The 110,752-nt window shown below is 70.9% G+C and carries 110 protein-coding genes, 1 tRNA gene and 4 pseudogenes (2 of these 115 only partly in view); 50 read left to right on the forward strand and 65 right to left on the reverse strand.

The window, feature by feature from the left end; translation table 11 throughout:
• From OG435_RS19390 to nirB, 9 genes are all read right to left on the reverse strand, one after another.
• On the reverse strand, positions 1-451 hold the 5' portion of the coding sequence (locus tag OG435_RS19390) for a ubiquinol-cytochrome c reductase iron-sulfur subunit (protein WP_266878250.1). It extends 233 nt beyond the left edge of the window; only the first 451 of its 684 coding nucleotides appear in the window; the start codon lies at positions 449-451; its stop codon lies off the left edge, out of view.
• On the reverse strand, positions 448-1,047 hold the full coding sequence (locus OG435_RS19395; RefSeq protein ID WP_243335392.1) for a 4Fe-4S dicluster domain-containing protein: 600 nt from the start codon (positions 1,045-1,047) through the stop codon (positions 448-450). Before OG435_RS19395 ends, OG435_RS19390 begins: the two co-directional genes overlap by 4 nt.
• A gap of 6 nt (positions 1,048-1,053) precedes the next feature.
• On the reverse strand, positions 1,054-3,384 hold the full coding sequence (locus OG435_RS19400) for a molybdopterin oxidoreductase family protein (protein WP_266878252.1): 2,331 nt from the start codon (positions 3,382-3,384) through the stop codon (positions 1,054-1,056).
• Entirely contained in the window at positions 3,381-4,475 is a 1,095-nt protein-coding gene (locus OG435_RS19405) for an MFS transporter (RefSeq protein ID WP_266878254.1), read from the reverse strand. Before OG435_RS19405 ends, OG435_RS19400 begins: the two co-directional genes overlap by 4 nt.
• A gap of 104 nt (positions 4,476-4,579) precedes the next feature.
• Positions 4,580-5,422, reverse strand: a complete 843-nt coding sequence (pflA, locus tag OG435_RS19410) for a pyruvate formate-lyase-activating protein (protein ID WP_266878255.1) — start codon at positions 5,420-5,422, stop codon at positions 4,580-4,582.
• Between the two features lie 109 nt (positions 5,423-5,531).
• Positions 5,532-7,802, reverse strand: coding sequence for a formate C-acetyltransferase (gene pflB, locus OG435_RS19415; RefSeq protein WP_266878257.1), 2,271 nt, complete (start codon positions 7,800-7,802; stop codon positions 5,532-5,534).
• A 227-nt stretch (positions 7,803-8,029) separates the two neighbouring features.
• Complete coding sequence (locus tag OG435_RS19420) at positions 8,030-9,334, reverse strand: anaerobic C4-dicarboxylate transporter family protein (protein WP_266881898.1); 1,305 nt, start codon at positions 9,332-9,334, stop codon at positions 8,030-8,032.
• Between the two features lie 235 nt (positions 9,335-9,569).
• Positions 9,570-10,991: a NarK family nitrate/nitrite MFS transporter gene (locus tag OG435_RS19425; protein WP_266878258.1), complete on the reverse strand. Its 1,422-nt coding sequence runs from the start codon at positions 10,989-10,991 to the stop codon at positions 9,570-9,572.
• A 179-nt stretch (positions 10,992-11,170) separates the two neighbouring features.
• A complete protein-coding gene (gene nirB / locus OG435_RS19430) occupies positions 11,171-13,957 on the reverse strand; it encodes a nitrite reductase large subunit NirB (RefSeq protein WP_266878260.1) in 2,787 nt (928 codons plus the stop codon).
• Positions 13,958-14,226: 269 nt separating this feature from the next.
• On the opposite strand from nirB, the gene OG435_RS19435 reads away from it, so the two are divergent.
• The 3 genes from OG435_RS19435 to OG435_RS19445 all read left to right on the forward strand — a co-directional run bounded on the left by OG435_RS19435 (position 14,227) and on the right by OG435_RS19445 (position 17,502).
• Positions 14,227-14,949 carry a sirohydrochlorin chelatase gene (locus OG435_RS19435; RefSeq protein WP_266878261.1) on the forward strand — a complete coding sequence of 241 codons (723 nt, stop codon included), beginning with the start codon at positions 14,227-14,229 and terminating at the stop codon, positions 14,947-14,949.
• Between the two features lie 28 nt (positions 14,950-14,977).
• Complete coding sequence (locus OG435_RS19440) at positions 14,978-16,141, forward strand: low temperature requirement protein A (protein ID WP_266878263.1); 1,164 nt, start codon at positions 14,978-14,980, stop codon at positions 16,139-16,141.
• Positions 16,142-16,227: 86 nt separating this feature from the next.
• Positions 16,228-17,502 carry a cytochrome P450 gene (locus tag OG435_RS19445; RefSeq protein WP_266878265.1) on the forward strand — a complete coding sequence of 425 codons (1,275 nt, stop codon included), beginning with the start codon at positions 16,228-16,230 and terminating at the stop codon, positions 17,500-17,502.
• 149 nt (positions 17,503-17,651) lie between these two features.
• On the opposite strand, the gene OG435_RS19450 is transcribed toward OG435_RS19445, so the two are convergent.
• Together OG435_RS19450 and OG435_RS19455 are read right to left on the reverse strand one after the other, a co-directional pair.
• Complete coding sequence (locus tag OG435_RS19450; RefSeq protein WP_266878267.1) at positions 17,652-18,146, reverse strand: DUF5949 family protein; 495 nt, start codon at positions 18,144-18,146, stop codon at positions 17,652-17,654.
• Between the two features lie 57 nt (positions 18,147-18,203).
• Positions 18,204-18,809, reverse strand: a complete 606-nt coding sequence (locus OG435_RS19455) for a DUF4352 domain-containing protein (RefSeq protein ID WP_266878268.1) — start codon at positions 18,807-18,809, stop codon at positions 18,204-18,206.
• Between the two features lie 174 nt (positions 18,810-18,983).
• Here OG435_RS19455 and OG435_RS19460 point away from each other — a divergent pair, with 174 nt between their 5' ends.
• Positions 18,984-19,445 (forward strand): DUF6299 family protein, encoded by a 462-nt coding sequence (locus tag OG435_RS19460; RefSeq protein ID WP_266878269.1) that lies wholly within the window; start codon positions 18,984-18,986, stop codon positions 19,443-19,445.
• A gap of 115 nt (positions 19,446-19,560) precedes the next feature.
• Here the strand turns inward: OG435_RS19460 and OG435_RS19465 are convergent, their stop codons facing one another.
• The 5 genes from OG435_RS19465 to OG435_RS19485 all read right to left on the reverse strand — a co-directional run bounded on the left by OG435_RS19465 (position 19,561) and on the right by OG435_RS19485 (position 25,046).
• Positions 19,561-19,740, reverse strand: coding sequence for a hypothetical protein (locus OG435_RS19465; protein WP_243335422.1), 180 nt, complete (start codon positions 19,738-19,740; stop codon positions 19,561-19,563).
• A 78-nt stretch (positions 19,741-19,818) separates the two neighbouring features.
• Positions 19,819-21,930 carry a SpoIIE family protein phosphatase gene (locus OG435_RS19470; RefSeq protein ID WP_430625764.1) on the reverse strand — a complete coding sequence of 704 codons (2,112 nt, stop codon included), beginning with the start codon at positions 21,928-21,930 and terminating at the stop codon, positions 19,819-19,821.
• Between the two features lie 14 nt (positions 21,931-21,944).
• Positions 21,945-22,286: a hypothetical protein gene (locus OG435_RS19475; RefSeq protein ID WP_266878270.1), complete on the reverse strand. Its 342-nt coding sequence runs from the start codon at positions 22,284-22,286 to the stop codon at positions 21,945-21,947.
• Positions 22,287-22,317: 31 nt separating this feature from the next.
• Complete coding sequence (locus OG435_RS19480; protein WP_266881902.1) at positions 22,318-23,583, reverse strand: NAD(P)-binding domain-containing protein; 1,266 nt, start codon at positions 23,581-23,583, stop codon at positions 22,318-22,320.
• Positions 23,584-23,786: 203 nt separating this feature from the next.
• A complete protein-coding gene (locus OG435_RS19485; protein WP_323187848.1) occupies positions 23,787-25,046 on the reverse strand; it encodes an ATP-grasp domain-containing protein in 1,260 nt (419 codons plus the stop codon).
• 294 nt (positions 25,047-25,340) lie between these two features.
• On the opposite strand from OG435_RS19485, the gene OG435_RS19490 reads away from it, so the two are divergent.
• Positions 25,341-27,005 (forward strand): glycoside hydrolase family 26 protein, encoded by a 1,665-nt coding sequence (locus OG435_RS19490; protein ID WP_323187849.1) that lies wholly within the window; start codon positions 25,341-25,343, stop codon positions 27,003-27,005.
• Between the two features lie 14 nt (positions 27,006-27,019).
• Here OG435_RS19490 and OG435_RS19495 read toward each other — a convergent pair whose 3' ends face one another.
• The 9 genes from OG435_RS19495 to OG435_RS19535 form a co-directional block, all read right to left on the reverse strand.
• Positions 27,020-28,162, reverse strand: coding sequence for a GNAT family N-acetyltransferase (locus tag OG435_RS19495; protein ID WP_266878273.1), 1,143 nt, complete (start codon positions 28,160-28,162; stop codon positions 27,020-27,022).
• Positions 28,159-28,872: a lipopolysaccharide biosynthesis protein gene (locus OG435_RS19500; RefSeq protein ID WP_266878274.1), complete on the reverse strand. Its 714-nt coding sequence runs from the start codon at positions 28,870-28,872 to the stop codon at positions 28,159-28,161. The genes OG435_RS19495 and OG435_RS19500 overlap by 4 nt, the downstream gene beginning before the upstream one ends.
• Positions 28,873-28,941: 69 nt before the next feature.
• The gene (locus tag OG435_RS19505) at positions 28,942-30,318 is read right to left on the reverse strand and encodes a glycosyltransferase (RefSeq protein WP_266878275.1); all 1,377 of its coding nucleotides are present in this window, start codon (positions 30,316-30,318) and stop codon (positions 28,942-28,944) included.
• The gene (locus OG435_RS19510; protein WP_266878277.1) at positions 30,315-31,091 is read right to left on the reverse strand and encodes a polysaccharide deacetylase family protein; all 777 of its coding nucleotides are present in this window, start codon (positions 31,089-31,091) and stop codon (positions 30,315-30,317) included. Before OG435_RS19510 ends, OG435_RS19505 begins: the two co-directional genes overlap by 4 nt.
• Complete coding sequence (murJ, locus tag OG435_RS19515) at positions 31,081-32,802, reverse strand: murein biosynthesis integral membrane protein MurJ (protein WP_430625765.1); 1,722 nt, start codon at positions 32,800-32,802, stop codon at positions 31,081-31,083. Before murJ ends, OG435_RS19510 begins: the two co-directional genes overlap by 11 nt.
• A gap of 347 nt (positions 32,803-33,149) precedes the next feature.
• Positions 33,150-34,625 (reverse strand): O-antigen ligase family protein, encoded by a 1,476-nt coding sequence (locus OG435_RS19520; protein ID WP_266878279.1) that lies wholly within the window; start codon positions 34,623-34,625, stop codon positions 33,150-33,152.
• 3 nt (positions 34,626-34,628) lie between these two features.
• A complete protein-coding gene (locus tag OG435_RS19525) occupies positions 34,629-36,203 on the reverse strand; it encodes a sugar transferase (protein ID WP_430625656.1) in 1,575 nt (524 codons plus the stop codon).
• Positions 36,200-37,393 (reverse strand): glycosyltransferase, encoded by a 1,194-nt coding sequence (locus OG435_RS19530; protein ID WP_266878280.1) that lies wholly within the window; start codon positions 37,391-37,393, stop codon positions 36,200-36,202. Before OG435_RS19530 ends, OG435_RS19525 begins: the two co-directional genes overlap by 4 nt.
• A gap of 19 nt (positions 37,394-37,412) precedes the next feature.
• Positions 37,413-38,534, reverse strand: coding sequence for a DUF3344 domain-containing protein (locus tag OG435_RS19535; protein WP_266878282.1), 1,122 nt, complete (start codon positions 38,532-38,534; stop codon positions 37,413-37,415).
• A 231-nt stretch (positions 38,535-38,765) separates the two neighbouring features.
• Here OG435_RS19535 and OG435_RS19540 point away from each other — a divergent pair, with 231 nt between their 5' ends.
• From OG435_RS19540 to OG435_RS19560, 5 genes are all read left to right on the forward strand, one after another.
• Positions 38,766-38,963: a chaplin gene (locus OG435_RS19540; protein ID WP_266881908.1), complete on the forward strand. Its 198-nt coding sequence runs from the start codon at positions 38,766-38,768 to the stop codon at positions 38,961-38,963.
• A gap of 117 nt (positions 38,964-39,080) precedes the next feature.
• Positions 39,081-39,491 carry a rodlin gene (locus tag OG435_RS19545; protein WP_266878284.1) on the forward strand — a complete coding sequence of 137 codons (411 nt, stop codon included), beginning with the start codon at positions 39,081-39,083 and terminating at the stop codon, positions 39,489-39,491.
• 229 nt (positions 39,492-39,720) lie between these two features.
• Complete coding sequence (locus tag OG435_RS19550) at positions 39,721-39,954, forward strand: chaplin (protein WP_323187850.1); 234 nt, start codon at positions 39,721-39,723, stop codon at positions 39,952-39,954.
• A gap of 121 nt (positions 39,955-40,075) precedes the next feature.
• Positions 40,076-41,203 (forward strand): chaplin, encoded by a 1,128-nt coding sequence (locus OG435_RS19555; RefSeq protein ID WP_266878285.1) that lies wholly within the window; start codon positions 40,076-40,078, stop codon positions 41,201-41,203.
• A 165-nt stretch (positions 41,204-41,368) separates the two neighbouring features.
• A complete protein-coding gene (locus OG435_RS19560) occupies positions 41,369-41,719 on the forward strand; it encodes a hypothetical protein (RefSeq protein ID WP_266878287.1) in 351 nt (116 codons plus the stop codon).
• An 86-nt stretch (positions 41,720-41,805) separates the two neighbouring features.
• Here OG435_RS19560 and OG435_RS19565 read toward each other — a convergent pair whose 3' ends face one another.
• Together OG435_RS19565 and OG435_RS19570 are read right to left on the reverse strand one after the other, a co-directional pair.
• Complete coding sequence (locus tag OG435_RS19565) at positions 41,806-42,045, reverse strand: chaplin (protein WP_266878289.1); 240 nt, start codon at positions 42,043-42,045, stop codon at positions 41,806-41,808.
• Positions 42,046-42,201: 156 nt separating this feature from the next.
• A complete protein-coding gene (locus tag OG435_RS19570; protein ID WP_266878290.1) occupies positions 42,202-42,741 on the reverse strand; it encodes a hypothetical protein in 540 nt (179 codons plus the stop codon).
• Between the two features lie 278 nt (positions 42,742-43,019).
• Between OG435_RS19570 and OG435_RS19575 the strand changes: the two genes are divergently transcribed.
• On the forward strand, positions 43,020-43,430 hold the full coding sequence (locus OG435_RS19575) for a rodlin (RefSeq protein WP_266878292.1): 411 nt from the start codon (positions 43,020-43,022) through the stop codon (positions 43,428-43,430).
• A 160-nt stretch (positions 43,431-43,590) separates the two neighbouring features.
• Here the strand turns inward: OG435_RS19575 and OG435_RS19580 are convergent, their stop codons facing one another.
• Complete coding sequence (locus tag OG435_RS19580; RefSeq protein WP_266878294.1) at positions 43,591-44,232, reverse strand: vitamin K epoxide reductase family protein; 642 nt, start codon at positions 44,230-44,232, stop codon at positions 43,591-43,593.
• 192 nt (positions 44,233-44,424) lie between these two features.
• Between OG435_RS19580 and OG435_RS19585 the strand changes: the two genes are divergently transcribed.
• Complete coding sequence (locus OG435_RS19585) at positions 44,425-45,195, forward strand: DUF6227 family protein (RefSeq protein ID WP_266878296.1); 771 nt, start codon at positions 44,425-44,427, stop codon at positions 45,193-45,195.
• Positions 45,196-45,235: 40 nt separating this feature from the next.
• On the opposite strand, the gene OG435_RS19590 is transcribed toward OG435_RS19585, so the two are convergent.
• From OG435_RS19590 to OG435_RS19605, 4 genes are all read right to left on the reverse strand, one after another.
• Positions 45,236-47,278 (reverse strand): PTS fructose transporter subunit IIABC, encoded by a 2,043-nt coding sequence (locus tag OG435_RS19590; RefSeq protein ID WP_266878298.1) that lies wholly within the window; start codon positions 47,276-47,278, stop codon positions 45,236-45,238.
• A complete protein-coding gene (gene pfkB, locus OG435_RS19595; RefSeq protein ID WP_266878300.1) occupies positions 47,275-48,228 on the reverse strand; it encodes a 1-phosphofructokinase in 954 nt (317 codons plus the stop codon). The genes OG435_RS19590 and pfkB overlap by 4 nt, the downstream gene beginning before the upstream one ends.
• Positions 48,225-48,986 carry a DeoR/GlpR family DNA-binding transcription regulator gene (locus OG435_RS19600; RefSeq protein WP_266878302.1) on the reverse strand — a complete coding sequence of 254 codons (762 nt, stop codon included), beginning with the start codon at positions 48,984-48,986 and terminating at the stop codon, positions 48,225-48,227. Before OG435_RS19600 ends, pfkB begins: the two co-directional genes overlap by 4 nt.
• A gap of 140 nt (positions 48,987-49,126) precedes the next feature.
• Positions 49,127-50,530, reverse strand: coding sequence for an MFS transporter (locus OG435_RS19605; protein ID WP_430625766.1), 1,404 nt, complete (start codon positions 50,528-50,530; stop codon positions 49,127-49,129).
• A gap of 248 nt (positions 50,531-50,778) precedes the next feature.
• On the opposite strand from OG435_RS19605, the gene OG435_RS19610 reads away from it, so the two are divergent.
• Positions 50,779-51,738, forward strand: coding sequence for a helix-turn-helix transcriptional regulator (locus tag OG435_RS19610; protein WP_266878305.1), 960 nt, complete (start codon positions 50,779-50,781; stop codon positions 51,736-51,738).
• A 210-nt stretch (positions 51,739-51,948) separates the two neighbouring features.
• Here OG435_RS19610 and OG435_RS19615 read toward each other — a convergent pair whose 3' ends face one another.
• On the reverse strand, positions 51,949-52,926 hold the full coding sequence (locus OG435_RS19615) for a sigma-70 family RNA polymerase sigma factor (protein ID WP_266878307.1): 978 nt from the start codon (positions 52,924-52,926) through the stop codon (positions 51,949-51,951).
• 525 nt (positions 52,927-53,451) lie between these two features.
• Between OG435_RS19615 and OG435_RS19620 the strand changes: the two genes are divergently transcribed.
• The gene (locus tag OG435_RS19620) at positions 53,452-54,108 is read left to right on the forward strand and encodes a Uma2 family endonuclease (RefSeq protein ID WP_266878308.1); all 657 of its coding nucleotides are present in this window, start codon (positions 53,452-53,454) and stop codon (positions 54,106-54,108) included.
• Here the strand turns inward: OG435_RS19620 and OG435_RS19625 are convergent.
• The 4 genes from OG435_RS19625 to OG435_RS19640 form a co-directional block, all read right to left on the reverse strand.
• Complete coding sequence (locus OG435_RS19625) at positions 54,080-54,469, reverse strand: hypothetical protein (protein ID WP_266878310.1); 390 nt, start codon at positions 54,467-54,469, stop codon at positions 54,080-54,082. The genes OG435_RS19620 and OG435_RS19625 overlap by 29 nt on opposite strands.
• Complete coding sequence (locus tag OG435_RS19630; protein ID WP_266878312.1) at positions 54,462-55,256, reverse strand: dioxygenase family protein; 795 nt, start codon at positions 55,254-55,256, stop codon at positions 54,462-54,464. Before OG435_RS19630 ends, OG435_RS19625 begins: the two co-directional genes overlap by 8 nt.
• 124 nt (positions 55,257-55,380) lie before the next feature.
• A complete protein-coding gene (locus OG435_RS19635) occupies positions 55,381-56,910 on the reverse strand; it encodes an MFS transporter (RefSeq protein ID WP_266878314.1) in 1,530 nt (509 codons plus the stop codon).
• Positions 56,911-56,996: 86 nt separating this feature from the next.
• Complete coding sequence (locus tag OG435_RS19640; RefSeq protein WP_430625767.1) at positions 56,997-57,626, reverse strand: TetR/AcrR family transcriptional regulator; 630 nt, start codon at positions 57,624-57,626, stop codon at positions 56,997-56,999.
• Positions 57,627-58,114: 488 nt separating this feature from the next.
• On the opposite strand from OG435_RS19640, the gene OG435_RS19645 reads away from it, so the two are divergent.
• The 5 genes from OG435_RS19645 to OG435_RS19665 all read left to right on the forward strand — a co-directional run bounded on the left by OG435_RS19645 (position 58,115) and on the right by OG435_RS19665 (position 63,796).
• Positions 58,115-59,395 carry a M6 family metalloprotease domain-containing protein gene (locus OG435_RS19645; protein WP_266878318.1) on the forward strand — a complete coding sequence of 427 codons (1,281 nt, stop codon included), beginning with the start codon at positions 58,115-58,117 and terminating at the stop codon, positions 59,393-59,395.
• Between the two features lie 245 nt (positions 59,396-59,640).
• The gene (locus OG435_RS19650; protein WP_266878320.1) at positions 59,641-60,561 is read left to right on the forward strand and encodes a zinc-binding dehydrogenase; all 921 of its coding nucleotides are present in this window, start codon (positions 59,641-59,643) and stop codon (positions 60,559-60,561) included.
• On the forward strand, positions 60,558-61,037 hold the full coding sequence (locus tag OG435_RS19655) for a RidA family protein (RefSeq protein ID WP_266878322.1): 480 nt from the start codon (positions 60,558-60,560) through the stop codon (positions 61,035-61,037). The genes OG435_RS19650 and OG435_RS19655 overlap by 4 nt, the downstream gene beginning before the upstream one ends.
• Before the next feature lie 184 nt (positions 61,038-61,221).
• The gene (locus OG435_RS19660) at positions 61,222-63,000 is read left to right on the forward strand and encodes a PucR family transcriptional regulator (RefSeq protein ID WP_266878324.1); all 1,779 of its coding nucleotides are present in this window, start codon (positions 61,222-61,224) and stop codon (positions 62,998-63,000) included.
• A 67-nt stretch (positions 63,001-63,067) separates the two neighbouring features.
• Positions 63,068-63,796: a tyrosine-protein phosphatase gene (locus tag OG435_RS19665; protein WP_266878326.1), complete on the forward strand. Its 729-nt coding sequence runs from the start codon at positions 63,068-63,070 to the stop codon at positions 63,794-63,796.
• 57 nt (positions 63,797-63,853) lie between these two features.
• Here the strand turns inward: OG435_RS19665 and OG435_RS19670 are convergent, their stop codons facing one another.
• Positions 63,854-64,276: an arsenate reductase ArsC gene (locus OG435_RS19670; protein WP_266878328.1), complete on the reverse strand. Its 423-nt coding sequence runs from the start codon at positions 64,274-64,276 to the stop codon at positions 63,854-63,856.
• A gap of 53 nt (positions 64,277-64,329) precedes the next feature.
• On the opposite strand from OG435_RS19670, the gene OG435_RS19675 reads away from it, so the two are divergent.
• A complete protein-coding gene (locus OG435_RS19675) occupies positions 64,330-64,641 on the forward strand; it encodes an ArsR/SmtB family transcription factor (RefSeq protein ID WP_266878330.1) in 312 nt (103 codons plus the stop codon).
• Positions 64,641-65,717, forward strand: a complete 1,077-nt coding sequence (gene arsB, locus OG435_RS19680; RefSeq protein ID WP_266878332.1) for an ACR3 family arsenite efflux transporter — start codon at positions 64,641-64,643, stop codon at positions 65,715-65,717. Before OG435_RS19675 ends, arsB begins: the two co-directional genes overlap by 1 nt.
• A 32-nt stretch (positions 65,718-65,749) precedes the next feature.
• Here the strand turns inward: arsB and OG435_RS19685 are convergent, their stop codons facing one another.
• Together OG435_RS19685 and OG435_RS19690 are read right to left on the reverse strand one after the other, a co-directional pair.
• The gene (locus OG435_RS19685; RefSeq protein WP_266878334.1) at positions 65,750-66,244 is read right to left on the reverse strand and encodes a GNAT family N-acetyltransferase; all 495 of its coding nucleotides are present in this window, start codon (positions 66,242-66,244) and stop codon (positions 65,750-65,752) included.
• Positions 66,241-66,606, reverse strand: coding sequence for an ArsR/SmtB family transcription factor (locus tag OG435_RS19690; protein ID WP_266878336.1), 366 nt, complete (start codon positions 66,604-66,606; stop codon positions 66,241-66,243). Before OG435_RS19690 ends, OG435_RS19685 begins: the two co-directional genes overlap by 4 nt.
• 28 nt (positions 66,607-66,634) lie before the next feature.
• Here OG435_RS19690 and OG435_RS19695 point away from each other — a divergent pair, with 28 nt between their 5' ends.
• From OG435_RS19695 to OG435_RS19705, 3 genes are all read left to right on the forward strand, one after another.
• Positions 66,635-68,110: an NAD(P)-binding domain-containing protein gene (locus OG435_RS19695; RefSeq protein WP_430625657.1), complete on the forward strand. Its 1,476-nt coding sequence runs from the start codon at positions 66,635-66,637 to the stop codon at positions 68,108-68,110.
• A 197-nt stretch (positions 68,111-68,307) separates the two neighbouring features.
• Complete coding sequence (locus OG435_RS19700) at positions 68,308-69,009, forward strand: HEAT repeat domain-containing protein (protein WP_266878338.1); 702 nt, start codon at positions 68,308-68,310, stop codon at positions 69,007-69,009.
• A gap of 448 nt (positions 69,010-69,457) precedes the next feature.
• Positions 69,458-69,530 (forward strand) — tRNA-Arg (locus OG435_RS19705).
• Between the two features lie 45 nt (positions 69,531-69,575).
• Here OG435_RS19705 and OG435_RS19710 read toward each other — a convergent pair.
• On the reverse strand, positions 69,576-71,237 hold the full coding sequence (locus OG435_RS19710) for a site-specific integrase (protein WP_266878339.1): 1,662 nt from the start codon (positions 71,235-71,237) through the stop codon (positions 69,576-69,578).
• Positions 71,234-71,905 carry a helix-turn-helix domain-containing protein gene (locus OG435_RS19715; RefSeq protein ID WP_266878341.1) on the reverse strand — a complete coding sequence of 224 codons (672 nt, stop codon included), beginning with the start codon at positions 71,903-71,905 and terminating at the stop codon, positions 71,234-71,236. The genes OG435_RS19710 and OG435_RS19715 overlap by 4 nt, the downstream gene beginning before the upstream one ends.
• Positions 71,906-71,999: 94 nt before the next feature.
• On the opposite strand from OG435_RS19715, the gene OG435_RS19720 reads away from it, so the two are divergent.
• From OG435_RS19720 to OG435_RS19745, 6 genes are all read left to right on the forward strand, one after another.
• Positions 72,000-72,230, forward strand: coding sequence for a hypothetical protein (locus OG435_RS19720; protein WP_266878343.1), 231 nt, complete (start codon positions 72,000-72,002; stop codon positions 72,228-72,230).
• 246 nt (positions 72,231-72,476) lie between these two features.
• Complete coding sequence (locus OG435_RS19725; RefSeq protein WP_430625658.1) at positions 72,477-73,760, forward strand: DUF3631 domain-containing protein; 1,284 nt, start codon at positions 72,477-72,479, stop codon at positions 73,758-73,760.
• 218 nt (positions 73,761-73,978) lie between these two features.
• Entirely contained in the window at positions 73,979-74,743 is a 765-nt protein-coding gene (locus OG435_RS19730; RefSeq protein WP_266878345.1) for a DUF2637 domain-containing protein, read from the forward strand.
• Positions 74,744-75,030: 287 nt separating this feature from the next.
• Positions 75,031-75,489, forward strand: a complete 459-nt coding sequence (locus OG435_RS19735) for a plasmid mobilization relaxosome protein MobC (RefSeq protein ID WP_323187851.1) — start codon at positions 75,031-75,033, stop codon at positions 75,487-75,489.
• Positions 75,490-77,145 (forward strand): relaxase/mobilization nuclease domain-containing protein, encoded by a 1,656-nt coding sequence (locus OG435_RS19740; protein WP_266878348.1) that lies wholly within the window; start codon positions 75,490-75,492, stop codon positions 77,143-77,145. It abuts the gene before it with no gap.
• Between the two features lie 55 nt (positions 77,146-77,200).
• Positions 77,201-78,079: a ParB/RepB/Spo0J family partition protein gene (locus OG435_RS19745; RefSeq protein WP_266878350.1), complete on the forward strand. Its 879-nt coding sequence runs from the start codon at positions 77,201-77,203 to the stop codon at positions 78,077-78,079.
• Between the two features lie 56 nt (positions 78,080-78,135).
• On the opposite strand, the gene OG435_RS19750 is transcribed toward OG435_RS19745, so the two are convergent.
• The 4 genes from OG435_RS19750 to OG435_RS19765 all read right to left on the reverse strand — a co-directional run bounded on the left by OG435_RS19750 (position 78,136) and on the right by OG435_RS19765 (position 81,181).
• A complete protein-coding gene (locus tag OG435_RS19750) occupies positions 78,136-78,732 on the reverse strand; it encodes an HAD domain-containing protein (RefSeq protein ID WP_266878352.1) in 597 nt (198 codons plus the stop codon).
• Positions 78,733-78,748: 16 nt separating this feature from the next.
• Positions 78,749-79,441 (reverse strand): class I SAM-dependent methyltransferase, encoded by a 693-nt coding sequence (locus OG435_RS19755; RefSeq protein WP_266878354.1) that lies wholly within the window; start codon positions 79,439-79,441, stop codon positions 78,749-78,751.
• Positions 79,442-80,353, reverse strand: coding sequence for a phosphotransferase (locus tag OG435_RS19760; protein ID WP_266878356.1), 912 nt, complete (start codon positions 80,351-80,353; stop codon positions 79,442-79,444).
• Positions 80,354-80,431: 78 nt separating this feature from the next.
• A complete protein-coding gene (locus OG435_RS19765) occupies positions 80,432-81,181 on the reverse strand; it encodes a hypothetical protein (RefSeq protein WP_266878358.1) in 750 nt (249 codons plus the stop codon).
• Positions 81,182-81,374: 193 nt separating this feature from the next.
• Here OG435_RS19765 and OG435_RS19770 point away from each other — a divergent pair, with 193 nt between their 5' ends.
• From OG435_RS19770 to OG435_RS19780, 3 genes are read left to right on the forward strand one after another with little or no spacing between them, the layout of a single operon-like run.
• Entirely contained in the window at positions 81,375-82,730 is a 1,356-nt protein-coding gene (locus tag OG435_RS19770; protein WP_266878360.1) for a tetratricopeptide repeat protein, read from the forward strand.
• Between the two features lies 1 nt (position 82,731).
• On the forward strand, positions 82,732-83,265 hold the full coding sequence (locus tag OG435_RS19775) for an NUDIX domain-containing protein (RefSeq protein WP_266878362.1): 534 nt from the start codon (positions 82,732-82,734) through the stop codon (positions 83,263-83,265).
• An 18-nt stretch (positions 83,266-83,283) separates the two neighbouring features.
• Positions 83,284-84,627, forward strand: a complete 1,344-nt coding sequence (locus tag OG435_RS19780) for a hypothetical protein (protein WP_266878364.1) — start codon at positions 83,284-83,286, stop codon at positions 84,625-84,627.
• An 85-nt stretch (positions 84,628-84,712) separates the two neighbouring features.
• On the opposite strand, the pseudogene OG435_RS19785 reads toward OG435_RS19780, so the two are convergent.
• A pseudogene (locus OG435_RS19785) lies at positions 84,713-84,926 on the reverse strand (transposase); the annotation flags it as partial.
• 356 nt (positions 84,927-85,282) lie between these two features.
• On the opposite strand from OG435_RS19785, the gene OG435_RS19790 reads away from it, so the two are divergent.
• Entirely contained in the window at positions 85,283-85,408 is a 126-nt protein-coding gene (locus OG435_RS19790) for a hypothetical protein (protein WP_266878366.1), read from the forward strand.
• A 113-nt stretch (positions 85,409-85,521) separates the two neighbouring features.
• Here the strand turns inward: OG435_RS19790 and OG435_RS19795 are convergent, their stop codons facing one another.
• The 3 genes from OG435_RS19795 to OG435_RS19805 form a co-directional block, all read right to left on the reverse strand.
• Positions 85,522-85,689: a hypothetical protein gene (locus tag OG435_RS19795; protein WP_266878368.1), complete on the reverse strand. Its 168-nt coding sequence runs from the start codon at positions 85,687-85,689 to the stop codon at positions 85,522-85,524.
• A 31-nt stretch (positions 85,690-85,720) separates the two neighbouring features.
• A complete protein-coding gene (locus OG435_RS19800; RefSeq protein ID WP_266878370.1) occupies positions 85,721-86,077 on the reverse strand; it encodes a PRC-barrel domain-containing protein in 357 nt (118 codons plus the stop codon).
• Between the two features lie 335 nt (positions 86,078-86,412).
• The gene (locus tag OG435_RS19805) at positions 86,413-87,081 is read right to left on the reverse strand and encodes an HSP18 transcriptional regulator (RefSeq protein WP_266878372.1); all 669 of its coding nucleotides are present in this window, start codon (positions 87,079-87,081) and stop codon (positions 86,413-86,415) included.
• Between the two features lie 129 nt (positions 87,082-87,210).
• Between OG435_RS19805 and OG435_RS19810 the strand changes: the two genes are divergently transcribed.
• The 3 genes from OG435_RS19810 (at position 87,211) to OG435_RS19820 (ending at position 88,646) form a co-directional block, all read left to right on the forward strand.
• On the forward strand, positions 87,211-87,645 hold the full coding sequence (locus OG435_RS19810; RefSeq protein WP_266878374.1) for an Hsp20/alpha crystallin family protein: 435 nt from the start codon (positions 87,211-87,213) through the stop codon (positions 87,643-87,645).
• A gap of 111 nt (positions 87,646-87,756) precedes the next feature.
• The gene (locus OG435_RS19815) at positions 87,757-88,152 is read left to right on the forward strand and encodes a DUF2267 domain-containing protein (RefSeq protein ID WP_266878376.1); all 396 of its coding nucleotides are present in this window, start codon (positions 87,757-87,759) and stop codon (positions 88,150-88,152) included.
• Between the two features lie 50 nt (positions 88,153-88,202).
• Positions 88,203-88,646: a DUF2267 domain-containing protein gene (locus tag OG435_RS19820; protein ID WP_266878378.1), complete on the forward strand. Its 444-nt coding sequence runs from the start codon at positions 88,203-88,205 to the stop codon at positions 88,644-88,646.
• Positions 88,647-88,734: 88 nt separating this feature from the next.
• Here the strand turns inward: OG435_RS19820 and OG435_RS19825 are convergent, their stop codons facing one another.
• The gene (locus OG435_RS19825; RefSeq protein WP_266878380.1) at positions 88,735-89,094 is read right to left on the reverse strand and encodes a hypothetical protein; all 360 of its coding nucleotides are present in this window, start codon (positions 89,092-89,094) and stop codon (positions 88,735-88,737) included.
• Positions 89,095-89,668: 574 nt separating this feature from the next.
• Here OG435_RS19825 and OG435_RS19830 point away from each other — a divergent pair.
• The 4 genes from OG435_RS19830 to OG435_RS19845 all read left to right on the forward strand — a co-directional run bounded on the left by OG435_RS19830 (position 89,669) and on the right by OG435_RS19845 (position 92,533).
• Positions 89,669-89,872 (forward strand): cold-shock protein, encoded by a 204-nt coding sequence (locus tag OG435_RS19830; protein WP_008734853.1) that lies wholly within the window; start codon positions 89,669-89,671, stop codon positions 89,870-89,872.
• Between the two features lie 321 nt (positions 89,873-90,193).
• Positions 90,194-91,714, forward strand: a complete 1,521-nt coding sequence (locus OG435_RS19835) for a DEAD/DEAH box helicase (RefSeq protein ID WP_266878382.1) — start codon at positions 90,194-90,196, stop codon at positions 91,712-91,714.
• Positions 91,715-91,761: 47 nt separating this feature from the next.
• Positions 91,762-92,166, forward strand: coding sequence for a CBS domain-containing protein (locus OG435_RS19840; protein WP_266878384.1), 405 nt, complete (start codon positions 91,762-91,764; stop codon positions 92,164-92,166).
• 49 nt (positions 92,167-92,215) lie between these two features.
• Positions 92,216-92,533, forward strand: coding sequence for an SCO5918 family protein (locus OG435_RS19845; protein ID WP_266878386.1), 318 nt, complete (start codon positions 92,216-92,218; stop codon positions 92,531-92,533).
• A gap of 191 nt (positions 92,534-92,724) precedes the next feature.
• Here the strand turns inward: OG435_RS19845 and OG435_RS19850 are convergent, their stop codons facing one another.
• Positions 92,725-93,129: an ATP-binding protein gene (locus tag OG435_RS19850; RefSeq protein ID WP_266878388.1), complete on the reverse strand. Its 405-nt coding sequence runs from the start codon at positions 93,127-93,129 to the stop codon at positions 92,725-92,727.
• An 865-nt stretch (positions 93,130-93,994) separates the two neighbouring features.
• On the opposite strand from OG435_RS19850, the gene OG435_RS19855 reads away from it, so the two are divergent.
• The 4 genes from OG435_RS19855 (at position 93,995) to OG435_RS19870 (ending at position 97,248) form a co-directional block, all read left to right on the forward strand.
• The gene (locus OG435_RS19855) at positions 93,995-94,333 is read left to right on the forward strand and encodes a helix-turn-helix domain-containing protein (RefSeq protein WP_266878390.1); all 339 of its coding nucleotides are present in this window, start codon (positions 93,995-93,997) and stop codon (positions 94,331-94,333) included.
• 248 nt (positions 94,334-94,581) lie between these two features.
• Positions 94,582-94,785, forward strand: a complete 204-nt coding sequence (locus OG435_RS19860) for a cold-shock protein (protein ID WP_266878392.1) — start codon at positions 94,582-94,584, stop codon at positions 94,783-94,785.
• Positions 94,786-96,352: 1,567 nt separating this feature from the next.
• Positions 96,353-96,709, forward strand: a complete 357-nt coding sequence (locus OG435_RS19865) for a MerR family transcriptional regulator (protein ID WP_266878394.1) — start codon at positions 96,353-96,355, stop codon at positions 96,707-96,709.
• 194 nt (positions 96,710-96,903) lie between these two features.
• Positions 96,904-97,248 (forward strand): PRC-barrel domain containing protein, encoded by a 345-nt coding sequence (locus OG435_RS19870; protein WP_266878396.1) that lies wholly within the window; start codon positions 96,904-96,906, stop codon positions 97,246-97,248.
• A gap of 69 nt (positions 97,249-97,317) precedes the next feature.
• Here OG435_RS19870 and trhA read toward each other — a convergent pair whose 3' ends face one another.
• Positions 97,318-98,103: a PAQR family membrane homeostasis protein TrhA gene (gene trhA, locus OG435_RS19875; protein ID WP_266878398.1), complete on the reverse strand. Its 786-nt coding sequence runs from the start codon at positions 98,101-98,103 to the stop codon at positions 97,318-97,320.
• A 219-nt stretch (positions 98,104-98,322) separates the two neighbouring features.
• Here trhA and OG435_RS19880 point away from each other — a divergent pair, with 219 nt between their 5' ends.
• Positions 98,323-98,883, forward strand: a complete 561-nt coding sequence (locus OG435_RS19880) for a hypothetical protein (RefSeq protein ID WP_266878400.1) — start codon at positions 98,323-98,325, stop codon at positions 98,881-98,883.
• Between the two features lie 268 nt (positions 98,884-99,151).
• Here the strand turns inward: OG435_RS19880 and OG435_RS19885 are convergent.
• The 5 genes and pseudogenes from OG435_RS19885 to OG435_RS19905 all read right to left on the reverse strand — a co-directional run bounded on the left by OG435_RS19885 (position 99,152) and on the right by OG435_RS19905 (position 102,431).
• A pseudogene (locus OG435_RS19885) lies at positions 99,152-100,314 on the reverse strand (tyrosine-type recombinase/integrase).
• Positions 100,314-100,502 carry a helix-turn-helix domain-containing protein gene (locus OG435_RS19890; RefSeq protein ID WP_266878402.1) on the reverse strand — a complete coding sequence of 63 codons (189 nt, stop codon included), beginning with the start codon at positions 100,500-100,502 and terminating at the stop codon, positions 100,314-100,316. The pseudogene OG435_RS19885 and the gene OG435_RS19890 overlap by 1 nt, the downstream one beginning before the upstream one ends.
• Positions 100,499-101,890 carry a replication initiator protein RepSA gene (repSA, locus tag OG435_RS19895; RefSeq protein WP_323187852.1) on the reverse strand — a complete coding sequence of 464 codons (1,392 nt, stop codon included), beginning with the start codon at positions 101,888-101,890 and terminating at the stop codon, positions 100,499-100,501. Before repSA ends, OG435_RS19890 begins: the two co-directional genes overlap by 4 nt.
• A complete protein-coding gene (locus tag OG435_RS19900; RefSeq protein ID WP_266878404.1) occupies positions 101,887-102,069 on the reverse strand; it encodes a hypothetical protein in 183 nt (60 codons plus the stop codon). Before OG435_RS19900 ends, repSA begins: the two co-directional genes overlap by 4 nt.
• Before the next feature lie 89 nt (positions 102,070-102,158).
• Entirely contained in the window at positions 102,159-102,431 is a 273-nt protein-coding gene (locus OG435_RS19905) for a hypothetical protein (RefSeq protein WP_266878405.1), read from the reverse strand.
• Positions 102,432-102,489: 58 nt separating this feature from the next.
• Here OG435_RS19905 and OG435_RS19910 point away from each other — a divergent pair, with 58 nt between their 5' ends.
• Entirely contained in the window at positions 102,490-103,776 is a 1,287-nt protein-coding gene (locus tag OG435_RS19910) for an IS256 family transposase (protein ID WP_266878406.1), read from the forward strand.
• Positions 103,777-103,981: 205 nt separating this feature from the next.
• Positions 103,982-105,490, forward strand: a complete 1,509-nt coding sequence (locus OG435_RS19915; RefSeq protein ID WP_266878407.1) for a hypothetical protein — start codon at positions 103,982-103,984, stop codon at positions 105,488-105,490.
• Between the two features lie 33 nt (positions 105,491-105,523).
• Here OG435_RS19915 and OG435_RS50700 read toward each other — a convergent pair.
• Positions 105,524-105,998: pseudogene (locus OG435_RS50700) on the reverse strand (transposase); the annotation flags it as partial.
• A 150-nt stretch (positions 105,999-106,148) separates the two neighbouring features.
• Between OG435_RS50700 and OG435_RS19925 the strand changes: the two are divergent.
• Positions 106,149-106,966, forward strand: a protein-coding gene (locus tag OG435_RS19925; protein WP_266878408.1) for an IS5 family transposase whose coding sequence is annotated in 2 segments (ribosomal slippage) — positions 106,149-106,494 and positions 106,494-106,966 — 819 coding nt in all. Because the reading frame shifts where the segments join, the coding sequence is not laid out codon by codon here.
• A 37-nt stretch (positions 106,967-107,003) separates the two neighbouring features.
• Here the strand turns inward: OG435_RS19925 and OG435_RS19930 are convergent.
• The 5 genes and pseudogenes from OG435_RS19930 to OG435_RS19950 all read right to left on the reverse strand — a co-directional run bounded on the left by OG435_RS19930 (position 107,004) and on the right by OG435_RS19950 (position 108,840).
• A pseudogene (locus tag OG435_RS19930) lies at positions 107,004-107,361 on the reverse strand (hypothetical protein).
• A complete protein-coding gene (locus OG435_RS19935) occupies positions 107,358-108,086 on the reverse strand; it encodes a GntR family transcriptional regulator (protein ID WP_266878409.1) in 729 nt (242 codons plus the stop codon). The pseudogene OG435_RS19930 and the gene OG435_RS19935 overlap by 4 nt, the downstream one beginning before the upstream one ends.
• Positions 108,083-108,307 carry a hypothetical protein gene (locus OG435_RS19940; protein ID WP_266878410.1) on the reverse strand — a complete coding sequence of 75 codons (225 nt, stop codon included), beginning with the start codon at positions 108,305-108,307 and terminating at the stop codon, positions 108,083-108,085. The genes OG435_RS19935 and OG435_RS19940 overlap by 4 nt, the downstream gene beginning before the upstream one ends.
• On the reverse strand, positions 108,304-108,546 hold the full coding sequence (locus OG435_RS19945; RefSeq protein WP_266878411.1) for a hypothetical protein: 243 nt from the start codon (positions 108,544-108,546) through the stop codon (positions 108,304-108,306). The genes OG435_RS19940 and OG435_RS19945 overlap by 4 nt, the downstream gene beginning before the upstream one ends.
• Positions 108,547-108,558: 12 nt before the next feature.
• Entirely contained in the window at positions 108,559-108,840 is a 282-nt protein-coding gene (locus OG435_RS19950; protein ID WP_266878412.1) for a hypothetical protein, read from the reverse strand.
• Between the two features lie 76 nt (positions 108,841-108,916).
• On the opposite strand from OG435_RS19950, the gene OG435_RS19955 reads away from it, so the two are divergent.
• On the forward strand, positions 108,917-109,672 hold the full coding sequence (locus OG435_RS19955) for a GntR family transcriptional regulator (RefSeq protein ID WP_266878413.1): 756 nt from the start codon (positions 108,917-108,919) through the stop codon (positions 109,670-109,672).
• Positions 109,673-110,339: 667 nt separating this feature from the next.
• Here the strand turns inward: OG435_RS19955 and OG435_RS19960 are convergent.
• Positions 110,340-110,752, reverse strand: the 3' portion of a protein-coding gene (locus OG435_RS19960; RefSeq protein WP_266878414.1) for an adenylyltransferase/cytidyltransferase family protein. Its footprint extends 1 nt past the window's final position; only the last 413 of its 414 coding nucleotides appear in the window; the start codon is cut by the window's right edge — 2 of its three bases fall inside, at positions 110,751-110,752; it ends in the stop codon at positions 110,340-110,342.

A 110,752-nucleotide genomic window follows, 5' to 3' on the forward strand; every position in this document is an offset into this window, starting at 1 on the left:
AGACACCCTCGTGGCAGGGGCAGTACAGCTCCCCGTCGGGGCCCCGGTCCTCGCGCCACAGCACCCCGCAGGCCAGGTGCGTGCAGACGGCGGAGTAGCCCACGAGGGAGCCGTCCCCGAGGCGCACGGCCAGAGCCCGGTCGTCCTCGCCCGGGAACCGGAAGGCCACGGACTGGCCGGGAGGCAGCAGGTCGGCGACCTTCTTCGGATCGGGCAGGCCCTCGTTGTCGCCGTGCCGGTGCAGGATGCCGGCGGCGACGCCGACACCGCCGATGGCCAGGCCGCCGGAGACGGTGGCGACGATCCGCAGGTAGTCACGGCGGGTGGTGAGGGAGTCGGCGCTGATCCGGTCGCGCAGCTGCGCGATCGCGGCATCGGCGGCCGCTCCGCCGTCCGCGTGGCCGTCACCCTGGTTGCCTGGGTGCGGAGGGGGCTGCTCGGTGACGCTCATCGGACATCCCTTCCGTTGATCTCGACGACGGGCAGGCCGCCGGGGACGGGCCACTGGACCTTGTCGGCGGGGACGACCATGGCCACGCCGGTCTGGACGACGACGTCGCCGAAGACGAAGGAGTCGGCCACCTGGACCCCGGGGCGCTCCGCCTGGAGCTCTTCGAGGGTTCCGTAGAAGAGGGCTCCGGTCGGGCAGACGGTCGCGCACATCGGGGCGAGCCCGTAGGCGGTGCGGTCGTAGCAGAGGTTGCACTTCATCTGCAGCTTCGCCTGGAGGTCGATCTTCGGGATGCCGAAGGGGCAGGCGTTGACGCAGTTGGAGCAGCCGATGCAGCGGGTGGTGTCGGCCTGCTGGACCACCCCGTCGGCGGTCACCAGGATCGCGTCGGCGGGACAGACCTCGGCGCAGGGCGCGACCGGGTCCTCGCAGTGCATGCAGACGCTCGGGAGGGAGGCGACGGACATGCCGGGTTCGGTGTAGTCCAGGTGGATCATCGACTTCCCGCGGTGCGAATCGCACTCGCGGCAAGCCGAGACGCACGCCTGGCAGCCGATGCACCGACCCGGGTCGATGAAGATCGTGCGGCCCATCATGGCGGGTCAGCTCCTCTCCGCCGTGCCACGGCCCTGGGGGGACGTGGGCGGCAGGGGGTCGGTGCGGGAGACCTGGGTCTCCGGATAGGCCTCACGACCCGGTGGGGTGGGCGGGGCGGGCACCTCGTCGACCCGCTCGGCGGCCTCGATCCGGGCGGCGCAGACCTTGTACTCGGGGATCTTCGAGCGGGGGTCGAGTGCGTCGATGGTCAGGGCGTTCGCGGACGTCGGGACGGGCCAGTGGTACGGGATGAAGACGGTGTCGGGGCGGATCGCCTCGGTGACCAGGGCCGGGAACACCTCGCTGCCGCGCCGGGTGACCACCCGTACCGGGTCGCCGTTGCGGAAGCCGTGCGAGGGGTGGACCTCCACCCAGGGGCGGGGGGTCTGCTCGACGAGGGCGCCGAGCCGTCGGGTCTGGTTGCCGGAGAGGAAATGCGCGACGGTGCGGCCGGTGGTGAGGGAGAGGGGGTACTCCTCGGTGTAGGCGTCCATGGGCGGATGCCATTCCACGACCTGCATGTGGATCTTGCCGTCGGGGTGGTAGGTCCGGCCGTCCTCGAACAGCCGGGGAGTGCCCGGGTGCTCGGTGGAGGGGCAGGGCCAGGCGATCCCGCCGGTCTCGTCGAGGCGGTCGTAGGTGATGCCGTAGTAGTCGTTGACCGTGCCGGCGGAGGCCACGCGCAGCTCCTCGAACACCTCGCGGGAGCCGGGGAAATCGAAGTGCTTCCCGGCACCGAGCCGCCTGGCGAGCTCGCAGATGACCCAGGTGTCGGTGCGCACCCCGGCGGGGGGCTCCTGGGCCTTGTTGTGCTTGACCACGCGGGCCTCGGCGTTGGCCATCACGCCCTCGTCCTCGGCCCAGGTGGTGACGGGGAAGACCACGTGGGCGTTGGCCGCGGTCTCGGAGAGGAAGAAGTCGAACTGGGCGTGGAACTCGGCGGTGTCGTAGCCGTCCTTGACCACCGCGTAGTTGGGGAGGGAGACGAAGGGGTTGTTGCAGATGCCGATGAGGCCGCGGATCTCCCCCCGTTGCATCTGCCAGACCATCTCCATCATGGAGGTGCCGGCGCCGGGGAGTTCGGACTCCTCGATGCCCCAGATCTGGCAGATCTGCTTGCGGTGCTCCGGGTTGGTGATGGAGCGGCCGCCGGGAAGGAGATCGGACTTCTGGCCGTGCTCGCGGCCGCCCTGGCCGTTGCCCTGCCCGGTGATGGTGCCGTAGCCCGCTCCGGGCTTGCCGATGTGGCCGGTGGCCACGCACAGGTTGATCACGGAGAGGCAGTTCTCGACGCCCTGGGAGTGGTGCTCGATGCCCCGGGCGTGCCAGGCCATGGCCTTGTCCGCGCCGGCGAAGACCCGTGCCACCTGGACGATCTGCGAGGCGGGCACCCCGCAGATCTCCGCGGACCGGGAGGGCGGGTACGCGGCGACGGTCTTCTTGACCTCTTCCCAGCCCGTGGTGTTCGCGGCGATGTAGGCCTCGTCGGTGAGGCCTTCGGCGATGACCACGTTCAGCACGGCGTTGAAGAAGGCCGAGTCGGTGCCGGGTTTGATCGCGACGTGGATGTCTGCGGTGCGGGCGATGGCCGTCTCGCGCGGGTCGATCACGATCAGCGAGGCGCCGCGGTCCCGGGCGCCCCACAGGTACTGGGTCATCACGGGGAAGCACTCCCCCACGTTCGACCCGGCGATGAGCAGGCAGTCGGTGAGGAGGATGTCGGAGAAGGGGTTGCCGGCCCGGTCGATGCCGAAGGCGAGCTTGTTGGCTCCGGCGGCGCTGACCATGCACAGGCGGCCGTTGTAGTCGACGTGCTTGGACTTCAGCGCGACCCGGGCGAACTTGCCGACCAGGTAGGTCTTCTCGGAGAACAGGCTGGCTCCGCCGAGCAGGCCGAAGGCGTCGTTGCCGTGGGCCTCCTGGATGCGCCGGATCTCGGAGACGGTGAAGTCCAGGGCCTCGTCCCAGGAGCACTCCTTGAACTCCTCGTCCCGGGAGCGCCGCATCAGCGGGGCGGTCAGCCGGTCGGGGTGGTTGACCTGCTGGTAGGCGTTGATGCCCTTGGGGCACAGCCGCATCCGGTTGATGTCGTGGTTGCGGGGCTCCACGCCGAAGACCTTGCCGCCCTTGTCCACGCGCAGGTACATCCCGCACTGCACCCCGCAGAAGCAGCAGTGGGTGGGGACCAGGGTTTCGCCGTTCTGGTCGGCGTGCCACTGGTCGGCGGGGATGCCGCCGGCGTCGCGGAAGTTGCGGGTGCCGGGCGGGGCGATGGAGGGGTCGATGGAGACGGGTACGGGCCGGGACGCGGCCTTGGCGGGGTCGGTCGCGGTCACTTGAAGCCCTTCTTGACGTGGGTCAGGTAGGCGTTGCCGCGCAGGACCCGCTTGCAGCGCGGGCAGTACTCGGCCCAGGCGTCGAAGTCGAGCTTCAGGTCCTTCATCGTTCCGCGCAGGTTCTCCACGTAGGGCGCGGTGTCGATGGGCTCCGCGCAGCGCTTGCAGAGGAAGACCTGCTCGTCCTGGCGGGCCGTGTACTTGAAGAGCTGCATGCCGACGGCGGCCGGGCGCTGGACGATGTGGAAGAACTTCCCGAACGGGATGTAGATGAGGGTGAACACCACCGACACCATGTGCAGGATCGCGAGGAACTCGTATCCCCCGCCGTGCAGGAAGATCGAGGAGAAGGTCAGCAGCAGACCGGTCACGGAGATGACGATCAGGCAGATCAGCGGCAGCAGGTCGTAGGCGAAGCGCTGGCCCGTCATGGCGCCGCGGTCCTTCATCCGCCGGTACAGGAAGTACGAGGCACCGGGGATGACGAGGACGGCGGCGATGTCCAGGCCGTGGAACATCAGCCAGCCCAGCACGCTGAGCGCGTCGAAGCCGAGGACCTTGATGCCCCAGATCCGCATGTCGTAGCCGGGGCCCGCGCCGCTCTCCGAGGTGAAGGTGAACCAGCCCCAGGTCAGCGGGAAGGTGATGGCCGCGGCGAGCAGGCAGCCCCAGAACATCAGCTGGTGGGCGATCCAGCGGGGGCGCGAGCGGGCGCCGAGGAACTTCTGGAAGCCGAGGTACGTGGCGATCATCTTCGGCAGGGCGGTGGGCGCCTTGCGGAAGTTGTCCATCGACCAGAAGCTGCTGATGCCCTTTTTGAAGAGGCGCCGCGCGCCGGGGGCCGAGACCCACACGGTGTACCGGTAGGCCACGCCGAAGGCCAGGAAGACGGTGGCGACGGCGTACGGCAGCAGGGCCGAGTCGAAGTCACGCAGCAGCCGGCTGCCGAGCACGATCGCGAGGATGAGCAGGAGCGAGACGACGGTGCCGGCCAGGGTGGCCCGTGCGGTGACGGACCGCCCGGCCGGCGGCGGGGTCTCGGGCGCCGGTGGGGGCGGCGCGGCGTCGATGACATCTGAGGGCTCGGACACAGCACCACGCTAGGTGGTATGTACCGATTCGGCCCGTTATATGGAACTTACGGGTGCGCCGTTCGGGTGAGGGCTCGGGAGGGGAACCGAGGGGAACCCGAGGCTCAGACCGCGTTCAGTCCCTGCGCGGCGAAGATCTCCTTCGCCTCGGCGACCTGTGCGGCGGTCGGCGACGGGGTGTCGTGGAGGGTGAACTTCATGTCCAGCGCCTCCCACTTGCTCTCGCCGAGCTTGTGGAAGGGCAGTACGTCGACCCGCGAGATGTTGTCGAGGCCGCCGGCGAAGGCGGCCACGCCCTCGATGTTGTCCCGGGCGTCGGTCAGTCCCGGCACCAGCACGAACCGCAGGTGCACCTCCTTGCCGAGGTCGGCGAGGCGGCGGGCGAAGTCCAGGGTCGGCTCCAGCGGGCGGCCGGTCACCTGCTTGTACGTCTCCCGGTCCCAGGACTTGATGTCCAGCAGGACCAGGTCCACGTCGCGCAGCAGCGCGTCGGTGGCGCGGGCCCCGAGGAAGCCGGAGGTGTCCAGGGCGGTGTGCAGCCCGAGGTCGTTCTTCATCCGGTGCAGCAGTTCGCCCGCGAAGACCGGCTGGAGCAGCGGTTCGCCGCCGGAGATGGTGGCGCCGCCCCCGGAGGCGGAGATGAACTTGGTGTACTTGCGGGCCTCGGCGATGACGTCGTCGGCCGAGGTGCGCTTGCCATTGCGCATCCGCATGGTGTCGGGGTTGTGGCAGTACAGGCAGGTCAGCGGGCAGCCGGACAGGAAGGTCACGAACCGGGTCCCGGGGCCGTCGACCCCGGTGGACAGGTCCCAGGAGTGCACCGTGCCCTCGCTCGGCCGCTGCGTCGCGGCGGCGGCGGGCGTCTGGCCGGCGCTGAGCTGGCCGAGGCCCACGCTGATCGCGTTGGCGTGGCCGACGGGAAGGCTCGTACCGAAGAGGACGGTCATGGCAGGTGCTCCAGCTTCCAGATTCCGTGGGCTGATCTGGTGACGCGCGGTCCCGGGGCCGGATGACGGCCGGCCCCGGGCCGCGCGTGCTCGTGGGCTCTCGTAAGGGTCAGAGAGAGCCGTGGAAGGTGCGGTTCAGCACGTCGAGCTGCTGAGCGCGCGTGAGGCGGACGAAGTTCACCGCGTACCCGCTGACGCGGATGGTCAGCTGCGGGTAGTTCTCCGGGTGCTCCATGGCGTCCATGAGCGTGTCGCGGTTGAGCACGTTCACGTTCATGTGGAAGCCGTCGACCGCCATGTAGCCGTCGAGGACGCCCGCCAGGTTCTTGATCCGCTCCTCGGGGGTGCGGCCCAGGCCGTCGGGGGTGACGGTGTTGGTCAGCGAGATGCCGTCCTCGGCGTCCCCGTACGGGAGCTTCGCGACCGACAGCGCCGAGGTGACGTAGCCGTGGGTGTCGCGGCCGTTCATCGGGTTGGCGCCCGGGGAGAAGGGCTCGCCGGCGCGGCGTCCGTCCGGCGTGTTGCCGGTCTTCTTGCCGTAGACCACGTTCGAGGTGATGGTCAGCACCGACTGGGTGTGCTCGGCCTCGCGGTACGTCGGGTGCTTGCGGATCTTCTTCATGAACTCCTCGACCAGCCAGACGGCGATCGAGTCGACACGGTCGTCGTTGTTGCCGTACGCCGGGTAGTCGCCCTCGATGGTGTAGTCGGTGGCGAGGCCGGTCTCGTCGCGCACGGCCGTGACCTTGGCGTACTTGATGGCGGCCAGCGAGTCGGCGGCGACCGAGAGGCCGGCGATGCCGCAGGCCATCGTGCGGCGCACGTCGCGGTCGTGGAGCGCCATCTCGATGCGCTCGTAGGCGTACTTGTCGTGCATGTAGTGGATGACGTTCAGGGCGTGGACGTAGGTGTCGGCGAGCCATTCCATCTGCTCGTCGAACTTGGCCATGACCTGGTCGTAGTCCAGCACCTCGGAGGTGAGGGCGCCGGTGGACGGGCCGACCTGGGCTCCGGACTTCTCGTCGCGGCCGCCGTTGATCGCGTAGAGGAGGGTCTTGGCGAGGTTCACGCGGGCGCCGAAGAACTGCATCTGCTTGCCGACCGGCATGGCCGAGACGCAGCAGGCGATGGCGGTGTCGTCGCCGAAGCGCGGGCGCATCAGCTCGTCGGACTCGTACTGCACCGAGGAGGTGTCGATCGAGACCCGGGCGCAGAACTCCTTGAAGCCCTGCGGCAGCTGGGGCGACCAGAAGACGGTCATGTTCGGCTCGGGGGCCGGGCCGAGGTTGTAGAGGGTGTGGAGGTAGCGGAACGAGGTCTTGGTGACCAGCGGACGGCCGTCCTCACCCATGCCGGCGATCGACTCGGTGACCCAGGTGGGGTCGCCGGAGAAGAGCTCGTCGTACTCGGGGGTGCGCAGGAAGCGGACGATGCGGAGCTTGATGATGAAGTCGTCGACCAGCTCCTGGGCCTGCTCCTCGGTGAGGATGCCGGCCTCGATGTCGCGCTGGAGGTAGACGTCGATGAAGGTGGAGGTGCGGCCGAGCGACATGGCCGCGCCGTTCTGCTCCTTCACGGCGGCCAGGTACGCGAAGTACAGCCACTGGATGGCCTCGCGGCCGGTGGTGGCCGGGCCGGAGATGTCGCACCCGTAGGAGGCGGCCATCGCCTTGAGCTCGGCGAGGGCGCGGATCTGCTCGGAGAGCTCCTCGCGCAGGCGGATCGTCTCCTCCAGCGAGCGGTTGCCCGCGGGGAGGGAGTTGATCTCCTCCTTCTCCTCCTTCTTGACGGCGATGAGGCGGTCGACACCGTAGAGGGACACGCGGCGGTAGTCGCCGATGATGCGGCCGCGGCCGTACGCGTCCGGCAGGCCGGTCACGATGCCGGCCTTTCGGGCGGCGCGGATGTCGGGGGTGTACGCGTCGAAGACACCGGCGTTGTGGGTCTTGCGGTACTCCGTGAAGACCTTCTCCAGGTCGTCGGAGACCGGGTAGCCGTAGGTCTCCAGCGCGCCGGCGACCATGCGCCAGCCGCCGTAGGGCATGATCGCGCGCTTGAGCGGGGCGTCCGTCTGGAGGCCGACGATCAGGTCCTTGTCGCGGTCGATGTAACCGGGGGCATGCGCGGTGATCGACGACGGGATGTCGTAGGCGACGTCGTAGACGCCCTTCTCGCGCTCCTCCGGGAACTTGTCCGTGATCGCCTTCCACACGGCGGTGGTGCGCTCGGTGGGACCGGCGAGGAAGGTGTCGTCACCCTCGTACGGCGTGTAGTTCTGCTGGATGAAGTCGCGGACGTCGATGGCGTCGCGCCACAGGCCGCCCTTGAAGCCGTTCCAGGCTTCGCCGTTCTTCGTGGTTTCCGCAGGGGTGGCAGTCATCGCCCGCACCTTCCGATCGCCTCATTGCTTGCATCCATTGCACGCCTTTTGATCGATCATTTGGCGCCGCGTTGGTCCTGAGCTGGGGCCCGAAGGTCCCCTGATCCCCAGCCCCAAGGGTCTCCCATCCCGGCTGACCTGGCACTTTGAGCAGGTCAAAGGTCCATCGTGCACTTGTGAAAACTTTCACAAGATTCTCGAAAAGACGACCCTGGAGGCTTGACCGGTCAGATGATCTGAACCAGAGCGAAGCCTGTGGATACCGCGACGCACGTGGTGATCAGGCCGGGCAGCATGAAGGAGTGGTTGACGACGAAGCGGCCGACCCGGGTGGTGCCGGTCCTGTCGAAGTTGATCGCCGCGATGAAGGTGCCGTAGGTGGGGAGGAGGAAGTAGCCGTTCACGGCGGGCCACATCGCGATGAGGAGGGGGGCCGGGATACCGAGGGCGAGCCCGAGGGGCATCAGCGCCTTGGTGGTCGTGGCCTGGCTGAACAGCAGCGCGGAGAGGAGCAGCAGCATGATCGCGAAGAACCAGGGGTGGTCCTGCGCGACCCCGCCGAGCGCACCGGTGATCCGGGCCTCGTTGGCGCCGATGAAGGACAGCCCCAGCCAGGACAGTCCGAAGACGCCGATGACGGCGACGAGCCCGGACTTGGCCACGTCCGTGCCGGGTATGCGCTTGGCGTCGACCTTGCACAGCAGCAGGATCAGGGCGGCCACGGCCATCATGAGGATCTCGATGGTGGCGGGCATCGAGAGCGGGCCCTTGGCCGTCTCGGGGCGCAGCGCCGGGAAGAGACCGCTGAGGACGACCGCCACGGTCCCGCCGAGGAAGAGGTACGCGGACCAGCGCGCCCGCGGCCGCAGCGGCGGGGCGGCCTCGGCCGGGGCGGGGGCCTCGATCTCGCCGGCGGCCAGCCGGCGCAGGTACTCGGTGTCCTGCCCGAGCTCCTTGCCGATCCGGGACTGCACGGTGGCCGCCACGACCACGCCCAGCAGGGTCGACGGCACGGCGACGGCCATGATCCGGGGCAGGTTCCAGCCGTCCCCGTCGAACATCACGATCATGGCCGCCATGGCGGCGGAGACGGGTGAGGCAGTGATACCGAAGGTGGCCGCGATGGAGGAGACGGCGATGGGCCGCTCCGGGCGGACGCCTCCCTCGCGGGCCACGTCGTGGATCACGGGGAGCAGGGGGTAGAAGACGTGCGCCGTGCCGGCGCCCAGGGTGAAGGCCCAGGACACCAGGGGAGCCACGTAGACGACACGGCTGGGTTTGCGGCGGATCGCCTTCTCTGCGAGCCCGACCAGGTAGTCGATGCCGCCCGCGGCCTCCATCGCGGCGGCCGCCATGATCACCGCGAGGATGATCAGCATCACGTCCACGATGCCCGAGGTGTCGGCGGGGGTGACCCCGAAGAACGTCGCGAGCACGAACACCCCGACGGCGCCCCAGAGCCCCATGGCCACCCCGCCCTTGCGGGACCCGAGAGCGATGGCCGCCACCATGACGGCGAGTTGCAGGAACATGCCGAGCACGGGCGCGGCCTTTCAGTGTCGGTGCGGAGGCGCGGGGATCCGGGGGCCGGCCTGCGGCAACGGCGTGGCGGTCGACCGCGGGCCTGGCCGAATCCAGCCCCGCCGGCGTTTGAGGCGCCGTGTCCGGGGCGCGGGGTTTGGTGCGGAGCCCCAGGAAGCCCGGGCGCGGTCGGGTTGCCGCTCGCGCAGCGACCCCGCACCCGGGCTGACCAGCCAGGGCTCCCGGTTAGCTGGGCGCCTCCGCGCCCTTGCGGGCGTAGAACCACCAGGCCACGATGACGCAGCTGGCGTAGAAGGCGACGAAGCCCCACATCGCGCTGGTCACGGCGAAGTTGGCGAACATCGCCGGGATGAAGAAGAAGCCGTAGGCGGCGATGGCCGCGGTGAAACCGGTCACCGCGCCCGACTCGATCTCGGCCTGCTTCAGCCCCTTCGCGTACTCGGGGGTGCCCTCGGTCAGGCCCGCGAGGTGCTGGCCGCGGAAGATGACCGGGATCTGGCGGAAGGTCGAGCCGTTGCCGATGCCGGAGAAGAAGAACGCCGACAGGAAGCAGAAGAAGAAGCCGTAGAAGGAGCCCTGGTCGGAGCCCGCCGGAAGGAAGGTGATCACGCCGATGATGGAGGCGCCCATGCCCACGAAGGACAGGATCGTCACCCGCGCGCCGCCGAACTTGTCGGCGATCCAGCCGCCGGCCCAGCGGGCCAGCGCGCCGAGCGCCGGGCCCATCCAGGCGTAGGTGGCCACGGAGTACGCCGGGAAGGTCGTCTTGATCAGCAGCGGGAGGGCCGCCGCGAAGCCGATGAAGGAGCCGAAGGTGCCGACGTAGAGCCAGGTCATCAGCCAGTTGTGCTTGCGCTTGAAGATGATCTTCTGCTGGCTGAAGGGGGTGGAGGCGACCTTCAGGTCGTTCTGGCCGAACCAGGCGATGGCAGCGAGGACGATCAGGACCGGCACCCAGACGAAGGCGGCGTTCTGGAGGTAGATCTCCGAGCCGTCGGCCTTCTTCTGGCCCGAGCCGATCGCCAGCACCGAGGTGGTGATCAGGATCGGGGTGAGCAGCTGGACCACGGAGACGCCCAGGTTGCCCAGGCCTCCGTTGATGCCGGTCGCGTTGCCCTTCTCCTGCTTCGGGTAGAAGAAGCCGATGTTGGCCAGGGAGGAGGAGAAGTTGGCGCCGCCGATGCCGCAGAGCGCGGCGATGGCGACCAGCGTGGTGTACGAGGTGGTGGGGTCCTGCACCGCGAAGCCCAGCCACAGCAGCGGCACGATCAGGATGACCGTGGAGACCGCGGTGAAGCGGCGCTGGCCGATCATCGGGCCGATGAAGGTGTACAGGATGCGGGCGGTGCCGCCCGTGATGCCGGGAACCGCCGTCAGCCAGAACAGCTGCGACTGCGAGAAGCCGAAGCCGACGTCCTTGAGGTTGGTCGCCGTGATGCTCCAGACCTGCCAGACCACGAAGGCCACCAGCAGGGCGGGCACCGCGATCCACAGGTTGCGGGTGGCGACCTTCTTGCCGGTGGTCTGCCAGAAGGACGGGTCCTCCGGCGTCCACTCGGTGATGGTGCGACCGGGGCGGTACTGCGCCGGATCGGGCGCCTGCACCCGGGCGGTGGCCGCGCGCGCGTCCTGCTTGGCGGAACTCATGGGATGTCCTGAAAGTTCGAAGGGGCCTGAATGTTCGGAGGGTTGTGAAAATGAAGCTGAAAGCCCTGACCTTCTTAGGGTCCGCCTACAGGGGCGCCCCACATCAGGGGAGAACGTCGCGTGGGCGACAGGACAAGGTCCCATCGCCCACAGTGCGTTCGTACGTCGCCCGCGGAGTCCTAGGCCTTGAGCTCCACCAGCGGCAGGGACACCTCGGGGTCGTCCAGGCAGATGCCGGTCCGCAGGTCGAAGACCTGCTTGTGCATCGGCGAGGCCACGACGGGCACCCCGTCGCGCGAGCCCATGATGCCGTTTGCGATCACGTCGGCGCCCGAGAATGGGTCCCGGTTGGAGACCGCGTAGACCTCGCCCGCACGGTCCTTGAAGACCGCCGCCTCGGTACCGTCCGGCAGCACCGCGGTCCGGCCGCGGCCCGGCTCCAGCGACTGCGCCGCGCCTTCGGCGCCCTCGGCCGTCCCGAAGTCCACGGTCCCGAAGCGCTCCAGCGCCGCCGGGTCCTCCAGGACCGCGGACCACTCGTCCTCGTACGCCGACACGTGGCGCTCCATCTGCGCCTCCAGCTCCGCGCAGATGCCGAGCGAGTCCTCGATCAGGACGGCCTTCAGGTGGTCCAGGCCCGCGCCGCTGCCACCGAGCCGCTCCAGCCAGGCCGACGTCCGTTCCAGGCGCTCGCCGGTGCGGATGTAGTACATGAGGAACCGGTCGAGCAGCGCGAAGAGTTCGGCGGTGTTCAGGTCCGAGGCCAGCAGGTCGGCGTGGCGCGGGGTCGCGCCGCCGTTGCCGCTGACGTACAGGTTCCAGCCGTTGGCGGTGGCGATGACGCCGATGTCCTTGCCCCGCGCCTCCGCGCACTCGCGCAGGCAGCCCGAGACGCCGCCCTTGAACTTGTGCGGGGTGCGCAGACCCCGGTAGCGCAGCTCCAGGTCGATGGCGAGCTGGATGGAGTCGCCCTGGCCGAAGCGGCAGAAGCGGGCTCCCACGCAGGACTTCACCGCGCGCAGGGACTTCCCGTACGCCTGCCCGGACTCGAACCCGGCGCCGCCCAGGCGCCGCCAGATATCGGGCAGCTGCTCCTTCCTGACCCCGAAGAGGCCGATGCGCTGGGCTCCGGTGATCTTCGTGTAGAGGCCGTAGTCCCGGGCCACCTCGCCCAGCGCGATGACCTGCGCGGCCGTGATCTCGCCGCCGGCGACCCTCGGGATCACCGAGTAGGTGCCGTCCTTCTGGAGGTTGGCGAGGAAGAGATCGTTGGAGTCCTGCAGGGCCGCCTGCTCGCCCGCGAGGATGTGTCCGATGCCGAGGTCGGGGGCAAGGGTGCCGAGCACGTTCGCGACCACCGGCTTGCAGACGGCGCAGCCCTCGCCACCCTCGCCGTAGGACTCCAGCAGCTCGCTGAAGCTTCGGATGCGCTCGGTGCGGATCTTCTCGTAGATCTCCGCCCGGGTCAGGGTGAAGTGCTCGCACAGCCCGCGCGGCTTCTCGATCCCCGCCGCGGCCAGTTCGGCGTCCAGGACCGCCTGCAGCGTGCCGATGCAGCCGCCGCAGCCCGTGCCGGCCTTGGTGCACTTCTTGATGCCGCCGATGTCGGTGAGGGACTCCGCGACGACCGCCTCGCGCACCCGCCCCTTGGTGACGTTGTGGCAGCTGCACACGACCGCGTCATCGGGCAGCGCGTCCGCGCCGGGCAGCGCCACGCCGTCGGTCGACGGCAGGATGAAGGCCTCCGGCGGGGCCGGGAGCTGCCGGCCGGCGTGCGGCTTCAGCGAGCCGTACGCCTCCGCGTCGCCGACCAGGATGCCGCCGAGCAGCGCGCCGTCGGGGCCCAGCAGCAGCTTCTTGTAGACGCCCTCGCGGGCGTCGGAGAAGACCACGGAGACGGCCCCGTCGCGGCCCTCGGGGGCGAAGGGGTCGCCGAAGGAGGCCACGTCGGCGCCCATCAGCTTGAGCTTGGTGGATGTGTCGGCCCCGGTGAAGGTCAGCTTGCCGGCGCCCGCGAGGGCCTCCGCGACGGTCTCGGCCATCTGGTAGCCCGGCGCGACCAGCCCGTACACCTTGCCGTCGACGGTCTGCGCGCACTCGCCGATCGCGTAGACGTACGGGTCGCTGGTGCGGCAGTGGCCGTCCACGACGACCCCGCCGCGGTCGCCCACGGCCAGGCCGCACTCGCGGGCGAGGCGGTCGCGCGGCCGCACACCGGCCGAGAAGACGACGACGTCGGAGCCGATCTCCTCGCCGCTGGTCAGCCGGAGCGCCTGGGCCCGCCCGTCGGGGTGGATCTGCACGCCGGCCGCGCCGACGCCCGTGTGCACGGCGACGCCCATGGATTCGATGGTGGCCCGGAGCGCGGCCGCGCCGCCGTCGTCCACCTGCAGCGGCATCAGCCGGGGCGCGAACTCCACGACGTGCGTGGCCAGTCCGAGGGTGCGCAGGGCGCCCGCCGCCTCCAGGCCGAGGAGCCCGCCGCCGATGACGACACCGGTACGGACCCCGGGGTCCGCGGCGTACGCGGTGAGGGCCTCGACGTCGTCGAGCGTGCGGTACGTGAAGCAGCCCTCGGCGTCGGCGCCGTCGATCGGCGGTACGAAGGGGTAGGAGCCGGTCGCCAGCACGAGCGCGTCGTAGGGGAGCACGTCTCCGGAGCGGGCCGTGACCTTGCGGGCGGCGGTGTCGATCAGCTCCGCCGGGTCGCCGAGGCGCAGGTCGATGCCGTACTTCTCCAGGAAGCCGGGCTCGACCAGGGACAGCTCCTCGCCGGTGGAGCCGGTGAAGGCCGCCGACAGGTGGACGCGGTCATAGGCCGGGCGCTCCTCCTCCGCGAGGACGGTGACCTGCCAGCCGCCGCGTTCGGGGCGGGTCGGGTCGGCGAGCGCGTCACGCTCGGCGAGCACCTCCAGCAGGCGGTGACCCACCATGCCGTGGCCGATGACAACCAGCGTCTGCCCCATGGATCTCACTCCGTGTCCCTTGCCGCGCGGTCCCGGGGCGGCCAGGGCGGCCGGGCGAGGACATCACGCGTGCATGCGTTCCGACTCTTCGACGGTAGGTCGGCGGCGCGGCCCCGAACGCCCGAAAAGGACCCCTGGGGACGGGGAAACGACCCTTTCCACACAGGACCTCCGGCCCGCCCCGTGGGCCCTTGGCCAGGCTGCCCCGGGCCCGCACCGGGCCTAGCGTGGGAGGGGGACCCACGGGGTGGATCAGGGAGGCAGACCACATGCTCGTCATCGCCGTCCACGGCAGCGCGGCCCCGGAGGCGTCCGCGACCATCGACCGGCTCGTCGCCGCGGTCGAGGCCATCAGCGGGGTGCACGCCCTGGTCGGCCACCTCGACGTGCAGCGCCCCTCCCTCGCCGAGGTCGTACGGGAACACCCGCGCTCCGTGGTCGTCCCCCTGCTGCTCGGCGACGGTTTCCACCGCCGCGTGGACATCCCCGCCGTCCTTGAGGGCACCGGCTGCGTGCTCACCGAGGGCCTCAGCGGCGAGCGCGACGTCACCCGCGCCCTGCACAGCCGGCTCCGCGAGGCCGAGCGGCGCCGCGGCCCGTACACCCGGGCCGACGCGGTGGTCGTGGCCGGGGCCGGTTCCTCGCGCCCGGGCGGCAACGCCGGTACGGAAGCCTGCGCGGCCCAGCTGTCCGCCCTGCTGGAGTACGACGACGGCGCCGCGCCCGTCCCCGCGGTCCCCGCCTACCTGACCTCCGCCGGGCCGACCGTCCCCGAAGCCCTGGCCGCCTTCCAGGCCGCCGGGTACCGCCGGATCGCGGTGACCGCGCACCTGCTGGCCCCGGGCCGCTTCATGCGCGCCCTGAACGCCTCGGCCGCCTGGACGGTCTCGGAGCCGCTGGCCGACCACCCGCGCCTGGCCCGGCTGGTCCTGGCCCGCTACGAGTCCGCTCGGGGCACACGGGCCCTGAGGGCCGCGCGCCTCGCCTGCTGAGCCCCATAGGACTGCTGTCCTGGGCGGTATGGCTCTGGCTTACGTACCCATGACCGCCCGCAGCCGGGACGAGGGCCACCGCGCCGCGACCCCGCTGGAGCTGTTCTTCGACCTGTGCTTCGTCGTGGCCATCGCGCAGGCGGGCGCCCAGCTCGTGCACGCGCTGGCCGAGGGACATCCCGGCACCGGGGTGATCAGCTACGCCTTCGTCTTCTTCGGCGTGTGGTGGGCGTGGATGAACTTCACGTGGTTCGCCTCCGCCTACGACTGCGACGACGTGCCGTACCGGATCGCGACGCTCGTCCAGATCTCCGGCGTGCTGGTCTACGCGGCGGGCGTGAGCCGGGCCTTCAACGAGGACGACTGGACGGTGGCCGTCATCGGCTACCTGATCATGCGCGTCGCCCTCACCGCCCAATGGCTGCGGGCCGCCGCCGGCGAGAGCGGCGAGGCCCGCGCGGCCGCCCTGAAGTACGCGGCCGGGCTCGTCGTCTGCCAGGCCGGCTGGGTGGCGCTGCTGTTCGCCCCGGACGGGGCCAAGCGCTGGCTGTTCCTGATCCTGGTCGCCGCGGAGCTGCTGGTTCCGGTGGTGGCCGAGCGGGGCCACCAGACTCCGTGGCACGCCCACCACATCGTGGAGCGCTACGGCCTGTTCACGATCATCGTGCTCGGCGAGACGATCGCGGCGAGCACCGTGGCCGTGAAGTCGGCGCTCGACGAGCACGAGGCCCTGGGCGAACTGCTGCCGATCGCGGCCGGCGGGCTGCTCATCGTCTTCGCCGCCTGGTGGATCTACTTCGCGGTACCGATGCACGAGCACCTGACCTCCAACCGGGAGGCCATCCCGTGGGGGTACGGGCACCTGCTGATCTTCGCCTCGGGCGCGGCGATCGGCACGGGCATCGAGGTGGCGGTCGAGCACGCGGTCGGCAAGGCCCACATCTCGCAGCTCGCCGCGAACGCGGCCGTCACCGTCCCGACCGCGGTCTTCCTGCTGATGGTCTGGCTGCTGCACTCCCGCCACTTCAAGCGGGGCCTCGCCCAGCAACTGACCCTCCCGGTCTCCGCCCTCGCGACACTGGCCTGCTCGTGGACGGGCACGTACGCCGTCCTGTACGCGGGCCTGGTGGCGGTGGCGACGGTGGTGATCGGGATGTCCCTGGCCACCCGATCCGGCCCCGCCGGCGTTTGAGGCGCGGGGGTCCGGGGGCAGAGCCCCCGGCAACGGCGCCGCGCCCGGACCCGTCACCCCCGTGCCCCCGGCACCGTTTTCAGCCCATGACGCTCCCCGCACAACGCCCCGGCCCAGCCCCCGGTCAAGCCCCCGGCAGGGCTGCTGACTCTGCAGAGCTGGCCGACCCCGCCTTCTGGCAGGCGCCCCCCACCCACCGGCTGGCCGTCTTCGCCCGCCTGCGGGCCCTGGACTCCCCCGTGTTCGTCCCCGAAGGCGCCGGGCACTGGGCCCTCGTACGCCACGCCGACGTGCAGGAGGCGAGCCGGCTGCCCAAGGTGTTCGCCAGCGCGCCCGGGGTGACGACGCCCGAGCCGGCCCGCTGGGTAAGGGCGCTGTTCGGGGACTCGATGGTCAACCTGGACGGTGCCGAGCACGCGCAGCTGCGCAAGATCGTGCAACGGGCCTTCACCCCGAGGCTGCTGGCGACGGCCGAGGAGGACATCCACGCGGTGGCGGCACGCATCGTGGACGACGTACTGGACCGGCGGCCGGACGAGTTCGTCGAGGCGGTGGCCTCGAAGCTGCCCCTGGAGGTCATCTGCAACATGATGGGCATCCCGGAGCGCTACCGCGCCGAGATCGCCGACCGCGTCAACCACGCCTCCGAGAACATCGGCGTCGAACGGGGCCTGACGGCCCGGCTGCGGATGCCCGGACGCGGACTGCGGGCCCTGGCCCGGATGCAGCGGATGGTGGCGGGGATCGGGCGGGAGCGGCGCGAGAATCCGACCGACGACCTGATCTCGGCCCTGGTCTGCGCCAACGTGGACGGCGAGGCGCTCGGCGCCCGTCAACTCGGCTCCTTCTTCTCCCTGTTGATGGTGGCCGGGGTGGAGACCACCCGCAACGCCATCACCCACGGCCTGACCCTACTGACCGATCACCCGGACCAACGCGACCTGTTGGTAGGAGACTTCGAGGCGCACGCGGACGGCGCGGTGGACGAGATGATCCGCCACTCCACGCCGATCATTCAGTTCCGCCGCACGGTCGTCGCCGAACACACCCTGAGCGGACACGCGTTCGTCCCCGGCGACAAGGTGGTGCTGTACTACACCTCCGCCAACCGCGACGAGGCCGTCTTCCCCGACCCCGACGCCTTCGACATCACCCGCTCCCCCAACCCGCACCTGGGGTTCGGCGGCGGCGGGCCGCACTTCTGCCTGGGCGCCCACCTGGCGCGGGTGGAGATGAAGGCGCTCTTCCGCGAGCTGCTGACCCGCCCGGTCGGACTGCGCGCGGTGGGCCTGCCGGATCTGGCCGGCTCCAGCTTCGACAACCGGGTCCGCTCCCTGCGCTTCGCCTTCGAACGGCCCTAGGCCGGCCCGCGGGACGGCACCACCGCACCAGGGCACCACCGCACCAGGCGTACCGGCCACCGAGCGGGCTGGGAGCCCGGCGGCCGGAGCGGGGTCCGGCGCGCGGCGCGCCTTCCGGCCGCGCCCGCGCGCGCGGAGGCGCGGGATGCCTAGCGCTGCAGGCGCCGCACCGCGAGGACGGCGTGGGCGCTGTGGTTGAGCACCTCGGTGTCGCCCGCGAACGCCTGCAGCGTCTCGGCCTCGACCGGCTGCCCGGGAACCGCCTCGGGCCAGGCGCGGGTGGCGAAGAGGAAGTACGCCTGCCCGCTGTCGTCCGCCGCCTTGACCCACTCCGGCGGGGCGATGCACTTCGCGTTCATGCCCGGCAGGGTCAGCGCGATCTGGTTGCCCTCCAGGAGGATCTGCACCGGGAAGGAGGCCGGGTTGCGGACTCCGTCCATCACCACGTCGCCGATGGGCAGGCCGATCTCCTCCAGCAGCCCGCGGGCGGCCGCCTCGCTCGCCGCCGGACCGTCGGGACCGTCCCCGAGGATGTAGGCGAGGAGATAGGGAATGTCGTGGGCCTCTTCGGGGTCGCCGATCCACGCGAGCACCGAAAGGGTGCCGAGCTTGGAGCGGTCGAGTTCGGCCTGGGTAGAAGTCATGCGCCGCACCTTAGTGGTCGACGGCCCGGCCCTTTGACGCCGTTTCACCCGGGCGGGCTAGACCGCCCAGAATCCACCTCCGGAATTCGCCACCATGTTCGCGTCCTGGTACTGGAGCCGCACGATGCGCGCGGTTTCCGGAATTTCGAACACCACCCACCCTTCGGCCCGCTCACCGACCGAGAGCGAATCGAAGACGAGTGGTTTGCCGGTCGTGAGCTCGCCCGTGGGCACCACCGGGTGCCGCTGCCCCGCGCCGTCGAGCGCCCACATGCGCCCGAGAGCCCCGTACGAGGCTCCGCCGACGTTGACGAAGGACATCGAGGCGGCCACCCAGCGCTTGCCCGCCGCCGGGGCGAAGTTCTTCTCGACGCTGACCGCCGGATCGACGTAGGCGCCGAGGACCACCTGAAGGTGGCGGCCGACCTCCCGGCCCCTGACCCGTACGGAGTCACCCACATGGGCGTCCTTCGAGGCCGCCCGCGCCACTCCGTCCCGCTCGGCGGCGGGATCGTCCCCGACACCCGGCGCACCGTCGTCCACGGGCACGGCGGGTACCGCGGCCGGGGCGAGCGCGGCCCCTTCCGGGGCGCCGGAGCAGGCCGTGGCACCGAAGAGCAGGAGCGGGAGGAGGGCGGCCGTGGCAAGAGCGGACTGACGCATGCGGGATCCCTTCGGGGATCTTCGGGAACGTATTCCGGTCAGTCTCACGCGCCCGAGCGGGCAATTGCACACACCGACACGATCCCGCGGAACGCATTGACCTCCATATGCCAGCACAATGCGTTCCGGCGGAATTCCGCAACCCCTTGCACACCTCGTCCAACAGGAGGAACGATGGCCACGACCGGCCCCCGCATGGCCTTGGCCGCACTCGCCGCATTGGGCGCCACGGCGGTATTCACCGCCCCGGCGAATGCCGCGACCCCCGGCGGCGGCATTCACGGAAATGACATTTACGTATCTTCGGAAGCGCACATCGCCCCCGACGGCACGATCCACCTTTTCGGTGAGTACCACTGCACCGCCCCGTCACCCTCGGGGACGGTTCAGATCAAGGCGACCGTCGAGCAGGACGACGTCCGGCTCAGCATCGGCGGCGGCGACGCCCAGTGCGACGGCGAGGTGCACGACTGGTCGGCCCACGGCACGCTCCGGCTCACCCCGGGCGTGCACGAGGGCCAGGCGCTGGCTAGGGCCGAGCTGCAGGAGATCCGCTTCGGCGGCGGCCTGCTGCCCCGGTCGATCGACACGGTCGCGCAGGACGTCCACCCGGTCCGGGTGATCGACCACCGGTAGTCACCGCCCCGCTGGTCACCGCCCGCTGGCCACGGCCCGCCGGTCACCGCCCGCGGTGCGCGCGTACGCCCCTCCGGTAGCCGCCGCTACCGGAGCCCGGGCGCGAGCGCCCCCGTCACCGGCACGCGGGCGCCTCGCCCGTCATCGACATGAAGGCCACCGTCTGGCACCCGGGGTCCGTGTCCGGACGCCCGGTCGACCAGTCCACCGCCGTCGCCGCCCCGGCCGCGCACAGCAGCAGCGCCAGGACTCCCGTCACCGCGCGCTTGCTCAGCCGGCGCACGGCAGGTTCCACAGAAACCGTTCCATGGCGGCATCATCACCCCGTCCCCGTCGGCCCACAACTCGACGTGAAGGCGCGGTCACGGCGCGTTCACGGCGCGTTCCGCACCGCGCTGCCCGCCGCGGAGAACTCGCACCACACCGCCTTGCCGTCGCCCCGGGACTCCACGCCCCAGTGCGTGGCCAGCGCGTCCACCAGCAGCAGCCCGCGCCCCGTGGTCGCCGACTCCCCCGGCGTGCGCCGCCGCGGCCATACGCTGGAGCGGTCCTTGACCCACAGCCGGATCCGCCGGACCGGCTCGGGCAGCACCTCCATCGTCAGCACCGCTCCGCCGTCGGTGTGCAGCAGGGCGTTGACCAGCAGCTCTCCCGCCGCCAGCTCCACGTCGTCGGCGAGCTCCGGCATGCCCCAGTCGCGCAGCGCCTGCCGCAGGGCGTAGCGGGCCTCCGAGAGCCCCTCCGGGTCCGCCTGGTGGACGTACTGGTGGATCCGCGGCGCCCGGTGCGTGCCCGGGTCGGGCGCCCGGCGCAGCACCAGCAGGGCCACGTCGTCGCCGGAGCCCCAGCGCTCCCACAGCCGGTCCGAGAGGTGGTCGGCGAGTGCGCCGGCCTCCTGCGGGCCGCTGCGGACCGCGTGGGCCAGGGCGTCCATTCCCTGGGTGATGGCGGTGCCGGGTTCCTCGACGAGCCCGTCGGTGCACAGCACCAGCGTCTCCCCGGGGACCAGGTCGAGCCGGGTCTCGGGGAACTCCTCCTGCTCGAAGACGGTGGCCAGCCCCAGCGGCAGGCCGCCGCGCACGTTGGGCCAGCCCGTTCGCCCGTCCGTGTGCCGGATCAGCGGTCCGAGGTGGCCCGCGCGGACCGCCCGTACGCCTCCGGTCTCCAGGTCCACCTGCGCGTACATGCAGGTCGCGAAGCGTTCCGTGTCCAGCTCGGCCAGGAAGCGGGAGGCGCGCGCCAGCACGGTGGAGGGCGGATGGCCCTCGCCCGCGTAGGCCCGCAGCGCGATGCGCAGCTGGCCCATGATGGCGGCGGCGTGCGTGTCGTGGCCCTGTACGTCGCCCACGACGATGCCGACGCGGTCGCGGGGCAGGGCGATGACGTCGTACCAGTCCCCGCCGACCTCGCGGCCGCTCCAGGCCGAGTGGTAGCGCACCGCGATCTCCCCGCCGGTGATCTCGGGGATCCGCCGCGGCAGCATGGCGGCCTGGAGCATGGTGGCGAACTCCCGCTCCTGGTCGAAGAGGAGCGCCCGCTGGAGCGACTGGGCGACGATGCCCGCCAGGCCCAGGCAGAGGTTCTGCTCCTCGGGGCTGAATTCCGTGCGCCGCCGGTAGAAGAGCACCAGCCCGCCGATGGCCTCGGCCTGGGCGATGAGCGGGAGGTAGGCGGCCGCGTCGTACTGGATGCGGTTCAGGTAGTCGGCGAGCAGCGGGAACTCGACCGCGAGCTCCGTCAGCGAGGTGGCGAAACGTGCCTTCCTGCTGAGCACCGCCTGCGCCAGCGGCAGCGAGCCGTCCAGCCGGGTGAACTTGCGCTCGCTGAGGATCTCCAGGGACTCCCCGCTGAGCGCGATGATCTTGATGTGGCCGCCCTCGACCAGCCCCAGCGCCATCCCGTCGACGCCGAGCCGTTCCAGCGCCCCGGCGCCCGTCAGCATGGCCGTCACGTCATCGACGGTCACCGCCCGCGACAGGGCCTCCGTGGTCCGCTGCACGATGGTCGCCTGCTGGGCGCGGGCCGACTCGAGCTTGCGCAGCACCGTGAGGTGGGTGAGCTCGGCCGTCGCGTCCCGGACGATGCCGACGATGCGCACCGGGTGCCCCTGCGCGTCCCGCAGGACCCGGCCCTGGGTGTGCGTCCACTGGTCGCGGCCGTCGCGCCGCTGCACCGTGAAGTACTGGCCGTACGTCTCCTCCCCGCCGTCCAGGACGCCCTGGACGGTGTCCCGCAGCCGCGCGGAGTCGTCGATCGGGATCCGCAGCCCCAGGCTGTCGGGGGTGTGGTCGAAGTCCTCCGGGTCCAGGTCGAAGACCGCCCTACCGGCCTCGTCCATGTCCAGGGTCCCCGCACCGAGGTCCCACTCGAAGCTGCCCATGCCGTTGAGCGCGAGCCGCTCGCCCGGGCCGATGAGGGGACTCCCGGCGGCCCCCGTGCTCCCGGGGACCTCCGGTCTCTTGTCGCGTCGCTCCGCCGCTGCCACGAGACTCACACCACCTAACGGCCGGGCCAGCACGGCTGGGAAATGAGCCGCTCCCACTCCTCGTCAGGATGCCCCGGAAGGGTGCGTCCGGCCTCCTGCCAGCGCTTGACGAGGGAGAGGTAGATCATCGAGGGGTCGTACGGGGCCTGCGCGTACGGGGCCTGAGCATGCTGCCCGCGCGGGTGCTGGAGATGCGCGTACGGGTCCTGCGGGTACGGGCCCTGCGGTGCGGAGTCCCGCGCGTACGGCGACGGCCCGTAGGGCTGCGCGGGCGCCGCCCTCGTCGTGCCGGGCTGCTCCGCACGGCTGGCCGGAATCCTCACCCAGCCCCGGCCCTGTGCGCGCTCCTCGCTCATCGCGACACCTCTCACGTCGTGTGACCGGCTCTCACGCTCTATGCCCGGCAGCCGGAGCCCGGTCGTTCCGGGGCGTGCCGGTGGATCCCGTCAGCGGGCTCCGGGCCCCCAGACGCTTGCGGACTCCTGACACCAGTCTCCCCGCCGTGAAGCCGGCACCGTGCACGAATCGCATGGAAGGGCCGAATGAGGGAGCGGTCAGCAGCCCCGCGAAGAACAGTCCGGGCCACGAGGACTCGAAACCGGGACTCAGCTCCGGCGTCCCGCTCTCCCCTACGGTGGCCAGCGCGGCCCGCAGCCCCGCGTCGAGCAGCTCCAGCCGGGCCAGGTCCGGGGTGAAGCCGGTCGCCGCGATCACGTGCGAGGTGTCCAGGACGACGGACTCCCCGGCGGGGCCGGCCAGCCCGAGCCGGGTCCGCCCGCCCGCCGGGACGGCCCGCCGCAGCCGGTGCCCGAGCAGGACCGGGACCCGCCGCTCGAAGCGCTCCCGCAGCCACCAGGCTCCGGCCGGGCCCAGCGCGGTCGCCGCGATCCGCTCCCGGGTGGGCGCGGGCAGCCGGCGCACCGCCCAGGGCAGCTCCGACCAGGCCCAGCTGCGCCAGCCGGTGCCCAGGCCGCTGTGCGGATCGCGCAGGGCGCGCAGCGGGGGCCGCCGCAGCGGCTGCGGGACGGTGTTCCAGTTCAGCCGGGGGCGCCGGGCCACGAGGCACGGCCGGGCCCCGCTCTCCGCGAGCAGGGCCGCGGTCTCCAGGGCCGCCTGCCCGGCGCCGAGCACGGCGACCTCGCGGCCGGCGAAGCGGGTCAGGTCGCGGTGGTCGCTGCTGTGCGAGTAGTGCGCCGCGGGCAGCCCCCGCAGCGCCTCGGGGTACCGGACGAAGGGCATCACGCCCACGGCCAGCGCGACCGTCCGCGCGAGCAGCGGCGGCCCCTCGGCCGTGCGGATCAGGAAACCCCCGCCCTGCGGGGTGACTTCGGTGACGGTCGCCTCCTCCACCGGGGGTGCTGCGTGCCGGGCGAACCAGAGCCCGTACGCGCTGAACGTCCCGATGGGCAGCGGAGTTCCGTGCTCGGCGGCGATCCCGCGGCCCGCGCAGTACTCGGCCAGCGTGTAACGCCCCCCGGGCGCCGAGAGGTTGGAGGACCACGGCTCCGACTTGAGGTACATGCCCTCGGGCATGTGGTCCCGCCAGGAGGCCATGGGCCGCCCGAGGATCCGCACCCCGAGCCCCGCACCGGCCGCGTGCGCCGCGATCGACAGCCCGTAGGGCCCCGCCCCGACCACCACGAGGTCATCCATCCGTGTCACCGCAGTCCCTCCACCCTCATGCTTCGTCCCCTGTCACCCGCGCCGCGCGACGCCCTGCGTGCTGCGCCCTCTGCTCCTGCGCCCCGTACCCCTGCGCCCCATCGGGTCACCGGTTCACCGCGCCGCCGGTTCACCGCGTCACCGCGTCACCGCGTCACCGCGTCACCGCGTCACCGCGTCACCGCGTCACCGCGTCACCGCGTCACCAGCTCGTCCGGCTCCGCCGGGGCCTCCGGCGGGGCGGACCGGGGGCCGGGCCCCGCGGCGGCCGGGGGCACCTCCCGGCCCCGCTGGCGCGGGGCGCGGACCACCGCCCGGGCCGTCCGGCGGCCCTGCTCGGGGACCCCGCGCAGCATCCGCAGGCCCTTGAAGGCGCCCCGCCCCAGGAAGGCGGCGAGCATCGCCAGGAAGGGCAGCGGGTCGTCGGCCGCGAACCACGCCGCCTCCACCTCGCTGCGCTCCCGGCTCCGCCGCGCGGGGGCCGTCGCGGCTCCCGCCGCGGCGGGCGGAGCCGGGGGGCGGCGCGGGAGCGAGCGGCCCCGTACCGCCGCGAGCAGCGCGTAGTTCTCCGCCACGAAGACCCGGCCCGGTCCGCCGGACGGCTCCGGGACCCGCTGGCCCGTCAGGTCCAGGTACATCGCCTGGACCACGTCCAGGCCGCCCGCGTCCGTGAAGAGCCGGAACTGCGCCCCGGGACGCGGGTTGAAGTCCACCAGGCGGAAGACGCCCTGCTCGTCCCGGCGGAAGTCCAGGTCCAGGATCCCCTGGTAGCCGAGCCGCTCGGCGAGCCGCAGCCCCGCCTCCTCCACCGCCGGATCCGGCAGCCACCGCCCGACCGCCGTCAGTCCCGTACGCACCGGCCAGGACATCTCCTTGCGCCCGGACCCGGTGATCAGCGGCCGCCCGCCCCGGCCGAACGCGCCGTGGAAGAACCAGTCGGTGTCCGGCCCGGCCGGCAGGTACCGCTGGAGCAGCAGCCGGCTCCCCGCCTCCTCCGCCCGCTCGTACAGCCGCCGTGCCTCGGCGGCCGCGTGGAGCAGGGTGGTGCTGCGCAGGCCGGTGCCCTGGGGCAGCAGCCACGGCCGGCTCCACTTGGCGATCACCGGGAGCCCCAGCCGCCACGCGGCCTCCGCCGCCTCCGCCGCGCTCGCCGGGATCACGGTCTCCGGGTGCGGTACGTCCCACCGGGCGCAGAGCCGCGACAGCTCCGCCTTGTCCGCCACCCGCGCCGGCAGGTCGTCGGGCTGATGGGGGATCCGGAAACGGTCCGTCAGCATCGGTGCGACCCGCGACACCGCGATCGCGCTGAGGTCGTCCATGGCGATGAGCACCGCCGGACGGCCGATCACCTCGGAGACCCCGGTCAGGCACTCCAGCAACGCCTCGGGCGCCTCGGGGTCGAGCCCGCCGGAGGGTCCGGGATGCACGGCACGCAGGTAGCGCGAACGCCCCATGGGACCTCCCCCAGCCTCGACGACGGCATGGACCTGCACACCCGCGCGCCCAAGGGATCTGACGGCGCCGAGGGTTCCGTGGTGGAACGGATTCCGATCGAGTCTGAGCAGAACTGCGGGCACTTGGCTGGGATGCGCGTGCATGGGAACGGTGTCTTTCACCTAGTCGGACCAAGCTGGGAGGGTGCGCAGGTGCGAATGGCCTAGGCGGACGTCACCGGACAGGCCATTCGTCAGATGTGATGCCTAACGTCTTTGGTAAGCACACCGATTCAGGAAAGCTCGGGAGACGCCATGCCCAGACCACGCCGCCGACTGGCGAGCACCTGCATCGGAACGGTGACGGCCGGGCTGCTCGCCACCGGGGCCGCCCTCGCGGCCCCCGAGGAGCAGAGCACCGGTTCCGACATCGCCATGGGCGCCTACCTCGACTACGGGCCTCCCGGAGTGGCCCGCATCCCGTTCCTGTCGAACTGGCTGGGCGGCAAGGAGATCCGGGTCGGGCACACCTATCTGCCCGGTGACCAGTGGGCCGGCATCGAGGGCAACGTCAGCTTCCTCGACGACTGGGCGCAGTGGCGGCGCCAGCGGGACGACCGGATGTTCGTCCTCAACGTGCCCATGCAGGAGCGGAACGAGGCCCGGGTCCCCGACTACCAGGTGACCCAGCTGATCCGGGCGGGCGCCGACGGCCAGTACGACCGGCACTTCAAGAAGCTCGCCGAACGGCTGGTGGCGCTGGGCGTCCCGGACACGGTGATCGTGCTCGGCTGGGAGATGAACGGCACCACGTACACCCACCGCTGCGGACCCGACCCGGAGAACTGGAAGGCGTACTGGAAGCGCGTGGTCAACACGATGCGCTCCGTGCCCGGCCAGAAGTTCAAGTTCGATTTCACCCCGAACCGCGGCACGGACGCGATCGGCTGGACCAAGTGCTACCCGGGCGACGACGTGGTCGACATCGTCGGGATGGATTCGTACGACCAGGCTCCCGGCCGGACCTTCGACGACCAGATCAGCCAGCCGTACGGGCTCCAGCAGCACGTGGACTTCGCCCGCGCACACGGCAAAGAGATCTCGTACCCGGAGTGGGGGCTGTTCCGCAACGGGGACAACCCGGAGTACGTGCGGCGCATGCTGCAGTGGATCGAGAAGCAGAAGCCGCTCTACCACACCATCACCGACTACTGCCCGCACGGCGTCTGGCAGTGCAAGCAGAACCCGGCCTCGACGAAGGTCTTCCGCGAGGCGCTGACCCCGCAGCGGCCCGATCCGGTCATCCCGACCCCGGTCGTCCCCACCCCCGTGGTGCCCACGCCGGTCATCCCGACCCCGCAGGTCCCCACGCCCGAGATCCCGACACCGGTGGTCACCCCGCCGGTCGTGCTCCCCAGCCCGGAGGTCCCGAGCCCGGTCGCCCCGAGCCCGGTCGAGCCCAGCCCGGTCGAGCCCAGCCCGGCGGAGCCCAGCCCGGTCGCCCCGAGCCCGGTGGAGCCGAGCCCGGCCGTCCCGAGTCCCGCCGTCCCGAGCCCGGTCGTCCCCAGCCCGGTCGAGCCCAGCCCGGTCGAGCCCAGCCCGGTCGAGCCCAGCCCGGTCGAGCCCAGCCCGGTCGTCCCGACGCCCTCGCCCGTGGTCCCGAGCCCCCAGGTCCCGGTCGAGCCGAGCCCGGCCGTCCCCAGCCCGGTGGAGCCCAGCCCCGTCGAGCCCAGCCCGGTCGTCCCGGCGAGCCCGAGCCCCAGCCCGGTCGTACCCAAGCCGAGCCCCGAGGTCCCGTCCCCGGTGCCCTCGCCCGAGCCGTCCCAGCCGCCCAAGCCGACGACCCCGACCCCGCCCGTCAACAGCACGGAGTGGTGCGTGCCGATCAACTTCGGCGAGTGGCTCTCCAAGCTGGTCGGCAAGCAGTCGGTCTGCGTCAAGGTCGACTGGGGCAAGGAGTCCGGCTTCTGGCCCTTCTAGGCGGAACGACCGGGTCATCGGACCCGCAGTTCGTTGAGCCGCGCCCGCCAGTCCCTGGCGGCCGGCAACGCCTCCCGCAGGACGTCCACCGCCCGCTCGCGCCCCGTCACCTGCGACTCGTGCAGTCGCAGCAGGGGCGCGAGCGCGGCCGTGGCCAGCAGGAAGCGCTGGTTGACCACCGTCCGCGGCCGCCAGTGGTTCTTGTACGGCTCGTTGCCCCGCAGGAAGCTCACCACCGGGCGTCCCTCGGCGAGCGCGCGGGTGGCCTCGTAGCGCAGGAGCAGCGTGGCCACGTCCACCTTCCGGTCCCGCAGATCGGGATCGGCGCCGTAGAGGTAGCCGCCGCTGAGCGCGCCCGAGAGCAGGGTGAGGTTGGCGGCCACCACCTTGCCGTCGAGCCGGAACTCGGCCAGCCGGCCCTCCCCGGCGCGCACCATCCGCCGCGTGGCCCGGGTCAGGTGTTCGGCGAAGCGGGGCTTGAGGTGTTCGGGGGTCACCCCGCGGCCGCGCCACTGCTTCTCGTGCAGCCGCAGCAGGGTCCGTACCGCTCGCGGCACTTCCTGCTCGGTGACCTCGTGCTCCTCGATCCCGGCCGCGTCGGTCTTGCGGAGCTTGGCCCGCACCCGCTGGGCGCCGGAGGCCGGCATCCGCTTGACCAGCTCGTCGAAGGGCATGGCCGGCAGCTCCATGCAGGTGGAATCGGTGAGCTTGCTGGCGATCCCCGGCCAGGCCGCGTACACGGCTTCGGCGGCGGCACCCGGCCGCACCTCGCGCAGGTCGACGACCGCGCCCCGGGCGGCCCGGTGCAGACCGTTGGCCAGGGCCGGGACGACCTGGTCGGCGTACCGCGCGGCGACGAGCACGTCGAAGTAGTCGGTGATGCCCCCGCCGAGGGGCACCAGCAGCGGCATCGGCCGGTGTACGAGCATCAGCGCGGCCGCGCCGACCAGTTCCTCCCCGCGCCGCACCAGGACGATGCGGAGCCGGCCGTCCTTGCCGTAGGACAGCCACCAGGAGTGCAGCCAGGCGTGGCTCTGGAAGGGAGTGGCGGTGGGACAGCCGCGGACGAGCCGGTTCCACGGCTCCTCCAGCGCGGCGAACTGCCGGGGATCGCGGCACAGCGTCACCGACAGGGCCCCGGCGGAGCCGGAGGTCATCGCACCGACTCCTTCTCCTTGGCCGCGGCCGGCTCGCCCTGCGCGGGCAGCGAGGCGTACTCCTCGACGCTCTCCACGGGCGACTCCGTCAGCCCCTCCTCGACGGAGCCCTCGCCGCGCCGCCGGGCGGCCGTCGGCCGGGCCAGCAGCCACAGCCCGCCCAGCAGCCCGCCCGCACACAGCCCGACCGCCCCGCTCAGGGCGGGGGACGCGGTCGCGGGGTCGCTGGGCGCGACGGCCTGGTTGAAGAGGAGCAGCTGCACGCCGGTGTTCTTGGCGGCCTGGTTGCTGCTCAGCGACAGGGCGTCGGCCACGGCATTGGCGATGTCGGCCGCCTCGCCGGCGCTCTTCGCGGTCCCGGTGATGGCGATCATCGGGGACTCGGGGGAGGTCTCGGCACGGACCTGGGTCCGCAGCTGCGCCACGCCGATGCCCGCGCGGGGCTGGGCGTACGCGAGGGTCGAACTGCTGGTGGCGATGCGGGCGTAGGCCTGGGCGAAGCCGAGGGCGGTGGCCGGCTCGGTGGTGTCGTCGGGGACCGCGACGACGTAACTGGTGGCGGCGTACTCGGGCGCCTTGAGCACCCCGTACGCCCCGCCCGCGGCGAGCCCCAGCAGCGCGGCGGCGGGCAGCGGCCACCACGCGGGCGGCGACAGCAGCCGAACCCGGCGCCGGTGGGTGGACTTCTTCTGGTCGGCGGTGTCCGCCATGTGCGTACCTCTTTCCTTGACGGGTGGTGCGGTTCGGGTCCTTCTCCGCGGACCCCTACGGATGACGGATCAGCCGGCCTCTCCACCCAGGGCGGCCCGTGGCAGCGACGCCGCACCTTCCGGACGGCCCGAGCCCGAATCCAGCCCTTCCGGCGAATCCGGGCCCTCCGGCAAATCCGGGCCCTCCGGCATTTGAGGAGCAGGGGTCCGGGGACGGGTCCCCGGCAACGGCACCGCACTCTCCGGACCCGCCGGGTCAGCACCCCGGGGCCCCCGGCCGGGACCGGGCAGCGCCACCGCCCTCCGGGCCCCGGCCGCCGAGGCGGCCATCGCGTGGTCGTACACGTGGAGCAGCTGCGCCGCCGACCGCCCGATGTCGTACCGCCGCACCACCCCCGGCGGCGGCAGCCGCATCGCGCCGGCCTCCATGTGCCCCCGCAGCGCGGCGACGAGTTCCTCCGTGCCGGTGCCGATCCGCCGCGCCCCGGGCGCCTGCGCCGCGGGCAGGTCGTCGATCGCCGGGCAGGTGACGTGCAGCACCGGCAGCCCCGCCGCCAGCGCCTCGATCACCGCCAGCCCGAAGGCCTCCTCCCGCGAGGCGGACACGAACACGTCCATCGCGGCGAGCAGCGCCGGGATCCCCGGGGTCCGCCCGTCGGCGGAATCGCCCAGCGGATCCCGCTCCCCCAGCAGGTGGATCCGGCTCTGCGCCCCCAGCTCGGCGGCGAGCCGGCGCAGGGCCGCCCGCTCCGGCCCGTCCCCGGCGAGCAGCAGGTGCGCGCCGGGCAGCGCCGCCACCGCCCGGACCAGGACGTCGAACCGCTTGCCCGGCACCAGCCGGCCGACGCCGCCGACGACGAAGGCCCGCTCGGGCAGCCCGGTCCGGGTCCGGGTGGCCCGCCGTACGCCCTCGTCGAAGCGGAACCGCACGGCTTCGATCCCGTTCGGCACTACGTGCACCCGTCCGGCCGGCACTCCCCAGGCCTCCAGGCGGGCCGCGACCGTGTCCGACACGGCCACGGTCGCGGCTCCCAGCCGCTCGCTCGCCAGGTACAGGGCGCGGACCCCGCCCGAGAGCGGCCGGCCCTCGATCTCGCCCGCCCCGAGGGAGTGTTCGGTCGCCACGCTCACCCGTACGCCCGCGAGCCGGGCCGCGAGGCGCCCGTACACGCAGGCCCGGTACAGGTGCGTGTGGACCAGGTCGTAACGGCCCCGCCGGATGAACCTGACCAGCTTGGGCATCGCCCCCAGGTCGCGGTTGCCGCGCATCCCGAGGTGGACGACCCGGACCCCGTCGGCGCGCAGCCCCTCCGCGACCGGGCCGGGGTTGGTCAGCGTCAGGACGTCGCAGTGCATCGGCATGTGCCGCAGCAGTAGCCGCAGTTGCTGCTCGGCGCCGCCGACACCGAGTCCGGTGATGACGTGCAGCACCTTCCCGGGGGTCACAGGTGCACCGCCCGGCGCAGTTCCCGCACCTGGTGGCGCACCTGCTTGATCCGCAGCCGCGGTCCGCCGTCGGCCTGGCTGATGTGCGTACGGGGCATCGCGTGGGGTCCGGCGAGGCGGCCCGGGTCGATGGCGCAGGCGTAGCCGTAGCCGGCGGCCCGGGTCGCGGCGACGACCCGGGCGTCGAGGTGCCCGTACGGGTAGCAGAATCCGGCGGGCAGCGTCCCGGTCAGCTCCCGGATCAGCTCGCGGCTGCCGCGCAGTTCCTGCTGCAGTACGTCGTCGGGGGCCGCGGTGAGGTCCTGGTGGAGCAGCCCGTGCGAGCCGATCTCCTGTCCGGCGGCGGCGACTTCGCGGATGCCCTCGGCGGTGAGCAGGGGCTTGCGGGGGCCCAGCGGGTCCCAGACGTTGTCCACGCCGAGCCGCCCGGGCAGGACGAAGAGGGTGGCGGTGCAGTCGTAGCGGCGCAGCAGCGGCAGCGCGCGGGTCAGGAAGTCGGTGTACCCGTCGTCGAAGGTCAGCCCGACCAGTCCGGCGTCCCTCCCGGCGACGCGGGCCCGCAGCAGCTCTCCGACGGACACCCCGCGCAGCCCGCGGGAGCGCAGCCACAGCAGCTGGGCCTCCAGCGCGTGTGGGGTGACGGTGATGCCGTACGGGTCCTCCGCGGGATCGGTGAACTCGGCGACGGAGTGGTACATCAGGACCCACGGCGAGCCGGTGCGGCGGGCGGGGGCCGCGGCGGCGGGGCGCGCCGTGTCGGTGTCAGCGGACATTGCGGAACCTCTGGGTGAGCTGGGAGGTGAGGTGAGCGGTGAGCTGGGCGAGCTGGCCCGGCAGGGCGGTGACCTCCAGGGCCCGTATGGCCATGCCGGTGGCGCCGAACATGGCCGGGACCAGCAGGCAGCCGAGGGCGGCGCTGACCAGCGGATCGGGGATCATCGGTCCGGCGATCCAGCCGGTGGCGCAGGCGGCGAGGGCCGCGACGGAGAGCCGGCCGATGCTGATGGCGACGCGGCGGACCTGGATGGCGATGATCCGCGAGCCGAGTCCGGTGAGCAGCAGGACGGCGGTGGTGGAGATGCCGGCGGCGTTGGCGGCGGCGATCCCGTAGGTGCCCCACCAGCCGACGGCGAAGGCTCCGGCGACGATGTTGACGAGGAGTCCGGAGCCCATGGCGAGGGCCGGGAACCAGGTGGGCCGGTCGGTGGAGAAGAAGGGCCGCGAGAGCGCCCCGACGAGGCAGTGGCCGAGCAGGCCGAGGCCGTAGACCCGCATGACGGAGGCGGTGGCCTCGGTGTCGGCGTGGGTGAACGCCCCGCGTTCGAAGAGGACCTGGATGATCTGGGGGGCGTACCCGATGACGAGCGCGGTGCCCATGAGGACGGCGAGCGAGGCGAGCGCGAGGTCCCGCTCGACCCGCCTGCGGGCCTTGTCCCGTTCCCCGCCGGCCATGGCCTGGGCGACGACGGGGAAGGTGACGGTGCAGATCATCAGGGAGAGCACCATCGGCATCTGCGCGACTTTTTGCGCGTAGTTGAGGTGTGAGATGGCGCCGGACGGCAGCGAGGCGGCGAGGAACCGCTCGACGAGGACCTGGGACTGCCGGAAGACGGCGAAGAAGATGACCGGGGCGATCACCCCGAAGGCGATCAGGGTGGGCCGGTCGCGGTCGCGCTGGCAGCGGGGGGCACCCTTGGCACGGGGCGGTCCGAAGCCGACGTTCCGGATGAAGGCGGGGAGTTGGACCAGGGCCATCAGCATCCCGCCGACGGCGACCCCGGCAGCGGCCGCGCGCACCCCCCACAGGGCGTGCAGGGCGACCATGGTCCCGATGATGCCGACGTTGTACGACACGTAGATGGCGGCGGGCGGCACGAAGGAGCGGTGCGCCCTGAGGGCGGCGCTGAAGTAGCCGGCGATCCCGAAGGACAGCACGGTCAGGGCGGTCATCCGGGTGCATTCGACGGCGAGCCCGGGGTCGGGCAGCCCCGGCGCGAGCACGCCCACGACGAGCGGCGCGGCGACGATGAGCACGGAGGCCACGGCGGCCAGGAGCACCAGCAGCCGGGGCAGCGTGGCCCCCACGAGCAGCCGTACGGGATCCTGCGCGCGGGCCTCCTGCCGGGTGAGCCCGGCCCTGCTGGCGGCCCGGCGGGCCAGGGCGTGGCTGAAGGCGGGCACCATCAGCAGGGCCATGGCGTCCTCGATGAGCAGCGTCGAGGCCATCTCGGGGACGGTCCAGGCGATGAGGAAGGCGTCGCTGTCGTGCCCGGCTCCGAAGAGGTGCGCGATGGTCTGGTCGCGGACCAGCCCGAACACCGCCCCGGCGGCGGTCAGCCCGGCGGTCACGGCGGCCGCCTTGGCGAGCGCCCCGCCGATCCCCGTACGGGGCTCGTCGCCCGTCACCCCGGGGCCACCCGGCGTCCGGCGCAGGCCGCCCCGCCGCGGCTCGGCGCCCGGATCCCGGCCCGTCGCGGCGCCCAGTACGGACCTGCGCGCTCCCTTCGCGGTGCCCGGCGAGGCGGTCCCGACGGCCCCGGACCCGGCAGGCCCCGTACCGGCGGCGGCAGCGTCCCGGTCGCGTCCCGGGCCCGGCCGGCCGGTGGCCACCACCCGGCCCGCCGCGGCGTCGCCGGCGGGGACGGGGATGCCCACGTGCGCGGCGCCGCGTCCGGCGGACAGCGGTCCGCCCGAGGCGGCCACGCGGCTCGCGTTCTCGGCCGGACCCGTGGTCGGCGCGGCCGGGGGCACCGGCGGGCGCGGCGGACGGCCCGCAGCCGCGGCGACCTCGGTCGCCGCGGCTGCGGGCCGCCGCCAGGGCGTCGTATCCGTCACCGGCCGGCCGCACCCTCAGGGGCCGGGGCCCCGCCGACCGCGATCGGCCCGCGCCCGGAGGCGGCGCCACGGCCGCGTGCACCGGAGGCGGCCCGAACGGCCGGGATCCGCAGTCCCGCCGGGCCGGAGGGGGCGAGCGCACCCGCACCTCCCCCGGAGGGCAGCGCCCACCAGGCCGCCAGGCCGATGATCACTCCTGTCAGGACGGTCGACGGGCCGCCGATGTCCGCGTAGAGGAAGTCGGTGAGCTGCCAGACGAGCAGGCCGATCGCGACCAGTCCGCAGTCCCGCACTGCGGACGGCCCCGCCAGGCACCGCCGCAGGCCCGCCACCAGGAGGGCCAGCCAGCCGCCCGCCAGGGCGATCAGCCCGATCAGTCCCTGCTCGCTGAGCACCAGCAGGTACATGTTGTGCGGGGAGAGCAGCGGCTGGCGGATGTACCCCTGGCCCGCGCCCGCGGTGTCGCTGCCCGAGGACAGCGCCAGCCCGGAGTGGGAGTCCCGGTTGGCCGGGAAGCCCTTCAGCCCGACGCCCACCGCGGGCCGCTCGCGCCACATCGACCCGGCCGCCTCCCACATCGTGTAGCGGTCGGTCACCGACTGGTCGGGGGCGTCGGAGACCTGCGTGATCGAGGTCAGCCGCTCCGCGACCATCGCGGAGCCGACCCCGAACCCGCCGACGAGCACGACCCCGGCGGCGGCCAGCGCGAGCAGCACCTTCAGGGCCCGCCGGATCCCGGCCAGGGCCATCACCAGCCCGGCCGCGGCGAAGGTGGCGATCCAGGCGCCCCGGCTGAAGGAGAGCACCAGCGGGAGCACCAGGACCAGCGCCGCCGCGCCCGAGGCCCGCCGGACCCGGGCGGGCAGCCCCGGTGCGAGGGCGCCGGCCGTCGCGACGACCAGGCCGTAGGCCACGACGGTGGCCATGCCCATGACGTCCCCGGGTCCGAAGGTGCCGACGGCGCGGATGTCCTCGCCCTGGTACGAGGCCCCGGTACGGGTGGCGAACTGCACCACGCCCACCGCCCCCTGGACCAGCGCCAGCACCACGAAGCACCCCGCGGCCAGCCGGAACTCCGAGGCGTCCCGCACCAGCAGCACGATCGCCGCCGGGACCAGTACGAACACCTGGAGGTAGCGCACGAACCCGGGCAGGGCCGCGTACGGGTCCCCCGCGGTCACCGTCGCGACGGCGAGCCCGAGGGCCGGGAGGCCGAGGACGAGCACCCCCAGCGGGCTCAGCGGCCGGACCCGGCCCCGCAGGGCCTGGATCCCGCAGACGAACACGAGCAGCAGTGAGGCGGCGTCGGCCGGACCGACCTTCCCCGAGGCGCTCGCGTCACCCGCCGGGACGGGGATCAGGAGGGCCAGTACGGTCGCGGCGAGCGGCAGCAGCGGCCAGTGCCGACGCAGTAGTTCGGCGGGGTGCGGGCAGGACCACGACGTCGGTGACGTCGGTGCGGCAAGGCTCATGCTTTAGCTGCCCCCCAGCCGGAAGCGGAAGAAGGAGGCCGCGGTGCGGGCCAGGATCCACAGGTCCTGCCACAGCGACCAGGTGTCGATGTAGTGGTTGTCGAAGCGGGCCCGGTCCTCGATGGAGGTGTCACCGCGCAGCCCGTTGATCTGGGCGAGCCCGGTGATGCCGACCGGCATCCGGTGCCGTGCCTCGTACCCGGGGTGCACACTGCTGAACTTGGCCACGAAGAAAGGCCGTTCGGGACGGGGACCGACCAGGCTCATGTCACCCCGGACCACGTTCCACAGCTGCGGCAGCTCGTCCAGCGAGGACTTGCGCAGGAAGGAGCCGACCGGGCTCATCCGGCAGTCGCCGGCCACCGTCCAGCGGGTGGCGGACTCGTGCGCGTCGGCGCGCAGGGTGCGGAACTTCAGCAGGGTGAAGGGGCGTCCGTACAGGCCGACCCGCTCCTGACGGAAGATCACCCCGGGCCCGTCGGAGACCCGTACGGCCAGCGCGCAGGCCCCCATCACCGGGGCGGCGAAGAGCAGCGTGATCGCGGCGAGCGAGGAGTCGATGACCCGCTTCGCGTACCGCTCGACGGGCCGGGCCGGACGCGGCAGCAGCGGCTGGACGGCGTACCCCCACAGCTGGTCGGCGGGCTGCGCGACGCGCATCCCGGTGACCTTGGCGGTGCCCGCCGGGTCGGCGAGCCAGAGCCGGCACCCGTGGTCGTGGAAGAGGCGCACCAGGGAGGCGGTGCGTTCGTCGGCCTCGGGCGGGCGGGTGAAGACGGCGTGCCGGACGGAGTTCTGGATGACGGCCCGCCGGATGTCCTCGTGGGTGGCGAGTACGGGCACTCCCGCGGTCCCCTCCTCGGCGGGCCCGGTGTCCGCGAGCCCCACGGGGCGCAGCCCGTACTCGGGGCGCCCGTGCAGGGCGGCGGCGACCGCGCTCGCTCCGGCGCCGGGTCCGACGACCAGGGCGGAGGCGGGGCGGCGGGCGCGGGTGCGGCGGCGGAGCTGGTTGACGAGGCCGCGTCCCGCGCAGGCCAGTACGACCTGGACGCAGACGGCGCCGAGCAGCGCGCTCCAGCCCAGGGCCTCGCCCGGGGCGGTGGCGGCCAGCACGGCGGCGGCCCCGCACCACAGCGCGGCGGACCGCCCGGCGAGCGCGGGCAGTTCGAGGAGCGCGGAGGGGGCGAGCCGCGGCCGGTACAGCCCGGCCTGCGCGTGCAGGGCGACCAGGGCCAGGGCGAGGGGGGCGGCCGCCCCGAGGGGCAGCTCCGTTCCGGGCAGCGCCGCCACCGTCGCCGTGGCGGCGAACGCGTCGGCGGCCAGCAGCGGGGCGATCCCGTCCCGGCGGCGCGCCCTGCTCGGCCGTACGGTGGCCCGGGCGCGGTCGGCCTTGGGGCCGCGCGGGGGGTGGATGGCGGTCACGGAACGGCGCACGGCGGCGGTACCGGTGGCCGTGCCGGACGCCGTGCTGGTCGTGCCGGCTCCGCCGGTGGTAGTGCTGGTGGTGCCGGTGATGCCGCCGGCGGGCCCCGTACCGCCCTGCCCGGTGTGCCGGGCGGGTGCGCTGTCCATCGTCATCGGCTGATGCGCTCCTGGTTCAAGGGCCGGGGCCTGCCCAGCAGTTCGTGATACAGACCGGTGACCGCGTCCGTGGTGCGCCGCACGTCGAATTCCATCCGCGCGTGCCGCTCGGCCTGCTCCCCGAGTGCGGCGAGCAGCCGCGGCTCGGCGAGCAGCCCGCCCAGGGCCTTGGCCAGCGCCGTCGGGTCCTCCGGTTCCACCAGGCACAGCCGCCCCTGGCCGGGCGGGAGGCTCTCGCGGGCACCGCTGACGTCGGAGACCAGGACCGGGCGGCCACAGGCCATGGCTTCGAGCGGGGCGAGCGCCATGCCTTCCCACCGCGACGGAAGTACAACGAGATCGGCGGCCCGAAGCCACGGCCGGATGTCGAAGGCGGACCCCGCGAAGTGGACCGAGGGCGGGGCGCCGCGGCGCAGCCGTTCCATGTCGGGGCCGTCCCCGACGAGCACGAGCCGGGCCCCGGGAACGGCTCCGAGCAGCTCCGGCCAGGCACGCAGCAGGACGTCCTGGCCCTTCTGCTGGCAGAGCCGGCCGACGCAGACGGCGAGCGGCCCGTCGCCCTGGAAGGCGGCGGGCAGCGGGAGTTCGGCCCGCGCCCGGGCCTTGTCCTGGACGGGGTCCGGGCCGCCGGGGCGGAAGTGGCCGAGGTCGACGCCGTTGCGGATCACCGACCAGCGGGCGGTGATCCCCTCGGACTCGCCGGTGCGGCGTTCGGCTTCGCTGACGCAGAGCACCCGGTCGGCCCAACGGGCCCCGAAGCGCTCCCAGCGCAGCGCGAGCGCGGCGGTGGCCCCGCCCACGGCGTCGAAGGACCAGGCGTGCGGCTGGAAGACGGTCGGGACGGCCCCGCGCACGGCGAGCCGCCCGGCGAGCCCCGCCTTGGCGCTGTGGGCGTGCAGGAGGTCGGGCCGGACCCGCCCGATGAGGCGGCGCGCGCCGAGGACTTCGGCGGCCAGGCCGGGGCCGGGAGCCCGCCCGGCACGCCAGGTGAGCACCTCGGCCCCGGCCTCGCGGGCGGCGTCGGCAAGTTGTCCGCCGCGCGGGCAGCCGACGTAGGTCCGCAGGCCGGCCGCGGACTGGGCGCGTACGAGGTCCACGACAACGCGGGCGACCCCGCCCTCGACCGGCTGGACGAGGTGGAGGACGGCCGGAGGCCGGGAGGGGGATGGAGAGGGAGAGGAAGGCACGTGGAGTGGTCTCCTACGTTCAGCGGCGCGCGTCTGTCTGAACGAAGAGCACACCGAGGAAATGACCCTGGTTTTCACCCGTGAACCCGAAGGTCAGGCTGCGGGCACCACCGGACAGGGCGGGGCTCAGATCGAACACGTCCGCGTCATATCCGAGGTTATTCATATGTTCGGGCTGTCGCACGAACGAGTGATCGCCGAATTCCGTGATTGTGGAATTCATAACATCATTAAAAGGATTTTCTCCGTCGCTGAGACTGATCCGGCGCCCACTGTCGGCGGTCACCGTGAGTGAGTCCCCGAGCGTTCCGCGGTCCCCGTCGTACGCGACCACCCCGGCCCGCCCCTGAGCCCCGGGCGCCGCGTCCAGGCCGGTGAGCTCCACCGTCTCGCCCGCCGCCTCGCCGGCCCCCGCGGCCAGCCCTTCGAAGCCGTCCCAGATCGAGACCCTGCGCACCGGCTCCTGCGGGTGCTCGTAGGCCACCACCAGCGTCCAGCCGCCCCAGGCGCCCATGTCCGAGTGCCCCATGGCGATGTTCAGCTGGGCCACCGTCCACATCCCGGCGCCGCCCTTGCGGACCAGCGGGGTCACGTCGGCGGAGGCCTGGTAGGCATCGCCGGCCGCGTCGCTGCGGTGCCCGACGGCCGTGTCGGCCAGCACTTCCTTGTACGAGCCGCCCGGCTCGGCGACGAGCACCCGGCCGTTGTCCTCCGGCGGCTTCTGCTCGCCGACCCGCAGGTTCCCGCCCCAGTACAGCCGGGCGTACGAGACCTTCGCGCCCGCCGGGACCTTGAGCTCGGCCCGGGTGGAGTTGTAGGTGTCCGGGTCCTTGTCGACCTCGTCGTAGAACATCTCGTAGTCGCCGTTGGTCCCGGCAGCGCCCTTGTTGACCTCGGCACACGGCTCGGCCTGCGCGGACTCCTCCTTGCGGCAGCCGATGGAGGAGTTCGAGGCCCGGACCAGGCCCCCGTGCTGCACGGCCTGGTAACGCTGGGTGAAGGGAACCCGGGGCGCCTCCTTGACCAGCGGCCCCCGGGCGCCCGGCGGGGCGGCGGCGGCCCCGGATGCGGGGACGTTCACCGAAAGTGCGAGGCAGGACAGCAGACCGAGCGTGCCGAGGATTCTGCGGGAGGAACCCATGACCCTGTCTCCATTTTCGATCAAGGGGACAAAACAGGAGTGAACTTTGTCAGAAGTCCGGAGGGAAATCACGCCGGACTCGCTCATACGGCCTTTTGGGCGATAACACGCACCCTGGAGACGGGCGGGTCGTTATGGGCTGCACCATTGTTCGAACCGAAAGGAAAAGCCGAGACGAAGAAGAGGCTGGTACGCGGCACCACCCTGGCGGTCGCGAGCACCGCGCTGCCGATGGGCGCCGCGGGCCTCGCCTCCGCGCACGGCGGCGACGGCGCGACGGCGAACGGCTTCACCGGTGAGTCCCCCGGCGTCCTGAGCGGCAACCTGCTCCAGGTCCCGGTCCACGTCCCCGTGAACGTCTGCGGCAACACCGTGAACGTGATCGCCCTGCTGAGCCCCTCGTTCGGCAACACCTGCGTCAACGCCTGACGTCAACCGTGCCGCCCGAAACTTCGGCATCCGAGTGAAGAGACGCAACCCGAACCGCGGTTGCGCCGTTGATCCGGGTGCTTGAGTACCGCGCAATCCTGCAAAAAAGGGACCATCATGATCAAGAAGTTTGCGGCCGGCGCAGCGGTTGCCGCCTCGTTCGTCGGCCTGGGTGCCGCCATGGCCCCGCAGGCCATGGCCATCGGCAACGACCACGGCATCAACACCGTGAACGGCAACGGGGCCTCGCAGATCTACGGCAACCAGGCCACCTACGGCAACATGAGCCCGCAGATGGCGCTCATCCAGGGCTCGTTCAACAAGCCCTGCCTCGCCCTGCCCGCCAAGGCCAACGTCCAGTCCGTGCTGGCTCTGGTCAACGTCGGCGTCCAGGACATCCCCGTCCTGTCCAGCCCGCAGAACCAGCAGTGCACCGAGAACTCCACCCAGGCCAAGGGCGACGAGGCTCTCTCGCACATCCTCAGCAACATCCCGGTCCTGTCCGGCAACGGCTCCGCCGGCAGCTGACAGCACCGCGCCAGTGGGGCCGTCGCACCTTCGGGTCGCGGCGGCCCCGCCGCATGTCGGGACCAGAATAAGGACTCCGAAGCGGCCAGAAATCCGGCCACAATTCAGGACGCACCCGCATCTGAGTGAATAAGCTGGAGTCGCGCGAAAATCCCCGGTTTCTTTTCCCCGGCCCACTCGTTGTTATTTTTGCAGCGGATAGACCCCTGCGGGAAGGAAACGAAAACAAATGACGTACAAGAAGGCAGTGGTGCTGGCCGCCGGCGTTCTGATGGCCGCCGGTGCCGCCTCCCCCGCCATGGCCGACTCGGATGCGGACGGCACGGCCGTCGGCTCCCCGGGCGTCCTCTCCGGCAACGTGATCCAGGTCCCGGTGCACGCCCCGCTCAACGTCTGCGGCAACACCGTCAACGTGATCGCCCTGCTGAACCCCTCGTTCGGCAACACCTGCGTCAACGCCTGACGAAGCGCCTGCGCCCGCAAGGGCAGACCTCCTCGGGGTGGCCTCGGAGTGCACGGCGGTGCACTCCGAGGCCACCTTCGATTCAGCACCGGCCGCAGCGCCGGTAGACAGGGAAGGACCCATGCGACAGGTACTGAGCCGACAGGTACTGGGCAAGGGGGTGCTCACCGCGGCCGCCGCGTCCAGTCTGCTGTCGATCGCGACCGGCGCGGCCTACGCACAACCCGGGGCGATGGCCGAGGCCTCCCAGTCACCGGGCGTGCTGGCCGGCAACAGCGTCTCGGTACCGATCACCTTCACGCCGAACGTGTGCGGCAACACCGTGGACGCCGGAGCGGGCCTCAACCCCGCCATGGGCAACAACTGCGCCACCACGACCGGCTCCGACGCCGGGTACGACTACGAGCGCTACCTGAGCCCGCAGCAGGCCGAGCAGGTACGGCACTACGTCAACCAGAACGACCAGGGCGACGACCGGCACGAGGAGCGCGAGGACCGGCACGAGCAGGGCGGCTACGGAGAGCGCGGACCCGAGCAGCGGGGCGGCCACGAGGACCACGGGCCGGGCCCGCAGGGCGGCTACGGGGACTCCGGAGAGGAGGAGTGCGACGACCACCCCGCCCCGGAACGGCCCGAGCCCCGGCCGCAGCACGAGCCGCAGCCGCACGCCGAGCAGCCCCCGCCGCCGGCCCCGCACCACGCGCCGCCCGCGCCGCGGCCGCTGCCCGTGCCCGAGGCGGAGCACCCGGCGCCCGCGCCCGCACCTGCTCCCGTAGAGCAGGCACCCGCGCCGCAGCCCGAGCCCGTACCGGCACCGGCCCCGGTCGAGGAGGCCCCGCAGCCGCTTCCGGCGCCGGCCCCCGCGCCCGTAGTGGAGGAGGCTCCGCACACGCTGCCCGCTCCGGCTCCCGTCGCGGAGGAGGCTCCCGCGCCGATGCCCCCGCACGGCAGCCAGGTCGTGGAGCACCCCGCGCCGGTAGTGCCCCCGGCCGACCAGCCGCCGGCGGCCCCCGCCGGTGACCTGCCGGTCCCGCTCCCGCCGGCACCGCTGCCCGCCCCGGCACCCGCCCCGGTTCCGGCGCCCGCGCCCGGTCCCGAAGCCGTTCCCGTCGTGGCGCCCCCCTCGGCACCCACGCACCAGGAGCTCGCCGCGACCGGTGCCGGAGAGCCCAGCGCCGCGGCGGCCCTGGCCACGGCCCTGATCCTGGGCGGCGCCCTTCTGTACCGCAGGTCCCGCAACGCCGCCTGACGGCAATACCGGTAATCAGAAGAAATATCGGCCGGAGAATCCTTGTCGGATTCTCCGGCCGTTGCCGTGTTCGGTTCCGCGTTTCCGTGGCGCCGGGGAATCGTTAACCAGGTCGAAAGTGGCGCGACGGTCGCCACTGGCCACCATTGGAAAAGGATTTCGAACATGAAGCTCTCGAAGGTCGCCGCAGTCGTCGTCGGATCCGTCGCCGCCCTCGGCGCCGCCTCCCCCGCCTTCGCCGCCACCGAGGCACCCGCCGTCCCCATGAGCCTGACGAGCGGGCTGACGGCCGTCACCGACTCGGTGAACCCGGTGTCGGCGGCGCTTCCCCAGACCGTGGGCAACGGGCTGGCCGAGCAGGGCGAGAGCGTCCAGAAGGTCGTGACCACCGTCCAGAAGGTCAACGAGGTCCGCAACGACGCTCCGGCCGAGGTGATGCACCTCGCCAACGGGGCCACCCAGGCCTCCCCGCTGCTGGGCGGAGTGAAGCTCAACGGCGGCGGCTCCAAGCACTGACGGGCCCGTCCCGTTCCGCCGCCGACATGACTGTGGGCGCCCCCGGCCTCGCCGGGGGCGCCCACAGTCATGTGGTGCGTCGAACGTCAGTCGTTGACGCAGACGTTGCCGAACGCCGGGTTCAGCGCGCCGATGACGTTCACGGAGTTGCCGCAGACGTTCCCCTGAAGGTGGATCGGGACCTGGACCAGGTTGCCCGAGAGGACACCGGGGGAACCCACGGCCGCGCCCTCGGCCGACGAGTCGGCCATTGCGGAGCCGGCGGCACCGGCCGCAGCGAGACCAGCGGTGGCCAGGACCAGGGCGGCCTTCTTGGCAGTGTTCATGGGAAGTGCACCTTCTCTTCGATGTTCTGCCCCGATTCCGGGGCTCACATCGAGCGAAACGGTCCACCTTCCCAGACGACACGGTTCCGCACGCGATCAGACCTGTTCAGCCCAATAGTCGTAACCGCGTGCGGGTCCGCGTACGGGTCCCGGTGCCTACGGAAGGAACTCCGCGAACGACGGGATCTTCGGGACGAGGCCCGCCGCCGTCCCCGGCACCGCCGGCACGGCGGGCACCGCGGCCGCGGGCGGGGCGGCGGGTTCGGAGACCGGCAGCGCCGGTACCTCCGGGATCGGGACGTCCGGGATCGGGACGTCGGGAATGGGGATGTCGGGGATCTCCGGAACCGCCGGGATCGCCGGGATCGGCAGGTCGGGGAGGGCGGGGATCGCGGGGATCTGCGGCAGGGACGGGAGCGTGGGCAGTTTGATCTCGGGGATCTTGATCCCCGGCAGCAGGGTGCCCAGGCTCTTCGTCAGGTTCGCCAGGATCTCGGAGACGGCGGCGAGGGCGTCCTCGACGGGACCCGCCTTCGCCACCCTCTCGTTGATCTCCTCCTGTGCGGCCGCCACCCGGTTCGCGGCGGCACCGGCACCCTCTGCGGCGCCCGCGGGAGCTGCCGCGCCGGCGAGTATGACGACCGCCAGGGCCGACGGGACAAGGACGCGGATGCGGGAGGCTTTGGTGCGGTGCATGGATGTTCCTTCTGGTGGTCGCTCAGAAGCGGACCCGAGCGATCCGCTTCCTTACCCACCGTGCGAAGGGGTTGCACGGACCGCAACACGAGCGCGGCGCCTCCGCGCCGCTGCGGGGTGCGTACGGGCTTCGCGCAGGCGTCCGGGGACGGCTCACCCCACCCGGGGAAAACCTGCCCGTGGACAGGCCGTTTGAGTGAAGCAGCGGAACCAACCACCAAAAGAGCAGTTGATCAGGGCGCTCCACTAGCGGGCACTCGTGCGACAAAAGGATCAAGATGCTCAAGAAGATCATGACTGCTGCCGCGGTCACCGCCGCCGCCGTCGGCGCGGGCGCTGCTGCTGCCGCCCCCGCCATGGCGATCGGCAACGACAATGGGATCAACACCGTCAACGGGAACGGTGCCGTGCAGGCCTACGGCAACCAGAAGACCCACGGTGACATGAGCCCGCAGCTCGGCGTCGTCCAGGGCACCCTGAACAAGCCCTGCATCGGTCTGCCGGCCAAGGTCAACGCCCAGTCCCTGGTGGCACTGCTCAACATCGGTGTCCAGGACGTCAACGTCCTGTCCAACCCGCAGAACCAGCAGTGCGCCGAGAACTCCACCCAGGCCAAGGGCGACGAGCCGCTCTCGCACATCCTGGACAACATCCCGCTCCTCTCGGGCAACGTCTCCGCCAACAGCTGATCTCCGCTCCCGATCGACGGTCCGGGACCCCTTGGTCCACAGAACCGGCGCCCGTGGAGCGACGCGTTCGAAGAAGCGGCGTGACGTCGTGAAGTGACGAGGGCCCCGGCAGCGTCCAGCTGCCGGGGCCCTCGCATGCCGTCGACCGGTCCGGGGAGGATCAGCCGGTCCAGAAATCCCACCACCGGGTCAGGATCAGCATCCCGATCACGCCGGTGTGCAGGACGGGCGGGGCCCAGCCGAAGTCGGCGAAGAAGTTCCGTACCGGTGCGGGCGCGGGGAGGATCCCCGCGCGCACGGTGTGCGCGGTGACCGCCCAGAACATCACCAGGGTGGCCGCCCAGGTCAGGCAGCACCACAGGCAGAGCGCGTTGATCTCGTAGAGCGACTGGACCATGAGCCAGGTGCAGAATCCGACGCCGAAGAGCATTCCGGCGTCGAGTCCCAGCCAGAACCAGCCGCGGTGGCGGGCCCCGGCCAGCAGGCCGGCGCCGACGCACACGACCGCCCCGTAGGCGACCAGCCCCAGCATCGGGTTCGGGAAGCCGAAGGCCGCCGCCTGGTCGCTCTTCATCACGCTGCCGCAGGAGACCACCGGGTTGAGGCTGCACGCGGGCTTGAAGTCCGGGTTCTCCAGCAGCAGGAACTTGTCCAGGGTGATGACCCAGGCGGCCAGCACTCCGGCGGCCCCGGTGATCAGCAGCAGCCAGGCCAGCGCACGGGGGGCCGCGATCGGTTCCGCGTCCTTGCGGTTGTGGGGACGGCCCTGCTGGCGGGGGACGCCCACGGTATTTGTTGCCATACGGTCATGCTCCCGCCCTTGTGCCCGCTATCCGGCCCAACCATGCTCATCGACATGGAGGTTGACCTGAAGGGGTGGCTGGAACCCCTGGCGCTTCCCGGACGTTTTACCGAACCCCGGACGTGATGTCAGACCCAGGGGTTACGTTGAGCTTCCGCGAAGTGACGAGCTGCGACGGCCTGGAGACCCACCTTGAGCGATCCGCACGAGACAACCGAGGCGCACCTCGGCCGACTCCTGGGCCGCGCCCTCAACTCCTTCGATCTGCCGGACGAATTGGTCGAGCGGCTGGGCACCGCGCTCGCCCACAGGACCTCGCTCCACACCACCCGCCGCAGCCCCTCGGCGGGACCGTGGCGGGAGATACACCGGCACGCCTACCTGCTGTCCGACGGTGACTCCGTGGTCCTGTGGGAGCTGGCGCACCGTCAGGATCCCGACCTCTCCATACGGTACGAGGTCTTCGCCGGCAAGGCGGAGACCTGCCTCGCGGCGGCCCGGCTCTTCGGCGAGGTCCCCTCGCAGGTGGCGCGGGACCTCGTGGAGGTCACGGCCGAGGAGGAGCCGGAGAGCGACATCGCCGTGCTGAGCGCGCTGTTCACCGATCCGACCCCGGCCCCGCGGCACCGCGAGTACGAGGTGGAGGAGTCCGCGGACCACGCCCGCCGGGTACTGCGCCGCGCGGAGAACCCGGACCGGCCGGGCGAGCAGGTGGCCCTGCTGCTGCGGTCGGCCTACGCGCACCAGATCACGCAGGTGTTCGGCACCCGGCAGTGCCTGGCGGACGGGCGGGACGCCGGCTTCAGCCTGTACGAGCACTCCTTCGTCCTGCTGGACGGGAGCGAGTTCAGCCTGTGGGAGGTCGAGCACACGGTGACGCCGGACGGGCGGCACATGTGCGAGGTCTACGAGACCGAAACGGCCGCGCGCGGAGCCATGGAGCTCCGCGCGCGGGTGAGGTGACCTGGGCGGGTCGAGTCGGGTCAGGCCAGGTCGGGTCGGGTCAGGCCGCGACGGTGACCTTCGCCGGTTCCGGAGGGGGCGTCGCTTCGGCGGGCGCGGCCTGCTTGCGCATCCCCTTCAGGAGGATGACCAGGCCGGCGCTGGTGGCCGTACCGGCGGCGATGGCGATCAGGTAGAGCAGCGGGTTGCCGATCAGCGGGATCACGAAGATGCCGCCGTGCGGGGCCCGCAGGGTGCACTCGAAGGCCATCGAGAGCGCTCCGGTGACCGCGCCGCCGACCATGGAGGCCGGGATCACGCGCAGCGGGTCGGCCGCGGCGAACGGGATGGCGCCCTCGCTGATGAAGGAGGCGCCGAGGAACCAGGCGGCCTTGCCGTTCTCGCGCTCGGTCTTGGAGAAGAGCCGGCCGCGGACCGTGGTGGCCAGTGCCATCGCCAGCGGCGGCACCATGCCGGCGGCCATCACGGCGGCCATGACCTTGAGGCTGCCCTCGTTGGGGGTGGCGAGGCCGCCGATGGCGAAGGCGTAGGCCACCTTGTTGAGCGGGCCGCCGAGGTCGAAGCACATCATCAGGCCGAGGATGACGCCGAGGATGATCGCGTTGGCGCCGGAGAGGCCCGCCAGCCAGTCGGTGAGGGCCCGCTGGAGCGAGGCCACGGGCTTGCCGACGACCAGGAACATCAGGAACGCGGTGACGGCGGAGCCGATCAGCGGCAGGACGACCACCGGCATGATCCCGCGCAGGGCGGTGGGGATCTTCAGCTTCTGGACGGCGAGTACGGTGCCGCCCGCGATGAGACCGGCGATCAGGCCGCCGAGGAATCCGGCGTCGATCGTGAGGGCCACGGCGCCGCCGACGAAGCCGGGGACGAGACCGGGCCGGTCGGCCATGCCGTAGGCGATGTAGCCGGCGAGTACGGGGACCAGGAAGCCGAAGGCGAGGCCGCCGGTCTGGAAGAGCAGCGCGGCCCAGCTGGCGGCCTCGGTCCAGACGAAGTGCTCGGCGACCGAGGGGGCGTTGTTGATCTCGTAGCCGCCGATGGCGAAGGCGAGGGCGATGAGGAGGCCGCCGGCGGCGACGAAGGGGACCATGTAGCTGACGCCGGACATCAGCCAGGTACGGAGCTTCGCGCCGTAGCCGTCCTGCTCCTCGCCGGCCTCTTCCACCGGGGTGGGGGCGGTGGTGGTCTCGCCGCGTGCCGCCTTGTCGCGGGCCTCCTGGAGGAGTTCCGCGGGGCGGTTGATGCCCGCCTTGACGCCTACGTCGACGGTGGGCTTGCCGGCGAAGCGGGCCCTGTCCCTGACCGGGACGTCATGGGCGAAGACGGCCGCGTCGGCTGCGGCGATGGTTTCGGGGGTGAGCTTGGTGAAGCCGGCCGAGCCCTGGGTTTCGACCTGGAGGTCGATTCCTGCCTCGGCGGCGGCCTGTTGGAGGGACTCCGCGGCCATGTAGGTGTGCGCGATCCCGGTGGGACAGGACGTGACGGCCACCACTCGGAACGGCTGCCCTGCGAGGCTCTCCCCCACCCCGCCCCTTCCCGAAACCGGGCTCCGCCCGGCCCCTTCGGGGGCTCCGCCCCCGGACCCCCGCTCCTCAAACGCCGGAGGGGCTGGAGTGGGTGCTGGAGGGGCTGGGCTTTCGGGCTCGCCCGCGACCAGGGCTGCCGCCTCCTCCGGGGTCGCTGCCGCGCGGAGGGTGGCCACGAAGTCGGGCCGCATCAGGCGGCGGGCCAGGGTGGAGAGGATGGAGAGGTGGGCGTCGTCCGCGCCGGCGGGGGCCGCTATCAGGAAGATCAGGTCCGCCGGGCCGTCCGGGGCGCCGAAGTCGATGCCCGACGGGGAGCGGCCGAAGGCCAGGGTGGGGGTCGTCACGTGGGTGGAGCGGCAGTGGGGGATGCCTATGCCGCCCTCCAGACCGGTCGGCATCTGGGCCTCGCGGGCCGCCACGTCGGCCAGGAAGCCGTCCAGGTCGGTGACCCGGCCCAGCTCCACCATCCGTTCGGCGAGGGCACGTGCCGCCCCCTCCTTGGACTCTGCGGACAGGTCGAGGTCGACCAGTTCGGGGAGGATCATCTCGCTCATCGCTCGTCGCTCACTTCGGACAGAGGGAGGTCCAGGGGCAGGTCCTGGGTGATGTGGACCGCGTCGGGGCGCAGGTCGCAGGGGGCCGGCATGGCGCTGCCGGGAAGCTGGACCGCGGCCGCGCCGTGGGCCAGGGCGGCGGCCAGGGCCGCAGGGCCCGTACCCCCCGCGATCAGGAAGCCGGCGAGGGACGCGTCGCCCGCGCCGACGTTGCTGCGGACCGAGGAGACGGCCGCCGTGCCGTAGTACGTGCCCTCCTCGGAGACCAGGAGCTGACCGTCCGCGCCGAGGGAGGCCAGGACCGCGCCCGCGCCCAGCGAGCGCAGCTCCTCCGCGGCCTTGAGCACGTCGCCGAGGGTGGCCAGGGGCCGTCCCACGGCCGCCGCGAGCTCCGAGGCGTTCGGCTTGATCACGTCCGGGCGGGCCGGCAGCGCCGCGAGCAGCGCGGGGCCGGAGGTGTCCAGGGCGATGCGGGCGCCCGCGGCGTGGGCCCGGGTCACGATGTCGGCGTACCACTCGGGGGCGAGGCCCCTCGGGAGGCTGCCGCAGCAGGCGATCCAGGCGGCGCCGCCCGAGCAGGTGCGGACCGTCTCCAGGAGGAGCGCCGATTCCTCGGCGGTCAGCGTCGGGCCGACGGCGTTGATCTTGGTGAGGGTGCCGTCGGGTTCGGCGAGGGAGATGTTGGAGCGGGTCTGGCCGGCGATGGAGACCGCCGTGACGTCCACGCCCTGGGCGCCGAGGAGTTCGGCGATCATCGTGCCCGGTGCGCCGCCGAGCGGCAGGACCGCCGTCGTACGGACGCCCGCGGCGGCCACCGCGCGGGAGACGTTCACGCCCTTGCCCCCGGGGTCCACCCGGTCGCCGGTGGCGCGCAGTACCTCACCGCGGTCCAGCGAGGGGACTTCGTAGGTCCGGTCGAGGGACGGATTGGGGGTGACGGTGAGGATCATACGAGCACAACTTCCGTACCGGCGGCCTCGATCGCCGCCTTGTGGGCGGGGCTGAGCCCCTGGTCCGTAATGAGGAGGTCGACGTCGGCGAAGGTGCCGAAGCACGCGAAGTGCTCCTGGCCCGCCTTCGCGGAGTCGGCGAGCAGGACGACGCGGCGGGCTGCCGCCATCGCGGCCCGCTTGACGGCGGCCTCGGCGAGATCGGGGGTGGTCAGACCGCCCTCGGCCGTGAAGCCGTTCGTGGCGAGGAAGAGGACGTCCGCGCGGATCTCGGCGTAGGCGCGCAGGGCCCAAGCGTCGACCGCGGCGCGGGTGCGGTGGCGGACGCGGCCTCCGACGAGGTGGAGGTCGATGCCGGTGTGGTCGGCGAGCCGGGCGGCGACGGGCAGCGCGTGGGTGACCACGGTGAGCGCGGTGTCGACCGGAATGGCGGCCGCGAGACGGGCCACCGTACTGCCCGCGTCGAGGACGACGCTGCCGCCGTGGGGGAGTTCGGCGAGGGCCGCGGCCGCGATGCGGTCCTTCTCGTCGGCCGCGGTGGACTCGCGCTCGGTGAGGTCCGGCTCGAAGTCGAGGCGGCCGGCCGGTATGGCGCCGCCGTGCACCCGGCGCACGAGCCCGGCCCGGTCCAGGGCCTTGAGGTCGCGGCGCACGGTCTCCGCCGTGACCTGGAACTGGTCGGCCAGGGACAGGACGTCGACCCGGCCCGCCTCGCGGGCGAGGCGGAGGATCTCCTGCTGGCGCTCCGGTGCGTACATGTGGCTTCAGATCCGTTCGATGCCCGACTCTGTGGATTCCTTCGTAGAGTACGCCCGTTTACGACTGAAAACAAAACAAACGGGCATGTCCGCCAACAGAAGCGGACATGCCCGTGAGGAGGGGTGCGGAGGCGTGCGGACTAGCCCGCGTACTCCGTGCCGCCCTCGCGCTCGGCCATGGGGACGGCCTTGCGCGGCAGCATGAACATCACCGAGAAGATCACGACCATGACGGCCACGACCCACCACATGGCGTGGTGGAACGCGTCGACGTAGGGCGGTCCGAACATCCGGTCGTCCTCGATGAACCCGAAGTACACGACGGAGGTGAGGCCCAGGCCCAGCGCGTTGCCCATCTGGCCGGTGGTGTTGATCAGCCCGGACGCCGAGCCGGCGTGCTCGCGCGGCACCTCGGAGAGCACGGTGTCGGTCAGCGGCGCGACGATCAGGCCCATGCCGATGCCCATGACGATCAGCGGGGCGGCCATCTGCCAGGAGCTGATGGTCATGCCGTACCGGTCCGACTCCCAGATGTAGATGAGCACGCCCGCGGCCATGGTCAGCGCGCCGGCCTGGAGCACCTTGCGGCCGAAGCGCGGTACGAGCTTCTGCACGGACACGCCCGCGGCGGCCGAGACGGCGATCGAGAACGGGATGCCGGTGGAGCCTGCCTTCAGGGCGCTCCAGCCGAGGCCCATCTGCATGTAGAGCGTCCAGACCAGGAAGAAGATGCCGGTCGCGAGGCCGAAGGTCAGCTGGACGGCGATACCGCCCGCGAAGCTCTTGACCTTGAAGAGGGAGAGCTCGACGAGCGGGGAGCCGTCCTTGCGGATCTTGTACTTCTCGTAGGCGATGAAGGCGCCGAAGACCAGCGGCGAGGCGATCATGCAGACGAAGCCCCACACCGGCCAGTCGTTCTCACGGCCGTGGGTGAGCGGGAAGATCAGCATGACCAGGGCGAGGGTGGCGAGCACGACGCCCACCAGGTCCAGGCGCAGCGCCTTGGGGGCCTTGGACTCGGAGATGAACTTGCGGCCCAGGATCACGCCGGCGATGCCGACGGGCAGGTTGATCAGGAAGATCGGGCGCCATTCGAGACCGGCGATGTTCCACTCGGTGAGCAGGGCGCCGAGCATCGGGCCCGAGACGGCGCCGAGGCCGATGATCGCACCGAACAGGCCGAAGACCTTGCCGCGCTCGTGCGGCGGGAAGGTGACGTGGATGATCGCGAGCACCTGCGGGACCATCATGGCCGCCATGCCGCCCTGGAGGATGCGGGAGGCGACGAGCACGTCGGGGTTGGGCGAGAGGCCGCAGAGCAGCGAAGCCGCGGTGAAGCCGGATATGCCGATGAGGAAAAGGCGCTTGCGGCCGTAGATGTCACCGAGACGGCCGCCCGTGATCAGTCCGGCGGCGAAGGCGAGCGCGTAGCCCGCGGTGATCCACTGGATGGCGCTGGTGGAGGCGCCGAGGTCCTCGCGCATCCGGGGTATCGCGATGTTGACGATCGTGACGTCGACCAGGTCCATGAAGGCGGCGGTCATCACGATGGCGAGCGCGATCCAGCGACGGCGGTCGGCGGGGGCCGCGGGCTCGTCGCCGGTCGCGCGCGTGTCTCCGGCGTCGCCGGCCTTGCTGATCGAGGTGGTCTCTGCGGGAGGGTCGGTCCGCTCTTCTTGTACGGGCCCGTTCTTTCCTTCGGGCGATGACTGGGTCGTCTCGGTGCTCATGAGGAGAAACCTAGACGGCATGTAGGTCAGGTGGTGTCCTATTTGGCTGGCACCTTTGAACCATGACGGATACCCCGGCCCGCCTCCTCTCCCTGCTCTCCCTGCTCCAGACCCCGCGCGAGTGGCCCGGCAGCGAGCTGGCCGAGCGCCTGCGGGTGAGCGCCCGCACGATCCGGCGGGACATCGACCGGCTGCGGGAGCTGGGATACCCGGTGGAGGCCACGCTCGGCGCGGAGGGCGGCTACCGGCTCGTGGCGGGCGCCGCGATGCCGCCGCTCGTCCTGGACGACGAGGAGGCCGTCGCGATCGCGGTGGGGCTGCGGGCAGGGGCCGGGCATGCGATCGAGGGCGTGGAGGAGGCCTCCGTACGGGCCCTCGCGAAGCTGGAACAGGTCCTGCCGGGGCGGCTGCGGCGGCGGGTGGGCGCACTGCAGTCGGCGACGGTCGCGGTGGCGCGGGGCGACGGGGCGAGCGTGGATCCGCGGACGCTGACGGCGATCGCCTCGGCGGTGGCGGGGCCGGAGCGGCTGCGGTTCGCCTACCGGGCGCGGGACGGGGTGGACTCGCGGCGGCTCGTGGAGCCGTACCGGCTGGTCAGCACCGGGAGCCGGTGGTACCTCGTGGCCTACGACATGGAGCGCGAGGACTGGCGGACCTTCCGGGTGGACCGGGTGAGCGAGCCGGGCGCCACGGGGGTGCGGTTCGCTCCGCGGGGGTTGCCGATGGATGCGGAGGAGTTCGTGCGGCGGGGGCTGCGGGGTGGGGAGTCCGCGTATCCGGTCGAAGTCACGTTCTCGGTGGCCTCGGGGCTGCCCGAGTGGGTGGCGGAACATGTGGTGGGTGGGGCCGGGGGCGCGGACGGCGCCGCCGTGCGGGTGCGGTTCGAGTCGGCGGATTCGCCGGAGTGGCTGGTGGCGCGGTTGGCGCTGGTGGGGGTGCCGTTCGTCGTGCACGGGCCGGAGGTGCTTGTCGAGGCGGCTCGGGCGCTCGGTGCGCGGCTCGCGGAGGCGGCGGGGGCGTAGCGGGCCCTGCGGGGCCGTCCCCTACCCGCCCTTCCACCGTTCCCAGGGCTCCGCCCTGACCCGTCAGGGCCCGGGCTGCGCCCGAGGCCCTGGGGCTCCGCCCCAGACCCCGCTCCTCAAACGCCGGAGGGGCTGGAATGGGGGGAGCCCCCGGCGCCTGGGGGGGATAGGCGCCGGGGGCTCGTATGGGGGGCTTCTTCTCGGGGCCGGTCAGGCCACCGCGTCGAAGCCGGTGTCGCGGGCCATCTTCTTCAGTTCGAGCAGCGCGTGCTTCTCGATCTGACGGATCCGCTCGCGGGTCAGGCCGTGCTGCTTGCCCACTTCCGTCAGCGTACGCTCCCGACCGTCATCAATGCCGTAACGCATCTTGATAATCGACGCGGTTCGCTGATCCAGCTTGCCCAGCAGGTCCTCCAGCTCCTCGCTGCGCAGCAGGGAGAGGACGGACTGCTCGGGGGAGATGGCCGAAGTGTCTTCGAGCAGGTCGCCGAACTGCGTGTCGCCGTCCTCGTCCACGCCCATGTTCAGGCTGACCGGGTCGCGCGCCCAGTCCAGGACGTCGCCGACGCGCTTCTCCGTGGTGTCCAGCTCGGCGGCGATCTCCGCGTGCTCCGGGTCCCGGCCGTTCTCGCGGTTGAACTCGCGCTGGACCCGGCGGATCCGGCCGAGCTCCTCCACCAGGTGGACGGGGAGCCGGATGGTGCGGGACTGGTCGGCGATGGAACGGGTGATCGCCTGGCGGATCCACCACGTGGCGTACGTGGAGAACTTGAAGCCCTTGGCGTAGTCGAACTTCTCCACGGCGCGGACCAGGCCGGCGTTGCCCTCCTGGATGAGGTCGAGGAGCGGCAGTCCGCTGCGCGGGTAGCGGCGGGCCACGGCGACGACCAGGCGGAGGTTGGAGCGGATGAAGACTTCCTTGGCGCGCTCGCCCTCGGCGGCCAGGACTTCGAGCTCCTCCTGGGAGGGCTGCTTGCCCTTGCGCTCTATCGCACCGTCGAGGATCTGCTGGGCGTACACGCCCGCCTCGATGATCTGCGAGAGCTCCACTTCCTTGGCGGCGTCGAGCAGCGGGGTCCGGGCGATCTCGTCCAGGTACATGCCGACCAGGTCGCGGTCTGCGATCTCCCCGCCCACAGAGCGAGCGCTGCTCGTGGACTGACGACGGGCGACGGCGCGGGTTGCCATGCGTGCTCCCTTGCGATGAGTTCGGTCGCGGTGGTGCGGTGGTTCGGCTGCACTGGTGCGGCTGCCCGGACACTCTCCCGAGTGCCCGCTTCCGAAGGAAACAACGACTGGAATCGGGACAGAATTCCCACGTTGCTCCCTGTTTTTCGAGATCTTGCAGTATCCTGCCCCGCCATCCCTCGATCCGAGGGGACCGGCGATGCCGTCGCACTCGAAGAGGTGCAGGTCAGGGCGGTAATTACGGCCGACCTCGGAGGGCCGACGGGCCGCGCGAGCGGGGCGTCGATGAGACCACCGTCACACTTGACAGGGCCGTTTTCACCCCGTCGCAGTGCTCGCCACCGGCTGCACTCCTACCCCAAGAGACGAACCTCAGCGGCTTCTGGTTGCCTCGGCTTGCGATGGCCTACCCGTCCGAGTGAACGTGAGGCATATTCCTTCGGCATGAGCGGCCGGTCTCCGAGTGTCGGAGGGTCGCTTGTGCCGTCCGGCTTGCGACGCCCACACTCAGAGGAGGTGCTGCACATGACCGCTCTCGCCCACGAGACGCTGGAGGCCGCAATGCCGAAGGTCGCGACTCCCCCGTCGGACCTTGACGACGCCCTGTGGCAGGCATGGAAAGCAATCGAACTCCCCGAGGGCTACCACGCCGAGATCATCGAGGGGCTCATCGAGGTGTCACCCACGGGTCGCTTGTCGCACAGCCAGATCGCCAACCGCCTTCGCCGCGCCCTGGACAAGTTCCTGGACCGGAGCGAGTTCGCGGCCTTCCAGGACACCCATGTCATTCAGGCACGGAAGGCCTGGATCCCCGACGTCCTGGTGGCACCCGAGGACGTGGAAGAACACGGCAGCGAGGACGGGATCGGCATCAAGGCCTCCGCCGTCCAATTGATCGTCGAAGTCGTCTCCCCCGGCAGCGACAGCGTGACACGCGACCGCACCCGCAAGCGGCGTGAATACGCGCGGGCGGGCATTCCCGTCTACGTCCTCATCGACGACCACGACGACCACGACGAGCACGGCATCGTGACCGTGCTGACCGCCCCCGATCCCGACCAGGCCATCTACGGCGACGAGGTCCGGGTGGGCTACGGCGCCACGGCCACCATCCCGACCGGCCCCGCCAAGGGGTTCGCCATCGGGGAGGACGTCACCGGTCCGGCCCGGAGCGGCGGGTAGCGACCTCCGGACAGGCCTGGCAGGCCGGTGGGCCCGACTGGGTCCACCATTTGCAGCGGGGGCGGAGGTGGCAGGGCGGGAGCGCTTGCTCGGAGCCGGACCGGGAGGTCGCCGTCAGGCGGGTGGCCAGGGTGCAGGTGTCGGCCTCGCGGTTGAGGCAGTGCGGGACGCAGTGCGAGGCCAGGCGGAGCAGGCGGCGCGGTTCCACCCCGGCGGGTAGTCCGGCCAGGGCTTCTGCCGCCGGGCGGGGGGCCGGGAGGTAGGCCGGGGGGCCGTCCAGGCCGTCGCGGACCGCGAGGACCAGCGACTCCGGCGCGTACGCCGAGCCGCTGGGGCACCAGAGCTGCTCGCGGTCAGCCAAATTGCAGGGAGCGCTTCGAGAGGCCCATCCAGAACCCCGAGACGGGGGTGGAGGCGGTGGTGAGGTCCGACTCCGCGGCGCCCAGGGTGACGAAGAGGGGGGCGAAGTGTTCCGTACGGGGGTGGGCCAGGCGGCCGGCCGGGGACTTGGCTTCGAAGTCCAGCAGGGCGTCGATGTCGGAGGCGGCCAGTGCCTCGTGGCCCCAGGCGTCGAACTCGGCGGACCATGACGGGACGCCCGGGCCGGTGTGGCGCAGGGCGGCCAGGTTGTGGGTGAAGAAGCCGCTGCCCACGATGAGGACGCCTTCGTCGCGCAGCGGGGCCAGCTTGCGGCCGATCTCCATCAGGCGGCGCGGATCGAGGGTCGGCATCGATATCTGGAGCACCGGTATGTCGGCCCCGGGGAACATCTCCACCAGCGGGACGTACGCGCCGTGGTCCAGGCCGCGGTCGGGGATGTCCTGGACGGGGGTGCCCGGGGCCTTGAGGAGCTTGCGGACCGACGCGGCCAGCTCGGGGGCGCCCGGAGCGTCGTAGCGGACCTGGTAGTAGTGCTCGGGGAACCCCCAGAAGTCGTAGACGAGCGGGACCTGCTCGGTGGCGCCGAGGGCGAGCGGGGCCTCTTCCCAGTGGGCGGAGACCATCAGGATCGCGCGGGGGCGGGGCAGGTCCGCGGACCAGGCGGCCAGTTCGCCGGGCCAGACCGGGTCGTCCGCGAGGGGCGGGGCCCCGTGGCTCAGGTACAGCGCCGGCATCCGGGTGGGGGCGAGGGCTTCGGGCGTCGGCATCGGGAGCTCCAGGAATCGTCGCGGCGGGGCGCCACGGACAAGACTAACCCCACATCGTTCAAATTTGAACGATGCGGGGTCATCAGTCATTCCCGTACCCACCCCGGAGCGGGGTCCGCCCGGGTCAGTGGGCGATCACCGGGATCTTCATGTCGGCTTCCTCGCCCTCGGCGACCGGGTCACCCGCACCCGGCTTGCCGGTGGTGATGAGGGTCAGGGCGATGAGCGAGCTGGCGACCAGGATGCCGACCGCCCACCAGATCGCGGAGGAGTAGCCCTCCACCATGGCCTTGGCCTGGATCAGCTGCGCCGCCGGGCCGCCCGCCGCGGCCTCGGCCGCGTGGTCGGTCAGGTACGCGGTCGTCGCGGAGGCGGCGATCGTGTTCAGCAGGGCGGTGCCGATCGCGCCGCCCACCTGCTGCGAGGTGTTGACCATCGCGGAGGCGACACCGGCGTCGGCCGGGTTCACCCCGTACGTGGCCAGGGACATGGCGGGCATGAAGGCCGTACCCATGCCGAGGCCCAGCAGCAGCTGCGCCGGCAGGATCAGCGCCGGGTAGGAGGAGCCGACCTCGAGCTGCGTCAGCAGCAGCATGCCGCTGGCGGCGACCATGAAGCCGGGGCCCATCAGCAGGCGCGGGGGGACCCGCGTCATGAGGCGGGCGCCGATCTGCGTGGAACCGGCGATCATGCCCACGATCATCGGGAGGAAGGCGAAGCCGGTCGTGACGGGCGAGAAGCCCTTGACGACCTGCAGGTAGTAGGTGAGGAAGAGGAACAGGCCGAACATCGCGATGACGGCGAGGCCCAGCGAGAGGTAGACGCCGCCGCGGTTGCGCTCCAGCAGGACGCGCAGCGGGAGCAGCGGGTTCTTCGTACGGGACTCGACGAGGACGAACGCGGCGAGCAGCACGGCGGAGGAGATGAACATGCCCACGGTGAGGCCGTCCGACCAGCCGGCCGACTCGGCGCGGGTGAACCCGTAGACGAGGGCGACGAGACCGGTCGTGGACAGCAGGACGCCGGGGATGTCGAGCGGGGCGCGGTTACGGCCGCCGGCCGGCTCGCGGATGATCATCCAGGCGCCGACGGCGGCGACGATCGCGAACGGGATGTTGACGAAGAAGGTCCAGCGCCAGTTCAGGTACTCGGTGAGGACGCCGCCGAGGATCAGGCCCACCGCGCCACCGCCACCGGCGATCGCACCGTAGATGCCGAAGGCCTTGGCGCGCTCCTTGGCGTCGGTGAACATGACGGCCAGCAGCGAGAGCGCGGCGGGCGCGAGCAGTGCGCCGAAGGCACCCTGGAGGGCGCGGGCGCCCAGCATCATGGCCTCACCCTGTGCGGCGCCGCCCAGCGCGGAGGCCAGGGCGAAGCCGATCAGGCCGACGATGAAGGCGTTCTTGCGCCCCCACTTGTCGGCTATGCGGCCACCGAAGAGGAGCAGTCCTCCAAAGGCCAGCGCGTACGCGGTGATGACCCACTGGCGGTTGCCGTCCGAGATGCCGAGGTCGGTCTGGGCGGACGGCAGGGCGATGTTCACGATGGTCGCGTCGAGGACGACCATCAGCTGCGCCAGCGCGATGAAGACCAGGGCCTTCCAGCGACTGGGATCGGCGCCGGTCAGCTGCGGGTTCGCGGCTGTTTTTGACATGGGGGTACCCACTCCATGGTGCGAGATGACTGATATGAGGTGATTCGGGCTGCTTTTACGACGCTAGAGGGTGCGACCCGGGGGCGTCACATGGTTTTCCGCCTCAGGTCCGCCAGGGTGATCGCCGAGCCCGGCAGTTCGGAGCGGGCCGGGGCCATCAACCCGTCGAGGAACAGCTGGAGATGGCGGTGGACGAAGACGTCCGCGTCGAAGCAGGCGGTGCCCGGGAGGGGGCGGCTGAGCTGCGACAGCGCGATCATCAGGTCGCCGACGCCGACGTCGGGGCGCAGGAGTCCGGACGTGCGACCGGCGGCCAGCAGGGCCTCGATCGACTCCTCCAACGCCTCGCGGGAGGCGACCAGTTCGGGGTGGTCGTGGTCGAACTCGCTGGAGAGGACGGGGCACAGGGCGCCGATCCGCTCGTCCGCCGCCGCGTGCGTGAACCGGCGCAGTGCGGCGAAGGCGTCCGGTTCCTCGGCGAGCGAGTCGACGGCCAGTGCGGTCACCCGGTCCAGGCCGAACAGCACGACGTGGTGGATCAGGGCCGGGCGGTCCGGGAAGTGCCGGTAGAGCGTGGCGTTGCCCACTCCGGCCCGGCGGGCGATCTCGTCGAGGGCGGCGGCGGGGCCGAACTCCACGAGCACGTCCCGGGCGGCTGCCAGGATGCGCTCGCGGTTGCGGACGGCGTCGGCGCGCGGGCGCGGGACCCCGTCCACGGAGGTACGGGCACGCGTGCCGGCCGCCCTGACCTTGCCCGCGGCCGCGCCCACGACCGCACACGCGCCGGCGCCCGGAGCGCCCGCGGCCGAAGCACCCGAAGCGCCCGCGGCACCCGCGGCCGAAGCCGGAGCCGTGAGGTCGAGGTCGACCTCCGGGCCCGGTACGGGCAGGGCCGCCGGATCGGTGGTTGCGGGGCTCTTCATGGACGGCTCCCTGGCAGGTGACGCGTACATCGGGCGGGTCGCTCGTTCGTTCTTCGTTCCGAAACGGGGAGCGGCTCCCCGGTTCGCAGGGACTCTGGTTCAAACGGGGAGAGGGTCCCCGCTTATTTCACTCTCCCGTGTGACCTGGGTCACACGACCTCAGGGCCTTCGTTCCCGTTTGGCCTCGCCCGACGCGCGAGCCCGCTCCAGCCGTCGGAGGGTGAGCCCACAGAGCGCAGTCCGGACCCGGCCGGCTGCCGCGGACCCGAAGGCCGATCTCCATGTCGCAGACGCGCCACCGGATACGCAAGCCAAGCCGAACCAGCGTGTACGTGGGCATCACCGCGCTGGCCCTCGGCATCACGGCTACGGCGAGCGCGGGCATATCCAGCCGCAGCCATTCGGCGGCCGGGCCGGTGGGCGCGACCAGCGCCGAATCGATGCTCGCGCCCTGCCGGATCGCCGGCGCGATGGGCGTGCAGATGTCCGAGGGGCTGCCGACGGCACCGGGGTACTCGCGCTCGACCGGCGAGGTCCGGGCGCTGAACCTGATGATCGACTTCCCTGACGCCAAGGGCGAGGGCACGGCGGCCGACCGGATGGCGGAGTTCTTCCCGCAGACGTCCGACTGGTTTCGCATCAGCTCGTACGGGCGGCTGACCTACCGGGCCGAGGCGCCCATAAAGAACTGGCTGCGGATGCCGATGCCGTTCGCGGCGTACGGGATCGAGCGGGGTTCCGCGTACGAGCCCGGCTACCGCCAGCTCGTCGAACACATCATCAAGGCCTCCGACGCCGAGGTCGATTTCTCCCGGTACGACCTGATAAACATCCTCGTCACCCCGAACGCCGGCCCCTCCGCGCTCGACACCGTCCTCTCCGTCACCTTCTCCGGCAACGGCGAGGCCCCGATGGCCGACGGCGTCCCGCTCGCCAACACGTCCTTCGTCTACAGCCGCCAGGACGACGGCTCCGGCTCCTACCGGGAGACCGGCTACCGCGTGCTCCCCCACGAGAACGGGCACGTCTTCGGCCTGCCCGACCTCTACACCGCCGACGGCGGCGGCACGGTGGGGCACTGGGACATCATGAGCGAGGACTGGGGCGCCAACAACGACCTGCTGGGCTGGCACAAGTGGAAGCTGGGCTGGCTCGACAGCAACCAGATCAGCTGCGCCGGGAAGTCCGGGGTCAGCGACCACGTGCTGACCCCGCTGGCCGTGGAGGGCGGCACCAAGCTGGCCTTCGTCCCCGTCTCCGAGAGCGCCGGGTACGCCGTGGAGGTGCGCACCCGCGCCGGGAACGACGAGGCCGTCTGCAAGCCCGGCGTCCTCATCTACAAGGTGGACTCCGACGTCGACACCGGCCGCGGGCCCGTCACCGTCTCCGACAGCTCCGGCGCGAGCGGCGGCTGCACCCGGCGCTCCAACGTGCACGCGGAGCTCTCGGACGCACCGTTCCGCCCGGGCGAGACCTTCACCGACGAGAAGTCCGGCATCAGCGTCTCGGTCGTGGGCGAGCTGCGCAACGGCAGCTACCAGGTCCGGGTCACCCGACCTTGAGCTCCGCAGGTGGAACGGGGCGGGGCGGGCACGGCCGTACGGGCACGGCCGTACGGGCAGGCGCCCCGGCCCCGGCCCCGAACCGGCCCGGGCCCGAACCCGGGCCGGACGGCCGGAACGGGCCGAGCGGCCGAAGCAAGTGCTGACGGTCGGCCCGCCATGTTCCGACCTACGGCCCCCCGCCGGGCCGGACCCGTACCCGCATGGTTGGGAACTAGCCGTGTAACGCCGAGTTAAGGAAACCCGTGAAGGCCTTCGCGCTGCGCCGTACCGGCGAGCCGCCCGCCGTGCTGGAACGACCCGTCCCCCACCCCGGGGCGGGCCAGGTCCTCGTACGCACCACGGCAGCGCTCATCTGCGCCTGGGACGGGCACACCGCCGCCGGGGCCCCCACCGGGCTCGGGCACGAGGCCGTCGGCGTCGTCGAGGACGTCGGCCCCGGGGTCTGCCCCTCCTACGTCGGCCGGCGCGTCGGCGTCGAGGGCCACGGGCGGCTCGCCGAGTTCTTCCGCGCCCCCGCGGCCGGGGCCGGGCTGGTCGCACTCCCCGACACCATCTCCGACCACCAGGCCCTCTACGCGGCGGGCGCGCTCCCGACCGGCTTCGCCGCCGCCGAGGAGTCCGGGCCGCCCCCGGGCGGGAGCGTCGTCGTATTCGGCCAGGGCGCCGTCGGGCTCAGCGCGACCATCGCGGCCGGCCGGCTGCGCGGGGCCCGGGTCATCGCCGTGGAGCCGGAGATGAAGCGCCAGCGCCTCGCCCTGCGGTTCGGGGCCGACGTGGTGATCGACCCGGCCTACGAGGACACCGCCGAGCGGATCCTGGAACTGACCGGCGGCGCCGGCGCCGACCGCGCGATCATGGCGACGGCCGCGCCCGCCGCCGCGAGGGCCGCCCGCGAAGGGCTCTCGGGGAGCGGGAAGATCACGTACGCCCGCTGCCGGCCGCCGCAGAGCAGCGGGGCGCGGCTCGCGAGGGCGCTGCACCTGATCGGGGACGGGCTGGTGGACCCGACGGTGATCACCACGCACGAGTTCCCGTTCGACCGTGTCGGGGAGGCCTTCGGGCGGCTCGCCGCCAAGGAGCCCGGCATGATCAAGCCGGTCATCCTTTTTCCCCGACCGCACGCCTCCTCCCCCGCCGGCGACCACAAGGAGATCCGCCCGTGACCAGCACCCCCGAAGAGCGCCTCGCCGCCGCCGGACTGAAGCTCCCGCCGACGCCCTCGCCGGTCGCCGTCTACGTCCCCGCCGTACAGAGCGGGCACTACGTGTACTCCTCCGGCCAGCTCCCGATGGTCGACGGCGCGCTCCCCCTCACCGGGAAGGTCGGCGCCGAGGTCACCCCGGAGCAGGCCAAGGAACTGGCGCAGCAGTGCGCGCTGAACGCACTGGCCGCCATCATCTCCGTCGCCGGGGACCTGTCCGCCGTCAAGCGCGTGGTCAAGGTGGTCGGCTTCGTGGCCAGCGACCCGCACTTCACGGGACAGCCCGGCGTGCTCAACGGCGCGAGCGAGCTGCTGGGCACCGCCTTCGGTGACGCGGGCATCCACGCCCGCAGCGCGGTCGGGGTGAGCGTGCTGCCGCTGGACTCCCCCGTCGAGGTGGAGATCCTCGTCGAACTGCACGCTCCGATGGGCCTCTAGGGCTTCGCTTCCGTCGGGGCCGATCGGCGCCAGCTGGGAGAGCCGACAGTCACCGATCCCACGAACCGGTGCGCTCGGACTCACCCCGATTTCCGTCGAATTACCCCAACGTAAAGGCCTGACCTGCGATGCAGCGGGAAATCCTCGCAATCGTGAACCCTGTGGAACATGGCAAAGTGGGGCCATGAGGCTGCGTGATCTGCTGTCGTCCGATGAGACCCAGGCGCCTGCGGACCCGCGTCCGCTGCGCCTGCTGCGCCTGCCCGGCGGCGAGCGGGACCTCGACCGGCCCGTCCTCGGAACGGTGACCATCGACCTGCCCGACCCCGGGCGCTTCGTGTCCCCGGGGGACCTGGTGCTGTCCGGCCTGGCCTGGCACGGCCGGAGCGCGGGGGCGGACGCCGGTGCGGGTACGGATGCGGGGGCCGGCCGGTCCGACGCGTTCGTCCGCGTGCTCGTGGAGGCGGGCGCCGTGGCGCTGGGCGCGGGAGAGGCGCAGTTCGGGTTCGTCCCGGACGATCTGGTGGAGGCCTGCGCCCGGTACGGGCTGCCGCTGCTCGCGGTGGGCGTGGAGGTTCCGTTCACCTCGGTCACCGAGTACGTGGCACGCGGCCGGACCGAGGAGCGGATCGGCGGCCTCGCCGCGCTCGTGGACCGGCACCGGCGCTTCAGCACCCGGCAGCAGGCCGGGGCGGGGTCCGAAGCCCTCCTCGAACTGCTGCTGGCCGAGCTGGACCTGCGCGCGCACATCCTCTCCCCGACCGGCCGGCAGATCGCGGGCGCCCGGCCGCCGCTGCCGGAGAAGACGGCCTCGGCGCTGGCCGGGCGGTTCCTGGCCGCCGAACGGGAGGGCGAGCGGGCACCGCACCGTACGGTCGCGCGCGGGACGGCCTTCTCCCTGTTCCCGGTCCGCTCCGGGACCGGGGAAGGGGACTCCGCTCCCCGTGCGGCGCTGACCGACTGGCTGATCGCCGTCGAGGCCGACTGCACCGACTGGAACGACGAACGCGTCGACCTGCTGCACCAGCTCGCGCGGCTGGTCACGGTGGAGCGCGGCGGCCGCGACACCGACCGCACCATGCGGCGGCGCGCCGCCGAACGGCTGCTCGCGCTGGTCGGCTCGGCCTCCGCCGGGGAGGGCCGGCAGTCGCCCTTCGAGGAAGAGGAGGCGGCGGCCCGGCTCACGGCGGGGGCCGCCGGGGCCACCGGGGCCGCGGGAGCCACCGGTCGGGAAGGCCCGCTGCGCTGGCAGGCCGTATCGGCCCAGCTGGAGACCAAAGGGCAGCACGGGTCGCCCGTAGCGGCGTCCGTACGCGGGCTGCTGGAGGAGGTCCTGCTGCATCCGCGCTGCCTGGGGCCGGACGCCGGTCTGCGGATGGCCGTGACGACCGCGGACGGGGCCGGATCCGGGTCCAGGTCCGGGGACGGGGTCGAGGCCGTGGCGTTCGTACTCGTCAGGGAGGACGCCCGCCTGACCCCCGATGCGGTCGAACGGGTCACCGGCGGCTCGCTCGCGCGCGGGCTGCGGGCCGGGCAGCGGCTGGCCTTCGGCGTCAGCGACCCGGTGGGCGGGGCCGCGGAGCTGCGGCACGCGCTCGCGCAGGCCCGTAACGCCCGTCAGGTCGCGGCTCCTTCACAGCCGGTGGCCGCCTGCGGGCCGGACGACCTCGCCGCGCACGTCATGTCGCTGCTGCCGCTGATCCCGGCCGAGGTCCGGCGGGAGTTCAGCCGCCGGCTGCTGGCCCCGTTGACGGACTACGACCGGCGCTACGGCTCGGACCTGGTGCCCACCTTGCGGTCCTTCCTCGAACACGACGGCTCCTGGGCGCGCTGCGGTGAGGCGCTGCACCTGCACGTGAACTCGCTGCGCTACCGGATCAGCCGCATCGAGGCGCTGACGGGGCGCAACCTGAGCCGGCTCGAGGACAAGATGGACTTCGCGGCGGCCCTGCGGATGGGCTGATCCCCGCCCGGGTTAGCCTCTCGGTCCGTACGAAGATCATCGGCACGGCACCGAGGGGGATCCCCGTATGACCCGCCACATCGAGTTCGAGCGACTGCACAACTTCCGTGACCTGGGGGGCTATCGCACGGCGGACGGCTCCGCCGTCGCCTGGGGAGCCCTCTACCGGGCGGACTCGCTCGGCAAGCTCGCGGGCGCCGACTGGGACCGGTTCCTGGACCTCGGCGTGCGTACGGTCATCGACCTGCGCTACCCCCGGGAGATCGAGGCGAAGGGACGGATTCCGGAGCCCGAGCGGTTCACGTACGCCAACCACAGCATCGAGCACCGGCCGTACGACCAGGCCGAGATCGACCCGGACACCGACCCCTGGCGGTTCCTCGCCGACCGGTTCGCCGAGGTCGCCGAGGACGGGGTGGCGGAGATCCGCGCCGCGATCGAGCTGCTCGCCGAGGGCCCGGGCCCGGCGGTCTTCCACTGCACCTCGGGCAAGGACCGCACCGGCCTGATCGCCGCGCTCGTCCTGGCCCTGCTCGGTGTGGACGAGGAGCAGATCCTCGCGGACTTCGCCCTGACCGAGCTGGCGACCGCCCGGCTGACGGCCGACTGGCACACCGCCAACCCGGGCCGCACGATGCGCTGGCCCTCGTACGGCCGGGCGCCCGCCGAGGTCCTGCGCCTGACCCTGACCGATCTCGCCACCCGCTACGGCTCGGTCGACTCCTACCTGACGGACGAGGTCGGCATCACCCCGGCCACGACGGCACGGCTGCGGGACCGCTTCCTGGCGCGGTGAGGCCTTGTTGACGCGGTGGGGCCTTGTGACGTGGTGAGCTCGTGTGACGCGGTGGCCTCAGGCCTCCTGCGTCCGCGCGTCGATCTCCGCGATCAGGCCCTCGATGAGGCCCTTGATCTCGTCCCGGATGGGGCGTACGGCCTCGACGCCCTGACCGGCCGGGTCGTCCAACTGCCAGTCCAGGTAGGTCTTTCCGGGGAAGTAGGGGCAGGCGTCCCCGCAGCCCATCGTGATGATGTAGTCGGACGCCTGCGCGGCCTCGGGGGTGAGGACCTTCGGCTTCTGGCCGGAGATGTCGATGCCCAGCTCGGCCATGGCGGCGACCGCGGAGGGATTGATCCGCTCCCCGGGTACGGAACCGGCGGAGCGGACCTCCACGCGGTCGCCCGCGAGGTGCCGCAGGAAGCCGGCGGCCATCTGCGACCGGCCCGCGTTGTGGACGCAGACGAACAGCACGGAGGCGAGCGGGGTGGCGGACATCGGTTCTTCCCTCGTGGTGGTGCCGGTGGCGAACGGTGTGAAAGTATCAGCACATGCTGACATCAGCCACCACTGACTTGTTGCGGGTGATCACCGACCCGGTCAGGTTCCGGATCGTGACGCTGCTCGCCCACGAGACCCTCTGCACCACCCACCTCGTGGAGGAGACCGGCGCCCGGCAGACGAACCTCTCGAACCACCTGAAGGTGCTGCGCGAGGCCGGCGTCGTCGAGACCGAGCCCTGCGGCCGGTTCATGTACTACAAGCTGAAGCCCGAGGTCATCGAGGCCCTCGCGGAATCCTTCGGCGAGCTGGCCGCCACCGCTCGAGCCACCCACGGGTCGAACCGAAAGCGGGCCTGCTGATGACCACGGACGCGCCCGTCCGCGGGGGCGGCCCGATCGTCGCCAAGCTATCCACCCTGGACCGCTTCCTCGCGGTCTGGATCCTGCTGGCCATGGCCCTCGGTCTCGGCCTCGGCCGGCTGGTCCCCGGCCTGAACGACGCGCTCGCGAAGGTCGAGATCGGCGGCATCTCGCTCCCCATCGCGGTCGGCCTGCTGGTCATGATGTACCCGGTGCTCGCCAAGGTCCGCTACGACAAGCTCGACTCCGTCACCGGCGACCGCAAGCTGATGGTGTCCTCGCTCGCCGTCAACTGGCTGGTCGGCCCCGCCGTGATGTTCGCGCTTGCCTGGATCTTCCTGGCCGACCTGCCCGAGTACCGCACCGGCCTGATCATCGTCGGGCTGGCCCGCTGCATCGCCATGGTCGTCATCTGGAACGACCTCGCCTGCGGCGACCGGGAGGCCGCCGCCGTCCTGGTCGCCCTGAACTCGGTGTTCCAGGTCCTCGCGTTCGGCCTCCTCGGCTGGTTCTACCTCGACCTGCTGCCCGGGTGGCTGGGCCTCGGCGAGGGCGAGCGCCTCGACATCTCCATGGGGAAGATCGCGCTCAACGTCGTCTTCTTCCTCGGCGTCCCGCTGCTCGCCGGGTTCCTCACGCGCCGGATCGGGGAGCGGAGGCTCGGCCGTGACGCGTACGAGTCGAGGTTCCTGCCGAGGATCGGCCCCTGGGCCCTGTACGGCCTGCTGTTCACGATCGTCATCCTCTTCGCCCTCCAGGGCAGGACCATCACCTCGCAGCCCGTGGACGTGGTCCGCATCGCGCTCCCGCTCCTCGTGTACTTCGCGGTGATGTGGTGCGGCACCTTCGCCCTCGGCAAGGCCATCGGCCTCCCCTACGACCGCACCGCGACGCTCGCCTTCACGGCGGCGGGCAACAACTTCGAGCTGGCCATCGCGGTCGCCATTGCCACTTTCGGCGTCACCAGCGGTCAGGCGCTGTCCGGGGTGGTCGGGCCGCTGATCGAGGTCCCGGTGCTGATCGGGCTGGTCTACGTATCGCTGGCGTGGCGCGGGAGGTTCGGGTCGGCGGGGTGACCGCGGGGGCGGCCGTAGCCGACTCCGCGGGCTCAGTCGATCCGCGGGCTGCGGCGCTCCAGCAGGACGACGTCGCGCCACACGCCGCGGTGTCGGCCGATGCGCACGCGGGTGCCGACGCCCCGGAAACCGGCCCGCTGGTGCAGGGCCAGGCTCGCGGTGTTCTCGGGGAAGATCCCGCACTGGATCGTCCAGATGCCCGCCGCCTCGGTCGAGGCGATCAGCACGTCCAGCAGGGCGCGGGCGACCCCGCGGCCCCGGGCGCCGGGGTGGACGTAGACGGAGTGCTCGACCACACCGGCGTAGGCGCTCCGGTCCGAGACCCTGGACGCGGCGACCCAGCCGAGCAGCTTCCCGTCCGGGCCCAGCGCGGCGAAGCGGTGCTCGGTCAGCCTCCCCGCGTCGAAGGTCTCCCAGGTGGGGGCCTCGGTCTCGAAGGTGGCGTTGCCCTCGTCGATCCCCGCCCGGTAGATCGCCAGGGCCTCCTCCGCGTGCGCCGGGGTCAGCGGTTCGATACGCAGGCTCATGCCGCGCCCGCCCGGGTCAGCAGGGCGCCCATGGCGGCGAGGACGGCGGGCTCCACGCGGTAGTAGACCCAGGTGCCGCGGCGCTCGGAGGAGAGCAGGCCGGCGTCCTTGAGCTTCTTCAGGTGGTGGGAGACCGTCGGCTGGGAGACGCCCACGTCGGAGATGTCGCACACGCACGCCTCGCCGCCCTCGTGCGAGGCGACGGCGGAGAACAGCCGCAGGCGCACCGGGTCCCCCAGGGCCTTGAACATCACCGCGGTCCGCTCGGCCTCCTCGGCCGTCAGCGGGCGCTCCGACAGGGGCGGGCAGCAGGCCGCGACGGCCTCCGGCTCCAGCAGCGGCAGGGCCTGGGAAGGGGACATGCGCCCATCGTCCCCGGAACTTAGAGGGATGTCTATGTTGACGAACGTCGATACAGGGTGTCAGCCTGAAGACATCAAGACATCGATGAACGTCGAAACAGCGACGTGGTCGACCGGAACCGTCCCGTCAGGGGAGTCCGTCGTGAACGCATCCACATCCGCATCCACCCCCACCTCCGCCTCCGTATCCACCTCCGACGGAGCCCTGCCCGTCGTCGTCATCGGGGCCGGCCCGATCGGCCTCGCGGCCGCGGCGCGGCTCGTCGAGCGGGACATCGAGCCGCTCGTCCTGGAGACGGGCCCCGCCGCCGCCTCCGCGGTCCGCGCGTGGGCCCACGTACGCCTCTTCTCCACCTGGGGCGAGGTCATCGACCCGGCCGCCGAGAAGCTCCTCGCCGACACCGGCTGGACCGGACCGGACCCGGCCGCCTACCCCTCCGGCGGCGACTGGGCCGAGCTCTACCTCCAGCCGCTGGCCGACGCCCTCGGCGAGCGCGTCCGCTACGGCGCGACCGTCACCGGCGTATCGCGCGCCGGCCGGGACCGCACCGTCGACGCCGACCGCGAGGCGCAGCCCTTCGTCGTCCACCACACCACGGCCGACGGCTCCGAGGCCCGCGTCCTGGCCCGCGCCGTCATCGACGCCTCCGGGACCTGGTCCGGCCCCGGTCCGGCGGGCGGCAGCGGCCTGCCCGCCCTCGGCGAGCGCGCCGCGGGCGACCGCGTCTCGTACCGGGTCCCGGACCTCGGCGACCCGGCCGTCCGGGCCCGTTACGCCGGCAAGCGGACCGCCGTGATCGGCTCGGGGGCCTCCGCCTTCACCGCGCTCGCCGGCCTGGCCGCCCTCGCGAAGGAGCAGCCCGGTACCCACACCGTCTGGGTCCTGCGGCGAGGCCTCTCCGGTGCCACCTTCGGCGGCGGCGCAGCCGACGAGCTCCCCGCCCGCGGCGCCCTCGGGCTCGCCGCGAAGGCCTCCGTCGACGACGGCCACGCCGACGCGGTCACGGGTTTCCGCACCGAAGCCTTCGCGCGGGACCGCGACGGGCGCCTGGTCCTCGTGGGCGAGGACGGCCGCCGCCTCGACGCGCTCGACGAGGTCATCGTCCTGACCGGCTTCCGCCCCGACCTCGCCTTCCTCGGCGAACTGCGCCTCGGCCTCGACGAACGCCTCCAGGCACCCCTCGCGCTCGCCCCGCTGATCGACCCCAATCAGCATTCCTGCGGCACCGTCTACCCCCACGGCGCCGCCGAGCTCTCCCACCCGGAGAAGGACGTCTACCTCGTCGGCATGAAGTCCTACGGGCGCGCCCCCACCTTCCTGGCCCTGACCGGCTACGAGCAGGTCCGCTCCGTCACCGCCGCCCTCGCGGGCGACCACGAGGCCGCCGGCCGTGTCGAGTTGACCCTCCCGGAAACCGGGGTCTGCGGCGGAGCCGGACTCTTCGACGAACCCACGGCAGCTGAGGAATGTGTGAGTCAGGGCTTGGGGGCCCGCGGGAAGTAGTCGGGTGTTGCCGAGACCGCTGCGGTCGCCGCCTGGACTCGTCACCCTGGTCAACGCGGCTCGCGGCCGCTCCGCGAGCACCACAGGCAGCGCCTCAGGTCCGCATCACCCCGGCTACGACTCCACGGCTGAGCACCCGCTTCCTGATCGGCTGACCCGATCCGTGGGAGCGGATGCGGCTGCGGGACCCTGACGGCATGAACGCGGAAGAGATTGCTGTCCTCATCGCCCGAGCCGGTCACCGGGACCCCGACCTCCGTGCCGAGGTGGCAAGCGAGCTGGCGGCCGGGGCCCTGTCGGGGCGGGCGGACGATCCACTCCTGCCGGCCCTGATCCGCCTGACCTCCGCCCCCGAGGCTCAGGTGCGCGAGCAGGCCACCTTCGCGCTGGGGCAGCTGGCCGAGGTGGACGATCGGGACATCAGGGCGGCCCTGTGGCTGCGGGTCGGCGACGAGGACCCGGAGACGCGCGAGGAGGCCGTACGCGGTCTGGCCGTGCGCCGGGATCCGGGTGCGGTGCCGCTGCTCGCGGCACTGCTCGAGGAACCGACGGCGTACGTCCAGACGTTCAACGCGGCGGCGGTGCTCGGCGATCCGGGGCTGCTGCCCTCGCTGCGGAAATACGAACCGGCGGATCCCGGCGTCGGCGAGGCGCTCGCGGCCTGCGACCCGGCAGTCCGGGAACGCCGCGATGCCGCCGCGTGGGCGCTGCTGGACGCGGTCTACGCCCTGCTGCCCTCGGTGGACGCAGCTCTCTCGACGTCCCGGTTCGAACCGGATCCGACCCTGACCCTGGTCACCGCCCAGGGGCGTGCGGTGACGTGGAACGCTCGTACGCTGCTCGTCCGCGCCGACTGGGACCCTCGCCGGGCGGCCGTGCTGGTCGCAGAGGCTCTGTGAGCGGATCTCTCCCGGAAAGCCCCGTGCCCCCGCAGCGGGGTCGACGTACCGGTGTGCGCGCTGACGACGCCGTACGGCGTGTAGCCGTAGGTGCCGGTGATCGCGCCCGCGGTGTCGGTCAGCGCGCGCGTGGAGCCGAGCTGGTCGTGGAAGTACCACTGGGTACCGGTCGCGTTGATCTGGGAGACCGGGGTACCACCGGGGTCTTCTGGTGCGGGGCTCGCGTAGTGGGCCGATGGTCACCAGGCGTCGAGCCGGACCGCGTCGACCCCACCTCCGCCGACGCCGAGACCGCGGAAGGCCTCACCCGATCCCCCAAGAACTGAGCCGCAGAGCCCCGTCCTGATCCGCTACCCTGTCCCTGGGCTGCCCTTGTGGCAGCCCAGGACCTCGCCGAGGCGAGCCGGACTCTCACACAGAGTGTTCAGCCACGTTTCACGCAAGGCCCGCCTTCGTAGCTCAGGGGATAGAGCACCGCTCTCCTAAAGCGGGTGTCGCAGGTTCGAATCCTGCCGAGGGCACAACCTGCAAGGCGCTGACCTGGGATTTCTTCCCAGCGAGGCGCACTATTCGGCCCCGGACTCCCCGTCCGGGGCCGTTTGCGTGAGCGGTGCGTGAGCGGACGTGCCATCGGGCTCCGGGATTCCCACCGACGGAGCGGCATGATCCGGCACGGTCTCCGGTTCATTTTCGGAACACCCGACCGCCTTCGCGGGGGCTTCCTGACCGGCTGTCCGGGCGCGCGGTACGAGCCTGGCCGCGGCCTCGGCGATCGCGAGGTCGGCCTCGGGGAGCAGGCTCGTGTAGGTGTCCGCTGTGATGGTGATCGAGGAGTGGCCGAGCATCTCCTGGATGTCCTTCAAGTCGGCCCCCGCCGCATGGGCCAGCGTCGCCGCGCCGTGGCGCAGATCGTGGAGGCGGACCGGCGGGAGCCCGATCTCCTCGTACAGCTCGATGAAGCGACGCGTGACGTTCGCGGGGTGGAGCAGCTCCCCGTTCTCGCGGGTGAAGACCCGGCCCGTCTCCACCCAGGCACTCTTCCACTGGGCGCGGGCCACGTCCTGCTGGGCCCGGTGGCGCCGCAGGGCGTGGACGGTGTCGGAGTCGAGCGCGATGGTGCGGGCGCCGGCGTCGGTCTTCGGGTCGTCCTCGTAGACCTCCCAACCGTTGACGACGAGTTGCTTGGCGACCGTGATGAGGCCTGCGTCCAGGTGGGTGTCGGTCCATCGCTGGCCGCAGGCCTCCCCGCGCCGCAGCCCCCGGAAGGCGATCAGGTGGAACAGCGCGTACAGACGGTCCTCGGCGATGTGGTCGAGGAAGAGGCCGGTGTGTTCCGGCGTCCAGACCATGACCGGCGAAGGCTTCTCGCCGGTCCGCTTCCAGTGCAGGATGCGTTCGTCGGTCCAGACGAGCGCCTTCGGCCGCTTGCCCGCCTCCAGGTCGACATGCGCGGCTGGGTTGAAGGTGATGAGCTGCTGGGCGATCGCGGCGTTCAGCGCGGCCCGCAGCGTCGAGCGGACGCGCTGGCGCGTGGACGGTCCCACAATGCGCCGGTAGGGGTCCATCTCATCGATGGCGGCCTTTATCGCCTTGCGTCGGGTGCGGTGGTCTCGCCCCTTCCAGGGGATCAGGGCGAGGTCTTCGACCGCCTTCCGGCGCGCGGAGTTCCCTTCGGCGATTTCGACGTTCGCCTCGGCGATCGCGTCGAACATCTCCGTCAGGTGGATGACCCGGAGCCGGTCCAACCGCAGGTGCCCGATGCGCGGCCTGAGGTGCACACGAATGTTGCTCTCGTCGCGGCTGATGGCGCTCGGCCGCCCCTTCTTCCCGGAGAGCCACATGTCCAGCCACTCGCCGACCGTCAGCCGACTGGTCAGGTCCAGCCCATGGCTCAGGCGCCGCCGAGTTGCCTCGATCTCGGGGAGCGGAGCCTTCTCGTCGGCGACCAGCTCCAGCAGGTCCGCTAGCCGGGCCAGGTTCTCGGTGTCGTCGATCTCGGCCAGGCCCAGGAGGGCGCGTATGTGGTCGAGGTCGGTTTGGGCGGCCTTGAGGGTCTCGTAGCCGGCGCGGCTGAAGGAGCGGCGGGCGCCGTCCTCGCGGGGCGGGAGCTCCTGGCGGATGGAGTAGGAGCCGTGCTTGCGGCTGCTGAGCTTGGGGCAGGCCTTGCCGAGCGGCTTGCCGGTATTCGCATCGCGGCAGTAGCAGCGGCGGTGGGTGGAGCCCTTCAATCGGTGTCTCTTTCGTAGCCTTCGGGTGGGTCGACGTCGACGAGTTCGTCCGGCAGGTCGGGGAGCGGATCGCCGTCCGCGTAGATGTCGCTGCGCACTTGGTAGAGCTCGGCTTTCGCCCGCTCGGTTCGTTCGGCGAGGTCGGCTTGGGTGCGCAGGGCCTTCGCCTGTTCGATGCCATCGGCCGTGCTCTCGGCCGCCCTTCGCTGGCGCTCTTCGCTGTGCACGGCGAAGAAGGCCCTCTCCACCGCAGTGCGGTGGGCGACATGGTGGCGAAGCATGCGGTGGTCGGCCCGGAAGTCCTCGTTGAGGCCGGCGAACCAGCTCATGGCCTGTGCGGTGTCGACCGGATACGTGAGCGGGAGCTGCTGGACCTCCTCCACGTACCCGACCGGGTAGATCAGGCGGATCGGGTGGGTGTACAGGGCTTCGGCCAGCACCATCACCTCGACCAGTGGCAGGACCGCGCGTCGGCCCGACTCCATGTTGGCGATGACGTTGCGGGGGATCGGGAAGCCGATCGCCTCGCACCGGTCGGCCAGGTCCTGGGCACTCCACTTCAGCTCCTTCCTCCGGCGGCGGACTTCGCGGGCCACGTCGGCCATGACCCGGTCCGCCCATTCGGGGACGTCGTCCTCATCTCCATCATCGAAACGATTTTGTGTCATGGGGACACATTTTCTTCTTCATGCTTAGTAATCAAGGCCCGGAGACGAATGCGAGGACGTGTTCGCCGTGGGCTGTGAGGACAGGAGCGCCCACATGCGTGATGACGAGACGGCCGGCCAGCCGAAGGGAATGAGCCGGGAGCAGCTGCTCGCCCTTCCGGTGGCCATTGACCTGGACACGGGCAACCGCGCCCTGGGGCTCGGGCGGAGCAAGGGGTACGAGATGGCGAAGCGCGGCCAGTACCCGTGCAAGGTCCTGCGGTTCGGCAACGCCTACCGGGTGGTGACCGCCGACCTGTTGAACCTGCTGGGACTGGCCGCATGACAGCGCGGCACCGCGCCGTCGGATTCTGCGCGGAGCTGACACGGAATCGCTGGACTGTGGCAGGGGTCGTACGTACTGTTCGTGTTCCCCCGAGCCAGGTAACTACCTCCGAGCGAGGGCGGATTGCCCTCCGCGCATCGCGCCCGGCGGGCCCCGATACACCCCACACCCCCAGCCGCGAAGCGCGGACCACCCGGTACCCGGGCGCTGCTGCATGCCCATGGCCACCGAAGAAGGAGCTGCCCCTTGGACCTGACCCCCATGTCGACCGATGCCGAGCCGACCCCCACCGCCTGGCCTGTGACAGCGATACCCGGTCAGCCGGGCGTCCACCTGCAAGATCCCGCACAGGGAGCGGAGGAAGAGCCGCCTTCCGCCCCTCAGCCCCCGAACCAGACTGGTCTCGCAGCTCCCCAGCCCATCGGCCCCGAAAGCCTGGGCGAGCAGGTCCTCGGTGATCTACGTGCCGAGATCGAGCGGTACGTCATCCTTCCGAGCGCCGAGGCGCTGACAGCCGTGGCCCTGTGGGTGGCGGCGACGCATCTGCAGACGGCGTGGCAGCACGCGCCCCGACTGGCCGTGGTCGGTCCGGCGAAGCGGTGCGGCAAGTCACGGCTGCTGGACGTGATCACCGAGACCGTTCACGATCCGCTGGTCACGGTGAACGCCTCTGCGGCCGCGATCTTCCGGTCGATCACCGCGACGCCACCCACCCTCTTGGTCGACGAGGCCGACACCCTGTTCGGGTCCGCGAAGGTCGCGGAGAAGAACGAGGAGATGCGGGGGCTCCTCAACGCGGGCGCCCAGCGCGGTCGGCCCACCCTGCGGGTCTCCGGGCCCAACCACGAGGTGACGAAGTTCCCCACCTTCGCCATGGCGGCCCTCGCCGGCATCGGCGACCTGCCCGACACGATCATGGACCGGTCGGTGGTGATCCGGATGCGCCGCCGCAGGCCTGGCGAGAGCGTGGCGGCATTCCGCAGCGCACGCGACATCCCCGGGCTGAACGCCGTGCGCGACCGGCTCGCTGCCTGGCTGACCCCGCTCCACTCCGAGGCGACGGGGCTGCAACCCTCCATGCCGGTCGAGGACCGGGCCGCCGATACCTGGGAGCCACTGGTCGCCGTCGCCGACCTCGCGGGCGGCCCGTGGCCCGACCTCGCACGCACCGCCTGCCGGGCGATGACCAAGCACGAGGCGGACCAGGACCAGGACAACAGCGGCCTGGGAATCCGCCTCCTCGCCGATATCCGCCACGCCTTCGAAGCCGAGGGCAATCCGCCGGTGATCCGCACCAGCCGCCTGCTCGACATCCTGAACAAGGACGACGAGACGCCCTGGCCGGAGTACACCGCCAACGGCCTCACACCGCGCGGCCTGCAGATCCTGCTGAAGGACTACGGCATCAGCTCGGCCAACCGCCGCTTCCACGGCGACGTCCAGGCCAAGGGCTTCACCCGCCAGCAGTTCACCGACGCCTGGGCACGCTACTGCCCCGCGACCCAGCCGGAACCCGCCACCCGCGCCTGACCCGCCACCACCCGTCGCGACCCGTCGCGTCGCAGGTCAGACCGGTTACGAGTCGCAGGCCCGCAACGAGTCGACTCGACATCACCGCCCCACCCGTACCTGCCCTGAACAGGCACGCGACGAGTCGCAACGGGTCCCAGCCTTCCCAGACGGCGGCCTCACCATGCCCTGCCCGCGAAGGCGCAGGCCGCCGTCCCACCCCCTTGGAGAAAACCCGCTTGTCCGCACCCGCCACCCCAGCACCCACCACGATCGGGGTCACCGCGATCCGCCTGGGCATCACCCTCCTCGGCGTCACCGCCTTCGCCCTCTCGTACGCCGCCCTGCGCCAGATGGCAGTCGCCACCCACATCCCCGGACCGCTCACGTACGCCTTCCCCCTCGTGATCGACGGGTTCATCGCCATCGGCATCGGCGCCCTCCTGCTCCTGCGCACAGCCCCCATGCGGGCCCGCATGTATGTCTGGGCACTGGTCGGCCTGGCCACCGCAACCAGCATCTGGGCCAACGCCCTTCACGCCGTCCGCCTCAACCAGCAGGTCCGCCACGACGGGCTTCACCTGGACGACGTGACCGTCGGCGCCCTTTCCGCCATCGCGCCCCTCGCCCTGGCCGGCGCCGTCCACTTCTACTTCGTCACCCGCCATCACCAGGCCCAGCACGATCCCGCCGTCCCCCTGGCGGAACAGGCCGAGGAGCAACCGCCAGTACCGCCCAGCGACAGCAAGGGGACGGCGCAAAGCCCGCCGGCCACCGAGGCGGATGCCCCGAAGCAGTCCGCCAAGCCCAGAGGTCGCCGCCCTGCCGCCAGCGACGAGCAGCTCGTCTCCATCGGACGCACCGTCCCGCGAGGACCCGACGGGCTGATCCCCCGCAAGAGGTTCGAAGCCGCCGTCCGGAAGGAGGGCTACCCCGTCGGCAAGGACCGGCTGGTCGGGGCGATGGACGTACTCCACGCGGAATCTGCCGACACCACTGCCTGACCGGCCGAGCCTCCACTGCCCGCTCCGCACCAACCAGCACATGGCGGGGCTGTTCTTGGCCGACCTCGCCCTCACCACCACAACCCCGACCGACCCAGGAGATCCCCATGCACGATCACCCGCACGAACTCCCCACACCATCCGGGCTGATACCGGCCAGCACAGCCCCAGACCAGGCAGCAAGGTATGGCGTTGGACCGTCCAAGGGCCGGTCCAACACGGCCTTCGCCCCAGGGGTGGCGGAGGCAGGGCTCCGGCGCGAGGGCGCACCGGAGGGGGAACCGGACGTGCCCGCCGTCGTGCGCGCTGCTGATGAAGCCGCGCTCTACCGCGTTGCCCGCCGCCGTGCCCGCGAAGGCGTGCAGCGCACCCAGCGCGTCGACGTCCGCTACAGCGTCATCGAGAAGCGGTCGATCCTCGCCGAGGCCCGCCGCCTCGGCCTGGCCGGCGCTCACCTGGTGGGCGCGATCGTCATGGCCTACCTCCACGGCGGCTTCGCGGTACCCGGCCAGCGCACCTCCTTCGACGACCTGATCGACGAGCTCGCCGCCCTGCGCGCGGAGATCGCCCCGATAGGCAAGAACGTCAACCAGATCGCCTACAAGCTCAACTCCGGAGGCCGTCCCCATCCTGTGGACAGCGCCGTCCTGGCCCAGGCGGAACGTGTCCTGGCTCTGGCCCGTACCGCGGCCAAGGCGATCGACCTCGCCGCGAAGCAGGCGGCCGTATCGAAGCGGGCGGCCTGATTGATCGCGAAGATCGCCAAGGCCGGCAGCAGGACCCGCGGCGTCCTGAACTACCTCTACGGACCCGGCCGCGCCAACGAGCACACCGACCCCCACCTCGTGGACTCCTGGGACGGCTTCGCCCCCGACCCCGAACGCGACCCGAACGCCACCCGCGCCCAACTCGCCACCGCCCTCGACCTGCGCGTAGAGCAGGCCGGCGACCGGGCCCCGAAGGCACACGTGTGGCACTGCTCCGTCCGAGCCGCACCCGAGGACCCGATCCTCACCGACGAGCAGTGGGCGACGATCGCCCGCCGGATCCTGAACGCCACCGGCATCGCCCCCGCAGGCGACCCCGACGCCTGCCGCTGGATCGCCGTCCGCCACGCCGAAGACCACATCCACATCGTGGCCACCAAAGTCCGAGGAGACCTCCGCGAGCCCCGGCACTGGAACGACTACCTGCACGCAGACAAGGAATGCGCCGCGATCGAGAAGGAGTACGGCCTGCGCCAGGTCCCGCGCGGAGACCGCACCGCCGCCAAACGCCCCACCCGCGCAGAGAAGGAAAAGGCCCGCCGCACCGGACACGCCACCACCCCGCGCGAACGCCTGCGCACCACCGTCCGTACCGCCGTGGCCGCTGCAACCAACACCGAGGAGTTCTTCACCATCCTCCGCGGCACGGGCGTACTGGTGGACATCCAGCACTTCCCCTCCGGCGACACCCGTGGCTACAAGGTCGCGCTCCCGGACGACAGCAGCGCCAAGGACGAACCCGTCTGGTTCTCCGGCTCCACCCTTGCCCCCGACCTCTCCTACCCGAAGATCGCCGAACGCCTCCGCCCCACCGACACCGCCCCCACAGGCCGGCGCCCGGAGCGGCAGACGGCGTGGCACCAGGTCACAGAAGCAGCCACGCTCATCCCCAAGGTGCTCGACCAAGCCGACGAGGCCACGGGGCAGGCGCACATCACGGTGCTCGCCGAAACCCTCGACGCACTCGCCTTGATCGTCCCGGCGGGATACAAGCCACAGCTCGCCCAAGCCGCCGCGGCCTTCGAGCGGGCCAGCCGCTCCCGGATCCGCGCCCGCCACCAGCAGGCCCAGGCCACGCGTCGGGCGATCAAGGCGATCGTGCGTGAACCCGCCCCGAAAGACGGAGCCCTTCTCGCGGTCCTCCTCGACGCCGTCCTCCTGGCCGTCGTCGCAGCCCAGCACTGGCACCACATCCGCCACCACGACCAGCAGGCCGAAGCCGCCGACCAGGCAGCCGGATACCTGCGTACCACTCTCAGGACCGCTGCCATGGAGCCGCTGCGCACCCTGTCCCAGCGCGGCCGTCTCCTCACGGGGCCTGTCCTTCACCGGCAGACGGCTGCCCTGCACCGTTCACTCTCGGAACACTCCGAGCGAGTGCTGGCCGAGCCCGGCTGGCCCGCACTCGCCACCACCCTCGCCGACGCCGAAGCCGCCGGTCATGACCCAGCCGCCTTGCTCACCGAAGCGGCAGGTCAACGGGACCTGACAACGGCCGCATCCATCAGCGAAGTGCTGGTGTGGCGTCTACGGCACCTCGCCGAACTGCCTCTTCAGCCCGCCCCAAGGCGGCCGCCGGCGACGCCGCCCACAGCTGGCGCAGCCCAACCGACTCAGCAGCGCCGCACGCGCTGAGCCCGACACCCCACCCGACAAGGAGCCCATCCTGAAGACCCACCCCTTCGCCGCCATGTTCCCGATGCTGAACGAGGAGGAGATGCACGACCTCGCCCAGTCCATCAAGGACGAAGGCCTCCTCAAGCCGGTCGTCCTCGACCCCGACGGCGTCCTCCTCGACGGCCGCAACCGCCTCGCCGCCTGCGAGATCGCCGGGGTCGAACCCCACTTCACGACGTACGACGGTGACGACCCGGTCCGCCTGATCTTCAGCGCGAACATCGTGCGACGACACATCAGCCAGGGCCGGCGGTCCATGATCCTCGCGATGGCCCGTTCCTCTTCGGAACACTCCCTGCGCACCCACGCGAAGCTCCACGCCATCAGCCTGACCAGGCTCTCCAACGCCACCACCGTCCTCAAGCACGACCCCGAGCTCGCCGAGAAGGTCCGGGTCGGCACTGTCCGTCTCGACGCCGCGTACCAAACCGTCCGTCGGCGCATGGAACAGGTCGCCGCACTCCTCGCCCTGCAGGATCGGCTGCGCCAGCACGCCCCCGACCTCGCCGACCAGGTCATCGAAGAGAGCCTCACCCTCGAAGAGGCGACCGCCGCACTTGACCAGCGGATAGAAGAAGAGCGACTCCGCCTGCGCATCGAAGAGGTGGACGCGATCATGCAGGCCGATGGGACCACCGCGCTCCGGCTCACCCAGCGCGCCACGCAGGGTGAGCTCACCTGGCAGGCGGCCCATCAGCTGGCCGAACAGCACTACTCCCGGCGGGAGGACGCCATTCGGCGAACCCAGCAGGCGCTCGAACAGATCGCCACGCACTGGGCCGAACTGGAAGAACTCGCAATCCGCCTGAACACGCCCTACGCCCAGGAGGTCTTCGGGAGCCTTACCCCGACAGCACGCACGATCGCCACCCGCCTGAGCATCAGGGCCTGACCGCATAGACACCGCTGGGTCCGACGCGTTTCAGCGTTGGCCCCAGCGCCATGTCCTCATGGCTGTACGGCGAGACCTGCGCCCTCCTGGCGTCGCGCTGCCGCGCCGCGTAGCGGCAGTACCTGTGCCTGCGCGCACGCCCACTCCCTGGCATCGCTGAGGTGGCTCTGGCTGAGCCCGGTGTGGGGGTCGGGCTGGATGAGCAGGGTGGGGTAGCCGCGGGCGGTGCGGGCCGCTGCCCAGGTGTGGTCGAGGGCGGTGAAGTCGTCGTCGATCCAGATGGCCGGGGCTGTGCTGAGCCAGGGGTCGACGTGGTCGCGTTTCCAGAGGTAGCCGTTGGGGTGGCTGGTGGTGATCTGGGGGCAAGGCAGATCGAGGTAGGTGAACTCGGGCAGGCCCAGGATCGGACCGATGATGCTGGTGGCGTCCTTGCGCCAGCTCGTGCACCACACCGGGGTGACGAGGCCGCTGGCGAGGAGGCCGGCCAGCGCGGCCCCGTGGTCGGGGTTGAGCCAGATGGGGACGGGGTCGTCGGGGTGCCGGCCAGTGGGCAGGACGGTGTGGCGGACGTGGGTGGGCGGGGTGCGGCCGTCTGCGGCCGGGAAGGGTATGAGGACGCCGTCGATGTCCAGGAGGAGGTAGGGCAGAGTCATTGGTGCCTCCGGGGGGTCAGCGTTTGCGGGCGGTGATCAGGAGGGTGGTTGGCCACGGGTCGCGGCGAGGGTGACGCAGCTCAAGTGCTGAGGTGATGCGCAGGCCGGTACGCCCGAGGTGTGCGCCCCAGCGGTGGGCGTCGAATTCCCAGCGGGCGAGGGGCAGTCGGGTGCGGTCGGGCATGGTGACGTAGTCCTCGCGCGGACGGTCGTCCGTGGACGGATGTCTTCCGGCCCGGGCTGGGTGAGGGACGGAGAAAGCCAGGACGCCGCCCGGCTTGAGGCGCCGGGAGATGGCGGCGAGCAGAAGCTCGGGGGCGACGAGGCCGACGGCGCCGAAGACGGAAAAGACCCCGTCGAACGTCTCGCCGGTGGCCTGCAGGTGGTGCAGTGCGTGGCCGGCGGCGAAGGTGGCGCCGTCGAGGTGGCCGTAGTGGGACCGGGCGCGGCGTATCTGGAGTCCGACGAGGTCCACGCCGGTGACGTGGGCCTGGTGGTGCTTGGCGAGGTGGGCCACGTTGTGGCCGGGGCCGCAGCCCAGCTCCAGGATGCGCTTGCCGCGCAGGTCCCGTCCCAGAATCTCAGCTCCGGGACCGAGGCCTGCGTGGGTGCTCCATTCCATCCGGACCGGCGCGGTGAGCGCATGGGCGGGGGAAGCGGCTATGCGCTGGGCTGCGTGGGCGTACCAGGGCGAGACCTGGGCGAGCACCTAGACCTCCAGGAGTTGGACCACGTCATTCAGGTGGCGACGGACGACGGGGATGTACGCGGTGTCCTTGGCCGGGTCGTTGATCCAGCGGATGGCCTGCTCCATGAACCACTCCACCGCCCACATGCGGTGCCAGCCCAGGGCCCATGCCTCGGCGGTCAGGCCGCCCCGGGCCGCGAGGGCATCCTCGTGGCCGCCTGCGGTGACGTACTGCTCCAGGAAGACCCGCAGCCGGATAGGGCTCGGTGTGTCGGTGGTGCCGTGGTAGGAGGCGAGGTCGATCAGGCCGGGGCCGGTGAAGGCACGGGCGAAGTCGAGGAGGTGCCATCCGTTCTCCCCGATGTGGACGCTCGTGGGGTGGAACTCGGAGTGGACCCAGCCGAACGGGTCCAGCGTCGCCCCCTGGACGCGAGCATCAGCCGCAGCGGAGATCCTCCCCAGTGCCGTCTCGATGTCGTCGCAGTCCATCCAGCGGCCGGCCTTCCGCAACCGTTGGAGGTGATCGAGGGCTCGGCCGGGCAAGGACGCGAGCCCCGCGCCGTCGAGAAGGGGCAGGCCGCCTGCCGGGCGGGCGGCGTGGAGCATGACGGCGGCGGCGACTCCGTCGAGGTCATCGGCGCCGCGGACGGGAGTGCCGAGGTCGTCCATGAGCATCCCGAGCCACTTGTCATGCATGGCGGTGGCGTGGAGCTCGGGGACCGGCAGCCCGCGCTGGTGGGCCAGCCGCAGCGCCTGGGCCTCGCGGTCGAAGGGCTCCTTGGCGTACTTGAAGACGGCCGTGGTGCCGTCGGGGAAGGTGACGCGTTCGACGCCGGACATGCCCCAGACGCGGATCTCGGTACGTTCGGGGAGGGGCTTGCCGACGAGGGCGCACAGGTCATCCAGAAGGGCGGCGGTCAGGCTCTGGTCCATGGGGGTGACTCCAGGGGGATGGTGGGCGCCGGGGCGGCGAGCGGGTCGGCCCGCCCCGGCGCCGTAGTGGGGTTGGGGTTACTCGGCCGCGGTCACGCGGTGGGCGTAGACCTGCTCGATCCAGCCCGCCTTGAACTCGGCCAGGTCGTCACGGAAGTTCGCCATCGAGGCACCGTAGGGCGCGACCACCCCGCCGGACTGGTCCGGCACGGACTGGCAGCCGTGCACGAGCCGACCGCCGAGTGCGGCGTGGGCCTTGATGGACTCGATTCGGCGGTGCTCGTTGAACCAGCCGCCGTGGTAGACCTCGTCCAGCATTCCGCCCATCTCGTCGTCCAGGTCGAAGACGACGGAGGTGGCGGCGGGGAAGAACCAGCACGGCCCGACGTTGGAGATGTGCCCGTCCAGCTCGACCTTGTTGAGCGCCATCAGCGTGGCCGCCTCGCGCAGCATCCGCAGGTGCTCGGCGGTGATCTGCGGCAGACCGAGGCTGCCCAGGTGCTCCTCGCGGAAGAGGTACGAGTAGACCCCGTACGCCGTCGCCAGTACGCGGGCGGCGTCGGAGGTGGACTCGCCGTGGTTCTTGATGAAGTCGAGCGCGAGCTGTTCGACCGCGCTCTCGGCCGTCTCGTCCACGTCGAGGAGCTGGGTCTTCACCAGCTCCCAGTCAGCGACGAGCCAGGTGTTGGACTCGAAGCGGAAGAAGTACTCGGCCGGGTCGATGGTGATGCGCTGGCCGTCCACGTGGATGCCGGGCAGGCGGCTCCAGCGCGGGTCGAAGGCGTCGGGCAGTTCGACCGTGATGGTCGCGGTGTCGATGGTGGTCACCGTGTCTCCGTCTCTGATCGTCCGGGCCGAGGCATACGAATGCCCGAGCCCGTTGGGGCGTACGGAACTTGGGGGCCGCCCGGCCCGTGAGTGGGCGGCTGCTGATAAGTGAACCGCCCGCTACGCAGAGTGGGTACGGTGTGACCGAGGCCAAGCGGTATACGCGGTTTACAGCTCCGAGGCGGAGGAGATCGTGCCAGCGCCGACCAACCCCAACTCCCGCCTGCGCGAAGTGATCAGTACCGCGAGGTGCACGTACGAGGCACTCGCCAAGGACGTGCGCCGCATCGCAGCCGAGAACGGCGACCTGCTCCAGACCAACAAGTCGGCCATCTCGCACTGGGCAAACGGCACTCGAGTCCCCTCAGGCCAGGCGGGCCAGTACCTTGCCGAAGCGCTCTCCCGACGGCTTGGTCGCGTTGTCACCCGAACCGAGATCGGTCTCCAGTCACCTGACACGGAGGCCCCGCCGGGCACCGATCCCGTCACCACGGTCACCGACCTCGGCCGCGCGGACGTCGAGCGCCACCGATTCCTCGCCATCGCAGCCTTCACCACGGCCGGCGTAGCCATGCCGCTACTGCACGACCATGAAGCCACCTCGCGGATGCTCCGCGCCCGCACTGCCCGCTCCCTTGTCGGCAGTGATGACATCGACGTCGTACGGCAGATCACCGCGGCCTTCAGCGCCGCCGACGAACGCCTCGGCGGCGGCCACGGCCTGACCACCGTCACCGCCTACCTCGCCGACACCGCCGCACCCATGCTCCGGAGCCGCTTCCCCTCCGAAGCCTTGCGCCAGGCCGCCTTCGGCGCTGTCGCGGAACTCGCCTATCTCGCCGGCTGGAAACACCACGACCTCGGTCACGAGGGCGCCGCCCAGCGCTACTACCAGGTCGGCTACCAGCTTGCTTGCGAGGCCGATCCCCACGGCCACGCGGCCTGGATGATGCGCGCCCTGGCCCACCAGGCCCTGAGTCTCAAGCAGCCCCACCACTGCGTCGACCTCGTCGAGGGTGCCCTGTCCCGCGGCCTCGGCCACGTCGACGGCCAGACCGAAGCCCTCCTCCACATCACCCACGCCCGCGCTTACGCCGCCACCGGCGAGAACCCTTCGGCCGCCCGCGCTCTCCTCGCCGCCGAAGACGCTCTCCTGCGCGAGGACGGACCTCAGCCCAGCTTCTCCCGCGTCAGCGGCCCAGCAGCCGGCACCGTCACCAGCCACACGGCCCGCACCCTGACCGACCTCGCCGACCACGTCGGCACCGAGCAACAGCACCGCGACGCCCTCACCCGCTGGGACCCGGAGAAGTACAAGTGCGTCCACGCCCTCACCCACGCCGACCTCGGCGACAGCCTCGCCGCCCAAGCCCGCGCCGACGAAGCGGTCGCCGCCTGGACCCAGGCCCTCGTCCTCATGGAGGGAATGACCTCCGATCGCACCCGCAAGGCGATCACCTCGATCCGCTCCACCCTCGCGGTCTACCAGCGCCGCCGCGTCCCCGGCGCCGCCGATCTCGCCCGCCGCGCCCGCGAAGCCCTCGCCTAACATGCCCAACAATCAGCCCGATGAAGGGAAATGCACCGTGGCTCAGCAGACCGATGACCGCTCCCCCGCCCTCAAGCCGGCACTCGAATCGATGACCCTGCTGGTCGCGGCCGTCATCGTCCACGACCAGGCCACCGACCGCGTCGTCCTCCTCCAGCGCAGCGAGAACGCCAAGTTCGCCCAGGGCATGTGGGACCTCCCCGTCGGCAAGAGCGAGCCCGGCGAGCCCATCACCGAGACCGCGGTCCGCGAGCTCTACGAGGAAACCGGCATGACCGTAAAGCCGGAGTCGCTCAAGGTCGCGCACATCATCCACGGCGCCTGGGGCGTCGAAGCCCCCAACGGATTCCTCACCGTCGTCTTCGCCGCCCACGAATGGACCGGCGAACCCGAGAACCGCGAGCCTCGGAAGCACTCCCAGGTTCGCTGGGTCGACACCGCAGATCTGCCCGCCGAGTTCGTCCCCACGACCCGCAGCGCCTTGGTCGCCTTCCTCGCGGACGGGGCACAGGTCTCACTCAACGGGTGGCTCTAGATCGGAGACAGGAGCATCATGACCGACTCGCCTTGGGACTCAGCTCTCCCGCCGATCAAGCCCTTCTACGCCTTCAACGGTGTCGGCGACCCGATCACTCTTCACCGTGGCGAGATCCACGGTGTACAGGACACCGGCATTCCCGGGGAGGTCAGTCTTCGGTGCTCGCCGATCCTCGGCGTCGACTGGAACACCACTCCCGATCCGGACGCGCGTCCCCGCACCCAAGACACAGCCGTCCTCCGGCTCCAGCGGCCGCATGGGCAGGCCGAGGTGGAAGCCTGGACCCGGAACTACGACGAGGGGTGGATCAATGGAGCCGCTCTCGGCGAGAGCGATGCGCCACTTACCCGCCTCGTGGCCCACTGGTTCAACCTTCCACGATTCAAAGGTCACCAGTACCTGACAGACCGGATTGACGGCGCTGATCGGTTCTGGTCGGGCGGCCGCTGGTCACACGAGGTGGACGGTTGGAAGATCCATCTGGACGTCCGGCCGGATCACAAAGAGATCTGGGACGAACTGCTCAAGACCCGGCTCTATGCGATGACCCACACGATGCAGATCAGCCGTGCCGATGGACAGCAGTTCACCGCCGCCGAGGCGCGCCACCTACTCGTGGCTCTGCACTTCGGCATGTCCTTCTGCCTGGGCCGGTGGGTCGCCCCTCTTCTTCCCGTGGGCATCGGAGCTGACGGGGCCGTCGTCTGGGAGGAATGGGCCGCCCTGCACTGCGATCCCGCCAAGTCGCTGTCCTCGGGCTGGTGGCAGCCGTGGGACCCCGAAGCGCTGGCCAGGTTCATGGACGGACTCGTGCCGGCGTTCTCCGACCCTGGCAAGGCCGAGCCCCTGCGACTGCAGATCAGCTACGCGATCACCGCGATCCGGGACCAGGGGTTCGTGGAGCAGCGAGTGATGATCGGTGCCGCCGGGCTGGAGCACGCCATGTGGCAGAGGCTCGTCCTGGCCGGGGTGCTGACCCGCCGGGAGTACAAGAACACCCGAGTGTGGAAGGCGCACATCAAGCTGCGAAAGGTCCTTGAGGGGATCAACGTCTCCCTGGACATCGACAAGACCCAGCTGCCCGCCATGGCCCGCTTCATCGACGAGGCTCTACAGCGGAGCGGGGAGCAACTGGACGGGCCGGAGGCCGTGGCGAGGATCCGCAACTCACTCGTGCACCCTGAGGAAGCTCAGAAGAACATCTACGAGATCCCGGGCCTCGTCACGGAAGCCTGGCTGCTCACCCGGCACTACCTGTCGCTGCTTGTCCTTGAGTCACTGGGCTACCGAGGGCCTCACCAGAATCTGGCACGGATACGCGGCTGGGCCGGCGAGACCGAGGAGACGCCCTGGTCCTGAGTCAGAACCGGGCCGGATGAACATCCGAACCAGCGCTTGATCGCCGTCGACCTTATGCAGCTTGGCTGGCTGCCTCGTCAGGTGTGATTCCTCTGCGGGCGATGCCGTGTTTGATGCCGCGTCCGCGTATCCATCGCCGCAGGTGGGCATAGCCGTAGCCCTTGTCGGCGTGGAGCCTTCCGGGCTTACGTCGCCGATGTCCACCGCGGGATGGGTGGTATGCCGCGGACGAGAGGTTCGAGGGTTTGGCTGTCGTGCAGGTTGGCGCCCGAGATTGCGATGGACAGGAGCAGACCCTGATGAGTGCAAGAGCCCAGGTCAGTACTCCCGTATGCGTCAGCGATGCGTGAGCGGACGAGGCGGTATCAAGCGTCACACGCCGGATTGGGCACCGTGCCGCGTGGCGCTGACCAGGAGGTTCAGCACCACGCGGCACGGACCGGAACCGCCCGACACGGATTCGATCCCACTCCGAGCGGGTGTCGCAGGTTCGAATCCTGCCGAGGGCACAACCTGTATGCCGCTGACCTGGGGTTTCTCCCCAGGGAGGCGCTCTATTCGGCCCCGGACTCCGCGTCCGGGGCCGTTTGCGTGAGCGGACGCGCCGGCGGGCTCCGGGATTCCCGCCGAAGCCGGCGACCCCGAACTGTCCGCCATGGTCCTCCGAGGCCTCGCAGTGCGGTGCGGCGACCTCGCCTACCGACCTGAGGCCGACCAGCTCGGCGAAGACTGCGTGGACTACGGCCGCAACCTCGACAACCCCCGCGCCCTCGCCTACTAGGAGGCCACCCCCGCCAACGCCGCCGCCCAGGACGACGACCGCCGCATGGCCACCAAGCACCTCGCCTGCCATCTGCGCAGCACAGACCGGGTGCGGATGGTCACCCGGCTTTCTCAGCGGATGTGTCGGCGTCCGGAGCGACGCCCGCGCATGCCCAGGTAGACCAGGGCCGCCACGAAGAGCAGGATGCCGATGAACAGCAAATAGAGCATGCCTTCGGCAGCAACGCCGATGATGCCCAGCACCATCGCCACGATGACCAGGATCAAGAAGACCTTCACGACGTGGACACCTCCTCGATCGAACGGGGGCTCAGCGGCGGGCGAGCTGCCGCTCGCCGCCCGCACCGGGCCGGTAGGTGAGGCCGTAGTGCTGGAAGATGCCCGCCTCTTCCTCGGCGGGCAAGACGTCGTCCGTGCCGATCGAAGGGCTCTTCTTCACCAGCGCCTTGTCGTAGTCGACCTTGACGTAACCCGGCCCGACGATCGCGCCGCCCAGCGGAACGAAGACCAGCCGGTGCCGGGTGGGCAACCCCACCAGCACGGTGGCCATGGCCGGCTCGTCCGTGCTGGTGTCCACGTAGACGGCCTCCAGCGCGCCGATCCTGTGCCCGTCCACGTCGACCACGTCGTGGGCACGCCACTCGCGAATGTCCGCTGCCTGGATCATCCTCAGGTCCCTTCGCACGATCACAACCCGGCCGGTGCACTTCCTAGCCTGCCCCCGCCTGACGAGGGAAACCAGCTCGGCACACCCCAGCTACGCCCCTCCCGTCACACCGGTTCTGTGCACCTGCTCCGAGGGGACTCCCGCCAGAGGGGTGAACAGCGGTCATCCCGGGTGCGGTGCGACCGCAGCAAGCCCCGCGCCGCAGAGCCTCCGCGCGCCCCGATTCGCAGGAAAACGATGCCTCTCAGATGTCCTCACCCTCAGCCCGGCTACCGAGGGAGTCCGTCCCGGCATCCGCTCGGACCGCGGTCAGCCGCCGGTTCGGGGGAGAACGGTCACGTGCTGCGCTGGTCGTGGGTGTCCTGGCGGAGCTGGTCGGTGTGTCGGGTCAGGGCATCGATGCGTTCGACGAGGTCGGCGTCTTCGGGGCGCAGGTGGGGCCGGGTGTCGGTCAGAGGGCGGACGAGACGCGCGGCGTCGTTCTCGGCGAGGGCCAGGTTCAGGTCGCCGACCGCCCTCTCGGCGTCGGCCGGGAGACCGGTGAGGGAGGTGACCTGGCCGGCGAGCCGTCGCAGGTCGGCGGCGTTGTCGCGGGCCCAGGCGGTCACGGTGCGGTCGGCGGCGCGGGTGTCGCGAGTGGCCTGGACACGCTGGTCGCCGGTGCTCCCGGCGGTGCCGGGGCGCAGTCGCAGGTAGCGGCGTTCGGCGGCCTGCCGGCTGGCGACCCCCAGGGGTCCCGCGAGATCGGCCCAGCTCGCTCCGTGCCCGCGGGCGGTTTCGATCAGTCCGCTCTCCCAGCCTGCGAGCTGTTCACGGACCTCGCGCAGCGTCAGCAGTGCGGCCAGAGCCGGGTGGGGGCCCGAGTCCGGTGGGGGCGTCGCTTCGGTCGTCGGCCTTCTGGCGGAGGGTTGTTGCGCGTCCTTGACGGCCCGGTTGATGGCCTCCAGGGCAGCGGCGGCGGCCAGGAAGGGGACGGGTGCGGTCGGCTCGGCAGCCTCGTTCATGACACTCTCCGTCGCTATGTCATCCTCCAGATGACTCCTTGCTTGTCATCGTTTCGATGACAAGTTACAACGGGAGCACGTTGAAGCGCATTGGCAGTTTCTGCCTGAACCAACTGGAGGTGTTTCGCGATGTTGATGCGCACTGACCCGTTCCGCGAGATGGACCGGATCGTCCAGCAGCTGTCGGGTAGCTCGGGTACGTGGTCGAAGCCGTCGGTCATGCCGATGGACGCCTACCGCGAGGGCGACGAATACGTGATCTCCTTCGACCTCCCCGGCGTGAGCAGCGAGGCGATCGACATCGACGTCGAGCGGAACATGCTGACCGTGAAGGCGGAGCGCCGCCCGGTCGCGAAGGCCAACTCCGTGAAGGTGGAGCTCTCCGAGCGTCCCCTGGGCGTCTTCTCCCGCCAGATCATGCTGGCCGACACCCTGGACACCGAGCGCATCGAGGCCGACTACGACGCGGGTGTCCTGACCCTGCGGATCCCGATCGCCGAGCGCGCCAAGCCCCGCAAGATCAGCATCGGCGGCGAGTCCGGCCGCAAGCAGATCTCCGGCTGAACCCACCCGCACCAGCCGGCTGGTGGAGGGCGGGGGAGAGCCGATCCCCCTCCGGCACCCCGCCCTCCGCACCCCCGTTTCGCCCCTTCACCCCTTCTCGGAGGCGTCGTGATGTCGATGCGCAGGGAGTCGTTCCTGGCCCACGTCCAGGAACGCGGCGAGTACGAAACCACGGAAGAAGCCGATCGCGTTGCCCGCGTCGTCCTGGCCCTGCTGGGCGCACACCTGGTCGGCAGTGTCCGCGCCGAGCTCGCCGCCCGGCTGCCCGAGACGTACGCCCTGATCCTCCTCAACCCCCTCCAGGCCGCAGAACCGCTCTCGCCGGAGCGGTTCGTCCGTGCTACCGCGGCCTGGATCGAGGGCGCCACCGAGAAAACGGCCCTGTGGGACATCGGTGCCGTCCTGTCCACCACGGTCGCAGCCGCAGGCGACGTCCTCACCCGGGAAGTCCTGCTCCAGCTCCCGCCCGGCTACGACCTCCTCTTCGGCCACCCCCAGCCCACTTGAGCGAAGTCGGCCGCAGACCCGAACCCTCGAAGAGAAAGGCAACCGCAGCCATGTACGACCAGCCTCGACCGAACCCGGCCCCGCCCGCCATGTCGTTCGAGCAGATGCTGGAACGAGTGCGCTACGAGGGTGCGTACCCCACCCTCGACCGCGCCGAGGACGCAGTCCGCACCGTCCTCGCCGCCCTCGGCCGGCAAGTCACCGGCGACGAACGCATCGACCTCGCGCAGCGCCTGCCCGTCGAGGCCGCCCTCACCCTCACCGCCCAGATCCCCGACACCGAACAGCTCACCGGCTGGGGCTTCGTCAAGGACCTGGCCACCCGCACCGGCGCCACCCCCGCCACCGCACGCTGGGACACCGGCGCCGTACTCGCCGTCGTCACCCGCCTCGCGGGGCCCGACCTCCTCGCCCGCATCCTGCGCCGGCTCCCCGGTGGCTACGCCCTCCTCTTCGGCCAGGCGGAACTGCGCCAACCCCAGCTCGCCGCCTGATCCGGTACTCCCATACGGCGGTGAGGGCCCGACCCGATGCACCGGTCGGGCCCTCAGTCCTGCGGCGGGTCCTCGCCGTAGCCGCGGGTCAGTTGTCGGAGTAGCTGAAGTCGCCCACGGTCCAGGCGCTGACGTCCTTGATCGAAATGCGGTACATCCCGCCCGTCTCAGGGATGCCCACGGTCCCCTGCAGGATCCGCGCCACATGGAAGTGCAGATGTGTGGGCGGACCCTGCTTGGGTGGCGTGGCGGTGAAGATGGCGGCGAACTCGCTCAGGCGGGCGGAATCCGTCAGCACCTCCGACACCCGTTCTCTCCACACGGCTTCGGGGGCGAGCCGGCCGGTGATCACAGCACCGCCGGTGACCACGGTCAGGGACATCTGGTTGCTCTGCCCGGACTCCACCAGGGCGGCGACGTTCACGAGCAGCTCGTCAGGCTTCGACATAGAAGCCGATTCTATTCTCCACCGCGCCCCGGCGGGCAAAGCCTGCGCGCGACCGCTCTTACAGGGCCTGCTTGGGAGGCCTCCGTCGGGCCCCCCGAACCGCCAGTGGCGCCGGTGGTCGAGCCCCTCCCGAGGCGCGTTCGCTGCCGTACAGGACTTCGTCAGCGCGAGGACCGTCCCACGGTCCGCAACGTCGGAGCCTGTCCCGACCACGTCTCCACCAGCCGACTTCGCCGCCACCTCCTGCAGTCGGCGGCGAACAACCAAAAAACACTGCGGTCAGGGCGAATCAATATCTGTCGCCACGGTCTGAGAATTTAATGGATCCAGTGGGGAGAGTTTCTACCGCAACACAGCGTCCGGAAATATTCGCCGCACACAGGCCGCTGCAGCGTGCTACTGTCGATCTCGGTTGCAGTTTTGGTACCCAAGAACTTCAAGCGCCTCCAGCCGGAATTCGTTCCACTGGAAGCGCTTTGTATTTCCCGGTCTTTTTACCGGGCGGGGCATCATCGCGGCGACACGGCGTCCGCACAGTGCAGTCGCCGATGTATTGCCCCAAAGGAGATATGACATGGCTGCTGGTACCGTCAAGTGGTTCAACGCGGAAAAGGGTTTTGGCTTCATCGAGCAGGACGGTGGCGGCGCTGACGTGTTCGCCCACTACTCGAACATCGCCGCCCAGGGCTTCCGCGAGCTGAACGAGGGCCAGAAGGTCACCTTCGACATCGCGCAGGGCCAGAAGGGCCCGACGGCCGAGAACATCGTTCCCGCCTAAGCGCTGACACGCATTCTGCAGCTGGGGCCCGCATCCCTCGGGGTGCGGGCCCCAGCTGCACGCATTTCCCGCGGTGGGTTCACCCGCGGTATCGATCATGGAGACACTCGGCCGACCGGCCCTTTCGGAGCCGAACCCGAGTGGATTGTTTTTGGTTGTCGCGCCCATATGGCGCCACCTTTTTCCAGCGTCTGAGCCCGTACAGATTCCCTGTCCGCCAGATCTGCTTTCGCATTCCATTCGGCCCGTTCTCGCAATTCCCTGCGCCGCTCATACGCTGCGGGAATTCCTTGATACGTGCCGTATCAAGGAAGGTTCCGCATGAACCCCACACGTACGAACGAGCGCTCCTCCCGCACCCGCGGCCGCACCGGCGGCCCCGCTTTCGGAGCCGGCTCGGGCTCCGGTTCGGGCCGGGGCAGCCGCTTCGGCTCATCGGCCCCGAGCCGCTCCGGAGCCCCGAGCCGCTCGGGCGGCTACGGTCGTCGGCCCGCTGCGGTGCAGGGCGAGTTCGCGCCGCCGAAGACGATCACTCCCGCGCTGCCCGCTGTCGAGGCGTTCGCCGACCTGGCCATGCCGGCCCAGCTGCTCGCCACGCTCACCCGTGAGGGCATGGCCACGCCGTTCCCGATCCAGGCCGCCACGCTGCCCAACACCCTCGCGGGCCGCGACGTCCTGGGACGCGGCCGCACCGGCTCGGGCAAGACCCTCGCCTTCGGCCTCGCCCTGCTGGCCCGTACGGCCGGCCAGAGCGCCGAGTCGGGTCAGCCGCTCGCGCTGGTCCTCGTACCCACCCGTGAGCTCGCGCAGCAGGTCACCGCGGCCCTCACGCCCTACGCCCGGGCGGTCAAGCTGCGCCTGGCCACCGTGGTGGGCGGCATGCCCATCTACCGGCAGGCACAGGCGCTGCGCGCCGGGGCCGAAGTGGTCGTCGCCACGCCCGGCCGGCTCAAGGACCTCATCGACCGTGGCGACTGCCGGCTGAACCAGGTCGCGATCACCGTCCTGGACGAGGCCGACCAGATGGCCGACATGGGATTCATGCCCCAGGTGACCGCGCTCCTCGACCAGGTGCGTCCCGAGGGCCAGCGGATGCTGTTCTCCGCCACCCTCGACCGCAACGTCGACCTGCTGGTGCGCCGCTACCTGACCGACCCCGTCGTGCACTCCGTCGACCCCTCGCAGGGCGCGGTGACCACGATGGAGCACCACGTCCTGCACGTGCAGAACTTCGACAAGCAGGCCGCCACGACCGAGATCGCCGCCCGCGAGGGCCGCGTGATCATGTTCCTGGACACCAAGCACGCGGTGGACAGGCTCACCGAGCACCTGCTGAGCAGCGGGGTGCGCGCCGCGGCCCTGCACGGCGGCAAGTCGCAGCCGCAGCGGACCCGGACCCTCACCCAGTTCAAGAGCGGGCACGTGAGCGTGCTCGTGGCGACGAACGTCGCGGCCCGTGGCATCCACGTCGACAACCTCGACCTGGTCGTCAACGTGGACCCGCCGACCGACCCCAAGGACTACCTGCACCGCGGCGGCCGCACCGCCCGCGCCGGCGAGTCCGGCAGCGTCGTCACCCTGGTCACCCCCAACCAGCGCCGCGACATGACCCGCCTCATGCAGGCCGCCGGGATCAGCCCGGAAACCACTCAGGTCCACTCGGGCGACGAGGTCCTGAACCGCATCACCGGCGCGCAGGCACCCTCCGGCATCCCTGTCACCATCACCGCACCGGTCGTCGAACGCGCCAAGCGCAGTACGGCATCCCGTGGCCGCCGCGGGCCCGCTTCGGCCGCACGGCGCGCGAGCGCGCGGCAGTCCGCCTTTGATGCGGCGGCCTGAGCATCCACGTGATCCGGAAACTGACCCATCTCTGCAGGAGGCAGATTTTGACGCTGGTCCAGATGCAGCCCCGCTCCCCGCGTGTCGACCTCGTCCGCAGGACGGTGGACGACGCCATGGAGGCGGCCGGTCCGCAGGTCTGTGACGACATGACCGTCGAGGTGGCCCTGGCCGTCACGGCCAGTTCCCGCGCCGACCATCTGCTCGTCTGCGACGAGGACGGCCTCTGCACCGGGCTGATCACGCAGGAGCGGCTGAGCGCCATCCGCGACAGCGCCGCGTACACCGACCGGCTCCGGCTGCGCGATGTCCTCGGCGACCGTGGGCCGTTCGCCTCGCCCAGGACCACGATGGCCGAGGCCGAGCACGCGATGCGCTACCGCAAGCTCGCCGCCCTGCCCGTCGTCGATGAACAAGGCAGCGCTCTGGGCGTCCTCGCCCTCGCCCGCTGAGCCACCTCACCGTGGCCGGACCGTTCTCCTCTTCTCCCTGTGAGGCCTCATGCGCTGTGTCATCGCCCGCTTCCCGTTCGACCTGACCAAGAGCGGCGTCCTGGAGTCCATGAAGGGCATCAAGCCCGAGCAGGTCCTCGGCGAGTCCGTGATCATCGGCCGCCGCACCTACCCCGTGAAGCAGGTCGGCCAGGTCCTCACCCGCCAGGACCGCCGCGACTTCAGCGCCGGCGAAGTCCTCCGCGCCATGACCCAGCTCGGCTTCACCTGCCGCGGCAGCAGCATTCCCCGGGCCGCCATCGCCACGCGCGTACTCAGCCCGCTCCAGCGAGCCTCCGCGATGCTCGGCACCCCCGTCACCGCCTGACCGGTAGGCCGGCGCACGCCGCCACCCGAACAGCGAACAGGGCCCGACCGGCACACGCCGATCGGGCCCTTCCGCATACCCACAGGGAAGCGCGGACGGGTGGACCTCCCGCCAAGCCCGGCCCCGAGTCCTGACCGCCAGGACTCCGCGCGGAGAGGCCCTGGATCGGCTACCCACGCGCGGGCTCTCGCCTATCCGCCCGTCCGACGGGGCAGGAGGGCCCGTACGGTCTTGCCGCCTTCGGGCGTGGGGGTGACAACCGTGGCGTCGGCAAGATCGTTGACCATGTGCCAGCCGAACCCGCCGGTGCCGTCGACGAGGTCGGGTGTGCGCATGCGCGGCGGGTGGGGACTGGCGTCCTCGACGGCGACCTCGATGGTGTCGCAATGCACGGCCAGCCGGAGCGTGTAGGCGCCGCCGCCGTGACGCAGGGCGTTGGTGACGAGCTCGGAGACGACCAGGATCACAGTGTCGGCGCAATCCCGATCGATGCCCCACGGCCCAAGGGCTCCGAGGAATGTCCGGGTGGCCTGGCGCGCCTCGGCGACGGCGGTCGTTGAAGCAAGGGCTGTGCACTCGGCGCTCATCGTGGTCATCGCGCGCTCCGGGTCTGTTGTCGGTGTCCGGCCTTGCCTGCCCGGTCGTTGTTCCCTGTCCCGCAACTGTTCAACCTGACGAGACCTGATTACCTCCGTGGCGCGCACCCAAAAATCTATCGCGGCTGAAGTAGACATTGGGCGGTGGCGTGGCTATGGTTTCTCTCGTAACCCAGAGAGACCGCAGGGTCTGGCAGAGACGAACTGCCGGGCAGCAGTACACGCAGTACCGAAGTCGCAGTGCGCAGGACGGTGCGGTGGTGGTGTTTCGAAGCCAGAGCAGTTGAGTTGAACGACGGCGACGGGACTGACGACCGGACCGGGTGGCCCGCAGTCATCAGGGGCGACCGCGAGCAGTACCCAGCAGTGAAGTCAGTGAGCAGCACCTCGGTGAAGGCGTCGGCTGCGGGCGCGCGCACCGGGAAGTTCGGCAGTGGGGTTCCAAGCCAGAGCAGACGCACGATGGGCGACGGGGCTGGCTGCCGAAACGTGGCGCTAGGTCAGGCCACGAGCAGTAACAGCGGTTCGCAGTACAGAAAGAAGTACCAGCAGTACGCAGTCCCCCGCTTCGCAAGTAGTTGACACCGAGGGATGAACGGAGGAGTTGAAGCGCCATCAGGATCGCCCGGACGTAAGCCTGAGTCCGGGTACCGCAGGACATCGATAGTGAGGTGGTCTCCGGTCAAGCAACCGCGATCCCCGCATTCCCGGCAGCATCTCGGCCGGGTCGACGGAAACAGATGGCCGGCGCAGCAACAGGGCCGGCAGATGGTGTAGCAGTTCCTTCGGGGCCCTGGCGTCGTACGCGCCAGGGCCCCTCCCCACGCTCCGCCCCCTCCCTCTACCTGTTTCGCAGTGAGGTGCGATGACAGCAGACGACTCGTTCAGCCGTCTCGACGACGACGGCTACCCCGCCTACACGATGGGCCGGGCCGCAGAGATGCTCGGCACCACCCAGGCCTTCCTCCGCGCCATTGGAGAGGCCCACCTGATCACCCCGCTGCGTTCCGAGGGCGGCCACCGCCGCTACTCCCGCTCCCAGTTGCGCATTGCCGCCCGCGCCCGGGAACTCGTCGACCGGGGCACTCCCATTGAGGCCGCCTGCCGGATCGTGATGCTGGAGATCCGACTCGAGGAAGCTCAGCGCGTCAACGCCGAGCACCACTCGCCCGCATCCGAAGGGCGCCCGCGCACGGCGGCCTGAGGTGGACGTGCCCGCCGATCGCGGTGGGCACTCCCGCCCGCGCGTGTCGGAGGTATGACGCACCTTGCTGCCTATGGTGACGGGCCGTTGGCGGCGTGTAGCGTCTGCGTCAGCTGTCGTGGTTCGGAAGTCCCCCTTGCCCACGCCTTGGTGTGGGCGTTTTGCTGTGCAGTGCCGCAGGAACCAGGACGATCACCTCCGCCTTCCGCATGGAGCGGAAGGCGTTCATCGACTGGAAGGCATGAGACATGGCTACGGGAACCGTGAAGTGGTTCAACGCTGAAAAGGGCTTCGGCTTCATCGCCCAGGACGGTGGAGGCCCGGACGTCTTCGCCCACTACTCCGCGATCAACTCCTCGGGCTACCGCGAGCTCCAGGAGGGCCAGGTCGTCACGTTCGACATCGCCCAGGGCCAGAAGGGCCCCCAGGCCGAGAACATCAACCCGGCCTGACCCTCCCCCACCCCGCCCGCGTTCAGGGCCGCGCAGCGTTTGCCGCGCGGCCCTGATCCGCGTCCGGAGCGGGGCGGACCGACGGGGAGGCAGTCCGGCGACTGTCCTTCCCGGTGGAGGGCGGCATGGCAGTCGGTCGTGCTCGGGTGGCGCATTTCCTTCAGCTCGTCCTGCGGCTTCCTCGCGCGGGATCAGTGCCGCTTCGTCCCGCTTACCCAGGGTAGGCAGGGGCACGCAGGGCTTCGGCTGTGAGCCCGTGAATCACGCGATTACCTCCGTTCGAACCGACGCGGTTGCGCCGTCAACAGGGTGGGCAGCCCCGCCAGGTGCAGCCAGGGATGTGCCGCCATCCGGGACCTCTCCACCCGGCTTGCTCACCCGCGTGCGCCGGACTAACAGCCTCAGGGAGCAGCCGTGCTCGAGTCCGATTACCTCCTGACCAGCCAAGAGCAAATCTATCGCGGCTGGAGTAGACATTGGGCGGTGGCATGGTTATGGTTTCTCTCGTAACCCAGAGAGACCGCAGGGCCCGGCAGAGACGAACTGCCGGGCAGCAGTACCCGTAGTTGCAGTGCGCATGACGGTGCGGTGGTGGAGTTCCGAAGCCAGAGCTATTGCAGGACGGCGACGGGACTGACGACCGGACCGGGTGGCCCGCAGTCATCAGGGGCGACCGTGAGCAGCACCCAGCAGTGAAGTCAGTGAGCAGCACCTCGGTGAAGGCGTCGGCTGCGGGCGCGCGCACCGGGAAGTTCGGCAGTGGGGTTCCAAGCCAGAGCAGACGCACGATGGGCGACGGGGCTGGCTGCCGAAACGTGGCGCTAGATCAGGCCACGAGTAGTAGAAGCGGTTCGCAGTACAGCAGTAATCACCACCCGCAGTAGACGCAGTATCCGTAGTTGCAGTGTGTAGGGCGGTGCGGTGGTGGAGTTCCGAAGCCAGAGCTATTGCAGGACGGCGACGGGACTGACGACCGGACCGGGTGGCCCGCAGTGATCAGGGGCCACCACGAGCAGTACCGCAGTTGACGCAGTGGCAGTACCTGTAAGTGCAGTTCTCGTAGGTGCAGTACCCAGCAGTGAAGTCAGTGAGCAGCACCTCGGTGAAGGCGTCGGCTGCGGGCGCGCGCACCGGGAAGTTCGGCAGTGGGGTTCCAAGCCAGAGCAGACGCAGGACGGGCGACGGGGCTGGCTGCCGAAACGTGGCGCTAAGTCAGGTCACGAGCAGCACAAGTGGTTGGCAGTACGCAGTATCAGCAGTAAGCGTCACCGGCATTACGTAGTACCCCGCTTGGTAAGTAGTTGATCACCGAGGGAAGAACGGAGGAGCTTGGCGCCATCAGGATCGCCCGGGCCGGCAGGTTGAAGCCCGGGTACCGCAGGACATCGCTAGTGAGGTGGTCTCCGGTCAAGCAACCGCGATCCCCGCACCCCGATCACGCATGAGTCGGGTCAGCGGAAACAGAAGGCCGGCGCAGTCTCAAGGTCGGCAGATGGTGTAGCAGTTCCTTCGGGGCCCTGGTGCCATAGGCACCAGGGCCCCTCCACGCGTTCCGGAAAGAGGCTCAATGACAGCAGACGACTCGTTCGGCCGTCTCGACGACGACGACTACCCCGCCTACACCATGGGCCGGGCCGCAGCGATGCTCGGCACCACCCAAGGTTTCCTCCGCGCCCTGGGCGAGGCCCGCCTCATCACCCCGCTCCGCTCGGACGGCGGCCACCGGCGCTACTCCCGCTACCAGCTGCGCATCGCCGCCCGCGCCCGCGAACTCGTCGATCACGGAACCCCGATCGACTCCGCCTGCCGCATCATCATCCTGGAAGACCAGCTCGAGGAAGCCCAGCGCATCAACGCCGAGTACCGCCGAGCCGGCGAATCCTCCGCTCCATCGGCCTCGCCCTCGGCCTCGGCCTCGGCCTGAGGTGATCGTGCCCGCCCGGCATCGGCGGGCCCCGGTCTTGGCCCGTTTCCGGGGTGACGGGCGTGCGCAGGCGCGTGGCCCCGGTTGCGCAGCAGACATCGGGGCATGTGGTCGGGCAGGCGCGAACCGGTGGGGCACCGAGCCACCACGTCCGGTCGCCGAGGACGAGGAGACGGTCTGTAAGCGGAGTGTGGATGTACTCGCAGGACAGCGATTACACGTCCGGGCAGTCACTGGTGGGTTTCACCGTGGAAGCCGCTGACGGTGTCATCGGACACGTCGACCGACAGCAGGACCAGCCGGGCATGCAGCACCTGGTCGTCGACACCGGCGTGTGGGTGTTCGGCAGGAGCGTCCTGATCCCGGCCGGCGCCATCACCCACATCGATACGGCGGCGCAGGCAGTGAAGGTCTCGGCCACGCAGGAAGACGTCAAAGCCGCACCCCGGTTCACCACCGACAGCGAAACAGCCGACCACGCCTACCTGTCCGCGGTCGGCGACCACTACGTCTCTCTAGGCCGACCGCCCGCGCCCTGACCCGAAGCCGGTCGGCAACTCACCGGCCCACACACGAATGAACCGGCAAGCATCGAAACGTCGTCGCGCTCAGTGGGCAGCGAGGAAGACGGCGATGTAGTGCGCGGTGAAGGCTGCCACGGTCAGGGCGTGGAACACCTCGTGGTATCCGAACCAGCGGGGTGAGGGGTCGGGGCGCTGGAGGGCGTACACGACGGCGCCCGCGCTGTAGAGCAGGCCGCCCGTCACGATCAGGGTGAGTACGGCCGCGCCGCCGCTGTGCAGGAAGTCGGGCAGGTAGCGCACCGGTGCCCAGCCCAAAGCCAGGTAGCAGGGCGTGTACAGCCAGCGGGGTGCTCCGATCCACAGGACGCGGAAGGCGATGCCGGCCAGAGCGCCCGTCCACACGATCCACAGGAGGACGGAGCGCTGGTCGGGGGCGAGGAGGAGGACGGCGAGCGGGGTGCAGGTGCCGGCGATGATGAGGAAGATGTTGGCGTGGTCGAGGCGGCGCAGGACTGCCTCGCCGAGGGGTCCCCAGGTGCCGAGGTGGTAGACGGCGCTCGTCCCGAACAGCAGCCAGGCGGTGACGGCGTACACGGTGCACGCCGCAGTGGCCTCTGGTGTTCCTGCCAGACAGATGAGGACGATGCCCGCGGCCAGGGACGCGGGGACCATGCCGGCATGGAGCCAGCCCCGTAGCTTCGGCTTGATCGGCTCCACCAGCTCGGCCGCTCGCCCGAGCAGGTCGGCGGGAGGCTCGGAGCCCTCGCTTCCCCCATCCGTCGGTGCGGAGACACCATGGCCGTCTTCGGCGTCGTCCCGGGGCACTACTTCCCGTCCTGACACGTGCTGCTGGGCGTCACTGGCAACCATGAGTCCATGCTAGGAGCCGGTCCGGAGCGGCATGGCCCGAGGGGTGCTCCAGTCTCCGGCGCGGCACCGCCGGGCGCGGCCGGTTCGACCGCCTCTTGGTTGCGGTCCTGGCAGTCTTCTTCCAACTGGGGCTGTGGAACTCGTGTAATTCGGCGGGCCAGGGGAACGATCTGGGCTTCCGAAAGGGCCTCTCCGCTCTCCTACGTTCAAGGACCGCCGATGCTTCCCGAGTTCCGCTCCCACGCGTCCGCCCCCCTCTCCCATCAGCTGGAACAGCGACTGGGACTGGACCCCCGCCTCGAAGCCGGCCACATCGACGTGGAGCGCGTCGCGGACATCGCCGTCGTCGCATCAGCACACTCCGACGGATACGCGGCCACCGCACACCTCCTCGGCCTACTGGCAGCGCTCCCCGCCCCCACCGAGTCCGGAGAGCACTTCTGGTCGGACCTGTGGAGGTCATCGGGCTCCCTCTACTTGCTGCCCTCCAACATCAAGGCGTGCGTGCTGAGTTCACTGGCCGGAGAAGGCACCGGTCTGGCCGGTCAGATCCTCTCGGCCTTCGACGAGATGACCCCGCCCCAGCGCATCGCGGCCGGAGAGGTCATCGGCCGGGCACTCGCCGAGTCCGACCACCTCCCCGACCTCAAAACACAGGTCATCGGCGAGCTGTGGCTCCGCGACCTCGAACTCACCGCCTGGCGCGTCCTGCACGCGGACCACAAATCAGCCGATCCGTCCAGGCGAGAGGCCTTCTTCCACGCGTGGACGAGCGTCTGATCTGCAACGTCACCCGTGCGTGCACCGCCGAATGCGTGCGCGATGCGTGAGCGGACGGGGCGGCACCAGCCGTCATGCGCAGGACGCGGCACCATGCCGCGCGGCGCTGACCAGGAGGTTCAGCGCCACGCAGCACGGACCGGAACCGCCCGACACGGATTCGATCCCACTCCTAAAGCGGGTGTCGCAGGTTCGAATCCTGCCGAGGGCACAAGGGAAAGGCCCCCAGTCGATCATGACTGGGGGCCTTTGACATCTACAGCTGACATCAACGCGGGCGGTCACTGTCGGCCGGGCGCCTCTTGAGCAGCCGGTCCATGTGGGTGATCGCTTCGCGCTGGGTGTCCTGGACGACGTGTGTGTAGACGTCCATGGTGATGCTGATCTGGCTGTGCCCGAGGATCTCCATCACGACGCGGGGCGCCACCCCGGCGGCGGTCAGCAACGTCGCGCAGCCGTGGCGGGCGTCGTGCAGCCGGATCACCCGGAGGCCGGCGCCCTGAGCGACGCTGGTGAAGGAGCGGTAGACGTTGCGCGGCTCGACCGGGCGACCGGTGCGGGTGGTGAAGACGTGCCCGCTGTCCGCCCACTTCTCCCCCGCTTTGGCTCGCTGGCTGCTCTGCTGCATCCGGTGCCAGCGCAGCGGGCGATACACATCGCGGGGATGGGGACCGCCCGCCGGCGTCGCCCCTTGGGGTCATCGTCGTAGAGGACACCGCGGCGGCGCTGGGTCTGCTGGCGGACGTAGAGCACGCGCTTGTCGAGGTCGAGGTCCGACCAGCGGAGGCCGACCAGCTCGCCGCGCCGGAGCCCCATGGTGATGGCGAGCACGAAGGCCGCGTAGAGCGGGTCGGTCCGGGCGGCGGCGAGGAAGTCGAGCGTCTCGTCCAGGGACCACGGACTCAGCTCCCGCGACGCCGACCGGGGAGGCTCGACGAGCGAGGCCACGTTGCGCGCGATCAGCTCTTCGCGACAGGCGGCAGTGAGCGCCGTCCGCAGGACGCGGTGCGACTCCTTGGCGGTGGCCACGGTGGTCTTCTTCTCCAGCTGGACGAGGAAGCGTCGGACCTCGGCGACGCCGAGGGATTCCAACCGCCGGGTTCCGATCATGGGCTCCAGGTACAGGCGGACGTGCGCCTCGTACTTGTCGTACGTGCTGAGCTTGCGGCGCGGCTTGACGATGTTGTCGAGCCAGTACGGCAGCCACTCGGAGAGCTTGGCGGACTTCGTCGGCACGGGCACGCCCTGGTCGACCTTGGCGAGCAGGTCCCGTCGCTTCACGTCGCACTCGGCCCAGGTCTTGCCGTAGGCGAACTTCCGGGCCCGGGTTCCGTCGGGCTGGAGGACGTACACGGCGGCCTGGAAGCGGCCGTCCTTGCGCTGGGTGATGGTGCCCGCCCCGTTCGGGTTGCGCTTGCGCTGGGTGGCCATCAGGCAGCCTCTCCGATCTCGTGGTCGATGAACTCGCGGACTGCGTCGACGGGGATACGGCGGGCCCGGCCGATGGTGATCGAGATGAGCCGCCGGGACCGGATGAGGTCGTAGACCGTCGAGCGCCCAACCTTGAGCCGCTGCATGACCTCGGGGACGGTCAGAAGTTCAGGGGTGGCGGTGGTCATGGTGTGGCTCCCTCCCAGTCGAGTTGGTCGCGCAGGGCTTCGCGGGCTGTCTGGCGGTTCAGCTGGATATCGCGCGCGATGGTCGCGGCGAGGACGGACTCCCCCGGGCTGTGCCCGTGGCCGGCGTACTGCCAGGAGGCGAACACGAGCACGGTGTCCGGCTCAACGTCCTCCAGGCCACGGGCTTCGCGTTCTTGGGCGGCGCGGTAGTCGGCGCGGGTCTGGCGGAGGGCGCCGAGGGTGGTGGAGTACTGCCTCGACTTGGTGGAGAAGTGGCCGCGGAAGCCGAGCATGTGCGACCAGGCGGCGAGGCGGCGGTCCGGGTACAGCGGGTCGAGGTCGAGGCAAGCCTCGATCAGGCGGGCGGTATGGTCGGGAACGTCGAGGAGGACGAGGGCCTCGCGGTTGCCGATCCGGCGGTCGAGGGTGCCTGTGTTCTCGGCGGCCTTGGTGGCGTACTTGGCGACGTACGAGGCGACCGCCTGTTCGGTGATGTCCGAGCCGTCCCCGAAGGCCTTGATCGGGCGTACGTCGAGCTGGCTTCCCCACCGGAAGGTGCGGGCGGGCTGGTCAGCAGCGGCCGGGACAGTGATTGAGGTGTACGGGTGGGCTACGGCGGCCCGGATCGAGCGGTCGAGGAGCTCCGTGGTGGCCCAGGAGGGCGGAGGGCTGAGCGGGCCTGCGGGTCCGTCGATCCGGATCACGGCGTGGAAGTGGATGGCACCGCGCTTCTGGAACTCGGCGACCTTGCCGTAGGAGATCCGGGCTTCCTCCTTCAGCTCGCCTTGGGTGAGGCCGGCGGAGGCGGCGATCTCGCGGCGCAGGCGGGTGGTGAAGCGTTGCCAGAGCTGTCCTGCGTGGTTGTTGAAGAGGATGGCGGCGGCGTAGTCGTACTTGGCCGGGTCGAGGGCGGTGCCGAGTTCGGGCGCGTCCTCCTGGTGGTGCGTGCCGCAGCGGCAAGGGCGCCCGGTGGGGCAGTTGTGGACCGGGCCGAAGGACGGGGCGGTGAGGGTGGCGAAGACGCGGGGGTGTTCGCGGACGGTGGCGGGGATGTCTCGGCGGTCGTCTCCAGCGAGGCCGGCCCGGATGAGGTGGTACGTGTCTCCGGCGTAGGTCCAGGCGCAGGCCGGGCAGCGGGAGGCGCGGCGGTTGCCGCAGGCGATACGGAGACGGGAGCCGGGCTCGTTCTCGGTGGAGTAGCGGTGAAGGATCTCGCCCGAGGTCTTGTCCTTGGCGACCGTCCAACCGGTGATGTGGATCGGGTCGGAGCAGCCGCCCGTTCGGTGGATCTGGTCTTCCCAGCGTGCGTAGCAGGGATCCCCGGCCACCTTCAGCATGTCGCCGAGGGTGGCCGGGTCCAGGCCCGCGAGGGTCGCGGCGTGGGTCACGCGGTCACCGTCCGGTGGGGACGGCGGATGGAGCGGCGGGTCCCGGTGCCGTGGCAGGTGAAGCAGTGGGCGGTGATCGTGCGGAGGTGGCCGTTGTGGTCGCGGCCGCCGAGGGTGATGGCGACGGAGGCGTGGCCGTCGCAGTTCGGGCAGAGCTCTCCCGGGGTGTTCTGGTTCATGATGGTGGTTCCGTCCGGTTTGTTGGATCGGGCAGGAATGCGGCGCCGGGACGGCGGAGACTTGGCGGTTGAGGCCGTCCCGGGGCCGGTCAACGGCTCTTGAACTCCTGGCGCAGGGCGCGGACGAGGAAGAGCATGACGACGGCGCTGATGGACAGGGCGACGGCGGTGACCGCGACGGCCAGGAGCAGCGAGACGGCGACGGAGGCCAGCGCGAGGACTCCGGAGACTCCGCCGGCGGCGAGGGCGAGGGCGGTTCCGGGCGAGCTCTGGACCAGGCCGCCGAAGGCGCTCGGGGACTTCACGGGGACGGGCGCCGAGCCGAGCTCCGAGTACTCGACGGGCACGGGGGTCGGGCGCATGCCCGCGTGCATCGGCTGCTGGTGAATGCTCCCTAAAACTGGGCAGGCCACCGTGCAAATGTCCTTGTTGAACGGGCAGTTCAACCCAAGGAGTGCACGGTGGCCTTGTCCCCAGCAAGACCTACTTCGCCTGCTCGAGTCACTACGTTCGGCGGACGGTCTTGAACTCGTCCGCGATGTCGCCGAGCGTCTGCTGCAGGAACTGATCGAGGCCGAGGCCAGCGCGAGGATCGGCGCCGAGTGGGGTGAACACGCCGAGGCCCGCACCGCCTATCGCAACGGACACCGTGACAAGACCCTCACCACGCAGGCCGGTGACCTGGAACTCGCGATCCCCAAACTTCGGACCGGCAGCTTCTTTCCCAGCCTGCTCGAGCGCCGGCGCCGAATCGACCAGGCCCTCTACGCGGTGATCATGGAGGCGTACGTCCACGGCGTGTCCACCCGCTCCGTCGACGACCTGGTCAAAGCCCTCGGCTCGGACACCGGTATATCGAAGAGCGAGGTCTCCCGGATCTGCGCCGGCCTCGACGAACAACTCGAGGTCTTCCGCACCCGACCGCTGGACCACATCCGGTTCCCCTACCTGTTCCTCGACGCAACTTACGTCAAAGCACGCGTCGAGCACCGGATCGTCTCCCAGGCCATCGTCATTGCCACCGGCGTCACCGAAGACGGCGGCCGCGAGGTCGTCGGCGTGATGGTCGGTGACAGCGAGACCGAGGCCTTCTGGTCCCAGTTCCTGCGTCACCTGCGCGAACGTGGCCTGTCCGGCGTCCGCCTCGTAATCTCCGACAGCCACAGCGGCCTGGTCAAGGCCATCCGGAAGGTCATGATCGGCGCTGCCTGGCAACGCTGCCGCGTCCACTTCGTCCGCAACGTCTTCTCCGTGATCCCGAAAGGCTCCGCGGAGATGGCCGCCGCGACCATCCGCACCCTGTTCGCCCAGCCCACCGCCGAAGCCGTCCGATCCCACCTCGACACCGTCGCCGACATGCTCGGCAGCCAGTTCCCCAAGGTCAAAGCCATGCTCCTCGAAGCGAAGGAGGACCTGACCGCTTTCGCGGACTTCCCGCACCAGCACTGGAAGAAGATCCTGTCGACCAACCCGCTCGAGCGTCTGAACCGGGAGATCAAGCGACGCTCCGACGTCGTCCAGGTCTTCCCGAATACCGCCGCCGTCAGCCGCCTGGCGACCGCCGTCCTCACCGAGCTCCACGACGAATGGATCGCCTTCCCCCGCCGCTACCTCTCCATCGAAAGCATGGACAGCCTCTATCCAGACACCGCAACCCGCCTGCCCGACACCACCGAAAGATCGGTTACACCACTACAAGGGACATGACCCAGCGGGGGAACCTCAGTCTGCGAAGGAGACTGTTCAGCTGATCGAAGACACCGAAGTCAGTAACGGATGCTTGGTCGGCGGGTTGGAGCAGATCCCGATCGGGCAGAACGACGCCCTTCGCGTTGCGCGATCGCTCATGCGCGGAGGCTACGACAGTCATAGCCTGCAGGCTCGCGCCCACCGATACCCGCAGGGAAACACCATGGACATCTTCGTCGTCGCACACTCCCCATCACGCGAATACGACCAGACCTTCGTGCCCCAGGGCATGCCCGTCACTCCCTTTGCCGACTTCGACCTGAAGATGGACCAGGCGGCGTCACTCATGTCGATGACCCTACTCACAGCGGTCGGGGGCGTCAGCGCCAAGGTGGCGCAGGAGGACGAGCTGGAGAACAGGAAGCTGACGGCCCTGTCGGCGGCGGAGTTCGATCGGGTCAAGCGGGCCGTGGACGAGCGGGGCGCAAGGGCATTCACACCGGGGCAGGACGGCCTGCAGAACCCGATCATGCTGTGTGACGCGCCTCCGGGCTCCGGCCTGTGCTCGGCCGCGACGGGGGTCCACAAGTGCTACGGCCTCCTGCGCCAGCTGCATGACTACTACCGGAACGGCACCGGGAAGGTCTACCTCGTCTACTGCCGCGGCACCAGCAAGGCGTCGGGGGTCGACTCCAAGCTGGCCGCCCAGGTGTCGGGCGGAGACGACCACATCTTCCAGGCCTTCACCGACCAGGCCCAGCACCTCTTCACCCTGGCCCGTGACCGTGACAAGACGGCCTTCTTCGCAGAGTTCGATCCCCGTTCCCAGCGCACCAAGGACCTGCTGCGCTCGTGGAAGCCCGACATCGCCGGGATGGCCATCACGGCACGGAAGGCCGAGCAAGTGTTCGTGGCGGCGAACGGCGACCTTCAGAACCCCTACGACCTGAGCGAGAAGGGCGAGGAGGCCGGAGCCGCCCTTCTGCGCCACTACCTGGCGAACGAGCCGTTCCGGACCCTGGTGACCCAGGTGGCCGACGAGGAAAGGCCACTGGGGTCCTTCAAGTCGTCCGCGGCGGATGTGGTCATGAAGAGCTGGGGCTGGCACAAGGTGGAAAGGGAGGAGCGCATCGCACTGCTCGGATACGAGCCGAGGTTCAAGACGTGGTACAGGGAGGGGGAGCAAGAGAAGAAGGCGCAGCTCAAGGAGATCAAGAAGGCGGAGCTCCGGCGGCAGGACGGCGGGTCAAGCTCCAGCAGCTTTGACGGCTCGGACTACGACTCGTCGTACGAGTCGGCCCCGCCTTCACCGCGCGCCCAGCGCCCCGCCTACCACGCGCGGATGGACGGCACGGAGCGCTGGCAGGTCATCGTCCAGCACTTCCAGCAGAACTGGCTCGCCCCCGACCTCATGGACCCGGTCGACACGCACAACCGTGACCTCCTGGCCCTCGGTGGTGGTTTGCTCGACTTCGCCTACTTCCAGGGGCGGCTCCTGCTGGGCTTCACCTTCGTCGGCGGAAAGCCGCTGAAAGGCGACCAGGTCCACAACCCCGGCTACATCGTCATGGACACGTCCGAGTTTATGGGCTATTACCAGGACTGCTGCTACTTCGGGAAGCTGTCCAAGGCCGGCGACGGGGTCTTCACCATCGTGGAGCCGCACGGCAGCGATCCAGGCATCGAGGCGATCGCCTCGGCGTTCAAGCGGCTGGACGTGGACATTACCTGAGCCTCGATCCGGGTGCTGATGCCCCTGTGGATGTCAAGGTTTGGGTGGAGCGGGTGTCGCGGGGCTGGTTGCCGTCGTGGTGGGGGTGAGGAGTCGGTAGATTTCTCGTGCGACGCAGCGTTTGAGGCATCGGATGATCTCCCGCTTGGTCTTGCCTTCTGCTGTGCGTCGTTGCAGGTAGTGCTGGGTGCGTGGGTCCCAGCGGAGGCGGGTGAGCACGGCGCGGTAGAGGGCGGCGTTGGCCTGGCGGTCGCCGCCGCGGTTGAGCCGGCGCCGTTGGGTCTTGCCGGAGAACTGTTCGACGGGGGCTGAACACGCACAGGGCGGCGAAGGCGGCCTCGCTGGTGAGACGCTCGGGGTTGTCGCCGGCCGCGATCAGCGGGGCGGCGGCGCTGTCCGGGCCGATGCCCTGCACCTCCAGCAGGCCGGGACTGCTGGCGTTCACGGCCCGAGCTATCCGCTTGACCAGGTCGTCGATCTCCTCGGTCAGATGCTGGATGCGGCGGGCCTTCCACTGGGCATGGGTGAGTTGCCTACGCGTCACCACCACAGTCTTACCGGGTTCCACCCTGCGAAGAGGGCGGAACCCGGCGACTCATCACGACATCACACAGGCCCTAGACCGTGTCCTATGTGGTGAGGCGTCGTTGAGCTTTGCATGGGGCGGGGTACTTGGAGTTGGATTGTTCCGGACGGGCTGTGGGATATCGCGGAGCCGCTGATCCCGCCCTCGAAGGTGCGGGCGCAGGGTGGCGGAACTGCGGATACGCCTGATGAGACGCTGTTCGCAGCGATCATCTACGTGCTGGTCAGCGGATGCGCTTGGCGGTCGCTGCCGCCGTGCTTCGGGATATCGAAGTCGACCGCCCACCGCAGGTTCCTGATCTGGTCGAGAGCCGGAGTCTGGGGCCGGCTACACGAGGAGATCCTGCACCGCCTCGACGACGCCGGCCTCCTCGACCTCTCCCGCGCCGTCCTGGACTCCGCCCACGTCCGCGCTAAAGAGGGGGCGAACTCACAGGTCCGAGCCCCGTGGACCGGGGCAAGCCGGGCTCCAAGATGCACGTCCTGTCGGATGCGAACGGACTGCCCCTCCTCGTCGGCATCAGCGCCGCCAACACCCACGACAGCCTCGCGCTCAAGCCCATGATCACGGGCCACCAAACGAGACACGACCCCCACCGTGGCCGCTACTTCAAGCCCCGGCGCCTCCACGCCGACAAGGCCTACGACATTCCCCACCTGCGAAAATGGTTACGCGGGAAACGGATCGGGGTCCGTATCGCACGCAAGGGCGTCGAGTCATCGGAACGACTCGGCCGGCGCCGGTGGGTGATCGAGCGGACCATGTCGTGGCTGACCGGCTACCGCCGCCTCAACCACCGCTACGAACGCCACCCCCGCAACTACCTGGCCTTTCTGGGCCTCGCCGCAGCCATCTGCTGCTACAAACGGCTCGTCCGCCTCACCACATAGGACACGGCCTAAGCCCCCAGCGACTTCTGGGGGCTAGCTACTGCTGGGACGCGGTGCTATCCGCTGTCGCCGGCGAACGAGGGACAGCGCCGATTCCTCCCGCGGTGGGGGCCCATGTCGGTAGGCGGTGACCGCGGCTGGTTGCTACGCGGACTGCGTCTCGCAGCGCTCCGGTCAGGTCTGTTGCCAGGAGGCGGAGCTCGTCCGGGTCGGTCCCCTCTTCGGCAAGGACTTCGAGGGCATGGTCCAGGAGCTCCGCGCCGAGGCTGAGTTGGACCTCTTCGGTGTTGTCGGCCAGGCGGGACAGGTAGCCGGCGTTGTCGTCGGCGCTCAGGAAGCAGGGCTTGCCGTCCGGGCCTATCCACGGCAGGTCGCAGTTCGTTGTGGGGTGTCATGCTTCCGCCCTCCTGGCTTCGGTCGTGTGGTGGGTGGTGAAGACTGCGTCGGCTCGGTCTCCGGGGAGGACCAGCAGCGTCGCCTCGACCACGCGGCCGGTGGTGTCCGTCGCCACGCGCGTGATCGACAGGACTGCCGAGGTCACGCTGATGCGAAGGGTCGTCGCTTCGTCTGGGGTGGGGAGACGTGTGCCGACCTTTTCCCGGACCGCTGCCAACGGTGGGCGCCGCTCTGCCAGGCGTGCGGCTAACAGCCCTCTGTGGATGTCTGACGGCGCCAGGTCTCGGGGCACGTAGATGCGGGCCAGGCTGTGCGGGGTCCTTCCCTCTTGGGTGAAGCAGAGGAACTCCGTCAGGGGACTGCGGGGCGAGACCTTCAGGAGGGCGGTCAGATGGCCGTGCGCCCGGAGGTTGGTGGCGCGGACCGTGGCGTGGAGGGCTTCCTCGGGCTGGGTCGGTGCGCTGGGCGCATAGCCACCTCCGACGTACGTGATTCTGCGGAAGGGGTGGCGGACGAAGTTGCCGCTGCCGTGGACCTTTTCGATGAGGCCTTCGCTCTGGAGGAGCGCCAGGGCGCTCCGCAGCGTGGGCGTGCTGACCGTGTAGCGGGCGGCGAGTTGGGCCTCTGAGGGGAGGCGTTCGTCGGCCTTTAGGCGGCCCGTCGAGATTTGGTTGCGGAGGTCTTCGGCGATGGCGTGACGGCGGGAGGGGGAAGGGTGGGTCACCAGTTCCTCCGCATCCGTAGGGCGACGAGGCGAGTGCGGGCGTGCATGGTCAGCAGTTCGCCCGACTCGAAGCAGAGCCGCTTTGCGTTGGCGGGGAGTTGGATCAGGTCGATGACGCGGCATGGCTGGCCGCCTACCTGGATTACGTCGCCGCGCTGGACCGTGGTCGAGGTGATCTCGACGTTCGTGGCGAGGGCGCCGCTTGGGGTCCATCCGGTCACTGGGTCACCTGCCGCGGGTGGGAGTGGTCGTCTGGGGTGTGGCAGGCGCAGGCGCAGGCCTCGTAGATCACGGGTACGCCGACCGGTGCCGTAGCCGGGCACGACTGCGCGCACTCGTGGTGTGTGCCGATCGCGCACGAGGTCGAGCGGTAGGGGGTGGTGGCCGGGCCGGGTGGTGGGGCCGGCCTCAGGGAACGGCCGCTGGTGTGGGCGGGAGTGGGGACCATACGGTTCGACATGCTGATCAGCTCCTACTGCTGTCGGCCAGGTCCCCGGACGTCGCCCGTCGCGGGGACCGCTTTGCGTACGGCGGCCCAGAGGGTGCGGCCGGTCAAGCTGCTGGCTAGGAGCCCGAATCGGTCGGCCTCCGCCACTACTTCCAGGACCTCCCGCCATGCGGAGGCGGGCAGTGCTTCCGGCACCTCCGCTTCGATCGACGTGTAGTCGGCGTGCGCCTCCACCCGCGTGGTCAGACCCAAGGTGGAGAGCCGGGCAGCGATGTCCTCGGCCCTTGCTACTTCCGAAGCGGGCACAGGGCCTCCGTTGCCGGATGAACACATTGAGTGAAGCTAGTTAACTAGATTAGAGCTAGTGGACTAGATTTTCTACATGCCTGAGCAGCCGCCTTATCTCCGTATCGCCGACGTACTGCGGCAGCGGATCGCGGAGCGTGTGTGGACCGTTGGCGATCGGCTTCCGTCGCGGGCGCAGATCGCCGGGGAGTGCGGGGTCGGCGAGAACGTGGTGCGCCGGGCGCAGGAGCTGCTGATCGCCCAGGGTGTGTTGGAAGGTCGCGCGGGGTCGGGTACGTACGTCGCCGAGGCCCGTGAGCGAGTGCGGGTCGTTCGGTCCTCAGCGCGCGAGCAGCCCGGGGAGTCCCCGTTCCGTGCGGACATGCAGGCCTTGGGGCGACAGGGGAACTGGGAGAGCCGGACGGAGGCGAAGGTGCCAGCGCCGGCCGAGATCGCCGCGCGACTTGGGATCGCTGCGGGCGAGCTGTGCGTCCGCACCGTCTACGAGTTCCTCGCCGACGGCAGGCCCGTTCAGCTGTCAACGAGCTGGGAACCCTACGAACTCACCGCCGGCACTCTCGTCGTACTCCCCGAGGGTGGGCCGCACGCAGGTGTTGGCGTTGTGAACCGTATGGTGGAGATCGGGATCACGGTCACCCATGCCGTCGAACAACCTGAGCCGCGTCACGCGACCGCCGAGGAGGCATCGCTCCTAGGGATCCAGAAGGCCGCTCTCGTCACGCACATCCGGCGGACGTACTACGGCGACCAAGGCCAGCCCGTGGAGACAGCTGACATCGTCATCCCCGCAGCGCTGTGCGAGATCGCCTATGAGATCCCCGTCGGTCGCTAGCGACGTCTGATGGCGCCCTGATGATCTGACGGACGAAGGCAAGGCTGGTCTGGAGCCGCAGGGTAATCTCAGCGCCCCAGGTCACCCGCTGCGAAACGCGAGCCCGCTGTGTCCATGCGTGAGAGCTTCAACAACTTCACCAGCCTCTTCAAACGCACATCGAAGACCGCTGAAGGCGCACCGTTCGCAGCGGAACGACCCTGCCAGTGCTCTCCTGGCTGGCCTGCGCTGGAGACCACGGCGAACGGCTACATGCTCCCCGCCGAGGCTTCCAGCCACTACAGCCTTCTCGCCAACCCCGACTTGGGTCCGTTCGTCGCGCGCTGCACGAGCTGCCAGGCTCGATACCCCCACCCCTGGGTGATCCCGCCGGGTGCTCCCATGCCCTTCGACTGGGCCCGAGACTGAGCGGGAAGACCTCCGTCGAGAGCTACCGATCAGACGGTTGTTTCCGACATCCACGACTGACATCAACGATGCGGGACGGTGGCGCACACAAGCAGCCCGGTTCGGCAATCGCAGCGGTGGGAACGGCAGACGTCATCTGCTGTCGATCGAACTCCTAAAGCGGGTGTCGCAGGTTCGAATCCTGCCGAGGGCACAAGTGTGGAGGCCCCCAGCCGATCTTGGCTGGGGGCCTCTGGCGTCTACGGGTGGCGTCGGCGGGTCACAGTTGGTGGATCAGGCGGTGCAGGTTCGTGCTGGGGGCGTGCGGGGTGTTCGGGAGGTAGACGACCTCGACCCCCAGGGCGGTGAAGTCGCTTTCCCAGCGCTCGCCGCGGGGGGTGCCGCGCCACTCCTCGCCCTTGAAGAGGCGGTGGAAGCCGATCCGCTGCCAGGCGTCCAGGTTCTCCGGGGTGGGTTCGACGACGGCCTCGTCGACGCAGCTCATGGAGCTGACGACCTCGATGCGCTCGTGGAGGGGGATGGCCGGCGGGAATCCCTTGTGGCAGGAGGCCTCGTCGGTCAGTACTCCGGCCACCAGGTAGTCGCACTGGGCGCGGGCCCGCTTGAGCAGGCGCAGGTGGCCGACGTGGAAGAGGTCGAAGACTCCTGACACGTAACCGATGATCTGCGACA

This window comes from Streptomyces sp. NBC_01264 (genome assembly GCF_026340675.1).
In the GTDB taxonomy this organism is placed as follows: domain Bacteria; phylum Actinomycetota; class Actinomycetes; order Streptomycetales; family Streptomycetaceae; genus Streptomyces.

Coding starts and splice junctions, on each gene's coding strand:
- OG435_RS19395 (WP_243335392.1), bottom strand. CDS start 1,047: ATGATGGGCCGCACGATCTTCATCGACCCGGGTCGGTGCATCGGCTGC.
- pflA (WP_266878255.1), bottom strand. CDS start 5,422: ATGACCGTCCTCTTCGGTACGAGCCTTCCCGTCGGCCACGCCAACGCG.
- pflB (WP_266878257.1), bottom strand. CDS start 7,802: ATGACTGCCACCCCTGCGGAAACCACGAAGAACGGCGAAGCCTGGAAC.
- OG435_RS19420 (WP_266881898.1), bottom strand. CDS start 9,334: ATGTTCCTGCAACTCGCCGTCATGGTGGCGGCCATCGCTCTCGGGTCC.
- OG435_RS19425 (WP_266878258.1), bottom strand. CDS start 10,991: ATGAGTTCCGCCAAGCAGGACGCGCGCGCGGCCACCGCCCGGGTGCAG.
- nirB (WP_266878260.1), bottom strand. CDS start 13,957: ATGGGGCAGACGCTGGTTGTCATCGGCCACGGCATGGTGGGTCACCGC.
- OG435_RS19435 (WP_266878261.1), top strand. CDS start 14,227: ATGCTCGTCATCGCCGTCCACGGCAGCGCGGCCCCGGAGGCGTCCGCG.
- OG435_RS19440 (WP_266878263.1), top strand. CDS start 14,978: ATGGCTCTGGCTTACGTACCCATGACCGCCCGCAGCCGGGACGAGGGC.
- OG435_RS19445 (WP_266878265.1), top strand. CDS start 16,228: ATGACGCTCCCCGCACAACGCCCCGGCCCAGCCCCCGGTCAAGCCCCC.
- OG435_RS19450 (WP_266878267.1), bottom strand. CDS start 18,146: ATGACTTCTACCCAGGCCGAACTCGACCGCTCCAAGCTCGGCACCCTT.
- OG435_RS19455 (WP_266878268.1), bottom strand. CDS start 18,809: ATGCGTCAGTCCGCTCTTGCCACGGCCGCCCTCCTCCCGCTCCTGCTC.
- OG435_RS19460 (WP_266878269.1), top strand. CDS start 18,984: ATGGCCACGACCGGCCCCCGCATGGCCTTGGCCGCACTCGCCGCATTG.
- OG435_RS19475 (WP_266878270.1), bottom strand. CDS start 22,286: ATGAGCGAGGAGCGCGCACAGGGCCGGGGCTGGGTGAGGATTCCGGCC.
- OG435_RS19480 (WP_266881902.1), bottom strand. CDS start 23,583: ATGGATGACCTCGTGGTGGTCGGGGCGGGGCCCTACGGGCTGTCGATC.
- OG435_RS19485 (WP_323187848.1), bottom strand. CDS start 25,046: ATGGGGCGTTCGCGCTACCTGCGTGCCGTGCATCCCGGACCCTCCGGC.
- OG435_RS19490 (WP_323187849.1), top strand. CDS start 25,341: ATGCCCAGACCACGCCGCCGACTGGCGAGCACCTGCATCGGAACGGTG.
- OG435_RS19495 (WP_266878273.1), bottom strand. CDS start 28,162: ATGACCTCCGGCTCCGCCGGGGCCCTGTCGGTGACGCTGTGCCGCGAT.
- OG435_RS19500 (WP_266878274.1), bottom strand. CDS start 28,872: ATGGCGGACACCGCCGACCAGAAGAAGTCCACCCACCGGCGCCGGGTT.
- OG435_RS19510 (WP_266878277.1), bottom strand. CDS start 31,091: ATGTCCGCTGACACCGACACGGCGCGCCCCGCCGCCGCGGCCCCCGCC.
- OG435_RS19520 (WP_266878279.1), bottom strand. CDS start 34,625: ATGAGCCTTGCCGCACCGACGTCACCGACGTCGTGGTCCTGCCCGCAC.
- OG435_RS19525 (WP_430625656.1), bottom strand. CDS start 36,203: ATGACGATGGACAGCGCACCCGCCCGGCACACCGGGCAGGGCGGTACG.
- OG435_RS19535 (WP_266878282.1), bottom strand. CDS start 38,534: ATGGGTTCCTCCCGCAGAATCCTCGGCACGCTCGGTCTGCTGTCCTGC.
- OG435_RS19540 (WP_266881908.1), top strand. CDS start 38,766: ATGGGCGCCGCGGGCCTCGCCTCCGCGCACGGCGGCGACGGCGCGACG.
- OG435_RS19545 (WP_266878284.1), top strand. CDS start 39,081: ATGATCAAGAAGTTTGCGGCCGGCGCAGCGGTTGCCGCCTCGTTCGTC.
- OG435_RS19550 (WP_323187850.1), top strand. CDS start 39,721: ATGACGTACAAGAAGGCAGTGGTGCTGGCCGCCGGCGTTCTGATGGCC.
- OG435_RS19555 (WP_266878285.1), top strand. CDS start 40,076: ATGCGACAGGTACTGAGCCGACAGGTACTGGGCAAGGGGGTGCTCACC.
- OG435_RS19560 (WP_266878287.1), top strand. CDS start 41,369: ATGAAGCTCTCGAAGGTCGCCGCAGTCGTCGTCGGATCCGTCGCCGCC.
- OG435_RS19565 (WP_266878289.1), bottom strand. CDS start 42,045: ATGAACACTGCCAAGAAGGCCGCCCTGGTCCTGGCCACCGCTGGTCTC.
- OG435_RS19570 (WP_266878290.1), bottom strand. CDS start 42,741: ATGCACCGCACCAAAGCCTCCCGCATCCGCGTCCTTGTCCCGTCGGCC.
- OG435_RS19575 (WP_266878292.1), top strand. CDS start 43,020: ATGCTCAAGAAGATCATGACTGCTGCCGCGGTCACCGCCGCCGCCGTC.
- OG435_RS19580 (WP_266878294.1), bottom strand. CDS start 44,232: ATGGCAACAAATACCGTGGGCGTCCCCCGCCAGCAGGGCCGTCCCCAC.
- OG435_RS19590 (WP_266878298.1), bottom strand. CDS start 47,278: ATGAGCGAGATGATCCTCCCCGAACTGGTCGACCTCGACCTGTCCGCA.
- pfkB (WP_266878300.1), bottom strand. CDS start 48,228: ATGATCCTCACCGTCACCCCCAATCCGTCCCTCGACCGGACCTACGAA.
- OG435_RS19600 (WP_266878302.1), bottom strand. CDS start 48,986: ATGTACGCACCGGAGCGCCAGCAGGAGATCCTCCGCCTCGCCCGCGAG.
- OG435_RS19605 (WP_430625766.1), bottom strand. CDS start 50,530: ATGACCGCCGCCTTCATGGACCTGGTCGACGTCACGATCGTCAACATC.
- OG435_RS19610 (WP_266878305.1), top strand. CDS start 50,779: ATGACGGATACCCCGGCCCGCCTCCTCTCCCTGCTCTCCCTGCTCCAG.
- OG435_RS19615 (WP_266878307.1), bottom strand. CDS start 52,926: ATGGCAACCCGCGCCGTCGCCCGTCGTCAGTCCACGAGCAGCGCTCGC.
- OG435_RS19620 (WP_266878308.1), top strand. CDS start 53,452: ATGACCGCTCTCGCCCACGAGACGCTGGAGGCCGCAATGCCGAAGGTC.
- OG435_RS19630 (WP_266878312.1), bottom strand. CDS start 55,256: ATGCCGACGCCCGAAGCCCTCGCCCCCACCCGGATGCCGGCGCTGTAC.
- OG435_RS19635 (WP_266878314.1), bottom strand. CDS start 56,910: ATGTCAAAAACAGCCGCGAACCCGCAGCTGACCGGCGCCGATCCCAGT.
- OG435_RS19645 (WP_266878318.1), top strand. CDS start 58,115: ATGTCGCAGACGCGCCACCGGATACGCAAGCCAAGCCGAACCAGCGTG.
- OG435_RS19660 (WP_266878324.1), top strand. CDS start 61,222: ATGAGGCTGCGTGATCTGCTGTCGTCCGATGAGACCCAGGCGCCTGCG.
- OG435_RS19665 (WP_266878326.1), top strand. CDS start 63,068: ATGACCCGCCACATCGAGTTCGAGCGACTGCACAACTTCCGTGACCTG.
- OG435_RS19670 (WP_266878328.1), bottom strand. CDS start 64,276: ATGTCCGCCACCCCGCTCGCCTCCGTGCTGTTCGTCTGCGTCCACAAC.
- OG435_RS19675 (WP_266878330.1), top strand. CDS start 64,330: ATGCTGACATCAGCCACCACTGACTTGTTGCGGGTGATCACCGACCCG.
- arsB (WP_266878332.1), top strand. CDS start 64,641: ATGACCACGGACGCGCCCGTCCGCGGGGGCGGCCCGATCGTCGCCAAG.
- OG435_RS19685 (WP_266878334.1), bottom strand. CDS start 66,244: ATGAGCCTGCGTATCGAACCGCTGACCCCGGCGCACGCGGAGGAGGCC.
- OG435_RS19690 (WP_266878336.1), bottom strand. CDS start 66,606: ATGTCCCCTTCCCAGGCCCTGCCGCTGCTGGAGCCGGAGGCCGTCGCG.
- OG435_RS19695 (WP_430625657.1), top strand. CDS start 66,635: ATGTCTATGTTGACGAACGTCGATACAGGGTGTCAGCCTGAAGACATC.
- OG435_RS19700 (WP_266878338.1), top strand. CDS start 68,308: ATGAACGCGGAAGAGATTGCTGTCCTCATCGCCCGAGCCGGTCACCGG.
- OG435_RS19715 (WP_266878341.1), bottom strand. CDS start 71,905: ATGACACAAAATCGTTTCGATGATGGAGATGAGGACGACGTCCCCGAA.
- OG435_RS19720 (WP_266878343.1), top strand. CDS start 72,000: ATGCGTGATGACGAGACGGCCGGCCAGCCGAAGGGAATGAGCCGGGAG.
- OG435_RS19745 (WP_266878350.1), top strand. CDS start 77,201: ATGTTCCCGATGCTGAACGAGGAGGAGATGCACGACCTCGCCCAGTCC.
- OG435_RS19750 (WP_266878352.1), bottom strand. CDS start 78,732: ATGACTCTGCCCTACCTCCTCCTGGACATCGACGGCGTCCTCATACCC.
- OG435_RS19760 (WP_266878356.1), bottom strand. CDS start 80,353: ATGGACCAGAGCCTGACCGCCGCCCTTCTGGATGACCTGTGCGCCCTC.
- OG435_RS19775 (WP_266878362.1), top strand. CDS start 82,732: ATGCCCAACAATCAGCCCGATGAAGGGAAATGCACCGTGGCTCAGCAG.
- OG435_RS19780 (WP_266878364.1), top strand. CDS start 83,284: ATGACCGACTCGCCTTGGGACTCAGCTCTCCCGCCGATCAAGCCCTTC.
- OG435_RS19790 (WP_266878366.1), top strand. CDS start 85,283: ATGGTCCTCCGAGGCCTCGCAGTGCGGTGCGGCGACCTCGCCTACCGA.
- OG435_RS19800 (WP_266878370.1), bottom strand. CDS start 86,077: ATGATCCAGGCAGCGGACATTCGCGAGTGGCGTGCCCACGACGTGGTC.
- OG435_RS19805 (WP_266878372.1), bottom strand. CDS start 87,081: ATGAACGAGGCTGCCGAGCCGACCGCACCCGTCCCCTTCCTGGCCGCC.
- OG435_RS19810 (WP_266878374.1), top strand. CDS start 87,211: ATGTTGATGCGCACTGACCCGTTCCGCGAGATGGACCGGATCGTCCAG.
- OG435_RS19815 (WP_266878376.1), top strand. CDS start 87,757: ATGTCGATGCGCAGGGAGTCGTTCCTGGCCCACGTCCAGGAACGCGGC.
- OG435_RS19820 (WP_266878378.1), top strand. CDS start 88,203: ATGTACGACCAGCCTCGACCGAACCCGGCCCCGCCCGCCATGTCGTTC.
- OG435_RS19825 (WP_266878380.1), bottom strand. CDS start 89,094: ATGTCGAAGCCTGACGAGCTGCTCGTGAACGTCGCCGCCCTGGTGGAG.
- OG435_RS19830 (WP_008734853.1), top strand. CDS start 89,669: ATGGCTGCTGGTACCGTCAAGTGGTTCAACGCGGAAAAGGGTTTTGGC.
- OG435_RS19835 (WP_266878382.1), top strand. CDS start 90,194: ATGAACCCCACACGTACGAACGAGCGCTCCTCCCGCACCCGCGGCCGC.
- OG435_RS19845 (WP_266878386.1), top strand. CDS start 92,216: ATGCGCTGTGTCATCGCCCGCTTCCCGTTCGACCTGACCAAGAGCGGC.
- OG435_RS19850 (WP_266878388.1), bottom strand. CDS start 93,129: ATGACCACGATGAGCGCCGAGTGCACAGCCCTTGCTTCAACGACCGCC.
- OG435_RS19855 (WP_266878390.1), top strand. CDS start 93,995: ATGACAGCAGACGACTCGTTCAGCCGTCTCGACGACGACGGCTACCCC.
- OG435_RS19860 (WP_266878392.1), top strand. CDS start 94,582: ATGGCTACGGGAACCGTGAAGTGGTTCAACGCTGAAAAGGGCTTCGGC.
- OG435_RS19865 (WP_266878394.1), top strand. CDS start 96,353: ATGACAGCAGACGACTCGTTCGGCCGTCTCGACGACGACGACTACCCC.
- OG435_RS19870 (WP_266878396.1), top strand. CDS start 96,904: ATGTACTCGCAGGACAGCGATTACACGTCCGGGCAGTCACTGGTGGGT.
- trhA (WP_266878398.1), bottom strand. CDS start 98,103: ATGGTTGCCAGTGACGCCCAGCAGCACGTGTCAGGACGGGAAGTAGTG.
- OG435_RS19880 (WP_266878400.1), top strand. CDS start 98,323: ATGCTTCCCGAGTTCCGCTCCCACGCGTCCGCCCCCCTCTCCCATCAG.
- OG435_RS19890 (WP_266878402.1), bottom strand. CDS start 100,502: ATGACCACCGCCACCCCTGAACTTCTGACCGTCCCCGAGGTCATGCAG.
- OG435_RS19900 (WP_266878404.1), bottom strand. CDS start 102,069: ATGAACCAGAACACCCCGGGAGAGCTCTGCCCGAACTGCGACGGCCAC.
- OG435_RS19905 (WP_266878405.1), bottom strand. CDS start 102,431: ATGCGCCCGACCCCCGTGCCCGTCGAGTACTCGGAGCTCGGCTCGGCG.
- OG435_RS19910 (WP_266878406.1), top strand. CDS start 102,490: ATGTCCTTGTTGAACGGGCAGTTCAACCCAAGGAGTGCACGGTGGCCT.
- OG435_RS19915 (WP_266878407.1), top strand. CDS start 103,982: ATGGACATCTTCGTCGTCGCACACTCCCCATCACGCGAATACGACCAG.
- OG435_RS19945 (WP_266878411.1), bottom strand. CDS start 108,546: ATGTCGAACCGTATGGTCCCCACTCCCGCCCACACCAGCGGCCGTTCC.
- OG435_RS19955 (WP_266878413.1), top strand. CDS start 108,917: ATGCCTGAGCAGCCGCCTTATCTCCGTATCGCCGACGTACTGCGGCAG.